Source organism: Janthinobacterium sp. GW823-FHT06H09, from assembly GCF_058794735.1.
This window is the reverse complement of the sequence record NZ_JBXAHC010000003.1, coordinates 390858-498266: the sequence shown is the minus strand read 5'-3', so window position 1 is coordinate 498266 and position 107409 is coordinate 390858. Positions and strand designations below refer to the sequence as shown.

Annotated in this window: 87 protein-coding genes (1 of these 87 cut by a window edge); 41 read left to right on the top strand and 46 right to left on the bottom strand. The window is 65.7% G+C overall.

The features are described from left to right. Positions 1 to 124 precede the first annotated feature (124 nt). Entirely contained in the window at positions 125 to 1024 is a 900-nt protein-coding gene (gene lpxO / locus AC1Q6X_RS07065; protein ID WP_070218708.1) for a lipid A hydroxylase LpxO, read from the bottom strand. A 142-nt stretch (positions 1025 to 1166) separates the two neighbouring features. Between lpxO and AC1Q6X_RS07060 the strand changes: the two genes are divergently transcribed. Then, the gene (locus AC1Q6X_RS07060) at positions 1167 to 1601 is read left to right on the top strand and encodes a hotdog fold thioesterase (protein WP_070288290.1); all 435 of its coding nucleotides are present in this window, start codon (positions 1167 to 1169) and stop codon (positions 1599 to 1601) included. 289 nt (positions 1602 to 1890) lie between these two features. After that, a complete protein-coding gene (locus AC1Q6X_RS07055; RefSeq protein WP_492496049.1) occupies positions 1891 to 3471 on the top strand; it encodes a methyl-accepting chemotaxis protein in 1581 nt (526 codons plus the stop codon). Positions 3472 to 3964: 493 nt separating this feature from the next. Here the strand turns inward: AC1Q6X_RS07055 and AC1Q6X_RS07050 are convergent, their stop codons facing one another. Then, complete coding sequence (locus tag AC1Q6X_RS07050; protein WP_492496047.1) at positions 3965 to 5587, bottom strand: MFS transporter; 1623 nt, start codon at positions 5585 to 5587, stop codon at positions 3965 to 3967. A gap of 110 nt (positions 5588 to 5697) precedes the next feature. On the opposite strand from AC1Q6X_RS07050, the gene AC1Q6X_RS07045 reads away from it, so the two are divergent. The 10 genes from AC1Q6X_RS07045 (at position 5698) to AC1Q6X_RS07000 (ending at position 18703) form a co-directional block, all read left to right on the top strand. After that, on the top strand, positions 5698 to 6591 hold the full coding sequence (locus tag AC1Q6X_RS07045) for a LysR family transcriptional regulator (RefSeq protein ID WP_492496045.1): 894 nt from the start codon (positions 5698 to 5700) through the stop codon (positions 6589 to 6591). Further along, entirely contained in the window at positions 6588 to 7229 is a 642-nt protein-coding gene (locus tag AC1Q6X_RS07040) for a DUF6000 family protein (RefSeq protein ID WP_492496043.1), read from the top strand. The genes AC1Q6X_RS07045 and AC1Q6X_RS07040 overlap by 4 nt, the downstream gene beginning before the upstream one ends. Before the next feature lie 301 nt (positions 7230 to 7530). Then, on the top strand, positions 7531 to 10575 hold the full coding sequence (locus AC1Q6X_RS07035) for a calcium-binding protein (RefSeq protein WP_492496042.1): 3045 nt from the start codon (positions 7531 to 7533) through the stop codon (positions 10573 to 10575). Between the two features lie 102 nt (positions 10576 to 10677). Then, on the top strand, positions 10678 to 12876 hold the full coding sequence (locus tag AC1Q6X_RS07030) for a type I secretion system permease/ATPase (RefSeq protein ID WP_492496040.1): 2199 nt from the start codon (positions 10678 to 10680) through the stop codon (positions 12874 to 12876). After that, entirely contained in the window at positions 12873 to 14216 is a 1344-nt protein-coding gene (locus tag AC1Q6X_RS07025) for an HlyD family type I secretion periplasmic adaptor subunit (protein ID WP_492496038.1), read from the top strand. Before AC1Q6X_RS07030 ends, AC1Q6X_RS07025 begins: the two co-directional genes overlap by 4 nt. Next, positions 14206 to 15603 carry a TolC family protein gene (locus tag AC1Q6X_RS07020; RefSeq protein ID WP_492496036.1) on the top strand — a complete coding sequence of 466 codons (1398 nt, stop codon included), beginning with the start codon at positions 14206 to 14208 and terminating at the stop codon, positions 15601 to 15603. Before AC1Q6X_RS07025 ends, AC1Q6X_RS07020 begins: the two co-directional genes overlap by 11 nt. A gap of 66 nt (positions 15604 to 15669) precedes the next feature. Then, positions 15670 to 16167 carry a VOC family protein gene (locus AC1Q6X_RS07015; RefSeq protein ID WP_070288302.1) on the top strand — a complete coding sequence of 166 codons (498 nt, stop codon included), beginning with the start codon at positions 15670 to 15672 and terminating at the stop codon, positions 16165 to 16167. 106 nt (positions 16168 to 16273) lie between these two features. Then, complete coding sequence (gene purT / locus AC1Q6X_RS07010; RefSeq protein WP_492496034.1) at positions 16274 to 17503, top strand: formate-dependent phosphoribosylglycinamide formyltransferase; 1230 nt, start codon at positions 16274 to 16276, stop codon at positions 17501 to 17503. Further along, positions 17503 to 17949 carry a DUF6678 family protein gene (locus tag AC1Q6X_RS07005; protein WP_121669372.1) on the top strand — a complete coding sequence of 149 codons (447 nt, stop codon included), beginning with the start codon at positions 17503 to 17505 and terminating at the stop codon, positions 17947 to 17949. Before purT ends, AC1Q6X_RS07005 begins: the two co-directional genes overlap by 1 nt. A 16-nt stretch (positions 17950 to 17965) precedes the next feature. Continuing rightward, positions 17966 to 18703, top strand: a complete 738-nt coding sequence (locus AC1Q6X_RS07000) for a hypothetical protein (RefSeq protein ID WP_492496031.1) — start codon at positions 17966 to 17968, stop codon at positions 18701 to 18703. On the opposite strand, the gene AC1Q6X_RS06995 is transcribed toward AC1Q6X_RS07000, so the two are convergent. The 6 genes from AC1Q6X_RS06995 to AC1Q6X_RS06970 are packed head-to-tail and all read right to left on the bottom strand — an operon-like array spanning position 18690 to position 23415. Beyond that, positions 18690 to 19388 (bottom strand): ABC transporter permease, encoded by a 699-nt coding sequence (locus AC1Q6X_RS06995; RefSeq protein WP_492416849.1) that lies wholly within the window; start codon positions 19386 to 19388, stop codon positions 18690 to 18692. The two genes, AC1Q6X_RS07000 and AC1Q6X_RS06995, sit on opposite strands and share 14 nt — an antisense overlap. Then, positions 19385 to 20686: a glycosyltransferase gene (locus AC1Q6X_RS06990; RefSeq protein WP_492496029.1), complete on the bottom strand. Its 1302-nt coding sequence runs from the start codon at positions 20684 to 20686 to the stop codon at positions 19385 to 19387. Before AC1Q6X_RS06990 ends, AC1Q6X_RS06995 begins: the two co-directional genes overlap by 4 nt. Beyond that, complete coding sequence (locus AC1Q6X_RS06985; protein ID WP_492496027.1) at positions 20680 to 21576, bottom strand: hydrolase 1, exosortase A system-associated; 897 nt, start codon at positions 21574 to 21576, stop codon at positions 20680 to 20682. The genes AC1Q6X_RS06990 and AC1Q6X_RS06985 overlap by 7 nt, the downstream gene beginning before the upstream one ends. Further along, the gene (locus tag AC1Q6X_RS06980; protein ID WP_492496026.1) at positions 21573 to 22430 is read right to left on the bottom strand and encodes a hydrolase 2, exosortase A system-associated; all 858 of its coding nucleotides are present in this window, start codon (positions 22428 to 22430) and stop codon (positions 21573 to 21575) included. The genes AC1Q6X_RS06985 and AC1Q6X_RS06980 overlap by 4 nt, the downstream gene beginning before the upstream one ends. Continuing rightward, on the bottom strand, positions 22427 to 22672 hold the full coding sequence (locus AC1Q6X_RS06975; protein ID WP_492496024.1) for an acyl carrier protein: 246 nt from the start codon (positions 22670 to 22672) through the stop codon (positions 22427 to 22429). Before AC1Q6X_RS06975 ends, AC1Q6X_RS06980 begins: the two co-directional genes overlap by 4 nt. Then, on the bottom strand, positions 22651 to 23415 hold the full coding sequence (locus tag AC1Q6X_RS06970) for a GNAT family N-acetyltransferase (protein ID WP_492496022.1): 765 nt from the start codon (positions 23413 to 23415) through the stop codon (positions 22651 to 22653). Before AC1Q6X_RS06970 ends, AC1Q6X_RS06975 begins: the two co-directional genes overlap by 22 nt. Before the next feature lie 208 nt (positions 23416 to 23623). Between AC1Q6X_RS06970 and AC1Q6X_RS06965 the strand changes: the two genes are divergently transcribed. From AC1Q6X_RS06965 to AC1Q6X_RS06955, 3 genes are read left to right on the top strand one after another with little or no spacing between them, the layout of a single operon-like run. Then, on the top strand, positions 23624 to 25222 hold the full coding sequence (locus tag AC1Q6X_RS06965; RefSeq protein ID WP_492496020.1) for an acyl-CoA ligase (AMP-forming), exosortase A system-associated: 1599 nt from the start codon (positions 23624 to 23626) through the stop codon (positions 25220 to 25222). Further along, positions 25219 to 26478, top strand: coding sequence for a pyridoxal-dependent decarboxylase, exosortase A system-associated (locus AC1Q6X_RS06960; protein WP_492496018.1), 1260 nt, complete (start codon positions 25219 to 25221; stop codon positions 26476 to 26478). The genes AC1Q6X_RS06965 and AC1Q6X_RS06960 overlap by 4 nt, the downstream gene beginning before the upstream one ends. Beyond that, complete coding sequence (locus AC1Q6X_RS06955; RefSeq protein WP_492496016.1) at positions 26475 to 28421, top strand: asparagine synthetase B family protein; 1947 nt, start codon at positions 26475 to 26477, stop codon at positions 28419 to 28421. The genes AC1Q6X_RS06960 and AC1Q6X_RS06955 overlap by 4 nt, the downstream gene beginning before the upstream one ends. Here AC1Q6X_RS06955 and AC1Q6X_RS06950 read toward each other — a convergent pair. Further along, positions 28330 to 29265 (bottom strand): polysaccharide deacetylase family protein, encoded by a 936-nt coding sequence (locus tag AC1Q6X_RS06950; protein ID WP_492496014.1) that lies wholly within the window; start codon positions 29263 to 29265, stop codon positions 28330 to 28332. The two genes, AC1Q6X_RS06955 and AC1Q6X_RS06950, sit on opposite strands and share 92 nt — an antisense overlap. Beyond that, entirely contained in the window at positions 29262 to 30560 is a 1299-nt protein-coding gene (locus tag AC1Q6X_RS06945; protein WP_492496012.1) for a putative O-glycosylation ligase, exosortase A system-associated, read from the bottom strand. The genes AC1Q6X_RS06950 and AC1Q6X_RS06945 overlap by 4 nt, the downstream gene beginning before the upstream one ends. 138 nt (positions 30561 to 30698) lie before the next feature. Here AC1Q6X_RS06945 and AC1Q6X_RS06940 point away from each other — a divergent pair, with 138 nt between their 5' ends. From AC1Q6X_RS06940 to AC1Q6X_RS06910, 7 genes are all read left to right on the top strand, one after another. Next, a complete protein-coding gene (locus AC1Q6X_RS06940) occupies positions 30699 to 32783 on the top strand; it encodes a glycosyltransferase (protein WP_492496010.1) in 2085 nt (694 codons plus the stop codon). 15 nt (positions 32784 to 32798) lie between these two features. After that, positions 32799 to 34280, top strand: a complete 1482-nt coding sequence (locus AC1Q6X_RS06935) for an oligosaccharide flippase family protein (protein ID WP_492496008.1) — start codon at positions 32799 to 32801, stop codon at positions 34278 to 34280. A gap of 2 nt (positions 34281 to 34282) precedes the next feature. Further along, positions 34283 to 35356, top strand: coding sequence for a glycosyltransferase family 4 protein (locus AC1Q6X_RS06930; RefSeq protein WP_492416830.1), 1074 nt, complete (start codon positions 34283 to 34285; stop codon positions 35354 to 35356). Then, positions 35346 to 36923: an MBOAT family O-acyltransferase gene (locus AC1Q6X_RS06925; RefSeq protein ID WP_492496005.1), complete on the top strand. Its 1578-nt coding sequence runs from the start codon at positions 35346 to 35348 to the stop codon at positions 36921 to 36923. The genes AC1Q6X_RS06930 and AC1Q6X_RS06925 overlap by 11 nt, the downstream gene beginning before the upstream one ends. A gap of 2 nt (positions 36924 to 36925) precedes the next feature. Beyond that, positions 36926 to 38116 carry a hypothetical protein gene (locus AC1Q6X_RS06920; protein WP_492496003.1) on the top strand — a complete coding sequence of 397 codons (1191 nt, stop codon included), beginning with the start codon at positions 36926 to 36928 and terminating at the stop codon, positions 38114 to 38116. 44 nt (positions 38117 to 38160) lie between these two features. Then, positions 38161 to 39354, top strand: coding sequence for a hypothetical protein (locus AC1Q6X_RS06915; RefSeq protein WP_492496002.1), 1194 nt, complete (start codon positions 38161 to 38163; stop codon positions 39352 to 39354). A gap of 87 nt (positions 39355 to 39441) precedes the next feature. Further along, positions 39442 to 40446: a 2-hydroxyacid dehydrogenase gene (locus AC1Q6X_RS06910; protein ID WP_230503358.1), complete on the top strand. Its 1005-nt coding sequence runs from the start codon at positions 39442 to 39444 to the stop codon at positions 40444 to 40446. Here AC1Q6X_RS06910 and AC1Q6X_RS06905 read toward each other — a convergent pair. After that, positions 40435 to 40797, bottom strand: coding sequence for a TfoX/Sxy family protein (locus AC1Q6X_RS06905; RefSeq protein ID WP_230503356.1), 363 nt, complete (start codon positions 40795 to 40797; stop codon positions 40435 to 40437). The genes AC1Q6X_RS06910 and AC1Q6X_RS06905 overlap by 12 nt on opposite strands. Before the next feature lie 98 nt (positions 40798 to 40895). Between AC1Q6X_RS06905 and AC1Q6X_RS06900 the strand changes: the two genes are divergently transcribed. The 3 genes from AC1Q6X_RS06900 to AC1Q6X_RS06890 all read left to right on the top strand — a co-directional run bounded on the left by AC1Q6X_RS06900 (position 40896) and on the right by AC1Q6X_RS06890 (position 42136). Beyond that, the gene (locus tag AC1Q6X_RS06900; protein ID WP_099408574.1) at positions 40896 to 41129 is read left to right on the top strand and encodes a hypothetical protein; all 234 of its coding nucleotides are present in this window, start codon (positions 40896 to 40898) and stop codon (positions 41127 to 41129) included. After that, a complete protein-coding gene (locus tag AC1Q6X_RS06895) occupies positions 41126 to 41599 on the top strand; it encodes a MepB family protein (RefSeq protein WP_492495999.1) in 474 nt (157 codons plus the stop codon). The genes AC1Q6X_RS06900 and AC1Q6X_RS06895 overlap by 4 nt, the downstream gene beginning before the upstream one ends. Before the next feature lie 126 nt (positions 41600 to 41725). Then, positions 41726 to 42136: a hypothetical protein gene (locus AC1Q6X_RS06890; RefSeq protein WP_492495997.1), complete on the top strand. Its 411-nt coding sequence runs from the start codon at positions 41726 to 41728 to the stop codon at positions 42134 to 42136. A 468-nt stretch (positions 42137 to 42604) separates the two neighbouring features. Here the strand turns inward: AC1Q6X_RS06890 and AC1Q6X_RS06885 are convergent, their stop codons facing one another. From AC1Q6X_RS06885 to AC1Q6X_RS06820, 14 genes are all read right to left on the bottom strand, one after another. Next, positions 42605 to 43219 (bottom strand): RES family NAD+ phosphorylase, encoded by a 615-nt coding sequence (locus tag AC1Q6X_RS06885; protein WP_492495995.1) that lies wholly within the window; start codon positions 43217 to 43219, stop codon positions 42605 to 42607. A gap of 1 nt (position 43220) precedes the next feature. Beyond that, positions 43221 to 43931 (bottom strand): hypothetical protein, encoded by a 711-nt coding sequence (locus AC1Q6X_RS06880; RefSeq protein ID WP_436541948.1) that lies wholly within the window; start codon positions 43929 to 43931, stop codon positions 43221 to 43223. Between the two features lie 84 nt (positions 43932 to 44015). Further along, positions 44016 to 46451 carry a glycosyltransferase gene (locus AC1Q6X_RS06875; protein WP_492495993.1) on the bottom strand — a complete coding sequence of 812 codons (2436 nt, stop codon included), beginning with the start codon at positions 46449 to 46451 and terminating at the stop codon, positions 44016 to 44018. Further along, complete coding sequence (locus AC1Q6X_RS06870) at positions 46448 to 47671, bottom strand: TIGR04063 family PEP-CTERM/XrtA system glycosyltransferase (RefSeq protein ID WP_492401464.1); 1224 nt, start codon at positions 47669 to 47671, stop codon at positions 46448 to 46450. The genes AC1Q6X_RS06875 and AC1Q6X_RS06870 overlap by 4 nt, the downstream gene beginning before the upstream one ends. A 4-nt stretch (positions 47672 to 47675) precedes the next feature. Then, positions 47676 to 49628 (bottom strand): XrtA/PEP-CTERM system amidotransferase, encoded by a 1953-nt coding sequence (locus tag AC1Q6X_RS06865; protein WP_492495991.1) that lies wholly within the window; start codon positions 49626 to 49628, stop codon positions 47676 to 47678. Positions 49629 to 49638: 10 nt separating this feature from the next. Next, positions 49639 to 50853, bottom strand: a complete 1215-nt coding sequence (locus AC1Q6X_RS06860) for a TIGR03088 family PEP-CTERM/XrtA system glycosyltransferase (RefSeq protein WP_230503339.1) — start codon at positions 50851 to 50853, stop codon at positions 49639 to 49641. Then, positions 50843 to 52420, bottom strand: coding sequence for an exosortase A (gene xrtA / locus AC1Q6X_RS06855; protein ID WP_492495989.1), 1578 nt, complete (start codon positions 52418 to 52420; stop codon positions 50843 to 50845). Before xrtA ends, AC1Q6X_RS06860 begins: the two co-directional genes overlap by 11 nt. Further along, entirely contained in the window at positions 52417 to 53706 is a 1290-nt protein-coding gene (locus AC1Q6X_RS06850; RefSeq protein WP_492495987.1) for a TIGR03087 family PEP-CTERM/XrtA system glycosyltransferase, read from the bottom strand. The genes xrtA and AC1Q6X_RS06850 overlap by 4 nt, the downstream gene beginning before the upstream one ends. Before the next feature lie 15 nt (positions 53707 to 53721). Beyond that, positions 53722 to 54801 (bottom strand): FemAB family XrtA/PEP-CTERM system-associated protein, encoded by a 1080-nt coding sequence (locus AC1Q6X_RS06845; protein ID WP_492496067.1) that lies wholly within the window; start codon positions 54799 to 54801, stop codon positions 53722 to 53724. Then, the gene (locus tag AC1Q6X_RS06840) at positions 54801 to 55661 is read right to left on the bottom strand and encodes an XrtA system polysaccharide deacetylase (protein WP_492495985.1); all 861 of its coding nucleotides are present in this window, start codon (positions 55659 to 55661) and stop codon (positions 54801 to 54803) included. Before AC1Q6X_RS06840 ends, AC1Q6X_RS06845 begins: the two co-directional genes overlap by 1 nt. Further along, positions 55658 to 56818, bottom strand: a complete 1161-nt coding sequence (wecB, locus tag AC1Q6X_RS06835; protein WP_492495983.1) for a non-hydrolyzing UDP-N-acetylglucosamine 2-epimerase — start codon at positions 56816 to 56818, stop codon at positions 55658 to 55660. Before wecB ends, AC1Q6X_RS06840 begins: the two co-directional genes overlap by 4 nt. Before the next feature lie 10 nt (positions 56819 to 56828). Beyond that, complete coding sequence (locus tag AC1Q6X_RS06830) at positions 56829 to 58367, bottom strand: TIGR03016 family PEP-CTERM system-associated outer membrane protein (protein WP_492495981.1); 1539 nt, start codon at positions 58365 to 58367, stop codon at positions 56829 to 56831. Beyond that, entirely contained in the window at positions 58351 to 59175 is an 825-nt protein-coding gene (locus AC1Q6X_RS06825) for an XrtA-associated tyrosine autokinase (protein WP_230503327.1), read from the bottom strand. The genes AC1Q6X_RS06830 and AC1Q6X_RS06825 overlap by 17 nt, the downstream gene beginning before the upstream one ends. Positions 59176 to 59194: 19 nt before the next feature. Next, on the bottom strand, positions 59195 to 60724 hold the full coding sequence (locus tag AC1Q6X_RS06820; protein WP_492495979.1) for an XrtA system polysaccharide chain length determinant: 1530 nt from the start codon (positions 60722 to 60724) through the stop codon (positions 59195 to 59197). 253 nt (positions 60725 to 60977) lie between these two features. Here AC1Q6X_RS06820 and AC1Q6X_RS06815 point away from each other — a divergent pair, with 253 nt between their 5' ends. After that, positions 60978 to 61601 (top strand): XrtA/PEP-CTERM system exopolysaccharide export protein, encoded by a 624-nt coding sequence (locus tag AC1Q6X_RS06815; protein ID WP_230503325.1) that lies wholly within the window; start codon positions 60978 to 60980, stop codon positions 61599 to 61601. 200 nt (positions 61602 to 61801) lie between these two features. Then, a complete protein-coding gene (locus AC1Q6X_RS06810) occupies positions 61802 to 62548 on the top strand; it encodes an N-acyl amino acid synthase FeeM domain-containing protein (protein WP_099408420.1) in 747 nt (248 codons plus the stop codon). 4 nt (positions 62549 to 62552) lie between these two features. Here AC1Q6X_RS06810 and AC1Q6X_RS06805 read toward each other — a convergent pair whose 3' ends face one another. Genes AC1Q6X_RS06805 through prsT form a run of 3 tightly spaced genes read right to left on the bottom strand, consistent with a single transcriptional unit; the run spans position 62553 to position 68575 of the window. Further along, a complete protein-coding gene (locus tag AC1Q6X_RS06805; protein WP_230503324.1) occupies positions 62553 to 63329 on the bottom strand; it encodes a S1 family peptidase in 777 nt (258 codons plus the stop codon). Next, complete coding sequence (locus AC1Q6X_RS06800) at positions 63326 to 65788, bottom strand: hypothetical protein (protein ID WP_492495976.1); 2463 nt, start codon at positions 65786 to 65788, stop codon at positions 63326 to 63328. Before AC1Q6X_RS06800 ends, AC1Q6X_RS06805 begins: the two co-directional genes overlap by 4 nt. A gap of 3 nt (positions 65789 to 65791) precedes the next feature. Continuing rightward, on the bottom strand, positions 65792 to 68575 hold the full coding sequence (prsT, locus tag AC1Q6X_RS06795) for an XrtA/PEP-CTERM system TPR-repeat protein PrsT (RefSeq protein ID WP_492495974.1): 2784 nt from the start codon (positions 68573 to 68575) through the stop codon (positions 65792 to 65794). A gap of 241 nt (positions 68576 to 68816) precedes the next feature. On the opposite strand from prsT, the gene AC1Q6X_RS06790 reads away from it, so the two are divergent. Then, complete coding sequence (locus AC1Q6X_RS06790; RefSeq protein ID WP_492495972.1) at positions 68817 to 70133, top strand: nucleotide sugar dehydrogenase; 1317 nt, start codon at positions 68817 to 68819, stop codon at positions 70131 to 70133. Then, positions 70133 to 71368 (top strand): SDR family oxidoreductase, encoded by a 1236-nt coding sequence (locus AC1Q6X_RS06785; RefSeq protein WP_492495970.1) that lies wholly within the window; start codon positions 70133 to 70135, stop codon positions 71366 to 71368. The genes AC1Q6X_RS06790 and AC1Q6X_RS06785 overlap by 1 nt, the downstream gene beginning before the upstream one ends. Before the next feature lie 222 nt (positions 71369 to 71590). Here AC1Q6X_RS06785 and AC1Q6X_RS06780 read toward each other — a convergent pair whose 3' ends face one another. From AC1Q6X_RS06780 to AC1Q6X_RS06770, 3 genes are read right to left on the bottom strand one after another with little or no spacing between them, the layout of a single operon-like run. Continuing rightward, complete coding sequence (locus AC1Q6X_RS06780) at positions 71591 to 73102, bottom strand: SpoVR family protein (protein ID WP_492495968.1); 1512 nt, start codon at positions 73100 to 73102, stop codon at positions 71591 to 71593. Further along, entirely contained in the window at positions 73099 to 74316 is a 1218-nt protein-coding gene (locus AC1Q6X_RS06775; RefSeq protein ID WP_492495966.1) for a DUF444 family protein, read from the bottom strand. Before AC1Q6X_RS06775 ends, AC1Q6X_RS06780 begins: the two co-directional genes overlap by 4 nt. Positions 74317 to 74318: 2 nt before the next feature. Continuing rightward, complete coding sequence (locus AC1Q6X_RS06770; RefSeq protein ID WP_492416787.1) at positions 74319 to 76301, bottom strand: serine protein kinase; 1983 nt, start codon at positions 76299 to 76301, stop codon at positions 74319 to 74321. Between the two features lie 241 nt (positions 76302 to 76542). Here AC1Q6X_RS06770 and AC1Q6X_RS06765 point away from each other — a divergent pair, with 241 nt between their 5' ends. Continuing rightward, the gene (locus tag AC1Q6X_RS06765; protein WP_492495964.1) at positions 76543 to 77721 is read left to right on the top strand and encodes a chymotrypsin family serine protease; all 1179 of its coding nucleotides are present in this window, start codon (positions 76543 to 76545) and stop codon (positions 77719 to 77721) included. Between the two features lie 149 nt (positions 77722 to 77870). Further along, positions 77871 to 78203 carry a hypothetical protein gene (locus tag AC1Q6X_RS06760; RefSeq protein WP_139143634.1) on the top strand — a complete coding sequence of 111 codons (333 nt, stop codon included), beginning with the start codon at positions 77871 to 77873 and terminating at the stop codon, positions 78201 to 78203. A 70-nt stretch (positions 78204 to 78273) separates the two neighbouring features. Here the strand turns inward: AC1Q6X_RS06760 and AC1Q6X_RS06755 are convergent, their stop codons facing one another. The 4 genes from AC1Q6X_RS06755 to AC1Q6X_RS06740 form a co-directional block, all read right to left on the bottom strand. Further along, the gene (locus AC1Q6X_RS06755; protein ID WP_492495962.1) at positions 78274 to 79710 is read right to left on the bottom strand and encodes a catalase; all 1437 of its coding nucleotides are present in this window, start codon (positions 79708 to 79710) and stop codon (positions 78274 to 78276) included. Positions 79711 to 79992: 282 nt separating this feature from the next. Beyond that, on the bottom strand, positions 79993 to 80685 hold the full coding sequence (locus AC1Q6X_RS06750; protein ID WP_492495960.1) for a tetratricopeptide repeat protein: 693 nt from the start codon (positions 80683 to 80685) through the stop codon (positions 79993 to 79995). Between the two features lie 56 nt (positions 80686 to 80741). Continuing rightward, positions 80742 to 82838 (bottom strand): bifunctional 2',3'-cyclic-nucleotide 2'-phosphodiesterase/3'-nucleotidase, encoded by a 2097-nt coding sequence (locus AC1Q6X_RS06745; RefSeq protein WP_492495958.1) that lies wholly within the window; start codon positions 82836 to 82838, stop codon positions 80742 to 80744. Positions 82839 to 82952: 114 nt separating this feature from the next. Continuing rightward, positions 82953 to 83999, bottom strand: a complete 1047-nt coding sequence (locus tag AC1Q6X_RS06740; RefSeq protein ID WP_492495956.1) for a hypothetical protein — start codon at positions 83997 to 83999, stop codon at positions 82953 to 82955. Positions 84000 to 84236: 237 nt separating this feature from the next. Here AC1Q6X_RS06740 and zigA point away from each other — a divergent pair, with 237 nt between their 5' ends. The 4 genes from zigA to AC1Q6X_RS06720 are packed head-to-tail and all read left to right on the top strand — an operon-like array spanning position 84237 to position 87834. After that, positions 84237 to 85463 carry a zinc metallochaperone GTPase ZigA gene (zigA, locus tag AC1Q6X_RS06735; RefSeq protein ID WP_492495954.1) on the top strand — a complete coding sequence of 409 codons (1227 nt, stop codon included), beginning with the start codon at positions 84237 to 84239 and terminating at the stop codon, positions 85461 to 85463. A gap of 18 nt (positions 85464 to 85481) precedes the next feature. After that, positions 85482 to 86486, top strand: coding sequence for a CobW family GTP-binding protein (locus AC1Q6X_RS06730; protein ID WP_492495953.1), 1005 nt, complete (start codon positions 85482 to 85484; stop codon positions 86484 to 86486). Continuing rightward, entirely contained in the window at positions 86483 to 87271 is a 789-nt protein-coding gene (locus tag AC1Q6X_RS06725; RefSeq protein WP_492495951.1) for a HoxN/HupN/NixA family nickel/cobalt transporter, read from the top strand. The genes AC1Q6X_RS06730 and AC1Q6X_RS06725 overlap by 4 nt, the downstream gene beginning before the upstream one ends. A gap of 44 nt (positions 87272 to 87315) precedes the next feature. Then, on the top strand, positions 87316 to 87834 hold the full coding sequence (locus AC1Q6X_RS06720; RefSeq protein ID WP_070218729.1) for a GNAT family N-acetyltransferase: 519 nt from the start codon (positions 87316 to 87318) through the stop codon (positions 87832 to 87834). A gap of 13 nt (positions 87835 to 87847) precedes the next feature. Here AC1Q6X_RS06720 and AC1Q6X_RS06715 read toward each other — a convergent pair whose 3' ends face one another. From AC1Q6X_RS06715 to AC1Q6X_RS06675, 9 genes are all read right to left on the bottom strand, one after another. Then, entirely contained in the window at positions 87848 to 88273 is a 426-nt protein-coding gene (locus AC1Q6X_RS06715) for a Fur family transcriptional regulator (RefSeq protein WP_070218730.1), read from the bottom strand. A 103-nt stretch (positions 88274 to 88376) separates the two neighbouring features. Next, on the bottom strand, positions 88377 to 89726 hold the full coding sequence (locus AC1Q6X_RS06710; protein WP_492495948.1) for an alpha/beta hydrolase: 1350 nt from the start codon (positions 89724 to 89726) through the stop codon (positions 88377 to 88379). Positions 89727 to 89834: 108 nt separating this feature from the next. After that, complete coding sequence (locus AC1Q6X_RS06705) at positions 89835 to 90713, bottom strand: proteasome-type protease (RefSeq protein WP_492401436.1); 879 nt, start codon at positions 90711 to 90713, stop codon at positions 89835 to 89837. A 91-nt stretch (positions 90714 to 90804) separates the two neighbouring features. Then, positions 90805 to 91614 carry a transglutaminase family protein gene (locus tag AC1Q6X_RS06700; RefSeq protein WP_492495945.1) on the bottom strand — a complete coding sequence of 270 codons (810 nt, stop codon included), beginning with the start codon at positions 91612 to 91614 and terminating at the stop codon, positions 90805 to 90807. Beyond that, positions 91614 to 92558 carry an alpha-E domain-containing protein gene (locus AC1Q6X_RS06695; protein ID WP_289946987.1) on the bottom strand — a complete coding sequence of 315 codons (945 nt, stop codon included), beginning with the start codon at positions 92556 to 92558 and terminating at the stop codon, positions 91614 to 91616. The genes AC1Q6X_RS06700 and AC1Q6X_RS06695 overlap by 1 nt, the downstream gene beginning before the upstream one ends. Beyond that, positions 92552 to 94021, bottom strand: coding sequence for a circularly permuted type 2 ATP-grasp protein (locus tag AC1Q6X_RS06690; protein WP_492495943.1), 1470 nt, complete (start codon positions 94019 to 94021; stop codon positions 92552 to 92554). The genes AC1Q6X_RS06695 and AC1Q6X_RS06690 overlap by 7 nt, the downstream gene beginning before the upstream one ends. Positions 94022 to 94196: 175 nt before the next feature. Next, positions 94197 to 95324: a sensor histidine kinase gene (locus AC1Q6X_RS06685; protein WP_492495941.1), complete on the bottom strand. Its 1128-nt coding sequence runs from the start codon at positions 95322 to 95324 to the stop codon at positions 94197 to 94199. A gap of 83 nt (positions 95325 to 95407) precedes the next feature. Next, positions 95408 to 96280, bottom strand: a complete 873-nt coding sequence (locus AC1Q6X_RS06680) for a hypothetical protein (protein WP_492495939.1) — start codon at positions 96278 to 96280, stop codon at positions 95408 to 95410. A gap of 85 nt (positions 96281 to 96365) precedes the next feature. Beyond that, positions 96366 to 98582 carry a TonB-dependent receptor gene (locus AC1Q6X_RS06675; protein ID WP_492495937.1) on the bottom strand — a complete coding sequence of 739 codons (2217 nt, stop codon included), beginning with the start codon at positions 98580 to 98582 and terminating at the stop codon, positions 96366 to 96368. 233 nt (positions 98583 to 98815) lie between these two features. On the opposite strand from AC1Q6X_RS06675, the gene AC1Q6X_RS06670 reads away from it, so the two are divergent. The 3 genes from AC1Q6X_RS06670 to AC1Q6X_RS06660 all read left to right on the top strand — a co-directional run bounded on the left by AC1Q6X_RS06670 (position 98816) and on the right by AC1Q6X_RS06660 (position 102324). Continuing rightward, positions 98816 to 99487, top strand: coding sequence for a hypothetical protein (locus AC1Q6X_RS06670; RefSeq protein ID WP_492495935.1), 672 nt, complete (start codon positions 98816 to 98818; stop codon positions 99485 to 99487). A 641-nt stretch (positions 99488 to 100128) separates the two neighbouring features. Further along, positions 100129 to 101082, top strand: a complete 954-nt coding sequence (locus AC1Q6X_RS06665) for a 2-hydroxyacid dehydrogenase (RefSeq protein ID WP_492495933.1) — start codon at positions 100129 to 100131, stop codon at positions 101080 to 101082. Between the two features lie 51 nt (positions 101083 to 101133). Next, positions 101134 to 102324: a low temperature requirement protein A gene (locus tag AC1Q6X_RS06660; protein WP_070288342.1), complete on the top strand. Its 1191-nt coding sequence runs from the start codon at positions 101134 to 101136 to the stop codon at positions 102322 to 102324. A 13-nt stretch (positions 102325 to 102337) separates the two neighbouring features. Here AC1Q6X_RS06660 and AC1Q6X_RS06655 read toward each other — a convergent pair whose 3' ends face one another. After that, positions 102338 to 102868, bottom strand: coding sequence for a GNAT family N-acetyltransferase (locus AC1Q6X_RS06655; protein WP_492495931.1), 531 nt, complete (start codon positions 102866 to 102868; stop codon positions 102338 to 102340). A gap of 91 nt (positions 102869 to 102959) precedes the next feature. Between AC1Q6X_RS06655 and AC1Q6X_RS06650 the strand changes: the two genes are divergently transcribed. Continuing rightward, positions 102960 to 103529: a helix-turn-helix domain-containing protein gene (locus tag AC1Q6X_RS06650; protein WP_492495929.1), complete on the top strand. Its 570-nt coding sequence runs from the start codon at positions 102960 to 102962 to the stop codon at positions 103527 to 103529. Positions 103530 to 103531: 2 nt separating this feature from the next. Here AC1Q6X_RS06650 and AC1Q6X_RS06645 read toward each other — a convergent pair whose 3' ends face one another. Beyond that, the gene (locus AC1Q6X_RS06645) at positions 103532 to 104428 is read right to left on the bottom strand and encodes a LysR family transcriptional regulator (RefSeq protein WP_492495927.1); all 897 of its coding nucleotides are present in this window, start codon (positions 104426 to 104428) and stop codon (positions 103532 to 103534) included. A 63-nt stretch (positions 104429 to 104491) separates the two neighbouring features. Here AC1Q6X_RS06645 and AC1Q6X_RS06640 point away from each other — a divergent pair, with 63 nt between their 5' ends. Continuing rightward, positions 104492 to 105988, top strand: a complete 1497-nt coding sequence (locus AC1Q6X_RS06640; protein ID WP_492495925.1) for an MFS transporter — start codon at positions 104492 to 104494, stop codon at positions 105986 to 105988. Between the two features lie 92 nt (positions 105989 to 106080). Then, positions 106081 to 107409, top strand: the 5' portion of a protein-coding gene (locus tag AC1Q6X_RS06635) for an EAL domain-containing protein (protein ID WP_492495923.1). 225 nt of this gene lie beyond the right edge of the window; the window shows 1329 of its 1554 coding nt (coding positions 1-1329); it begins with the start codon at positions 106081 to 106083; the stop codon falls past the right edge of the window.

The window sequence follows — 107409 nt, the reverse complement described above, 5'->3', positions numbered from 1 at the left end:
CGGGCGCATCCGCTCCCCAGAAACATTATTGAAGGCAACATTGGGCGAGTTCCCACATTTGACGGTGACATAGCCAAAAAAAACCGCCCGAAGGCGGCTTTCCCATGCGGTGCAAGCAAGGCGCTTAAATAAAATAGATCAGCGCGATGATGCCAATCACGAGCGCCACGCGGGTGACCTGGTAGGCCGTCTTGTTCCACGCCTTGAAGCGGCGGCGGTACTGGCCCATGGTCCAGGAAATCTGGAACAATTTACTCACGCCGCCCACCTGGTCGCCCAGCTCGTTGGGCGAGGCGGCGGCCGTCATCAGCGTGCGGCCCAGCCAGCGGTTCAAGCCTTGCGCCCAGCGGTAGCGCATCGGGCGCTCGATGTCGCAGAACAGGATGATGCGGTCGCTGTCGGCGTCGTTGCGGGCCCAGTGGATATACGTTTCATCGAACATCACGGCCTGGCCGTCGCGCCAGCTGTGGCGCTCGCCATCGACGTCGATGAAGCAGCGGTCGTCGTTCGGCGTCTGCAAGCCCAGGTGGTAGCGCAGCGAACCGGCGAACGGGTCGCGGTGCGGGTTGAGCTTGCCGCCTTGCGGCAATTCCGCGAACATGGCCGCCTTGATCGAGGGAATCGATTGCAGCAGCGCATAGGTTTGCGGGCACATCTGCTGTGCCGACGGGTGGTTCGCGTCATACCATTTCAGGTAGAAACGCTTCCAGCCATACTTGAAGAAGGAATTGAAGCCCACGTCATTGTTCTTTTCAGCCGCCTTGATCTTTTTCATTTCCTGCATGCGCAGCGCTTCATCGCGGATGATTTGCCAGTTCTGCTGCAGCGGCGCCAGTTCCGGGAATTGATCGACGGACAGATAGGGCGTGGCCGGCACCTTGGAAAAGGTGTGCATGAACAGGTTCAGCGGCGCCATGAACGAGGAGTGATCGAAGATCTGGCGGCGAAACGGCAGGCGCACCTTGCCCCGAAAATGAATATGTAAAACAGAAAACACAAAAATGCCCAGCAAGGCCCACTTCATACACAACCTCGTTTTGAAAGAATGGGGCAATTATAACCAGTTAATGCCCCGGCTACCCTGTGCCACGGTGAAGGAAAGATGAAGCGGCGCGCGCTGGCGCTCTGTCCTACAATGGCTTTATTTCATCACTGAAGGGGTAACAATGGAAATCTGGCACGCACCGCTCGACCTGGCCGCCCTCAACGCCGCCAGCGAGGGCACGGCCATGCGCCACCTGGGCATCGAATTCTCGGCCTTCGGCCCCGACTGGATCGAGGCGACCATGCCCGTCGACCACCGCACCATGCAGCCTTTTAAACTGCTGCATGGCGGCGCGTCCGTCCTGCTGGCAGAAACCCTGGGCAGCATGGCCGCGAATGCCTGCCTTGACAGCAGCAAGCAGGTCAGCGTGGGCCAGGAAATCAACGCCAACCACGTGCGCGGCGTGCGCGGCGGCCACGTGACGGGGCGCGCCACGCCCATCCACCGGGGCCGCACCAGCCAGGTCTGGGAAATCCGCATCAGCGACGATGACGGCAAACTGTGCTGCATCTCGCGCATCACCATGGCCGTTATCGACACTCCGGGCGCAGGCTGACGCGGCGGTTCTTGACTTGCATCAAGGCACTAAAAGCGAGCGCGTGGAATCATCCATAACGCTGTTCGCTTATAATTCAGTGTGCTGTTGTATTGTGCGGGGTTTCCAGCCGCGCAACTACATTGCCGAAATTAAAAGCTGACTGCCCAAAAAACGCCAGTTAGAGACCCATCCTGCGCCATGCGGGAAAGGCAACACGACGGCGAGCAGATCGCTGGTTCCAAGTAACTTCCAGTGGATTACTTGACGTAACCGGCAACAATCAACTTTATACAGGGCAATAACAACAATGATGTCATTCAATCGTTTGACGATAGGCGCGCGCCTGAGCGCAGGCTTCGGGCTGCTGGTCTTGCTGATGCTGGTGCTGGCCGCCTTCGCGCTGCTGCGCATCGGCGCCATCTCCGGCGCCATGGACGCGCAAGACAAAGTACAGCTGGAGAAACTGGACCCTCTGTATGTGGCGCGCGAAGCGCTCGACCAGACGGGCCTGGCCGCCCGCAACGCATATATCTTCCATGACCAGGCCGCCGCCGAAAAGGAGCTGGCCATCCTCGACACCCAGAAAGCGCTGTACCTGGAAGCGCTGGCGAAGCTGGCGCCGCAGTTCGCCGGCGATGCGCAATTCGAGAAGGTCAGCACGGGCCTGAAAACCATGGCGCAGGAATTGCTGCGTCCGCGCCAGTTCCGCGCCACGGGACAGATGGAGCAGTACGGCACCTTCCTCGTCGAGGAGTGCAGCCCCCTGCGGCGCCAGATCGTGTCCGACATCGATGCCGTCCTGAAAAACGTGCAGCGCGAATCGGAGCAGGCCAGCGTGGCCGCGCGCGCCATCTACGGCCAGTCGCTGCGCTGGATCGGCGTGCTGGCCGCGCTCAGCGTGCTCATTTGTATTGCGGTCGCCACCGTCATCACGCGGGGATTGCTGCGCCAGCTGGGCGGCGAACCGGCGTATGCGGCCTCGATTGCCGGACGCATCGCGCTCGGTGAGCTGGCCATCGACGTGCATACGCGCCACGGCGACGACAGCAGCCTGCTGTTCGCCATCAAGACCATGCGCGACAACCTGGCCGCCATCGTCGGCAAGGTACGCCACGGTACGGAAAGCATCGCCACGGCCTCCACCGAGATCGCCTCGGGCAACCGCGATTTGTCGCAGCGCACGGAGCAGCAGGCCGGTTCGCTCGAGGAGGTGGCGTCATCGATGGAAGAACTGATTTCCGCCGTGCGCCAGAATGCGGACAACGCCCAGCAGGCGAACCACCTGGCGCGCGAAGCGTCGAAGGTGTCGGAGCAGGGCGGCAAGGCCGTGGCCGAAGTGGTGCACACCATGGGTCTCATCAATGCCTCGTCGAACAAGATCGTCGACATCATCGGCGTGATCGACAGCATCGCCTTCCAGACGAATATCCTGGCCCTGAACGCGGCCGTGGAAGCGGCGCGCGCGGGCGAGCAGGGGCGCGGCTTTGCCGTGGTGGCAACGGAAGTGCGCAACCTGGCGCAGCGCTCGAGCGCCGCGGCGCGCGAAATCAAGGCCCTGATTGACGATTCCGTCAGCAAGGTGGGCACGGGCACGGTGCTCGTCGAGCAGGCGGGCGCCACCATGCATGAGGTGGTGGCCGGCATCGGCCGGGTGACGGGCATCATGGCCGAGATCAGCCATGCCACGCAGGAGCAGGGCGCCGGCATCGAGCAAGTCAACCGCGCCATCGTCGACATGGACCGCGTGACCCAGCAAAATGCAGCCCTGGTCGAGCAGGCGGCGGCCGCCGCGCACGAATTGCAGCAGCAGGCGGCGCAGCTGGAACAGGAAGTGGGCATTTTTAAATTGGCCCCGCCGGCGAACGGCCCTTTGCGCCTGGCGGCCTGACGCCGATGGCACGGCGGCACGGCGCGCCGGCAGCCATGCGCCAATAGTCGTATTCCGCGCTACAATGAGCGCTGGATCACCGCCAGGACTACTCATGCAAGTGCGCAGCAGCCATGATCTATCCAGCCCGGACGACGACAAGCCGGCGCCGCCCGTGCTGCAGCTGGCCCTTGCCGGTCTCGGCTGGGGCTTGCTCACCTGCATGCTGTGCTTTGCCATCCTGTTCCTCACGAAATGGCTGCTGCCGCCCGAATACTGGGGGGCGCACACGGGCCTGTCCAAGTTCAAGCGGGAAATGTCGCTGCCGCTGCTGGTGTTCTGGGTCGTCATTTATTCCCCCATCCTGGAAACGTTTCTCGGCCAGTTGCTGCCGCTGGAAATCCTCAAGCGCCTGGGCGCCACCCGGCAGCTGAGCATTTTTATCGGTGCCATCCTGTGGGCCATCGTGCATTACATCAGCGGCGGCTTGCTGCACGCGATTGTCGCGCTCGGTTCAGGCGCCATGTTCAGCTTTGTCTACCTGCGCTACCGCGCACTCACTGTGGCCGTGGCCTACGCGACAACGACCTTTTCCCGCGCCTGCAACAATATCGCCATCCTTGTCGCGGTGTTTTACGGCCTCGACGCGTAGACGCCTTTCTTTCTTCCTGAGCAAATACGGCAGCAGCGCCGCCAGCGCCACGGCCAGCAGCGCCAGGCCATTCAGCAACTGGCGGAAGGCGGCGTCATAGCTGGCGCGCAGCAGTGTTTCGTGGCCGCCCAGCAGCTGTGTTGCCTGTTGCATATCGCCAAGCGCGGCGCGGCTGGCGGCCGCCAATAGCGGTAGACCGGCGGGCAGTTGCCGCGCCAGCGCCGCGGCGATCAGGCCGGCCAGCAGGGCGCCAGCCAGGGCCAGCGCCACGCCGTCGGCGCTGATGCGCACGGTATTGAAGATGCCCGTCGCCATGCCGGCCCGCCCTGTGTCCACCACGCTCAAGGCCATGCCATCCATTAAGCCCCACGGCAAGCCGATGCCCGCGCCGATCAGCAGCAGGGGGCCGGCCAGCGCCGCAGTGCCGCCATGGCCCGGCACCTGCGCCAGCCAGGCCAGGCCCGCCGCGGCCAGCAGCAATCCCGCCGCGCACAAGGCACCTGCGCCGATCCAGCGCGACAGCAGCGCCGCCAGCACGGGCACGAGCAGCAATGGCGCGGCCAGGGCCACCATCAAACGGCCCGCCGCCAGCGCGGACATGCCGTCGATGCCGATGAAACGCCCCGGCAGCATGACGATGAGCACGATGAACAGGAAGGCGGGCGAGGCGGCCAGCACTTGCACGGCCACAAAGCGGCGCTGGCGGAACAGGGTCAAGTCCAGCATGGGCTGCGCCGTCCTGCGTTCGATCCTGATAAAAATGAAAAACAGCAGCACCGACGCGGCGACGGGCAGCAGCACGGCCCCGCTGCGCCAGCCGTGTTCGGGCGCCAGCAGCATGCCCAGGGTCAGCAGGCCCAGCGCGGCGCTGAAGCTGATGGCGCCGGGCCAGTCCACGCGGCCCTTGCCGCGCGGCGGATCGGCCGGCACGTTGCACCAGACCAGCAGCATGCCGATGGCGCCCAGCGCGGCCGTGGCGTAAAAGATGGCGGGCCAGCTGGCCAGCGCCAGCATGGCGCCCGCCGCCAGCGGACCGAAGGCCAGGCCCAGGCCGAACGTCGTGCCCAGCACGCTCATCACGCGGCTGCGCGCCGCGCCGTGGAACAATGGCGCCAGCGACGACATGGCAGCGGCGAACGCGGCCGCGCCGCCCAGGCCCTGCACGAAGCGCAGCGCGGCGATCCATGCCACCGAGGGCGCGACGGCGATGGCCAGCGTCGCCGCGCAAAACAGGGCCAGCCCCGCCAGCCACACGCGGCGCCGTCCCAGCACGTCCGTCAGGCTGCCCGCCACCATCATGGCGCTGCCATAGCTGAGGATATACGCATTGACGACCCAGTTCAGGGCGGCGGCGCTGCCGTGCAATTCGGCGCCGAGGGCGGGCAAGGCCACGGCCGGGCCCGTGAAGCACAAGGGAATGAGCAAACCCGTCAGGCAGGCGGCCAGCACTTGCAGCGGGAGAGAAAAGCGGGAGGAAGAGGGCATCGGTGTCGGAGATGAAAGAAAGAGGGACGAGTATGGCGCGCCCGCCATTGAAGAAAAATGGGCTAAACTGACGAACATATCGGACAAGAATGTCTTCAATGGAAAATCGTATGGATAGCCTGGGCGGCATCGCCATGTTCGTGCAGGTGGCCGACAGCGGCAGCTTTTCGGCCACGGGCCGGCTGCTGGGCCTGTCATCGTCGGCCGTGGGCAAGAGCGTGGCGCGCATGGAAGCGCGGCTCGGCGCGCGGCTGTTCCAGCGCAGCACGCGGCACCTGGCGCTGACGGCCGAAGGAGAAAAATTCCTGCAGCGCTGCAAGCGCATCCTGGCCGAGGTGGCTGCGGCCGAGCGCGAGCTGGGCGAATCGGGCGGCGCGCCGAGCGGCCGCCTGCGCATCAGCCTGCCACGCTACAGCGGCCTGTTCGAGCCGGCCATCGCTGCCTTCATGCAAGCGTATCCCGCCATCGAACTCGACCTCGATTTCTCCGACGCCATGGTCAACATCGTCAGCGACGGCTTTGACGCGGCCGTGCGCACGGGCGAACTGGCCGATTCGGGCTTGATGCGGCGCAAACTGTGCACGTTCCGCCGCCTGCTGGTGGCCTCGCCCGCCTACCTGGCGCGCCATGGCCGGCCCGCCGACGGCGCCGAACTGCTGCGGCACCAGCGCCTGCACTACCGTTTTCCCGCCACGGGCCGCCTGGAACAGTGGCCGCTGATGGACGAGTCTGCCCAGCCGGCACCCGGCATGGTGTGCAACAGCGTGGAAATGCGCGTCTTCCTGGCCGTGCAGGGGCAGGGCATCGCCTACCTGCCCGCATTCGCCGTGCAGCGCGAGCTGGCGGCGGGGCAGCTGGTTTCGCTGCTGGACGCGCGCACGCAGGCGCGCACGGCGTTCTGGCTGCTGTGGCCTGCCAGTCGCCACCTGCCGCCGCGCCTGCGCGTATTCATCGATTTCCTGGTGGAACAATTCGATCAGCGTACTTCGGGAGGCTGGCCTTGAGCGATGACAACACCGCCCTGCGGCGCCACGTGGCCGGCGCCACCGTGCGCCACGCCCACCCGTTCAGCATCGCGCCGTTGCCGCCGCAGGAAGCGCTGACGGCGGCCTTGCGCGACGACTGGGTGCGGCCCTTGTACATGGGTCTGCACCAGCCCCAGGCAAGCGCATGCGTGGCGCGGCTGGCACAGGCAGACGCCGCCCTCATCGCGCGTCTGCTGGGGCAATTCGACTGGCGCAGCCGCGCGGCGGGCGCCTACCTGGCCGCGCTAACCGGGCAGGGCGCCTTCACGGACCAGCTGGGCCGTCTGTTGCTGGCCAGCGAGGTCTGCTACGCGGGCAGCGCGTATTGCCTGGCGCTGGCCGTTTTCGACACGCCCGCCAGCCGCGACTACCTGCACCGCTATCTGGAACATTACCTGCTCCAGCCGCAGTTGTACTTTGATCAGAAGCAAGCCATGGCTGCCATCGCCTGGCTCGATGGCCAGCACGGCCGGAATGAGGCGGCGCGCCACGCGCCAGCCTGGGCCGTTTTCGCGGCCAGCCGGCCGGGTCTGGCGCTGGACGATGCGCTCGCGGCGTTTGCGGCCAGTATGGACCGCTTGCGCGCCCTGCAAGCTCTGAGGGCGCCCGCTAAGTAATCCTCAGGAAATTCTTGTGAAGTTTTGCAAGTCAGAAATCACAATAATTTCTTGGCGGTTAGTTACTTAGCATCGCTCCAGCCGCCGACGTCCCATCCCCACGCCGTACGGCCACTCCCTCCCCACATCCCGCTTTCATGACATTTGCGTGACAAATGGCAGTGTTTCCCCGCCTGATCTGTCACTGCAGAGTGCATGCCGAAGCTGCCTTTCGACGCGGCACGACTTTGTCTTCCATGCCGGCTTGCGCTGGCATATCCACGCGTGATTTTTTTTAAGTTTAACGACAGGAAACTGCAATATGACTAAGAAATTTGAATCCGCCGCCTTCGCGCCATCTTCCGAAGCGGCCGGCGTGTCCGCCATTGACGCCTATCTGAACAGCCTGGCGGCCCCGCAGCGTTTCGTGGGCACGGCGAACGCCGATGTACTCACCGGCACCACGGGCGCGGACGTGCTCGAAGGACTGGCGGGCGACGACACGTATTACGTCAACCATAGCGGCGACGTGGTCGTCGAGCTGGCCAACGGCGGCACCGATACCGTGTACACCAGCGTCAACTACACGGTGGCCGAGAACGTCGAGAACGTCCACCTGACCGCCGCAGGTCTGACGGTGACGGGCAGCGCCACGACCAACAACATCTTTTACGTCGATGTCCCTGGCGGGCACGTGATTGATGGCGGCAGCACGGGCAACGTGGTCAACTACGGCGGCGCAAGCGCGGGAGTGACGGCTGTCTTTGCGCCTGCGGACGGCCCACTAGTGGCGCGTCCTGGCGCTGACGTAGTGAGGAATGTGGCCAGCATCGTCGGCAGCAAGTTCAATGATGTGCTGACCGGCAACGAACTCAGGAATTTCCTTGCCGGCGGTTATGGAAATGACATTTTGCAGGGCGGCAAAGGCGACGATGGCCTGTTCGGCGCGATGGGTGACGATACCTACATTTTCGCCCGCGGCGACGGCGCCGATAACATCACCGAGATGGTGGAGGCGGGCAGCCGCAACGTCGTCTCCTTCCTGGCAGGCGTCAGCGCCGACCAGTTGTGGTTCCGCCAGGTGGGCGCGAACCTTGAAGTGAGCACCATCGGCACGGCCGACAGGATCACCATCAATGGCTGGTATAACGCCGGCTCGCCTCCTCGCATCGATGAATTCCGCACAGCCAACGGCCGCGTGCTGCTGGGAAGCGACGTGGAAAACCTGGTGCGGGCGATGGCCGTCCTGGTGCCGCCGCCGGCGGGCCAGCTGACCTTGCCGGCCGGCATCGCCGCCGCGCTGGCACCAGCGCTGGCGCAGAACTGGCGCACGGAAGGGCCGAACCAGCCGACCAACGGCACTTTCACCGGCACGGCGAACCCGGACATCATCAAGGGCACGGCGGGCGCCGACGTGATGGCCGGCCTGGGCGGCGACGATATCTATTACGTCAACCATGGCGGCGACGCTGTCGTCGAACAGGCGGGCGGCGGACGCGACACAGTCTACACCACCGTCAATCACACCCTGGCCGCCAACGTGGAAGAGGTGCATGTCAGCGCCGCCGGCCTGACGGTGACGGGCAACGGCAACGCGAACGTCTTCCACGTCGATGCCGCCGGCGGCAATGTGCTGCGCGGCGTCGGCGCGAACACTTCGGCCACCTATGCCGCGTCCAAGGCTGGCGTGACGGCCGCCATGATCGCCGTCAACGGTGACGCCACGGCGCGCCCGGGCAGCGATGTGCTGGTCAATATTTCCAACGTGACAGGCAGCGCCCATGACGACGTGCTGTCAGGCAACGAACTGGCCAACACCCTGTCCGGCGGCCTCGGCAACGATACCTTGCAAGGCGGCAAGGGGGACGACGTGCTGACCGGCGGCCTGGGCGACGATATCTATGTCTTTGCGCGCGGCGACGGCGCCGACGTCATCGCCGAGCCCTCGGCCGACGCCAATTACGACAGCATCGCCTTTTTGGCCGGCGTGAACATCGACCAGCTGTGGTTCCGCCAGGTGGGCGCGGATCTGGAAGTGAGCACCATCGGCACGATGGACAAGATCACCATCCGCAGCTGGAACGCGGCTGCGCCGAACATCGAGGAATTCCGCACGGCCGCCGGCCACGTCATGCGCGGCGCCGACGTGCAGCTGCTGGTGCAGGCGATGGCGAACCTGACGCCGCCGCCGCTGGGCCAGTTGACCCTGCCGGCCGCCACGGCCGCTGCCCTGGCGCCCGTGCTGGCCCAGGCCTGGCACTTCAACGGTCCCACGCAGCCCACGGGGCAGCACTTTGTCGGCACGGCGAACGCCGATGTCATCAACGGCACGGCCGGCGCCGACCTGCTCGAAGGCTTGGGCGGCGACGACACGTATTACGTCAACCACAGTGGCGACTTCATCGTCGAGCGGGGCAACGGCGGCAACGATACCGTCTACACCAGCGTCGATTACACGGTGGCCGACAATGTCGAATACGTGCGCCTCGCCTCTGCCGGCCTGAAGGTGACTGGCAGCGCCTATAACAACAACGTCTTTTATGTCGATACCCCCGGCGGCAATGTGCTCGATGGCGCCGGTGCCGGCAACTCGGTCACTTACAGCGGCGCCAGCACAGGCGTGACGGCCGTCTTCGCGCCCGTTGGCGGTCCCTTGACCGCGCGTCCCGGCGTAGACGTGCTGTCCAATTTCGGCATGCTGTTCGGCAGCAAGTTCGACGATGTGCTGATCGGCAATGAGCTCAAGAACGTTCTCTTTGGCGGCTTCGGCAATGATATCTTCCAAGGCGGCAAGGGCGGTGACACTCTGGCCGGCCTCGCGGGGGACGACACCTATATCTTCGCCCGCGGCGACGGCGCCGACATCATCGCTGAGACGGAGGAGGCGGGCAGCCATGACGTCGTGTCCTTCCTGGCCGGCGTCAGCGCCGAGCAGCTGTGGTTCCGCCGGGAGGGCGCCAACCTGGAAGTGAGCACCATCGGCACCACGGACAAGATCACCGTGAATAACTGGTTTGCCGATACGGCCGTGCGCATCGAGGAATTCCGCATGGCCGATGGCCGCGTCTTGTTGGGTAGCAATGTGCAAAACCTCGTGCAGGCGATGGCTAGCCTGACGCCGCCGCCGGCCGGCCAGCTGACCTTGCCTGCCGGCACGGCCGCCATCCTGGCGCCGGCGCTGGCGCAGAACTGGCGCGCCGCGCAGCAATTTGGCGCGGCCAGCCAGGGCGGATCCGCTGCCTGGCAAGCCGATCCGGCGCAGCTGGTGCAAGCGATGGCCGGTTTTGCCGTGCCCGCGGCCGCATCGGCGCCCTGGTCCGGCCACGGCAACCCGTCGACGCAGATCCAGCTGGCGGCAGCGCAATGACCGCTTACGTTGATCGCTTGAGCACGTAGTTCCACCCCCGCGCAGCCGGGCCGGCCTTGCACGTGCCGGCCCGGCTGCGCCATTGATTTCCGACATGATCCGATGACCGTACTTCCCTATCGCCACGCCACTTCGTCCACCGAACCCGCGCCCGACACGGGCCTGCTGTCGCTGCTGCTGATGGCCAGCCTGCACGGCATCGCCGCCGACGGCGCCCAGCTCAAGCACGCTTTCGGCCAGGCCGTGTTTACGCGCCAAACCGTCCTGCTGGCCGCGAAAGGGCTGGGCTTGACGGCCAAGCTGGTGCGCCAGGCGCCCGAACGGCTGGCGCAAGCGCCGCTGCCCGCCATCGCCATCGGTCACGACGGGCGTTTCTTTATTCTCGGCAAGGTCGACAGCAGCGACGGCGCCGTGAGCAAGGTGCTGATCCAGCATCCGGGCCAGCCGCCGCAGATCCTCGGCCGCGACGCTTTTCTCGCCATCTGGTCGGGCGAACTGATCTTTTTTACCAGCAAGGCCAGCTATGCGGGCGAGACGGCCCGCTTCGACTTCAGCTGGTTCATCCCCGCCATCGTCAAATACCGCAGGCTGCTGGGCGAAGTGCTGCTCATTTCCTTCGTGCTGCAGCTGATCGGCCTGGCCACGCCCCTGTTTTTCCAGGTGGTGATGGACAAGGTGCTGGTCAACGACGCCATGCAGACCCTGAACGTGGTGGCCATCGGCCTGGTCTGCGCCATCGTCTTCGAGGCGGCGCTGGGCCTCATCCGCACGTATGTTTTCGCGCGCACCAGCAGCAAGATCGACGTGGAACTGGGCGCGCGCCTGTTCCGCCACCTGCTGGCCCTGCCGATCGCGTATTTCCAGGCGCGCCGCGTGGGCGATTCCGTGGCCCGCATCCATGAACTGGAAAACATCCGCTCATTTCTTACCGGCAACGCGATGACCCTGGTGCTCGACCTGCTGTTTTCCTTCATCTTCATCGCCGCCATGCTGTGGTACAGCGCGGCGCTCAGCGTGGTCGTGCTCGCGTCTATCCCCGTCTACGCAGTCCTGTCGATGCTGCTCACGCCCGTGCTGCGGGGGCGCTTGAACGACAAGTTCAACCGCAGCGCGGAAAACCAGTCTTTTCTGGTTGAAACGATCAGCGGCGTCGACACGGTCAAGGCCATGGCCGTGGAACCGCGCTGGCAGCAGCAGTGGGAGAAACAGCTGGCCGGCTATGTGTCGGCCGGCCTGTCGGCGAACAATATCGGCATGCTGGCCAGCGGCAGCGTCACCCTGGTGAGTAAATTAGTGACGGCGGCCATCATGTGGTGGGGCGCCACGCTCGTCATCGACGGCAGGATGACGGTGGGCGAGCTGGTGGCCTTCAACATGCTGGCGGGGCAGGTGGCCTCGCCCATCCTGCGCCTGGCACAGCTGTGGAACGATTTCCAGCAAGTGGGCATCTCCATGAGCCGGCTGGGCGACATCCTCAACGCCCGTACGGAAGCGGGTAGCCAAAACGCGGGCAACCAGAAGGCGCGCCTGCCGCGCATCGCCGGCGCCATCGACTTTCAGCAGGTGGGTTTCCGCTACCGCCCCGACGCGGCCGAGGTGCTGCGCGAGGTGTCGATCGCCATCGCGCCCGGCGAGGTGATCGGCATCGTCGGGCGTTCCGGCTCCGGCAAGAGCACCCTGACGCGGCTGGCGCAGCGCCTGTACATCCCCGAGCGGGGCAAGGTGCTGATCGACGGGCAGGACATCGCCGTCATCGACACGGCGTCGCTGCGGCGCCAGATCGGCGTGGTGCTGCAGGAAAACATCCTGTTCAACCGCTCCGTGCGCGACAATATCGCGCTGAGCGACCCGGCGCTGCCCATCGAGGCGGTCATTGCCGTGGCGAAACTGGCGGGCGCCCACGATTTTATCTGCGAGCTGCCGGAAGGCTATGACACCATGGTGGGCGAGCACGGCACGGGATTGTCGGGCGGCCAGCGCCAGCGCATCGCCATCGCCCGCGCCCTGATCGGCGACCCGCGCATCCTGATTTTTGACGAAGCGACCAGCGCGCTCGACTACGAGTCGGAAAAGATCATCCAGGACAATATGCGCGGCATTTGCGCGGGACGCACCGTGCTCATCATCGCCCACCGCCTGTCGGCCGTGCGCGAAGCCAACCGTATCGTCGTCATGGAGCGGGGGCAGGTGGCGGAACTGGGCAGCCACGACGCGTTGCTGAAGCGGCCGGGCGGCATCTATGCCCATTTGTACAGCCTGCAGCAGGGTACGCACGGGAGCGCAACAGGGGACGCAACATGAGCGCCGGCCACCGTCTCGCCGCATATGGCGAATTGTTGCAATGCTATGGCCAGGTACTGCGGCACAGCTGGCGCAACCGCGCCACGCTGGGCGGCCCCGTGCTCAGCGAAGACGAGGCGGCCTTTTTGCCGGCCGCGCTGGCGCTGCAGGAGCGGCCCGTGTCGCCGTCGTTGCGCCTGACTGCCAGGGTGCTGATGCTGCTGGTCGGTTGCGTGGTGCTGTGGGCCGTTTTTGGCAAGGTCGACATCATCGTCCATGCGGCGGGCAAGATCATTCCATCCGGTAACACCAAGACCATCGCTTCCGTCGACGTGGCGGCCGTGCGCGCCCTGCAGGTGCGCGAGGGGCAGGCCGTGCAGGCGGGCCAGCTGCTGGTGGAACTCGACAGCCGGGGACCGGACGCCGAGCGCGACAAGGCGGCCGGCGACGCCGTGGCGGCCACCTTGCAAATGGCCCGCGCGCGCGCGCTGATCGCCGCCGTCGACACCCTGACGATGCCAAAGCTGGCGGCGCCGGACGCGATCCCTGCCCTCGAGCGCGCCGCCGCGCAGGCGCACGTGGATGGCCAGTACGCGAGCTTTCGCGCCCGGCTGGCGCACCTCGACGGCGAAATCGCCCGCTACGCGCAGGCGCTGCCATTGGCGGCCCAGCGGGCCGGCGATTACCGGGCGCTGCTGGCCACGCGCGACGTGGCCGAACACGCGTGGCTGGACAAGGAACAGGCGCGCATCGACCTGGCCGGCCAGCTGGCGTCGGCCCGCAGCGAACGGGCGGCCCTGGTGGCGCAAACGCGGAAAGACGCGTACGACGCGCTGGCGGAAGGGGCGCGAGTGGCGGCCGCCAGCGGCCAGGATGCGCGCCGCGCGGGCGCCCGCGGCAGCCTGCTGCGCCTGACTGCCCCCGTCGACGGCACGGTGCAGCAACTGAAGGTGCATACGGTGGGCGGCGTGGTGCCGGCCGCGCAGGCGCTGATGCAGATCGTGCCGCGCCAGGGCAGGCTGGAAATCGACGCCATGCTGGAAAACCGCGACGTGGGCTTCGTGCAGGCAGGGCAGGCGGTGGCCGTCAAGATCGACGCCTTCGACTACACCAAGTATGGCACCGTGCCCGCCGTCGTCAGCAGCGTCTCGCGCGACGCCATCGAGGATGAAAAAAAGGGGCCCGTCTACGCCGTCAGGATCACCTTGCGCCAGCCGTCCATCGTCATCGACGGCAGATTGGTGCCGCTGTCGGCCGGCATGGCCGTGCGGGCGGAAATCCGCACGGGCACGCGCAGGGTGGTCGAATACGTGCTCTCGCCGCTGGTGCGGCACCAGAAGGAGGCGCTGCATGAACGCTAGGCACGCCGCCATTTTCTTCGCCGCCGGTTTGTTCCTGGCCGCCGCGCCAGTCCGGGCGCAGATGCTGGACGCCGCGCCATGTCCATCTACCTATGAAGCTGCAGTCCCATTGACCCTGCCGGCGGCCGTCGACCTGGCCCTGTGCCGCAACGCGCAGGTGCACGGCGCCTGGGCCGGCATCCGGCTGCAGGCGGCCGGCGTGGGCGAGGCCAGGGCCGCCTACCTGCCCACCCTGAATGGGGGCTTGAGCCGGGTGCACGACCGCACGGCCTATCCGGGCGCCGGCACGCCTTCCGGCAGCCTGAACAGCAATACGGGTTCGCTGAGCCTGTCCTGGCGTTTGTTCGACTTCGGCGGGCGCGCGGCGGGCCAGCGTTCCGCGCAAGCCATGCTTGACGCGGCCCTGGCCAACCGCGACGCCGTGCTGCAAAAGACCCTGGCGGCGACGGTCAGCGCGTATTTCGAGGCGCAGACGGCGCGCGCCAGCGTGCGCATGCGGCAGCAATACCAGGCGCTGGCCAATGAAACGGTGCAGGCCACGCAGCGCCGCGCGCAGCGGGGCCTCGGCTCGCACAGCGACACCCTGCAGGCGGCCAGCGCCCTGGCCAAGGCGGCTCTGGGCGCCAGCCGCGCCGACGGCGAGTTCCACAAGGCGCGCGCGGTGCTCATTTACACCCTGGGCTTGCCGGCCGATGCGGGCGTGATCCTGGACGACGACGCGGACGGCGCGGTGGCGGGCCTGCGCGAGGGTTTGCAAGATGAGCTGCACGCCTGGCTGGCGCTGGCCCAGGCGCGCCATCCGGCCATCCTGGCGGCGCAGGCGCAGCTGGCGGCGGCGCGCGAACGGGTGGAGATTGCCCGCTCGGAGGGCCGCCCCAGCATCGACCTGACGGCCAATATCTACCAGAACGGCCGGCCCAACCAGGGCTTGTCGCCGGCTTCCACGCGCGAAACGCTGGTGGGCATCTCGCTCAACATACCCCTGTTCGACGGCTTTGCGCGCCACTACAAGGTGCGCGGCGCGCAGGCGCAGGCGGGGCAAAGGGAGGCCGAGGCTGAGGAAGTGCGGCAGCAGACCCTGATGGAACTGGTGAAAACGCATGCGGAGGCGAGCATGGCGCTGGCCAACCTGGCCGCGTCGCAAGCGTGGCTGGATGCGGCGCAGGACGCGCTGGCCAGCGTGCGGCGCAAGTTCGGCCTGGGCGCGGCCGATATCCTGGAAATGCTGAACACGCAGTCCGCGCTGCTCGAAGCGCAGCAGGAGCGCATCCGTTGCCAGGCGGAATGGCGATCGGCCCGGCTGCGGCTGCTGGCCAGCGCCGGCATGCTGGCGCGCGACGACGTCGCGCAAGGGGGAGGCAAATTGCGCGCCCCGGCGGCCCAATAATGACTATATTGGTGGCGGTCCTTCCCGCACAGGGAAGGCGTTCCTGTTTCGGACTAGGGAGACATCATGCACAGCGTACAAAAGATTACCCCATGTTTATGGTTCAACGGCAACGCCGAGGCGGCGGCCCGGTTTTATACGGAAATATTTCCCAATTCGAAGATCGGCCAGATCCTGCGCTATGGCGAGGAAGGCAAGGAAATCCACGGCCAGGAGCCGGGCAGCGTGCTGACGGTGGCCTTTGAACTCGATGGTCAGACGTTTACGGGCTTGAACGGCGGGCCGCAATTCCAGTTTTCCGAAGCGATCTCGTTCCAGGTCAATTGCGAAACCCAGGACGAGGTCGACCACTACTGGAACCTGCTGTCCCGGGGCGGGCCGCCGGAAGCGCAGCAATGCAGCTGGCTCAAGGACCAGTTCGGGGTATCGTGGCAAATCGTGCCCACCCTGATGATCAAGCTGCTGGGCGACCCCGATCCCGTCAAGGCCGGGCGCGTGATGAAGGCCATGATGGGCATGAAAAAGATCGACATCGAGCAGATCAAGCGCGCGTACGCGGGCTAGCCCGCCACGCGGGGCAGGGGGCGCACGCCAGCGGCGCACCCTGTCCAAGATGGCCGGCATTTGCTATAGTTCCGGCCATCTTTCCATTGCCAGATTGACCCTGCCCATGACTATCAGCACCAGCAACACCATCGCCCCGCGCACCTTCGGCACACCGCTGTCTTCCACCGCCATCAAAGTCATGTTGCTGGGTTCCGGCGAACTGGGCAAGGAAGTGATCATTGCGCTGCAGCGCCTGGGTGTGGAAGTGATCGCCGTCGACCGCTATCCGAACGCGCCGGGCCATCCCGTGGCGCACCGCTCGCACGTGATCGACATGAGCGACGGCGTGGCGCTGGCCGCCCTGATAGCCCTGGAAAAGCCGGATTTGATCGTGCCGGAAATCGAAGCCATCGCCACCGACACCCTGGCGGCGCTGGAAGCGGCGGGGCAGATCACGTGCATCCCGAACGCGCGCGCGGCCGTGCTGACGATGAACCGCGAAGGCATCCGCACCCTGGCGGCCGAAACCCTGGGCGTGGTCACGTCGCCATACCGCTTCGCCAGCAGCCTGCAGGAGTTGCAGGCCGCTTGCCAGGAGATCGGTTTCCCGTGCGTGGTGAAACCCGTGATGTCGTCGTCGGGCAAGGGCCAGTCCAAACTCGATGGCGCCGCTGACGTGGACGCGGCATGGGCCTATGCGGCCAGCGGCAGCCGGGTCGATACGGGCCGCGTCATCGTCGAAGGTTTCATCGACTTCGACTACGAAATCACCCTGCTGACGGTGCGCGCCGTCGGTGCTTCGGGCCAGGTCGAGACGCAGTTCTGCGAGCCGATCGGCCACTTGCAGGTGCACGGCGACTACGTGGAATCGTGGCAGCCGGCGCGCATGGCGCCATTGGCCCTCGAGCGTTCGCGCGAGATCGCCCGCAAGGTGACGGACAACCTGGGCGGCCTGGGCCTGTTCGGCGTGGAGCTGTTCGTCAAGGACGACATGGTGTGGTTCTCGGAAGTGAGCCCCCGTCCGCACGACACGGGCATGGTCACGATGGCCAGCCAGGTGCAGAGCGAATTCGAGCTGCACGCGAAAGCCATCCTCGGTTTGCCCGTCAACGTGGCGCTGCGTTCGCCCGGTGCCTCGGCCGTCATCTACGGCCAGCTGGAAGCGAAAGGCATCGCCTTCGAAGGCGTGGCCGACGCCTTGAAGGTGCCGGGCGCCGATTTGCGCCTGTTCGGCAAGCCGGAATCGTTCGCCCGCCGCCGCATGGGCGTGGCGCTGGCCACGGCCGACGATATCGATACGGCCCGCCAGCGCGCCGTGCTGGCCGCGTCCAAAGTCAAGCCGGTGGCCCGCTGATGGCCCTGGCGGCGCACGCCAGCCTGCCGCTGGCCGACGCCGGCGGCGACGACATCAAGCGCAAGCTGCGCGGCCACATCGCGCGGCGCAACCTGGCCGGCGCCGCCAACGACTGCAAGTGGAACGAACTGCTGGCCTTCATGCGCGGGCGGACCGACTGGGTGCCGTCGTACCGCTACGGTTCCGTGTCCGGCTACGTGTCGCGCTGGGACACGGAGTGGGATTACCACCCGCCGTTTCCGTTCATGGGCGTGGAATGGTTCGACATCAGCCTGTACTCGGAAGAACACGTGGCCATGCTGCTGCCGAAGAAAATCATCGACCATGGCGTGTGGATCGTGCCGGAGCTCCAACGCATCGGCTTCGATTTCGAGGTGCGGGACCGGGTGGCGCGCATCTGGGGCTATCTGCCCCGTTCCTACCATGACTTCCCGCCTGCCGACTAATTCAATGAGTATTGATATGCCTGACAACGATATTCCACAAGTACCGCAACCGGACGACGCCGTCGTCGGCAAGGAAGCGGGCGCGCAGATGCTGGCCGCGGCCTGCGCCGCGCGCGACGCCTTTTATGCCACCCTGGGCACCGTAGACACCGACGTGCTGGCGCCGCTGGTCAACCCAGCCTTCATGGGAGGCCCCCGCTGGCCATCGCTGCGCCAGGCCTGGCGCGTGATCCGCCGCGCCGATACCATCATCATCGCCAGCGACGGCTTGAGCGATCCGTTCGAGGATGACGACGACGTGTTCGTGCCGCGTGGCCACCTGCTGGAAGTGTGCATCGAGGCGCCGCTGTCCGCCTTCGACGGCCAGCCAGTGCAGGCATCGTGGCTGTTCGACCTGATTTACCAGGTCAGCCAGAACGTGGCCGACCACGGTTCCATCGACTTGCTGGTGCAGCGCCACGGCAGCGTGTCGATGGTGCTGGACGTGCAGGATGCGCCGGCGGGCCTCGAAGACGAGGACGAACAGGTGGGCGTGCTGCTGGCCCAGGGCGCAAGCAGCATCGCGCCATCGTTCGATACGCCATATGGCGAAGTGATGCTGCTCGCTGTCACCGCGCTGCAGCCGGCCGAACTGGCGTTCATCAGCGAGGCCGCCGACAAGGCGCAATCGCGGCGCGACCTGGCTGCCACGCTGGCCGCCTCGCCGACGGGGCATTGGAGCGTGGCCCAGCGGCCGGCCGTCATTCCCCGCTAGGTTCTTCGACCGGCGGCACGGCCGGTTCCTCGGTTTTCCGTGCTTCCTTCGCTTCAACGACGGCCGGCGCCGGCGGCGGCTCGCGCCACTTGCCCGCCGCCTTCAGCTTGTTCTTCAGCCCCGGCAAGGGGAAGCCCAGCGCATAGGCTTTTTGCGCATGCGCGCTGGCCTTCTCGTATTCCTTCTTTTTCACATACATCAAGCCCAGGTTGTACTGGATGGTGGCCTGCTCGGGCGCCAGGCGGCTGGCCGCATCCAGCTGTTCCAGCGCCATCGCATCCTGGCCCGTGGCCAGCAGGTAGTTGCCAAACACCATGCGCGCCGTCACGTCGTGCGGCGCGAAGGCGATCGCCCGTTCGAAGTAGCAACTGACCGTGTAGCGGGCGCCCACCGGCTGCGCGCTTTTCAGCCGCAATCCCAGCTTGGCCATCGACGCCAGCGCCCGGTGGTGGTTCGGGAAGTGCTCCAGGGTGTAGCTGATGTCGGCGCCCAGGCTGCCCGTCATGCCTTGCGTGAGCGTTTCCACGGCACGCGAAAAATGGAATTTCTCAATCACGGACAGACCGTCGCGGTCTTCCGCGCTCGTGTAGTCGCCGCCCGGCGTACGCTTGACGTAGGGCGGACATTCGGCCGCCGCCATGCCGCAGCAGGCGGCCAGGGTGCAGGCAAGTATCGGGTGCTTCATGCTGTTCTCCTGTGGCTGACCTGGTCCAGCACATCGGCCAGGGCGTTGCTGCGGGCTTGCCGCGATTGCAGGGCGATGGCCGTGGGGCTGGCCAGCGGCGCGCGGCCCTGGCGGGCCAGTTCCAGGAAGCGCAGCAGCGCGTGCGCGCAGTCGCCGCTTGAGGCCAGTTGGCCGATGGTGTCGATGCCGCAGTGGTGCAGTTTGGCCGCGCTGTCGCCCGCCAGGTCGGTCAGCGCCAGGATGGGGCGGCGGCAGCGCAGGTATTCATACAGCTTGGCGGGAATCTGCGCGTTGCAGTTGGCCGCCTGCAGCAGCAGCAAGCCGTCGGCGGCCAGCATTTCCTGCAGCGCCGCGCCGTGCGGCTGCAACGGTTCCAGGCTGACCAGGTCCTGGACGCCGTATTTCGCCAGCAGGCTGGCCAGCCACGCATCGTGGCCCGTCGCGCGCAGCACCAGCTGGAAATTGCGTGCATGCAGTACGCCGTCGTGGCGCAGCCGGGCCAGGGCTTCGAACAACTGCTGCGGGTCGCGCTCCGACGGGTAGATCACGCCGCTGTGCAGCAGCAAAAAGCGGCTGCGGTGGCCCGTGTGCGCAGGGCTGTCCGGGTAACCGTCTTCATCGTAGCCATTTTCGATCAGATGGAAACGCTCGCGCCCCAGCTGCGCCAGGCGCCGCCGGTGCGCATCGATGGCGCCCGGCGTGGTGCAGACGATGGCCGCGCCGCGCGCCGCGATGCGCTGTTCGATCCACGCATGCATGCGGTGCAGGCGCGGCTCGGGCGGATACGGCGCCAGCGGGTCGCTGTCATCGAGCATGGGGTCGCGCTGGTCGGCGACCCACGGCAGGCCGCTGAGTTTTTGCAGGGTCAGCGCGATCAGGTGCGCCGTGGCGATCGGATACGTCGACCAGATGGCGTCGGGGCGGTATTCGCGGATCATGCGCAGGCCGGCCGGCACTGCGCTCAGCCACCAGGAACTCCAGCGGTCGGGCAGGGCCAGGCAGCGCGGATAGCGTCCGGCGATGGCCAGATGGCGCGCCGCATCGAGCGCCAGGGTGCGCCGCACGGTGGCGTGCTCTCCGATCCGCGCCAGCTGCGCATCGCCAAGCTGCGCATACGCGACAGGACTGGGGCTGAGCACCAGCGGCTGCCAGCCGCAGTCGGGCAAATGGCGCGCGAAGCCCAGGGTGCGCAAGATGCCGCTGCCGCCGGCCAGTGGCGGAAAATGGTAGGCGACCATCAGCACCCGTTTTGGTCGGGCCGCGTTCGGTCGGGCCGCGCTCGGCGTGGTCGCTACCATGACTGCAGCCACCGTGCGCACAGCTGTTCCACTGCGCCGCGCCAAGCGGCGCTGGCGAACGTGTGGTTGGCACCCTCGACCTGCGCTTGCGTCCATTGCACGCGCGCGGTGACGCCGCGCCATGCCGGGTCGCCAGCGACCAGCGCTTGCCACTCGCGCGCGCCGAGGTCGTCGCCGCTGAGAATCAAGAGCACCTTGCCCTGGAATTCGGTCAGCGCCCGCAGCAGGGCCGGCGCTGGCACATCGTCTTCCTCCGTTGCCGGTGTCTGCGTGGCGGCCGCCACCTGCCGCAGCGACGCCAGGCTGGCGCCCAGCTGCAGTCCGCCGCCCGCCAGCTTGCGCCAGAACGCGCCTTGCAGCAGGCGCGGCAAATAATAGTGGCGCAAGGTGGCGCGCGCCAGGCCGGCGCCGCTGCGCACCCAGGGGTTGAGCAGCACCAGGGCCTTGACGCGCGCGTCGCGCGGCGCATGGCAGGCGGCCGCCGTGGCACCGTCGCACAAGCCCCACAGCGCCACTTCGCGCAACGATGGCACGGCATCGAAGAATTGCGCCAGCGCGCCGGCGATGTCGGGGCCGGCCGCGCGGTAGTCGCGCGCGCTGCCCTCGCTGTCGCCCATGCCGCGCAGGTCGAAACGCAGCACGGGCCAGCCTTGCGCGGCCAGGGCGCGGGCCAGCAGGACGAACTGGCGGTGGCTGCCGACCCGGTACTGCGGCCCGCCCGTGACGATCAAGACGCCGCGCGGGCCGGGCGCGGCGGGCAGGCTGAGGATGCCGACCATGTGCGCGTGCGCCTCGTCGTCACCGGGGCCGCCAGCCGCGCTGCGAAAGCGCAGCGCCAGCTCGCGCACGCTGTGCCCTGCGAGGTGCTGCTGGCTGCTGTCGCGCTTCATGGCGGCTGCCTTTCCTCGTCGAGCCAGTCGCGGCAGAGTAGCCGCGTGGCGTGCAGCAGTTGCGGACACGCCAGCAGCTCGCCGCTGTGCCAGAACGGCCCGTCGCCGAAGCTGGCCACGTGCACGGCGGCGCCGTGTTCGCGCCATTCGCGCGCCAGCGGCGGCAAGGGCGGGGCGCTGTGTTCCGGCGCCTGGTAATCGAGCCAGTAGACGGGCACCGACGGCTGCAGGGCGGAAGCGCTGACACCATCGATGGCGTGCGCCAGTTCTGGCGCCAGCAGGTAGCCCGCCACTTCCACAGGCTTGCCATTCGCCAGCGCGGCGCGCGCATGACCGGGCGCTTCCCGTGCGCCGCCGGCCAGCATGCCCGACGCCAGGCGCAGGCGCAGGAAGCGGTCGATGACGCGCCGTCCATCGAGTTCCGGTTGCCACAGCAGCAGACGGGCCAGCGGCAGCGGCGCGCGGCTGGCGAAATCGAGGGCCAGCAGGGCGCCCAGGCGCAAGCCCCAGACGCTCAACGGGCCGTCGACGCGCTGCGCCAGCCACGCGCAAGCCAGGTGCAGGTCGTTGTGCCAAATGTCCCAGCGCGCCTCACCAAAGTCGCCGCTGCTGTCGCCGCAGCCGAACAGATCGATCTGCAGCACGCTGTAGCCGGCGGCGGCAAAGGCGCGCGCCTGCGCGGCGGCCACGTGGCGGCTTTTATTGAGTTCCTCGGCGAACGGGTGGACATACACGATGCCGCCGCGCGCGCTGCGGCCCGGCGACGGCAGGTGCAGCAGGCAGTAGCGCTGGCCGCCGCTGGCGGGCAGGAAGAAGGGCAGCAGCGGCAGGGGGGCGATGGCGGCGCTGTTCATGGTCGCAGCTTGGCAAACACGAAATCGTGCAGGGTGCCGACGGTGGCGAAGTGGCGCGCGTGGATGTCGTCGTCGGCGACGAGGATGCCGAAATGGTCTTCCAGCGCGGCGATCACGCTGATCACGGCCATCGAATCGAGTTCCGGCACGCTGCCCAGCAGCGGCGTGTGGGCTTCCAGCGCGCGACCGTTCAAGCTCAAGGTGGTGTCGAGGATGCGTTTTACTGCTTCAAGATGCGGCATGTCAGCTCCAGGGAAGGGTAGTGCGGCAGGGACGACGTATCGAAGGCAAGGCAGGGAATGTCGTCGGGGCGGCGCGACAGGTGCAGATACGGCGGCAGGCTGGCGGCCATCCATTGCCAGCGCCCGCAGCGGAGAAAAGTGGCCGTGCCCAGCGCGTGCGTGCCCAGGCGTGCATGGGCGCCCAGCGAGGCGCGGTTGAAGCGCGAGATGCGGCTGCACGACCAGCGCACGCCCTGCGCGTACAGCACGGCGTTGGCCTCTTCCCACAGGCGCGCGAAGACCAGGCCGCCGCGCTGCTCGGGATGCACCCACACGTCCAGGTCCCATGACGATTGCTGCGACGCCAGCGCATAGCGGGCGCGCACCTCGTCTTCCTGGCAGCCGTGGCGCAGCAGCCAGATCCAGCCAACCATGCCGGACTTGTCCCGCGCCACCAGGCATTGCGCGCCCTGCCGGTAGCGTTCGGCCAGCACGCCGGGGCGGCGTGCGGGACCGGGCGGCAAGTCCGCTTCCGCCAGGCAAGGCGTCACCGTGATCGACCGGCCGCGCCCGCGGCACAGCGAGCCGGGCGCCACTGCTTGCGCCACGAATTGATAGCGGTACAGCGCGCAGCGCCCGCCCGGCACGCTTTCCAGCAGCCGCGCCACGGCCAGCCACGCGCTGTCGCGCCAGCCCAGCTGGCGCAGGCTGGCGGCAAGTCCTTGCAAGCGGGAAAAATGGAGGAAATGGGCGAGGCTGGCCATGGCGATCAACGATGGGGCGGCTATGCAGCCAACGCTGTCCATTAGAGCGCAGCGGCCAGTGATCGATGTTGCGCGGCCTCAAGCATTGCGCCAGATAGGCCGCCGCCGGTCGGGAGAGGTGCTTACTTGATAAAAATCAACACTGCAGCCCCCGTTTGTCCCAATCATAGGGGAATGCATGGCAATCATGACAACCCGGGATGAAACGATGGCGACATTGATACACGATCTGATCTTCGAAACGGCGCAGCGCGCGCCCCACGCGCCGGCCCTGTCGTGGCAGGGCGAGCAATTGAGCTATGACGCGCTGGCGCAGTCCGTGCGCGATGGTGCAAGCAGCTTGCTGACCCTGGGCTTGCAGCGTGGCGCGCGCGTGGCCGTGTACCTGGAAAAACGCCCGGAAAACGTCAGCGCCATGTTTGGCGCGGCGGCGGCCGGCGGCGTGTTCGTGCCCGTCAACCCGCTGCTCAAGCCGGACCAGGTCGCGTACATCCTGGCCGACTGCAACGTGGCCATCCTCGTCACCTCGCGCGAACGCCTGGCGCAGCTGGGCCCCGCGCTGGCCGCCTGCCCGGACTTGCAGACGGTGCTGCTGACGGGCGAAGGGGCGGCGGAGTCCAGCCTGGGCAAGGTCCGCGTGCTGCCGTGGAGCGCAGTGCCCGCCAATGTGCCCGCTGCGCCCAGGCCGCACGCGGCGATCGACATGGACATGGCCGCCATTCTTTATACCTCGGGCAGCACGGGGCGGCCGAAAGGCGTGGTGCTGTCGCACCGCAACATGCTGGCGGGCGCGCTCAGCGTGTCGGGCTATCTGCGCAATACGCCGGAAGACCGGATTTTATGCGTGCTGCCGCTCAGCTTTGATTACGGCCTGAGCCAGCTGACGACCGCGTTTGCCAGCGGCGCCTGCGCCGTGCTGATGAATTATCTGCTGCTGCGCGATATCGTCGAGGCCGTCGAGCAGGAAGCCATCACGGGCCTGGCCGCCGTGCCGCCCCTGTGGGTGCAGCTGTCGCAGCTGAGCTGGCCCTTGTCCACGCCCTTGCGCTACATCACCAATTCAGGCGGCGTGATGCAGCGCTCCACCTTGGACAAGCTGCGCCAGTCGTTGCCGCGCACGCAGGTCTACCTGATGTATGGCTTGACGGAAGCGTTCCGCTCCACCTATCTGGCGCCGGAACAGCTGGAGCGGCACCCCGATTCCATCGGACAAGCAATTCCCAACGCGGAAGTGCTGGTGCTGCGCCCGGACGGCAGCGTCTGCGACGCCGACGAACCGGGCGAACTCGTGCATCGTGGCGCGCTGGTGGCGCTCGGCTACTGGAACGATGCGGCGCGCACGGCCGAGCGCTTCAAGCCGCTGCCGCCGCAGGCCAGCGGCCTGGTGCTGCCGGAACTGGCCGTCTGGTCGGGCGACACCGTGCGCCGCGATGCGGAGGGCTTTCTGTATTTCGTGGGGCGCAGCGATGACATGATCAAGACGTCGGGTTACCGGGTCAGCCCGGCCGAGATCGAGGAAGTCGTGTATGCGAGCGGATTGGTGGGCGAGGCCGCCGCGCTGGGCTTGCCCCATGCCGTGTTGGGCCAGGCCATCGCTTTGCTTGTCACGCCCGCACCCGGTGTGGAATTGCTGCGCGACAAGGTGCTGGCCGCCTGCCGCGCCCGCCTGCCCAGCTATATGGTGCCGCAGTGGGTGGAAATCCGCGACGGCGTGCTGCCGCGCAACCCGAACGGCAAGATCGACCGTCCCTTGCTGGCCAGGGAACTGGCGCAGGCGTATGCGGTCCACTCAGGAGATGCGACATGAAGGACTTGATTCGCTCGAACAGTACGGAATTACCGTTGCACGCGGCCTTGGGCCAGCAGTTCGCCGTGGAAAACGACATGCTGCAGGTTGGCGGCGTGCCCTTGCGCCGGCTGGCCCAGCGGGTGGGCAGCACGCCGTTCTACGCGTATGACCGCGTGCACATCACGCGCCGCGTGGCCGAGTTGCGCGCTGCCTTGCCCGCCGGCGTGCATGTGCATTATGCGATGAAGGCCAATCCCATGCCGGCCGTGGTGCAGTGGCTGGCGGGCCTGGTCGACGGCATCGACGTGGCCTCGGGCGGCGAACTGGCGACGGCGCTCGATACGCCCATGCCTGCCGAACGCATCAGTTTTGCGGGGCCGGGCAAGAGCGAGGGCGAGCTGGCGCGGGCCGTGGCCGCCGGCGTACTGATCAACTTGGAATCGGGCGCCCAGCTGGAAAGGACGGCGCTGGCCAGCGAACGGCTGGGCGTGACGGCCAGGGTGGCCGTGCGCGTGAATCCCGATTTCGCCTTGCGCCGCACGGGCATGCGCATGGGCGGCGGCGCGCAGCCGTTTGGCGTCGATGCGGCCCGCGTGCCGGCGCTGCTGGGGCGCATCGGCCAGCTGGGCCTGGATTTCCACGGCTTTCACCTGTATGCGGGGTCGCAAAGCTTGTCGGCGCCGGCCTTGGCCGACGCGCAGGCCATGAGCGTGCAACTGGCCCTGCAACTGGCCGACAGCGCGCCGTCGCCCTTGCGCACGCTGAATATCGGCGGCGGCTTTGGCGTGCCGTATTTTCCCGGCGACCAGGCGCTCGACCTGGCGCCCGTCGCGGACGGCTTGCAGCGGCAGCTCGATCTGCTGGCCCAGGCGGCGCCCAGCGTGCGCCTGAACCTGGAGCTGGGCCGCTATCTGGTGGCCGAGGCGGGCGTGTATGTGTGCAAGGTGCTTGAACGCAAGGTGTCGCATGGCCAGGTCTTTCTCGTCACGGACGGCGGCTTGCACCATCACTTGGCCGCTTCCGGCAATTTTGGCCAGCTGATCCGCAAGAATTACCCGGTCGCCATCGGCAACCGGCTGCACGGCGGGCCGCGCGAAGTGGCGTCCGTCGTGGGACCGCTGTGCACGCCGCTGGACTTGCTGGCCGACCAGATGGAGATGGCGCGCGCCGAGGAAGGCGACCTGGTGGTGGTGTTCCAGTCGGGCGCGTACGGCTTGACGGCCAGCCCGACGGCGTTTCTCGGTCATCCGCTGCCGGCCGAGGTGCTCGTATGAGCGGCCTGTGCGGCTGGCTGGCTGCGGCGGGCGGCGCAGCGGGCCCGGCCACCGCCGATGCCGATGGCGCCGCGTCCACCGCGCTGGCCGGCATGGCCGCGCCCCTGTCGCGCTTCGACAATGCGCCGCAGGCCGCCAGCCTCAGCGAAGTGGGCGGCGTGGCCGTGGCCGCCATCGACGGCAGCCGCCACGTGTATCAGCAGGATGGCTTGCAAGTGGCGATCTGGGGCCGGCCCATGCTCGACGGTTCGGCCGATGACGTGGCGTGCCGCCTCGCGTCCCTGTGGCTGAGCCGGGGCGTGGCCGCCTGCGCCAGCCTGTCCGGACCATTCTCGCTGGCCATCCTCGACGCCTTTTCCGGCTCGGCCCTGCTGGCCGTGGACCGCGCCGGCATGCATCCGCTCAGCTATGCAAGCAATGCGCAGGGTCTGTTCTTTGCTTCCTCGCTCGATGCCTTGCTGGCCCATCCGTCCGTGCGGGGCGCGCTCGATCCGCAAGCGCTGTATCATTATTTGTACTTCCACATGGTGCCCGGCCCGGCCACGGCCTATCTTGGCCAGCAGCGATTGTTGCCCGGCGAATACCTGCATGTACGGGGCGGCAAGCAATGCAAGGGCAGCTACTGGCAACTGGCCTTCCACGAGCCGGCATCGTGGCGCAGGCGAGCCACCTTCGCCAGCAACAAGCAGGAATTCCTGCGCCTGTTGCGCCTGGCCGTGGAAAGCAGCCTGGGCAACGATAGCGCCAGCACGGGCGCCTTTCTCAGCGGCGGCACGGACAGTTCCACCGTGGCCGCCATCATGAGGCAGGTGACGGGCCGGCCCGCGCGCACCTATTCCATCGGTTTCGACGCGCCCGGCTATGACGAAATGGCGTATGCGCGCCTGGCCGCCAGCCATGCGGGCAGCATCCACCACGAACGCTACGTGACGCCAGCCGACGTGCTGGCCGCGATTCCCGCCATGGCGGCCATCTTCGACCAGCCTTTCGGCAACGCCTCGGCCATTCCCGCTTACTATTGCGCGCAGATGGCGCGCGACGATGGCGTGATCCGCCTGCTGGGCGGCGACGGCGGCGATGAATTGTTTGGCGGTAACGAGCGCTATGCGTACCAGGCCTTGCTGTCGCAGTACGAGCGCTTGCCCGTCATGCTGCGCCAGGCCATCCTCGAGCCGCTGCTCTTCCGCCAGCAAAGGGGCAAGCCTTGGCGGCTGGGCGACAAGGCGCGCCGCTACATCGAGCAGGCGAGCCTGCCGCTGCCGGCCAGGCTCGACGGCTACAACCTGCTGCTGCGCCATGGCTACCGCACGGTGCTGGAAGCGGGCTTCATCGACACCATCGACCCCGGCATGGCGCCCGGCTGCGTGAATGGCGCGTATTGGGAGCGGCAAGGCCAGGGCTTGAGCCAGATCAATGAGCTGCTGGCCCTGGACATGCGCTTTACCCTGGCCGACAACGACCTGTTCAAGGTGCGCAAGGCGTGCGAGCTGGCCGGCGTGGAAGCGGCGTTTCCCTTCCTGCACGATGCGATGGTGGCGTTTGCGTCGCGCCTGGCGCCGCGGGACAAGCTCGACGGCAGGCGGCTGCGGCCCTTCTTCAAGCGGGCGCTGGCGGAAATCCTGCCGCCGGCCATCGTGCGCAAGCAAAAGCACGGCTTCGGCTTGCCTTTCGGCCTGTGGCTGCACAGCCACAGGCCGCTGCGCGACTTCGCCTTCGACAACCTGGCGCAGCTGCGCGGACGCGGCATCGTGCGGCCCGCTTTCATCGACGACCTGCAGTGCCGGCTGCTGGCGGAACACCCGGCCTATCACGGCACCATGGTGTGGCTGCTGCTGATGCTGGAACAGTGGTTCAGCCAGCATCCGGGCGCGCTGGGTGCGCTTGCCGGCGGTTTTGCCGCAAGCGCCACAGAAACGCCAGGCATCCTCGATCCCACGGCGTAAAGCGGGGCAGCTGCAGCAAGTCAAGATTCGTGCCGGGGCGCGCCACGCCCCAGTCCGTCGCCACGGCCGCCTGGAAACCCAGCTTTTGCACCATCGCCACGTGCGGCGCGCCATAGTCGCGCCCGGCTTTGCCGTTCGGATACGCAAACACGGTGACGGGCGCTTGTATCAAGTCTTCCAGCCGGTGCTTGCCATCGGCGATGTCGCGCTGCGCGGCCTGGTCCGGCAAGGTGGACAGAATCGGGTGGCTGGCCGTGTGCGCGCCCAGCCCCATGCCGGCCGCCTGCAGTTGGTGCAGCTGCGCCGTGCTCAGCATGGCTGGCGGCCCGGCCGTGGCGCCCGCCTGGCGGCGGATCTGCAGGGCCAGTTGCTGGCGCCGCTCGAACGGCAGGTATTTGAGCTGGCCCAGCAAGGCGGCGATGGCCGCCTGCCGCTGCGCCAGGCTGCCGACGGGCAGGCAGTCCAGGCCGAGTTCCCGCAAATCCAGCTGGGGGCCGGCCGCCTGGCGCACGGCCTCGATCACTGTGTCGTTCCACATCTGCCCGCCATCGAGGTAGTCCGTGGCGATAAAAAACGTGGCATGCAAGCCGTGGCGCAGCAGCAATGGCAGCGCGACTTGCGCATTGTCCGCATAGCCGTCGTCGAAGGTGATGCAGGCGGCGCGCGGCGGCAAGTTGCCATCTTGCAGGCGCTGCACGGCCTCGCTGAGTGGCAGCGGCGCATAAAAACGTTTTACAAGGCGCAGCTGGCGCTCGAACAGCGCCGCATCGACTTCGCCGGGAAACAGCGGGTCGGGCCGCGCCAGCACGCGGTGGTAGATCAGGATGGACAGGGTGGCCGTCATGGCTGCTCCGCGATGGCGGACGGGGCCTTGACCCTGGCCTGGCGCGATGTCGGGGCCGGCGCGCGCAATTCGCGCTCGACGACGATGCGCGTGGCGATCAGGGCGGCCATCAGGTAGTACGGCATGTCGAAATACAGCAGGCTGAGGAAGGCGCCTCCCACGGCAAAACCGATCAGGCTGGCCTGGCTCATGGTGGCCAGGCCGTGTGCCCAGCGCAATTCCGGCTGGCCACGCGTGCGGCGGATGATGACGGCCGCCGTGCGCCAGGTAGCGACGCCCAGCGCCAGATAAATGAGCAGGCCGACGAAGCCGTGTTCGCCCAGTGCCTGGAAATAGATGCTGTGCGCCGCATGCACGTCCATGGGGTTCGGTGCATAGCGGGCAAAGATGGCGGCGTCGGAGACGTCGAAGCCGCCGCCGGGAAAGCGGTCGCGCGCCAGGTTCCAGGCCATGCGCCAGGCATTCAGGCGGCCCATGGCGGATACATCGTCCTGGTAGGTATTGATGGTGTCCATGCGTTCTGCCCAGCGCTCGGGCATGAAGGCCAGCAGCAGCGGCGTGACCGCACCGAGCAGCGCGCCCAGGACCAGCTTGCGGTCGCTTTTCAGCCACATGAACAGGCCCATGGCCGCGATGGCGAGCAGCCCGCCGCGCGAATACGAGCCCAGCGCGGCCAGGGCCGACAGCAGCATGGCGCCGGACAATCCATGGCGCACCCAGCGTTTCTCCGTGTTTTGCTGCAGGTAATACATGAGGGGGATGGTGATGATCAGGGCCAGGGCCAACGCGTTGTTATCGCCAATAAACGTTTCTTCCGGCCCCCACACCCGTTCCGTGCCGCCGCTGCGGATGGTGAAGATGCCGCCTTTCACGCCATAAAAGCCGATCGAACCCACCAGCACCCAGACCAGGCGCACGATGTCGCGCCGCGTGCGTATCACCATCATGATCACAAAGCTCATCAGCATGATCTTCATGACCTTGTTCCACTGCACCCACGATGACTCGGGCAGCAGGGCAAACGGCGCCGTGACGTTCATCCACGCGACGAACAGCAGCAGCAGCACGCTGACGGGCGTGAGCGGCAGGTTTTTCGGCTCGCGCGTCATCGCAAGGCTGATCAGGGTGGCGATGGCGATGATGAAGGCGAACGGCATGTGGGTGGCAAAGCCCCAGCCCTGCGTGTGCGGGTTCATCACGCTGACCCAGACCCACATCAGGCCGCCGATGGCCGGCGTCTTCAGGATGAAGGGCAGGGAGCCCAGGATGATGATGGTAATCAGTATGTCGCGCATGAAAGGGGGCGCTCCTGGTTGTGCCCGGGTTGGCAAGGTCTTGATGCCTGTCAACGGGCTGGCGGACAGGCTCAGTACACTGGATCAACACTGCTGTAGTACATAGTTTTGTCATGGTAAGACCAAGGAGGCATGTCCTTGTTGACCGTTCTCATGGCGACCTACAATGGCGCCGGCACCTTGCCCCAGGTATTGCGCGCCTACATGGGCTTGCGACCGCCCGTGGGCGGCTGGCGCCTCATCATCGCCGACAATGGCAGCACGGACGCCACGGCCAAGGTGATCGCCGCCTTCCGCGGCCGCTTGCCCCTGAGTTCCGTCCACGTGGCGCGGCGCGGCCGCAGTCCCGCCCTGAATGGCGCCGTCGAGTATGCCTTGCGCCTGGGCGGCGATGGCAGTGAGCTGTTCGTCTTTGGCGACGACGACGCCATGCCCGCGCACGACTGGCTGTGCCGCTTGCAGGCCTGCGCGCGCGCCCACCCCGGCTATGCCCTGTTCGGCGGCGCCATCGTGCCCGCCTGGCGCGAGCAGCCGGCGGACTGGCTGCTGCGCCTGACCCCGGTCGGTTTGACGTGGGGCATCACCAGCCCCGATTTGCGCGATGCCCCCATCTATCCGGGCCTTGTGTGGGGCGCCAACATGGCGATCCGCCGCCGCGTCTTCGAGGCGGGCGCCCGTTATGACGAAAGCATCGGCCCGCAGGGTGCGAATTACGCCATGGGCAGCGAAACCCGGCTCAACCTGGAGATGCATGCGGCCGGCAATCCGTCCTGGTTCTGTCCGCAGGCGCGGGTGGCGCACATCATCCGCGCCCCGCAAGTGCGGCGCGCCTGGATACTGCGCCGCGCCATGCTGTTCGGCCGGGGCCAGTGCCGGCTGGCGACCCTGGCGCCCAGCGTGGAATTGCTGGGCGTGCCGCGCTGGATGCTGGGCAGATACGTGCGCGATACGCTCGGCGCCGTGCGGGCCTGGCTGCGGCGCGACCACGCCGACCTGTTCCTGCGCCAATGGGAACGGGCCTGGCTGCGCGGTTTCTTCCATGAAGCGTGGCGGGGACGGCGCAAACGCTTGCCGCGCATCGTCATCAGCAGTTATTCGGGCGAGCTGGGCGGCATGGAGCTGCGCATGGCGCAAGAAGCGAGCATGCTGGCCGCGAACGGCTATGACAGCGTGCTGGCGCTGCGGCGCTTTCCCGGTTTTACTGCCTGGGTGCAAGGCTTGCGTGCGCAGCATCTGCAGGTGCGCGTGTATGAACCGCCGCTGTTTCTCGAACACTGGGCCTGGCGCCGCTGGAATTGGCTGCGCGCCAGGGTCACGGGCGCGTGGCGGCTGCGGCGGCTGCGGCCGGATCTGGTCCATGTGGCGTTTTGCTGGACCAGTTACGGCGCGTCCATCCTGTGGCTGGCGCGGCAATGCCGGCTGCCGGCCGTGATAAGCGTGCACAATGCGTTTCCGTTGGAAGCCTTCAGCGCCTGGCAGCGGCCCCGGCTGCAGGAAGCATTCCGCACCGTCAAAGGCGTATATGCCGTGTCGCCGTCGGCCATGCGGCATTTCCTCGACCTGTACCGCGACATGCTGAGCCCGGAAACGCGGCTGGCCGTCATTCCCAATGGCGTCGATACGGACACGTTCATCGTCTCGCCCGAGCGGCGGATGCTGGCGCGCAAGCAGCTGGGGCTGCCGCCGGACGCGCTCGTGCTCGGCTGCGTGGCGCGATTGTCTGCGCAAAAGCGTCCGCAAGCGCTGCTGGACCTGTTCGCCAGGCTGGCGCCGCAGTTTCCCAACGTATATTTAGTGCTGGTCGGCACGGGGCCGCTGGAAGCGATGCTGCGGCTGCAGGCGCAGCAGACGGGCTTGCAGGACAGAGTCGTGTTTGCCGGTTTCCGGCAGCGCGTCGAGCTGCTGATGCCGGCCTTCGACCTGCATGTACTGCTGAGTAAGAACGAGGGCTTCGGCATCGCCACCATCGAGGCCATGGCCTGCGGCGTGCCGGCCGTGGGGACGGACGTGCCGGGCACGCACGATATCCTGCACGATAGCGCAGGCGGACTATTGCTGCCGCTTGAAGACGAGCACGCCGCCTGCGCGGCCGTGGCGCAGCTGCTGATGGACGCGCCCCGGCGCTCCCGCATGGGGCGGCTGGCGCGCGAGGAAACCGTGCAGCGCTATTCGATGCCGCGGCTGGAACGCCAGCTGCGCGCATTTTACGCCGGCCTGGTGTAGGCGCGGGCGGCCCGCATGAGCGCCACCCGCCATTCGTTTTTCTTTTCGTTTGCCGAAAAATACACGGTGCTGCTGCTGGGCATCATCGCCACCATGGTGCTGTCGCGTCTGCTGACGCCGGCCGAGGTCGGTGTGTATTCGCTGGGCGCCGTGCTGGTGGCCTTGGCGCAAGTGGTGCGCGACTTTGGCGTGGGGCAATACCTGATCCAGGAAAAACAGCTCGATGCCGTCAAACTGCGGGCCGCGCTGGCCACCAGCCTGCTCGTCGCCTGGCTGCTGGCGGCCCTGGTGCTGCTGGCCAGCGCGCCGCTCGCGCATTTCTATGGCGAACCACGGCTGACCCTGGTGCTGCGGCTGCTGTCGGTCAATTTCCTGTTGATTCCGTTCAGCGCCTTGACCTTGCCGATGCTGCGTCGCCAGCTGCGCTTTCGCGCCATTTACGCCATCAATGCGGCCAATAGCGTCGTCAACCTGCTGGTGGCCGTGCTGCTGGCGCTGCAGGGCTACAGTTATATGAGCATGGTGTGGGCGGCGCTGGCCGGTTCCTGCGCTTCGCTGCTGGTGAGCCTGCTGGTACGGCCCCGCGAACTGCCGTGGCTGCCGGGACGGCGCGGCATGGGCGATATCGCCCGCTTTGGCGCGTATGCGACGGGGGGCGGCCTCGTCGACGAGGCGGGCGTGGCGGCGCCGGACCTCATCATCGGCAAGCTGATCGGCATTGAAAGCCTGGCCCTGTTCGGCAAGGCGCAAAGCGTGCTCAATATCTTTAACCAGGCCATCACCAGCGCGATTTCGCCCGTCTTGTTTCCCCTGTTCGCGGCGCGTGCACGGGAAGGGGGCGGCCAAGGCGGGCAGGGCGGAGCGGAACGCGTGTATTTGCGTACGATCAGCTACATGACGGCGCTGGCGTGGCCGTTCTTTCTCTTCCTCGCCTGCATGGCTTTGCCCCTGGTCAAGGTGTTGTACGGCACGCAATGGATCGGATGTGTGCCCTTGATCCGCATCATGTGCCTGTCCTCGGCCGTGTATAGCATGTTCAGCATGGCCCGCTACCTGTTCGTGGCGACGGGCCAGCTGCATGCGCAGGTGCGGCTCGATGCCTGGGCTGGCGCCATCAAAGTGGCGCTGCTGCTGGCCGCGGCACCGTTCGGCCTGGTGGCGGTGGCCTGGGCCGTGGTGCTCAGCAACGTGCTGCGCAGCTGGCTCAATTACGGCTGCCTGCGGCGCTTGAGCGCACTCGACTGGCGCATCCTGACGCGGGCCTTGCGCAAGAGCCTGCTGCTCTGCGGCTTTAGCACCGTCGCGCCCGTCGCTTCGCTGCTGTGGCTGCCTGCCGATACGCCGGCGTTGCTGGCGCTGGCAGGCACGGCGCTGGTCACCTTGCTGTGCTGGCTGGCCGGTCTGTTCCTGTTGAAGCATGAGCTCGCTGGCGAATTTCTGTTATTGCAACGCAAGCTGGCTGGCCGTTGGCTGGCCGTCAAATGCACGAAAGGATGACCATGCGTGTCGGTATCTTGTCCTACCCGATGCTGTTCCAGCGCGACGGCGGCTTGCAGATTCAGGTACGCGAAACCATTGCCGCGCTGAACCGGTTGCCCAAGCAGCCGGCGCGGCCCCTGGAGGTGCAGCTGGTGGACGCCAACCATGAGCGGCTGGCCGATTTCGACGTGTTGCACGTGTTTTCGGCGAGCAATGGCACTTACCGCATCATGGAAATGGCCAGTGAGCAAGGCGTGCCCGTGGTGCTGTCGCCGCTAATGGCGCCCAGCTGGAACCGCGCCAGCGCCTGGCGTGCGCGGCTGGCCGACCGCCTGGCAGGGCGCCTGACGGAATGGATGGTGCAAACGAGCTATGCGCAAACGCGGCGCGCCTTGCAGCTGGCCGATGTGGTGATCGCCCTGGGCCAGGCCGAGCGCGACGCCATCGTGCAAGGCTTTGGCTTGGGGGGCGACGCCATCCACGTCTTGCCGAACGGCATCAACCCGCATTTCTTCACGGCCAATGGCGACCTGTTCCTGCGCGAGACGGGCATCGCCGGGCCGTTCGCGCTGATGGTGGGCAGCATTTCGCCGTATAAAAACCAGCTGGGCCTGGCCCAGGCGCTGGCCGGCGCCGGCTTGCCGCTGGTGCTGATCGGCGCCGCGCCGCGCGAACAGCAGGCGTATCTGCAGCAATTGCTGGACTTGCCGCACGTCAGCTGGCTCGGCGCGCTCGACCACGCCGACCCGCTGCTGGCCAGCGCCTACCATGCGGCGGCCGTGGCGGCCTTGCCCAGCCAGGGCGAAGTGTTTCCCTTGAGCGTGCTCGAAGCGCTGGCGGCAGGTACGCCCGTCGTCATGACGGCGCAAAGCGCGCTCGATTTGCCCGATTCCGCGTTTGCGCTGCGCAAGGTGCGCTGGGACGACGGCGCCGCGCAGCGCCAGGCCATCCTCGAACTGCTGGCGCAGCCGCCCGAGCGCGCGCGCGTGCAGGCGCTGGTGGAGCGTTTTACGTGGGAGCGGGTGGCGGCGCAGATCGTCGATTGTTACTACCAGGCGCAGTCGCTGCCTGCCAGGAGGCAACATGCTGTTTAACTCCTTCGCCTTTCTGTTCGGCTATCTGCCCATCGTGCTGGCGGGCTATTTTTTGCTGGACCGCTGGAACCGTGCAAGCGGGGGGCTGGCACTCGGCTGGCGCCCGTTGGCGCCAGCCGCTTGGCTGGCGCTGGCATCGCTGTTCTTTTATGCCTGGTGGGACGTGCGCTACCTGCCGCTGCTGCTGGCGTCGATCTGCATCAATTACGGCGCCGGCCGCCTGATCGGCGCACACGCGGGCGCGGCCCGCAAGCGCGTGCTGGTGGCGGCGCTGGCGCTGAACCTGGGGTTGCTCGCGTACTATAAATATGCGAATTTCTTCATCGACAGCGTGACCGCCGTCGCCGTGGCCACAGGCGCCGACGCCGCCGGCCTGCCGTGGCACGGTCTCGACATCATCCTGCCGATCGGCATCTCGTTCTTTACCTTCACGCAGATCGCCTTCCTCGTCGATTGCTACCGGGGCGAGGTGCGCGAATACCGTTTCATCCATTACGTGCTGTTCGTCAGTTACTTTCCCCACCTGATCGCCGGCCCCGTGCTGCACCACCGCGACATGATGCCGCAGTTCGCCGATCCGGCCAATGCCCATCCGCGCGCCGCCAATTTCGCCGTCGGCCTGTCGATTTTCACCATCGGGCTGGCAAAGAAGGTGCTGATCGCCGACAACCTGTCGCCGCTGGCCATCCCCGTCTTCGCGGCGGGCGCCCAGCCGACCCTGATCGAGGCGTGGATCGGCGTGCTGGCCTACACCTTCCAGCTGTATTTCGACTTTTCCGGCTATTCCGACATGGCCATCGGCCTGTCGCGCCTGTTCGGCGTGAAATTGCCGCTGAACTTCAACTCGCCGTACAAGGCGGCCAACATCGCCGACTTCTGGCGCCGCTGGCACATGACTTTGTCGCGTTTCCTGCGCGACTATTTATACATTCCGCTGGGCGGCAGCCGGCGCGGCGAAGTCATGCGCTACCGCAACCTGATGCTGACCATGCTGCTGGGCGGCCTGTGGCATGGCGCCGGCTGGACCTTCGTCATCTGGGGCGGCTTGCATGGGCTGTATCTGGTGCTGCAGCAGGCGTGGCAGCGGCTCTTCGGCGCGGCACCGGGGTACTGCTGGCTGCGCTGGTGGCCCGGCGTCCTGACTTTTCTTGCCGTCATGCTGGCCTGGATCTTCTTCCGCGCGCCCGACGTGGCCACGGCCTGGGATATAAGCGGCGCGCTGGTGGGCGCGAATGGCGTGAGCCTGCCGCGCGGCCTGGCCAGCCACGCCTCCAGCCTGGCGCAATGGGGCTGGCAGCCCGCATTCGACGGCATCCGCTGGATCGAACTGGCCGGTCCCGGCTTGCCCGTACTGCTGGGCGCGATGCTGCTGGCTTTCAAGGCGCCGAACACGCAGGAAATATTCTTTCTCTATGAGCCTGCCATTGAAAGAATCTTTCAGCCTGCGGGGCGCTGGGCGTTCAGCTGGCGGCCCACGTCCCGCTGGAGCGTGGGCTTGGCCGCGCTGTTCGTCGCCTGCATCTTCGGCATGAACCGCGTCACCGAATTTCTTTACTTCCAGTTCTGAGCATGGACACCGCCGCCCGCCGCTACGTCATCGGTTTTTTCGCCTGCGTCTTCCTGGTGCTCGGCTCCGTCTCGCTCCTGAACTACCAGGTCGACCCCTACCTGCTGCACCAGTGGGACAGTCCCTTGGTGCAGCGCCCGCGCCAGCTGAACGAAAAGCTCGGCGCCTGGGCCAAGACCTATGCCGTGGCGCGCTACCGGCCGGCCATCATCTACATCGGCAATTCGCGCACGGAACTGGGCTTGCCCACAGGCGTGCGCGCCCTGTTTGACGGCAAGAGCATCTTCAACAGCGCGGTGTCCGGCGCCTCGATCGGCGACGCCATCCGTCTGGCCGAGCATGCGGCCAGGGTCAGCCGCGTCGAGACCATGGTGTGGGGCATCGACGCGCCCACGTTTTCCCTGGACATGGGAGCGGCGCGCGTGGAGGACAGCCTGACCGGTGCCCGGCACGGCTTTTTCGCCCGGCGCGCCCTCGTCAACCTGAAGCGCGGCCTGACCCTGGACATGACGGAGGACAGCGTGCGCATCCTCACCGGCAATGCCGGCGATGTCTGCCGCTCGAACCTGGCCTTGTATGGGCAGCGCGACGAGACCTGCACCATCAAGGGGATAAGGCATTGGCTGGGAACGGCAGACGCCATACCCGTGCGGCTGCAGGAATTCAGCGATGGCCTGGGGCCGACGCCACCCTCGACACCAGCGTTTGATGCCAGCATCGGCAAGCTGTGCCGGGGCGGCCTGCGCCTGCGCATGTACATCAACCCCACGCACGCATTGACCTTGTACGCGCTGCACTGGCGCGGCAAGTGGGATGCCATGCAGGCCTGGCAGCGTGGCCTGGTGCGGATCGTCGAGCGCCACCGCCGGCAGGGCTGCGACGTGCGCCTGGTTGATTTTTCCGGTTTTAACAGCATCACGACGGAACCGACCCCGCTCGTCAGCGGCAAGCCCGACATGCATTATTACTGGGAAGTGTCGCATTACCGGGACAATGTGGGCCGCTTGATCCTGGCGCGCCTGTTTGGCGGCGGCACGCCGGCGCCCGCCGATTTCGGCGTGGAGCTGACGCCCGCCAACGTCGACGCCCACCAGGCCGCCATGCGCGCCGCGCGCGACCGCTATCGCGTGGAACACGCGCGCGAGGCGGCCTATACGCAGCAGGTGCTGGACGGACCGCTGATCCGGCGCTGATGCAGGGCGCCACGTACGCCATTTCTCCACTTTCGATGCTGACCATGGATACCACCGCCCGCCGCTACCTCGCCACCTTCTTTGCCTGTGCGCTGGCCGCGCTGGCCCTCGTTTCCGCCGTGAACTATCACGTCGATCCCTACTTGCTGCATCAATGGGACAGCCCGCTGCTGCAGCGATTGCGGCCGACGACGGAAAAACTCAGCGTGTGGGGCAAGACGTATGCCGTGGCGCGCTACCGGCCCGCCGTCGTCTACATCGGCAATTCGCGCACGGAAATGGGTTTGCCGGTGAACAGCATGCGTACTTTGTTCGATGGCAAGAGCGTTTTCAACAGCGCCGTCTCGGGCGCCTCGATCGGCGAGGCCATCCGCCTGGCCGAGCACGCGGCCAGGGTCAGCCAGGTCGACACCATGGTATGGGGCATCGACGCGCCTTCGTTTTCGCTGGAACTGGGCTCGGCTGGCGTGGAGCCGGGCTTGACGGACGGCGGCCCCGCGTTTTTCGCGCGGCGTGCCTTGCTCAACATCAAGCGCGGCCTGACTGTGGACATGACCCAGGACACGTGGCGCATCCTCAGCGGCACCTATGACGGCGTGTGCCTGTCCAGCCTGGCCTTGCTGGGCCAGCGCGACCATGCTTGCATCACGGCCCGCAACCATGGCTGGGCCGGCACGGCGCGCGCCTTCAAGCCGCGCCTGCAGGAGTTTGGCGACGGCCTGGGGCCGACGGCGCCCGCGCTGCAGGCCTTCGAGGCCAGCGTCGGCAAGCTGTGCCGTGGCGGCACGCGCTTGCGCCTGTACATCAATCCCACGCACGCGCTCACGCTCGACGCCCTGTACTGGCGCGGCAAGTGGGACGCCATGGAAGCCTGGCAGCGCGACCTGGCGCAGATGGCCGGGCGCTACCGGCGCCTGGGCTGCGACGTGCGCCTGGTTGATTTTTCCGGTTTCAACAGCATCACCAGCGAACCGATCCCGCAGGTGACGGGCGCGCGCGAGATGCGCTATTACTGGGAAGCGTCGCACTACCGCGACAATGTGGGCCGTTTCATCCTCGCGCGCCTGTTTGGCGGCGAGGTGCCGCCGCCGGCGGACTTCGGCGTCGAACTGACGGAAAGCAGCATCGCGGCCCACCAGGCGGCCACGCGGGCCGCGCGCGAGCGCTATCACGCGCAGCACACGGAAGAAACGGCCTATCTGCGCCACGTGCTGACCTTGCCCCGCGAACCCAAATAGGACGTCGTTGGAACCAGACGTACGCCGCGGGGCAGGGGGCTTGCGCTATGATGATGTTTTGCCATCCAGCAAGTTCCAGGACACACCATGAAAATCGCCTTCTTTGCCAGCCAGCCCTACGACCGCCGTTTCTTTGATGAAGCCTTGCCGTCCCAGCCCGACGCGGCCGGCATCGAACTGGTCTACCACAGCGCCTTGCTGAGCCAGGAAACCGCGATCCTGGCGCAAGGCGCGCAGGCCGTCTGCGTCTTCGTCAACGACGTGCTCGACGCGCCAGTGCTGGAAGCGCTGCACGGCTACGGCGTGCGCGCCATCCTGCTGCGCTGCGCCGGCTACAACAACCTCGACCTGGAAGCGGCCCGGCGCCTGGGCCTGTTCGTTGCCCGCGTGCCCGCCTACTCGCCGGAAGCCGTGGCCGAATACACCTTGGCCCTGGTGCAGACGCTGAACCGCCACACGCACCGCGCGTATGCTCGCGTGCGGGAAGGCAATTTCTCGCTCGACGGCTTGCTGGGCGCCACCTTGCACGGCAAGACCGTGGGCATCGTCGGCACGGGCAAGATCGGCCTGGCCACGGCGCGCATTTTCAAGGGCTTCGGCTGCACGGTGCTGGGCCACGACCCGTATCCGGCGCCCGCGTTCGCGCAACTGGGCATGATGGTGGAATTGCCGCAGCTGCTGGCCGAGTCCGACATCGTCTCGCTGCATTGCCCGTTGATGGAGAGCACGCGCCACATGATCAGCGAAGCAACGTTGCCGCTGATGAAGAAGGGCGCCATGCTGGTGAACACCTCGCGCGGCGGCCTGATCGACACGGGCGCCGTCATCGAAGCGCTCAAATCGCGCCAGCTGGGCTCATTGGCCATCGACGTGTACGAGCAGGAAAGCAATCTGTTCTTCCAGGACCGCTCGTCCGACATCATCGACGACGACATTTTCCAGCGCCTGATGACCTTCCCGAATGTGCTGGTGACGGGCCACCAGGGCTTCTTCACCATCGAGGCGCTGCGCGAAATCGCCGCCATCACCTACCACAACCTGGCGTGCTTCCGCCAAGGCAATGCGTGCGAGAACAGCGTATTAACTGCTTGATGCCGGTTTCTTTGGCTTGGGCGGCGGCTTGGGTTTCGGCTGCGGCAAGGCGTCCGCCGTGCGCCGCGCCAGCTGGGACAACCAGTCGCGCTCGTCCCACAGCCCGCCATCGATGAGGAAATACGGCTTGGCTTGCGGGTAGGGCGGCGCTTCCTGCAGCGTGCCCATGGTGCTGATCCAGGCGCGGCCCGCGTCCGTCGGCTTGATGAAGAGCTGGTCGTCTGCGACGATGGCGAACATCTTGCCGTCGCAATACAGGCCGTACTCGCCAAACATTTTTTTTGCGCTGATACCGCCCGCGCCCGTCATCTGGTCGAGCAGGAAATCCACCGTGCCTTGCTGTGATGCCATGTTGTCCTCCGTATCAAGGAATAGTGTAACGCACTGGCCAGGACAGGGTGGTGCGGCTACACTACGGCCATTGATTTTTTCGCATGAATTATTCTTCCATGACACCCCACCATATTATTCACCGTGGCATCACCATCGCCACCCTGACGGCTGACCAGGCCGTCGAAACCCATTGCGCACCGGGCCATACGGCCATCCGTGAGCAGGCCGATGGGTGGTGGCTGTATTTTGTCGACGAGGACGGCAACGTTGACGGCTACGACAGCCCGTTCGCCAGCCACGCCGAAGCGTTGTGGGCGGCCAAGGCCGCAGCCGAGTTCAGCGCGCAATGAAGGCCAGCCCCTGGGCCTTCCTGGGCTTGCCGCAAGCGCCCGTGCCGGAAGCGGAGAGCGCGGAATACGGCGCCTGCCGCGCCGAACTCCACGGCAAGCGCCTGGTCTTGCGCGTGGCCAAAACCACGCCGACGAAAACCGGCCAGTTCGTCACCGTCTGGAAACGCCCCCATCCCGACGCCGACATCGCCCCGCTGGACGAAGCCGACCCCGTCGATGCCGTCATCATCGCCGTGGCCGATGCCGACGGCGACGGCGCGCGGCACGGCTTTTTCATCTTCCCGCGCAGCGTGCTGATCGAGCGCGGCGTGATGTCGCGCGCCGGCCAGGGCGGCAAACGCGCGCTGCGCGTGTATCCGCCCTGGTGCGCGCCGGAAGCGCCGCAGGCGCGACGCACGCAGCGGTGGCAGGGGGAGTGGTTTGTGGCGCAGGAGGATGTATCCGGGATTGCTTGCTTGCTGAAAGGCTGAACCAGACCTTAATATTATCTAGTCGAATATTGATATATACATGCCATCGTTGCAGATATATACTCAATGTAAGCGGCATGGAGTCCAATAAATGCCGGGGAATATGCTCTTTCTGAAAAATATAATATGAAGAAATTTAAAATATATGGTTTTTTCCTTGCTTTGGTATCGCTATGTGGCTGCTCTCCAGATCCCGGAAAAATTGCAGGGGAGTTGAATGCCTACGGAAACGAAGTCGCTGCTTCGTTCGAAGCAAAAATGAGTTATGACTCCTTGGTGCAGACCTTAGAAAAGCCCAGGCTCTCCTATGTGCTGAAATTTTCGACAGATGCCGTCGAATTCATGTCGGCGCCTGGCGCAGATGTCGACAGGGCGAAGTTCCTGGCAAACCTGGCGCGTACTGAGATTTGGCAGGCCAGGGTGTGCACTGAAAAAATAAAACAGTTAATGACAAAGCATAAAATGTTTCTTGTTTCATTTAATCTCACAAATACGTCAGGCGAGACACAGGCAATGGGTGTCTGTACGTCTAACTGAGCCTGCAATGTGTTTTCATCAATAATCAAAAAATGGAAGATTTGTGGAAAATGTAACGAAATTAAAGAGGTTAATTGAGGTTGCATTAGTTCTTATTCCACAAACCACGCCAGAGATATAAAAAAAGTGATCTGCCTGGTCGATGCCATTACTACGCCAGAAAAGTCGGAAGTATGGAAAAAGCTGGGGGACAGCTTACTTGAGGAAGCGGAAAATACCAGCACATCAGATGTGGACTCATACTCTTTCCTTGTGGTTGGTAGTGGATGCGTAGGGCTGTCGATAGGCTTAAAGCGTGAGGAAAATCAGAAGGCATCACAAGCGTGAGCCTGTAACATGCACGTGTGCTCCTTTCAAGAGAACGCGATCATATTTACCGTTTCAGACCTGCTGCGGTTAGCAAATGGACCATCAACGCAAGGCGGACAACATCACGCAGCAAGCGGATTTAGCGGAGAATTGGCGATATCACGCAGGAATGATATTAAACAGTCGCATGGCATCCGGCATTTCCGGTGCCGCTATAAGCTGGACAGGTCCGCCAACGGCCGTGAGATAGGACCTGACGCGATCAAATAGCACGACCGCCTTTTCGTTGGTGAAATGACGCGACGTATACAGGAAGCCATCGACCTGGAGCGGATTGCGATACACGGCCAGCGCCCATTGTTGCGGCAGCGTGTAACTTGAGGTGCCGGTCAGGCCAGCATGTCCGCCCATCTGCTTGAGCAAATGGCCGGTCAGGTCAAACAGTCGCAAACTACCAATGAATTGATGTACCCACCGGCGATCAATCTCGGATTTGGCGATAGGAAATGCGCCCTTCACAGGCACTGCATCGTGCAACAGGGACTCGGCAAGAGCAACATCAAAGCTCGGCCCCAGATAGCAAGTGTTGTATTCGGGATGGCCTTTCTTGCAGCCAGGTGCATCAAACCGGTTCCCTCCGCTGGAGCCAAAATAGGGTTCGCCAGTCGCATGTCCCGAGATACGGTACAGGCTGGGCACCGGCAACCCGACGACGGGAAGCGTCGCGCTCGTTGCCAGCACCTTCGGAGGTGGTTTCAGCCTGGTCGCGGCCACATCATGCCTCCCTGAACGCTGTCGCTGCGGCGATGACGTCGGCAAATTTTCCTTTCCGTAAAGCATTGAGCGGACTGCTGCCGTTGAGCGACATCCGCGCAGTGGTGAAGAATTGCCACTTGCTGGACCCAGCCAGCTGGCCCAGTTCCTTGTTCACTTTGCTGAGCTGGCGACGGTTCAAGGTGGGATCGGCGAAGAAGGCAGGGTACAGCTTCTTGCCGGAGACACTGTCCATGGAAAACATTCGCTGTTCCGTCACGGCCTTGCTGATCGCCTGCCGCGTCACGCCCATTTGCTCGGCCAGTGTTCTTGAATCGACCAATTCGCCTTTCTTTTCCAGGCTTGCATATCTTTGCATTTCCTGGCGGGAAAACTGATCGAGGAATGCCTGGTTTTCTGGCGGAATCGTGCTTATACCGGCTTGCATAGTATGTGTGCGCTGGAATCGCTGGATCAATTCCTGGAGATCTGCACTAGAAACCACAGGCACTCCCGGCAGCTGTCGCGGCACATACGCCGCATCCTTTTCACGCGCATGATGCGCTAGCTGTTTGGGGCGTCGTATCTTGACCAATACGTAGCCCTCGCCAAGGTCGATGCCTTTTGCGCCGATCTTTCGGAGCGAATCACCCAGGGCCTTGCTTGCGTCAGGCACTGTCATTCGATGCGCGCTCTTCGCTTTTGCCGGCTTTGAGACTTCCAACTTTGCCATGACACCCTCCAGTTACCATACCAGATTCTACTCCATAAGCTGATATTGACAACCAAAGCAACCTTATTCGGTGGCGTTTCGGCGTTAAGCCACCTTGCTCACTACATACCGGTACTTTCCCGACGCCTCCGCCGCGATTTCGTCGACTTCCTCGATGGCGATGTCGACCTGCGTGCCCAGCCTGGCCTGGAAAGCGGCGACGATGGCGCTGCGCGTGGCGTCGTCCAGGCGCGGCAGGCAGACGAGCAGCACGCGCGTGCGCAGCAGGCTTTCCTGGATGATCTTGAAACTGCGCACCTGCGGCAGTTCGCGCACGATGTAGACGAGGGCCAGGCCGTGCATGACGGTGCCGTCGACGGCCGTGAGGAAATCCGTGCTGCGCCCTTCGATTTTCTGCAGCAGGGGCAGGCCGCGGCCGCAGGTGCACGGCTGCGTGCCCAGCGCGCCCACGTCGCCCGTGGCGTAGCGGATGAAGGGGTAGTCCTGCGTGGCCAGGTGGGTGACGACGATGTCGCCGGTGGCCCCTGGAGGCAGCGGCCGGCCCTGGCCATCAACGATTTCCACGATGATGTCTTCGGCCGTGATGTGCATGCCGCCGTCCGGGCATTCGTGGGCGATGAAGCCCGCGTCGCGCCCGCCGTAGCCGTTGGCAACGGGGCAGCCGAAGGCGGCGGCGATCTGCGCGCGCTGCTCGTCGTACAGGCGTTCGGCCGTGACGAACGCCACTTTCACGCCCAAGCCGTCGAGCGGCAGGTCGCGCGCGCTCGCGTGGCTGGCGATGCGGCACAGAGCGGACGGATAGCCGAACAGCATGCGCGGGCGCCAGCGGCGCAATTGCTGCACGTAGCCATCGAGGCGCGCGGGCGACATGGCAAACGCGGGCAGCAGGGTGGTGCGCAGCAGCGCGTCGCGCACGCGGCGCAGGCGGTCCTGCGCATGCAGCTCGATGGGAGAGCCCCACAGCACGGCTTCGCGGTCGCCGATGTCGACGCCCCACCAGCGCGTGGCGCGCCACTTGGCGGCGATGTCGTGGCTGACCCTGCGCCTGCCGAGGAAGAATTGCAGCGGTTCGCCGCTGGAGCCGCCCGTGGCGAACGGGCGCAGGCCCACGGCGCGGGCGGACTTGAAGCTGTCGCGCGCGCTGGAGATATCCGCCTTGCGCAGCAGCGGCAGGCGCGATAGATCGGCCAGTTGCCGCACCTGCTCGGGGTCGAAACCGCTGCGGGCGAACAGGGCGCGGTAGTAGGGCACGTGCGCGCCCGCGTGGCGCAGCAGCGCGCGCAGGCGCGCCAACTGCCACTCTTGCAGCTGCTGGGCGCTCCACCATTGCGAGCGTTCCAGCCGGCGCAGCAGGCGCGCGCTGTGGTGGCCCTTGAGCCATTCATGCAGGGGAAACAGCCAGCGGGCGACGCAGCGTGTGTAGACGCCGGGGCGCGGCGCGGCGCGGATGCGGCGGTAATGGGCGGCCAGCCTGGGTGCAATGCCGGGCCATCCGAAGGCGGCGGCGTGCGCCAGGCCCGCCTCTGCCAGCGCGCGGGCGCGCGGCCGGTCGCGCAGCAGCGCCAGCATGGCCTGCGCCATGGCGGCCGGATCGCCGGGCGGCACCAGCAAGGCCGTCACGCCGTCCTGCAGCAGCGCGGGGATGCCGCCCACATTGGTGCTGACGACGGGCACGCCGCAGGCCAGCGCCTCGAGCACGGAATTGGGCATGTTGTCGGCCAGGCTGGGATTGAGGACGATGTCGCTGGCCTGGTACAGCGCCGGCATGGCCGCGTTGTCGACGGGGCCGGCGAAGCGTACGGCATCTTGCACGCCGAGCGATCTGGCCAGGCGCGCCAGCGCCGCGCGCTGCGGTCCGCCCCCGGCCAGCACCAGGCGCGCCGCGGGAAAAGCCTCGCGCACGATGGCGAAGGCGCGCACGGCGCTGGCATTGTCGTACAGCTGTTCCAGATGGCGCGCCACGAGGATGCACGGGCCGGCGTCGCCAGGCGCATGCAGCGCGGCCGGCGCAAAGCGCTGCAAGTCCACCGCGTTCGGCACGATGTGGGCCGTATGGCCGTACTGCTCGAAGACGCCGGCCAGGTAGGCCGACGGCACGACGATGGCGCTGGCGCGGCGCAGGCTGAACGCCACCAGGCGCGGCGAACGGGCGAAAAAGGCGGCCGCTTCGCCGCCCCGGTAATTGAGCAGGGCGGGTTTGCCTTTCCAGCTGGCGATCCACAGCGCGGGGGCGGCCTGCAGGTGCCATGACCAGCCGGAATTGGCCATGATGTGGAACAGGTCGACCGTATTGGCAGCGCGCCACAGGCGCCATAGCAGCAGTGGCAGGCGCAGCGCGGCGCGCAGGTAGCGGATGCGCGCCAGCCAGGGCGGCAGCACGGGGCCGTTGACGGCCAGCAGCTGCACTTGCGCGCCGTCCTCGCGCAGCAGCCGCGCCAGCTGCGCCGTTTGATTGGCCATGCCGCCGGCCGGCGGCGGCTGCGGGCCGACCAGCGCGATGCGCAGGCCCGTGAAGATCATGGCACGACTCCGGCCGCACCCGCCGCCACGCGCGCATACACGGGCGCATAGCGGCCCACGCTGGCGCTCCAGCTGCGCTCCGTCTCGACGAAGGCGCGCGCCTGGCGCCGGAGCAGCGGCCAGCTGGCCGGTGCCAGCAGCAGGTTCAATATTGTCTGCGCCAGCGCCCCGGCGTCGCCGGCGCGAAACAGCATGCCCGTCGCGCCATGCTCGATCAGTTCGCGGTGGCCGCCCACGTCGGACGCCACCACGAGGCGGCCCTGCGCCATCGCCTCGAGCGGTTTCAAGGGCGTCACCAGCTCCGTCAAACGCATCGGCAGGCGCGGATACACGCAGATGTCGACCAGCTGATAATAGCTTGCCACCTGCGCATGCGGCACTCTGCCCGCGAAGACCACGGCATGGTCTATGCCCAGCTGCGCCGCCAGCGCCCGCAGCGCCGCGTCCTGCGGCCCGCCGCCAGCCAGCAGCAGCCGCAATGCCGGCTGCGCCGCCAGCATGCGCGGCATGGCGCGCAGCAGCAGGGCCAGCCCCTCGTAGGCATAGAACGAGCCGATGAAGCCGATGACCAGATGGCCATGCAGGCGCAGTTTGTGCGCCAGCCAGAGATCGTCGGGCGCGGTGATGCTGAAGGCCCCGGCATCGACGGCGTTCGGGATCACCGTGATTTTATGCGCGGACACGCCGCGCGCGCACAGTTCGCGCCGCAGGCCCTCGCAGATCGTGGTGACGGCGTCGGCGCGGCGCAGCGCATAGGTTTCCAGCGCCCGCGTGAGCCGGTAGCGCAAGCCGCCGGGCCGGCTGCTGCCATGGTCGGCGGCCGCGTCTTCCCAGAAGGCGCGCACTTCGTACACGACGGGAATGCCCAGCGCGCGGCCCGCGTTGAGGGCGGCGATGGCGTTCAGCGCGGGCGAGTGCGCGTGCAGGATGTCGGGCTTGAGCCGTTGCGCCAGCCGGCGCAGTCGCACGGCCAGGCCGACGATGACGGCCACCTGCCGCAGCACGGGCAGGTGTGCCCACCAGCGGGCATCGGGCGCCGTGCGGTAGAAATGCCAGCCGTCGACCAGCTGCTGCGCGCCATCGGACGGCCCCTGCTTGGCACTGGTGAGCTGCATGGTGAACCAGCCCAGTTCGCGCTGCTGCCGCAGGATGGCCAGGGTGCGGAACGTGTAGCCGCTGTGCAGGGGCAGCGAGTGGTCGAGGATGTGCAGGATGCGCATGGATTCACTCCATGGCCATGGCCGGCGCGGGTACCGCCGCCTTGCGGCCGTCGACGGGCAGCACCTGGCGCAAAAAGGCTTCGAACATCAGCAGCGACCACAGGGGCGCGCTGTAGTCGCGCCGGCCGCTCGCGTGCTGCTCGAGCAGCAGGCGCACGTAGTCCATGTCGAACAGGCCGCACTGCGTCAGGGTGGCGCCGAGCAGCCGCTGCTGCAGGCGCTGGCGCAGCGGGCCGCGCAGCCAGTCGGCCAGCGGCACGGAAAAGCCCATCTTCTGGCGGTACAGCAGGGTGTCGGGAAGCAGCGGGCGCAGGGCTTTTTTCAGCAGGTACTTGCCTTCGCCGCGCCGCAGCTTGAATTGCGGCGGCAGGCCGGACATCCACGCCACCAGTTCATGGTCGAGCAGAGGCGAACGCACTTCCAGCGCATGCGCCATGCTGGCCCGGTCGACTTTCGTGAGGATGTCGCCGGGCAGATAGGTTTTCAGGTCCAGGTACTGCACCTGCGACAGCGGATCGTGCGCGGGACTGGCCAGCGCGTGGCGGCGCAGCACTTCGACGGCGCGGTAGCCGTGCAGGCTGCGCCGCAGCTCTGGGCTGAACAGGCGCGCGCGCATGGCGTCGCCCAGCAGGCTGACGCCGTGAAAATACGCGTCCGTCGTGTCGCGCGCCAGGCCTTCGAAGGTGGTCTTGGCGCGCAGGAAGCGCGGCGCCCAGTCGGCCTTCGGATACAGCCGCCCCAGGGTGCCGAACAGCGACTGGCGCAAGCCGGCCGGCAGCAGCGGGTCCATCGCCTTGCGCACTTTTTCCTCGCGCGTGTGCAGGCGGTAGCGCCGGTAGCCGGCCAGGCTTTCATCGCCGCCGTCGCCCGACAGGGCCACCGTGACCCGCTGGCGCGCCAGCTGGCACACCCTGTAGGTGGGCATGGCGGAACTGTCGGCGAATGGTTCGTCGTACAGATTGGCCAGCAGGTCGATCAGCTCGAAGTCGTCCTGCTCCACCTGGCGCGCGTGGTGCGCCGTGCCGTAGCGGCGCGCCACGAGGTCGGCGTAGCGCGCCTCGTTGTACGCGGGGTCGCCGAACGAGATGGAGCACGTGTTGACGGGCGTGCTGCTGGCCCCGGCCATCAGCGCCACGACGGCGCTCGAATCGACGCCGCCGGACAGGAATGCGCCCAGCGGCACTTCGGCCACCATGCGGATGCGCACAGCCTCGCGCAGGCGCGCCAGCAGTTCGTCGGCCGCCTGCGCCTCGCTGGCGGGCGGGTTCGGTGTGAACGGAATATCCCAATAGGATTGCGGCGCGGGCAGCGGCTGGCCGGCGCGGATGGAGAGGGTATGCCCGGGCGGCAGCTTGCGCGCGTGCTGGAAGATGCTGCGCGGCTCGGGTACGTAGCCATAGGCGAAATACTCTTCCACGGCCAGCGGGTCGAGTTCACGCGGCATGGCCGGATGCGCGAGCAGGGCTTTGAGTTCGGAGCCGAACAGCAGGGTGCCGTCCTGCGCCTCGCCGTAGTACAGCGGTTTGACGCCCAGGCGGTCGCGCGCCAGGAACAGCACATGGCGCCGGCGGTCCCACAGGGCGAAGGCGAACATGCCGCGCAGGCGCCGCACGCATTGCTCTCCCCATTGTTCCCAGGCGTGCACGATGACTTCCGTGTCGCTGCTGGTGCGGAAGGGGTGGCCGAACTGGCGCAATTCCGCCATCAGGGCGCGATAGTTATAGATTTCGCCATTGAAGACGATGGCGATGCTGCGGTCGGCGTTGAACAGCGGCTGCTGGCCGCTGGCCAGGTCGATCACGGACAGGCGCCGGTGCGCCAGGCCGAGGCCCGGCTCGCGGTGCAATCCTCCCTCGTCCGGCCCCCGGTGGCGCAGGCTGTGGTTCATGCGCGCCAGCAGCAGCACGTCGATGTCGCGCTGGCCCTGCAAATCAAAGATGCCGCTGATGCCGCACATGGAAGGCCTTTCAGGGATAAGTGGACAGGTGGGACGGCTGGCGCGCGCCCGTCAGGCGGTCGTACACGGCCAGGTAGGCGCCGGCCATGGCGGGCAGGCTGTGCTCGGCCAGCACCTGGCGCCGCCCGCGCGCGCCGTGGCGCGGGCCCAGCTCGGGCATGCTGTAGTAGTCGAGCATGGCGTCGGCCAGCATCTCGGGCGAACCTGGCGGCACCAGCGTGCCGCTCCAGCCCGACTGCACCAGTTCCGCATTGCCGCCCACCTGCGTGGCGACGACGGGCAGCCCCGTCGCCATCGCCTCGAGGATGGTGTTCGAGCTGCCTTCGGCCAGGGACGGCAGCACGAAGAGGTCCATCGCGCGCAGCAGTTGCGCCACGTCGTCGCGCGCGCCGGGCAGCCAGGCCAGATGGGCCACGCCGGCCTGCTGCAGCAGCTCCAGGCACGCTTGGCGGCACGGCCCGTCGCCGACGATGATCAGGCGCAGACGCGCGCGGGCGCCCGGCTGGGCCAGCAGGAGCAGGAAGGCCTGCACCAGCGAGGCGTGATCCTTGACGGCCGCCATGCGCCCCACGCTGCCGATGACGAAGGCGCCGTTGCACAGGAAACCGGGCGGGCCCACGGCGGCGGGAGGCCCCAGGCGCGGATGGAATTGCACGCTGTCGACGCCATTGCCGATGTGCGACACCTGCGCGGGCGCCGCGCCGATGGCGTCCACCAGCCAGTGGCCCAGGTCGGCGCTGACGGCGATGAAGTGCTGCACCAGCGGCAGCATCAATTTGCGCAGCAAGCGGTATTTGCGGCGGGTGCCATGCAGGTCGCTCATGTCGCGTCCGTGTTCGCCATGTACGCGCAGGCGCACGCCGGCCAGCCAGGCCAGCAGCTGCGCTTCGAGGCAGCCCAGGTTGCGCGTGTGCACCAGCGCCGGCTGCAGCTGTTTCAGCACGCGGTACAGGTGCAGATAGTGGCGCCAGTCCTTGCCTTCGCGCTTGTCCAGGCTGATCACGTCGACGCCCGGGGCAGTCAGGCGCTGGCGGAACGCGGTGGCGTTTTTCATGCAGACGATGGCGTGCCGGTAGCGCCCGGGCGGCAAATGGTTGATCAGGTTGACCAGGCCGTTTTCCAGCCCGCCCACGTCGAGCTGGTGGATCACGTGCACGATCAGGGGAGCGCCGCCGGCCGCTGCATCAGCCTGGCGCGTGCCGCCGGTATCGAAGTCAAGGGCCATGCGGCAGCTCCTGCAAGCGTTGTTCGATGACGGGCAAGGCCGCCCGCAGGAAGGCTTGCAGGCGCGCGCGCGGCGGCGGCGCCAGCTCGTCGTAGGCGGCAAAGACGATGATGTCGGCGCCATCCTGGCGCCTGCCCAGCAGCTTGGCTTGCGCCAGCAGCAGTTTCACCAGCACGGGCCTGGCCGTGACGAAGCCGCCCTGGCGGTAGACGCGCCATACCAGCAGGCGTTCGCCCCCTTGCGCCAGCACGCTTTCGCGCACGGCCAGCTCGCCGCCGGCCAGGTTGACGTCTTGCACGCGCTGCGCCAGCGGCATCCAGCGGGGGCCATACGGCAAGGCCTGGTGGGTCAGCAGTTCGGCATCGCGCGCCTGGCGCGCATACCAGTGCAATTGGAGGCCCACCGGCGCGCCGTCGCTGTCCCGGCGCGCGTACGTGGCGGCAAATCGCGCGGGCGCGCCCGCATATGGCGCTTGCCACGCCGCTACCGCGTCTTGCAGGCGATGCCAGCCGCTCGGATCGGCCAACAAGGCCAACACGGTGGAGGAGCCGGTTGCCGCCGGGCCGTCGTCGCGGTGGCTGGCCAGGGCCAGTGCCGGCCATACGGCCGCCAGCAGCAGGCAGGCGATGCCGGCGCGCACGACGGCGCGCGGGCTGGCCGCGCTCAGGCGTATGGGCTGAGCGGGCGGCACGGCGCGTGGCGGCGGCAATTCGCGCCAGCGCGCTGCCAGCCAGAACAGCAGCAGCGCCACCAGGCCGAAGAACAGCCAGCCATAGATCAGGTGGTCGACGCCCACGGCCAGGCGCATGTCGCTCAGGTGGCCCAGCATCACGATCAGGTAGGCGCGCACGCCATTGGCGAGGATGGGCACGAGCAGGGCGGCGGCCATGACGGCCAGGCGCCGCCGAGTGCTGTGACAGTTGACGTGCGCGAACAAGGCGCCCAGGGCCAGCGCGGCGATCAGGTAGCGCAAGCCGCTGCACGCTTCCACCACCGACCAGTTGCCGGTGGGCAGTGAAAAATTGCTGCCATCGCGAAACACGGGCACGCCCGACCATTGCAGCGCGGTGACGGTAAAGGCGGCCGTGAAGTCGATCAGCGGGTCGAGGAACACTTCGCCAAACGGCACGGCGAGAAACAGATAGGCGAGCGGAAACGCCAGCAGGCGCACGGCCGGCCAGCCGAGGATGGCCAGCACGCAGGCAGGCAACATGCCCGTGGCCGCATACTGTTCCACCACGGGCACGTTGGCGGCGTCGGCCAGCAGCCATGCCAGGCCCAGCGCGCCCAGCAGCAGCAAGCCCTGCCGCGACGGCTGGGGCGCCAGCGCGGCCAGGCGGGCGCGCTGGCGCCAGGCCAGCCAGCAACTGATGGGCACGATCAGGAAGCCGTGCGCGAAGGTTTGCGAGCGGGACCACAGTTCCACCATCGACCAGAAGGTGGGGTGATACAGCAGCACGACGGCGGCCAGCGACAGCAGCAGGGCCGCCAGCGCGGCCTGGCGCCCGTCCTGCGGCAAGACAGCCGCCTCGGGCGAACGGGCCACCTGGTCGAGCTGCAAGCTCATGTGGACGGCTCCCGCACCGGCTGCAAGGGCGTGGCGGCGCCGCTGACCGGCGCATCGGCCTCGGCAGGCAGACCCAGCATGGCGCCCAGTCCGCGCAGATTGCGTTCCCAGTCGTATTCCTGCAGGACCAGCTGGCGCGCCGCCGCGCCGATGGCCGCGCCGCTGCCTTCGGCCGTACCGTTCTGGACATTGCGCAGCACGCGCGCCGCATGGTGGATGAATTCGGCGTCGTCGCGCGCCAGCAGCAGTTCCAGGCCCGGCTGGGCGGCGATGCCTTCGAGCGCCTGCGGCGTGGCCAGCACGATCTTCCCCATCGCCATCGCTTCGAGCACCTTGTTCTGCACGCCGCGGGCGATGCGCAGCGGTGCCACGGCCAGCGCTGCGCCAGCCAGGTAGGGCCGGATATCGGGCACCTTGCCCGTCACCACCACGCCAGGCACCCTGGCCAGCGCCGTCACGGCGGGCACGGGCGCGCTGCCGACGATATAGAACTGCAGCTGGGGAAACTGGCGCCGCAGCGCGGGCCAGACGTGGCGCACGAACCATTGCACGGCGTCGACGTTCGGCCAGTAATCCATGGCGCCCGTAAACACCAGCGCCTGCACGCCCGGTGGATACACGCCGGGCTGGGCCGCCATGGGCGAGAAATACGCCGTATCGACGCCGTTGTTGAAATACCCCGTCTTGCGCCGCGCCATCGGGGCGCACTGGCGGAACAGGGCCGCCTCGGCCGGCGAGACGAAGCTGGCGGCCGTGAACTGCTGGGCGATATGGCGCTCGTACTGCAGCAGCAGCTGCGCTTCGCGCCGGTACAGCAGCGACATGGGCCAGGGCTTGCTGTCGCTGTACTGGCGCCATTTGTCGGAATCGACATCGACGAAATCGATCACGCGGTGCAGGCCGCGGCCCGCGCTGCCATCGATGTATTGCGCCATGGGTCCGGAGAAGGCCAGCGCGTGACGCACCTTGTCGCCCGATAACAAACCGTCGACCCATTGCAGCAGGCGTGCATCGCGGTAGTACTGCACGCTCATGGCTTGCCTCGACAGCAGCGCCTGCATGGCGCGCCAGCGGGCCGGGCCGCGCCGCAAGTCGATGAAGCGCGTGCTGGCGCACAGGGCGGCCACGGTTTTCGCATGCTGCCAGTCGTCATCATCGTCGATGAAGCAGCCCAGGTGCACGCGGAAATGCCGGCTCAGGTATTGCAGCATGTGCCACGAGCGTATCTTGTCGCCCTTGTTGGGCGGATACGGCAGACGGTGGGCGAGGAAGAGCAGTTCGCGCATGGTGAGTCTCCTTGCTTAGCCCAGTTGCCGCACGATGTGCGGTCCCAGCAGGTTGGCCAGCGGCAGCGGCAGGCGGCGCCAGGCGCGGATGAACAGCGCGTATTTCGGATTCAGCGGATTGACTAATGGCAAGGCCTTGGCGCGCACGAGCTGGTAGGCATAGGGCAGCGGCTGCGGCGTAAAGCCCCAGTTCTTCTTGAAGTCGAAGGCGCCCGTGCCCAGCTTGCTGCGGCCGAAATCGAACAGGCGGTAGCCGCGCGCGCAGGCGCGGCGCATCGCTTCCCAGTACATGAAGTCGTTGGCGCCCGTGCTGCGCGCCACGACGTTGCCGCCGCCGTAATAGGGCAGCACTTCGTCGCGGAAATAAAACACCAGCACGCTGGCCTGCGGCTGCTGGCCGTGATACACGGTGAGGATCTCGCAGGCGCCGCCAAAGACCGTGCGCAGCAGGGCAAAATGGCGGCGTGCGAAGACGGGCGTGCCCAGCCGGTGCACGCTGGCCGCGTAGATCGGGTAGAAACGGTCGATGTCATAGTCGATGGCGCTGTGCAGGCCGGCCGCGATGGCCTTGCGCACGACGGCGCGTTGCTTGCGGGGAATGGCTAGCAGATTCTGTTCGGCATCGGGACTTAGCGGCCGGCGGAAGGTGGCGTACAGGGGTTTCTGCAGCCAGGAAGTCGCCATGTCTTCCGGCGCTTCGCGCCAGCGGTATTCCAGGTGGCCCACGCCGAGGCGCCGGGCCAGCGCCAGCGCGGCGCTGTCGAGCGCCTGGCGTATGGCCGCGCCGCCGCCGGCGATGCCGCCGTAGACGCAAAACGGCAGCGAGACGAGGGAAGAACCGAACAGGCGGCTGCGCAAATGGGCCAGCGGCAGCACGCCGGCGATGCATCCTTCCTGTTCCGCGTACAGGAAATAGCTGTCGTGCTGAAAACCTTGCTCCATGATGGTTTGCCAGCCGGCCCGGTGAAAAAAGGTCGCCTCCGGGCACGTGTCGACAAAGGCATCCCAGCGCGCATGCTCGTGCCCCTGCAGCGAGCGCACGGCGATGGCGGTGCTGGACTGTGCCGGAACGGGAGCAAGGCTGGCCTCGTGCATCATGTGCTTTCCAGAAAAATACGGTCCATGCGGTCCCAGGCAAAGTCGCGGGTCAGGCGCCCCAGCCGTGCTTCCATGCGCCCCAGGTTCAGGTAGTGGCGAAAGCGCGTCCTGGCGCTGAGGCCTGGCGGGCGCGGCTGGCCGGGATCGAGTTCCCAAGGATGAAAATAGAATATGCCAGCTTGCCCGTCGCGCGAATTGATGCGTCGCAAAAGCCAGCGCGACAGTGCATACGGCATCAATCTGAAATAACCGCCGCCGCCGGCCGGCAGGTTGCGCCCGCGCAGGCGCACGGTGCTGACGGGCAATTCCAGCACGCCATGCGGGCCGCGCGGGCGCCAGCCGAAGCGGGGCGCATCGGGCATGCCGTAATGGTCGTGGCGGATCGGGTAGATGCTGGAACTGTAGCGGTACCCGGCTTCCTGCAGCACGTCGAAGGCCCACAGGTTGGCCGCGCCGATGGAAAAGCTGGGGGCCCGGTAGCCGCGCACGGCCAGGCCCGTTATTTGCTCCAGGATGGCCTTGCTGCGGCGCACATCGTCGGCGAACTGCGCGGCCGACTGCTCGCTGGCGCGCAGGTGCGCATAGCCGTGGCTGGCCACTTCGTGTCCGGCGTCGGCCACGCGGCGCAGCATGGCCGGATAGCGTTCGGCGATCCAGCCCAGGGTAAAAAAGGTGGCGTGGATGCGGCGGCTGTCCAGCAGCAGCAGGATGCGCTCGATGTTCGCCTCGACCCGGCATTCCAGGCGCGGCCAGTCGGCGCGGGCGATGTGCGGCGCAAAGGCGGATACCTGGAAATAGTCTTCCACGTCGATGGTCAGCGCATTCTTCAGCGCCGGCAGCAGCGCAGGCGCCGTCATGGTTGTCCCCGGCGCGCCGCCAGCCAAGGCGCGATGACGGCCGCGATGCGCGTGGCCGCGCGCCCATCCCACAGCGGCGGAATGCGGCCACGTTTGCCGCCCGTGTCCAGGATGGTGTTGGCCATCTCCAGAATGGCGGCCGGGTCCGTGCCGGCCAGGGTATTCGTGCCATCGGTCACGGTGACGGGGCGCTCCGTGTTGGCGCGCAGGGTCAGGCAGGGCACGCCCAGTGCCGTGCTTTCTTCCTGGATGCCGCCCGAATCCGTCAGCACCAGGCGCGCCTCCTGCATCAGGCCCAGCATTTCCAGGTAGCCCAGCGGCGGCAGGCGGACGATGGCGTGCCGCGCCAGCAGCGGTTCCAGGCCCGCCAGGCGCAGGCCGGCCAGGGTACGCGGGTGGATGGGAAACAGCAGCGGCAGGCGGGCTGACAGTTGCCCCAGCGCCTGCAGCAGCGCTGCGAGCTGGGCCGGATCATCGACGTTCGAGGGACGGTGCAAGGTCAACAGTCCATACGCGGGCGGGCAGGGGTGGCCGTGCGCGCGCAGGGTGGCGGCGGGCTTGGCTGCGCGCGGCAGCTGCTGCCGCAGGCTGTCGATCATGACATTGCCCGTGAAATGGATGCGTTCGGGGGCGATGCCTTCGCGCAGCAGGTTGGCGCGCGCGCTTTCTTCGCTGGTGAGCAGCAGATCGGACAATTGATCCGTCAGCACGCGGTTGATTTCCTCGGGCATGCGCCGGTCGCCGCTGCGCAGGCCTGCCTCGACATGGATCACGGGCGTGCCGCGCTTGGCCGCCACCAGCGCGCAGGCGAGGGTGGAATTGACGTCGCCCACCACCAGCACGGCATCGGGCGCCAGCGGCGGATGCGCGTCGAGCACGGCGTCGAAGCGGCGCATGATCTCTGCTGTCTGCTGCGCGTGGCTGCCGGAGCCGACGTCGAGGGCGATGTCGGGCGGGCGCAGGTACAGGTCCGTAAACAATTGCCCATTCATGGCCGTGTCGTAATGCTGGCCCGTATGCAGCAAGGTCACGCGGACGGCGGGCGCCTGTCGTGCCAGGGCGGCCAGGATGGGCGCCATCTTCATCAGATTCGGGCGCGCGGCCACCACGCACAGCAGGTGCGCCGGCGCGGCGGACGCAAGAGAAGGGGCGGACATTGCGGGCTCCTTAGAATTGCATGTTGAGGGTGGCGCTGACGCCGTTTTCGCGGTAGTCGCCTCCCCGGTTGCTGGCGTGCCGCGTATGCCGCACATCGATGCTGGCCGTCATGTTCGGCTGCAGGATACGGGTGTAACCCGCCGTCACGGTGATGTTGTTGTCGCGCCGGGGCACGGTCAGCGAGCGCACGCTGGCGTAGCCGGCATTGACATTCACGCTGGTGCGCGAACTGGCTTGCCAGCTCCAGCCCAGGTTGCCGCCGATCTGGCGCGTGCGGTCTTCGCTGCCGAATTCCACGCCGGGCAGCAAGCCGCTGTCGATGCCGCTGGCCGTTTGTGCCGTGCGGTCGACGGCCGTGATGCCGGCGATCATCGTGCTTTTCGCCGTGGCGCGCGCCATCGTCAGCTTCAGCTGCTTTTGCAGGAAATAGCGGTGGCTGAAGTAATTGATGGCGCCCCGTTCCGGCCCCAGGCTGTTGGCATAGCGCAGGAAGGCATCGATGCGCAGGCGACGGTCGCGCGCGTTGGGAAAGATGCCGCGCCACAATTGATCAAGCAACTGGCCCGCGTCGCGGTTTCCCAGGCGCGAAAACTGCGTCGGCATGGTGGTGATGTTTTCGCTGTAGTTCAGTTGCCAGTTGGTATGGCGCTGCAGGAAATTGGCGTCCAGGCTGTAGGTGGTGCCAAAAAAGCGCTTGCCCGTGCTGAAGGCGATGCTGGTGCGCGGCGACGGCGTCCACACGCCGCCCAGCGACCAGAAGCGGCCCTCAGGCGCCTTGCCGCTGGTAGAGATATAACCTTCCTTTTCCATGCCGCCGCTGGCCGTGGCCGACCATTTGCTGTTGAACGGATAGCGCAGGCCCACGCTGCTGCGCTGCATGCGTACGGGCGCCAGCTTGCTGTCCTGGGTGCGGCGTACGTCGTGGCTGGCGTTCCAGGTCCAGCCGTTGCCGCGCGGCTCGCCGCTGAGCAGCAATTCCATTTCATCGCTGTGTACGGACAGCAGGTCGCCGCCGCTATCGACCGTGTTGCGCGTGTAGCGCAGCTCGGCCGTGGCCAGGCCGCGGAAACGGTGGCGTAGGTAGGGGCTGATGCCCGTGGTGCGCACGGTGCTGGTATTGTCCGTGTCGGGCAGGTCGTCGATCAGCTGCGGGCCGAACGGCGAGATGTTGCGCCGGCTTACGCTGGCGTCCGCATCGATGAAGAACCAGTCCTTGACCAGTTCGGCGTCGGCCGAGGCGTGCAGTTCGTGGTTGTCCGTATCGGCGCGCTGTCCCGACAGGTATTTATGCCAGCTGTAGTCGAGGTGCACGCGCAGCCGGGGTCCCGTGCCGATGAGGGCGATGGCGGGCGCGATTTCCGTGATGAAGTCCGATTGCGCCTGGCCCGGCGGCGCGCGCAAGGCGTTGTCAGTATAGCTTTCGCGCAGGCGCAGCGACGGTTTCACCAGCCAGTCGACCGCGCCGGCTGGCAGGGGCAGCAGCAGGGATAGCAAGGGCAGCAGCAGCGGTGGCGGCAGCGAAACCCCGCGGCTAATCGTAATGGCCATAACCGTAGTAGTCGTTGCCGGGGAACGATTTGGTCTTGTTGTAGATCAAATGAATGTGTTCGCACGACTCGATCTGGCGCAGTGCCTCCTTGACGGCGTGCTGTGTCGTCGTTTCCGCCTCGACCACCATCACCACTTGTCCCATCTGGCCCACCAGCGCGTGCGCTTCGCTGGTGATCAGCAGGGGCGGCGAATCGAAGACGACGATGCGGTCGCCATAGCGGCTGGCGATTTCGGCCAGCAGCCGGCTCATGGCCCGGCTGGCCAGCAATTCCGTCGCGTGCTTGTTGCTGCGCCCGGCGGGCAGGATGCTCAGATTGGCCACATTGGTTTTCAGGATCACGTCGGCCATCGCCAGTTGCGGGTCGAGCAGCACGTCCATCAGCCCTGGTTCCGGCGGCAGGCCCAGCACTTTCAGCACGGACGGGCGCGCCACGTCGGCATCGACCAGCAGCACCGTGATATCCATTTCCATGGCGATGCTCATGGCCAGGTTGATGGCGCAGTAGGTCTTGCCTTCGCCGGGCATGGCGCTGGTAACGACGATCAGGTTGCCGTGGCGGATGGCCTCGGCGCCGCTGGCGCGCGCCTGGCGCAGCAGCGGGCGCTTGATGATGCGGAAATCCTCGGCCACCGAACTGCGCCCGCCATCGTGCGTGAGCATGCCTTGCTCGGCCAGCCGGTCCAGGTTCAGGGCCCGGTACTGGGGCGACCGGGCCGCCTGCGCGCCATCCACGCCATAGGGCACGCTGGCCTCGGCCACGCCGAGGATCGTGGGTTCCTGCTTGCCGCTGTCCTTGCTGCTCATCGTCGCTCCCTTGGTGGCTCTAGAATTTCAGCAGCGCGGCCGTCATGACCCCGCCATACAGCACAAACAGGCTGCCCAGGCAGGCGCCGAAGCCATAGCGGGCGCGGCGGCGGCGTACCTGCTGCAGTGGCGTCCAGTTCATCGATACCGTGCCCAGCACGTTCAAGCCCGTCGCGTCGCGCAGTTCCGAGGGGCTGAGGAAGGTGGGGCGCACCTGGCTGATCAGCAGGGCCGTGGCGACGCCGGCCACCAGCGCCGCGCCCAGCGCCGCACTGAACAGCAGCGGGCGGTTCGGGCCGACGGGCGCATATTGCACCGTGGGCGGGTCGATGATCTTGAAGGCCATCATTTCGGTGGTGGAACTGAGTTCGCCCGACAGCTTGGCCGCTTCGCGCCGGCCGATCAGCTTTTCATAGTTTTCCTTGTTGATGATGTAGTCGCGGTTGAGCTGCGCCAGCTGCGATTCCACCTCGGGTACGGCATTGCTCTGCGCCAGCAGCCGTTCGTTGCGCGCCGTATACTCCTGCACGCGGGCGCGGATGGCGGCCACCTTGGCGTCCGCGTCCGTCAGCGCCACCTTCAATTGCTGCAGCATGGGGCTGTAATTCTTGCCCGGATCGCCGGACGCCGTTTTCAGCTTGCTTTCCTCGATCTTGCGTTCTTCCAGCTGGGCAATGAGCCGCTTCGAAGCGATGATATCGGGGTGCAATTCCGTAAATTGCATGCGCAGGTTGTCGAGGTTCTTGTTGAGCGAGGCGATGCGTTCGTCGAGTTCGGGATTCGTGATGGACGCCGCGTTCGGCTCCATGTCGAGCACGGGCTCGTCGCCCTCGATCTGGCTCTGGATGGCCTTGCGCGCCTGTTCCGCCTCGACCAGTTCCAGCTTGGCATTGTTCAGGCTATCGGACGACATCAGCAACTGGCTGCCATAGTCGATGCCCTGGCGTGGCAGCAGCAGGTTGTTGCGGATCTTGAATTCCTTCACCAGGTTTTCCGCCGCGCTCAGCTTGTCCTCGTAATTCTTGATCTGCTCGTCGATGAATTGCACTGCCTTCTGCGAATCGCCTTTTTTGCCCTGGAAACTGCCTTCGACAAAGATGGTCAGCAAGCTTTGCACGACGTCGCGCACGAGCTTGGGATCGCGTCCGCTGTAGCTGATGGTGTAGATGTCATAGGCATTGGTGCCCGTGATCTTGATGCGGCTCATCAACTCGTCCAGCTGGGCCTCGTGCTCGCGTACGGTCTTCGAGTCCAGGTCGAGGTCGACCATGCGCATGACCCGCTCCACGTTCGGGCGGCTGAGCAGGGTGCGGCTCATGATGGCCACCTGCTGTTCCGTGTTCGGCACGCTGGTCATGCCGGCCATCAGCGGCTTGAGGATGGTTTGCGTATCGACAAACACGCGCGCCGACGTCTGGTAGTCATCGGGCAGGGTGATCACCTTGATGAAGCCGCCGATGGCCACCAGCCACGCCACCAGCACCGCATGCCAGCGGTACTTCCAGATGCCTTTCAAGCCGGAAAGCAGTTGCTGTATCAATTCTTCCATGTCGCTTCCTTCAGGTGACGGTGCTGCACGGCAGATGGGCTGGCGGCGCGGACAACGACGACGTCTTACAAAAAATACTTGCTTGTTGAGTAAGCAAGTATAGGGCGGCTGCGGAGCAAGATTTCCCAAGATGATTGCTTCTTGATACGCCTCAAGGTTCACTTGCCGGGTTTTAATAATCATAGGAAGTTCGCGGCCCAGGCTGGTTCTGCGGGGCTGCCCATGGACGCGCATCGACTCGAAGAGGCTCCGCATGAATCCATTTCGCCGTGTATTTCTCTGCAATACGCTGGTCCTGGCCGGCGCCGCCAGCCTGCTGGGCGCCTGCCGCACTCGCTATCCGCTGGCGCCTTCCGACGACAGCGCTCCCATGCACGATTACCTGATCGGTCCGGGCGACTCCGTCAACATCATCGTCTGGCGCAATCCGGAAGTGTCGCTGACGGTGGCCGTGCGGCCGGACGGCAAGATCACCACGCCGCTGGTCGAGGATCTGGCCGCCAGCGGCAAGACGTCAACCCAGCTGGCGCGCGACATCGAGCAAGCCTTGAGCAAGTTCATCCAGCAGCCCGTGGTGACGGTCATTGTCACCAATTTCTCGGGGCCATATAGCGAGCAGATCCGGGTGATCGGCGAGGCGGCCAAGCCGCAGGCGCTGCCGTACCGGCAGGGCATGTCGCTGATGGACGTGCTCATCGCCGTGGGGGGCATCACCGACTTCGCGGCCGGCAACAAAGCCAGCATCATCCGCATGCGCGAAGGCAACCAGCAGCAGCTGGCCGTGCGGCTCGACGATTTGCTGAAGGAGGGCGATATTTCCGCCAATGTCATGATGCGGCCGGGCGACGTTTTACTGATCCCGGAGAGTTTTTTTTAGCAGCGGCCTCGGCAGTGTCAAAACAGCACTTATATTTGTCATTTTGTACTTTTCGGCAAATTTCAGCGTGTTATTTTGCTATCTAAAGACAGATTTCTTCTGTTTTTTTAGCTAAAGGTGGGAACTTCTCCCGTTTTTGTCTTGTCACAAGGCATTGGCTTCAGTCCGTCTCGACGGCTGCCGATGAACGTGAGGACAAGATGAGCTTTGAAGATGAACCCATTATTTCTTTCGACACGCCTGGTACTTTCAGCGACCTGGTGGTAGGCGAGGGGCAGATCGACCCGGCCATGGAGCACGAGCTCGACCTGCAGCGCTTTCATATCCGCATGGCCAATTCGCGTGGCCGGCGCGAAGCGGCCAGCTTGCTGATCCGCAAGATGTACGGCTGGCGCGGCTATGCCGTCGATCCCGGCACGGCCCATGCGCTCAATAAAATCACACTGTTTGCGGAAACGGCCGGCACCACCGTCGGCACCATGACCTTGTGCCTGGACAATGACGAGACGGGCTTGCCCGCCGATGAAAACTTCCGCGACAAGCTCGACGTCCTGCGCGAGCAGGGCCGGCGCCTGTGCGAACCGTCGCGCCTGGCCATCGACAAGGGGGTGAGCAAGCGCGTGTTTGCGGCGCTGATTCATATTTCTTATATCTATGCCCACAATATTCACGGCTTTACGGATTACGTGATCGAAGTCAACCCGCGCCACGTGGTGTTTTACAAGCGCATGCTGGGTTTCCAGGACTTCGGCGGCGAGCGCGAGTGCACGCGCGTGGGGGCGCCGGCCGTGCTGCTACGGCTGGACCTCGATTACATGGGGGCCCAGATCCGCAAATACGGTGGCCTGATGGAACAGCATGGGGGTGAACGGTCGTTTTACCCCTTTTTTTTTCCGACATGGGATGAGCCCGGCATTACGGACCGGCTGAGGCAGGGGCGCAACTGATTATTCATTTATTTTTCAGCAAGATCGCCTGCATGTAGCCGCCTGGAATCGCGTAAGTGATGCCGCTCGGCGCGCTGATGGCCGCCTCCTTGAGGCCCTTGACGTACACCATGTTGACGATGCCGTAGACGAGACCGGTCTCGGGATCGAACAAGGGGCTGCCGCTGCTGCCCGGATACGCCGTCGCGTCCAGCTGGAACACGGTGTAAGGCGCTTTTTGCAGCTGCGCCAGGCGCCGGACGTCGAGGCGCTGCGCGTTTTCGCTGGGCATGACCACGGGTGTCAGCGATGACACGGTGGCGCGGTGGGTCACGTGGTGCAAGCCCAGCAAGGTGCCGAGCGGAAACCCCGTAAAGGCCATGGCCTGGCCTTCGCGCACCGTGGCCGCGTCGCCCAGCGCCAGGGCAGGCAGGGGCGCGCCCGCCAGGCGCAGCAAGGCCAGGTCGTGTTCCGTGTCCAGCGCCTGGACCTTGGCGGGGCGAAATTGCGCTGCCTCGCCCTGGCCCGTGAGTATGCCGATGACTTCGTTCGGATTGGCGTCGAGCAGTTTCTGGATCACATGGGCGCAAGTGAGCACGCTCAAGCCGTCGCCGGCGACGAAGCCCGTGCCGATGAAATTCATCGGCGGCGTGCGCGTCTTTTGCAGGCTGCCCACGCCGACGATCGATGGTTTGATGCGCGCGATGGTTTGCGCCAGCGGAGCATCGGCGCGGCAAGGCGCGCTGGCCAGGGCAAGGCAAAACAGGAGGGCGGAAAAGCATGTCAACGGCAGGGCTTTCATGGCGGCGCACTTTCAACGTGAGGAGGTGGCACGGGCTGCAGCAGCGCGCACAGCAGCATCAGATAGCACAGCAGGGCGATGCGCGGCACGTCGAGCAGGCTGTCGAACAGGCCGACGACGAGAAAACCCAGCAGGGCGGCGGCGCAAGCGAGCGCGCCGGAATCGCCGCGCGCGGCCTGGCTCAGCAGGCGCGTGCCAGCCAGAACCAGCAGGGCCAGCATGGACATGACGCCGCACCAGCCTGTTTCGATCAGCAGATGCAAGGCCATGCTCTTGATATGCCACGGCAAATGATGGTGGTCGCTGCTGAAAAACCAGTAATTATTGGCTTGCGTAAAGCTCCCGTTGGCGATCAATTCCTCGCCGCCCGGGGCGCGCAAGCTCAGATTGTCGACTTCGAGCACGGACGAGTCAGCCGCCCCGCTGGCCGCCAGTTCCAGCTGCACGGGCGGGCGCAGCAGCCAGGCACCGGCGCCCAGCCAGGCGCTGTCGAACGGTACTTCATAGTGTTGCCAACCGCCGGGCTGCGTGCCAGGCGGCACAGGCCGCAGGCGCAGCGGAACGTTCACGCAGCCCTGGGCGTACAGCAATTGCCGCTGGCACAGGCGCACCTGCAGCACCGGCATGGGGCCCGTTCGGCGCACGTCGAGCGCCAGGGTGTAGCGCGTGGCGGGCTGCACGGGCAGGCGTTGCAGCAGCCGCAGCAGCTCGCCATAACCGGCGCTGTAGCCGGGGCTGGCCAGGCGCACATACCGGTTTCCCCCTTCCTCGGCATACGCGATGCTGGCCGGCACTTCGCGCTGGGGATTGTGCCAGTAATAAGTAGCGGGAAAGCTGCCGCTACCCGTGCCGAACAGACGGCTGGCCAGGTCGGGCGGCTGCATGGCCAGCGCTTGCCGCCAATGGCGCAAGCGGCCTTGCATGTCGAAGGCCGTGGTGGCGAAACGTTCGGTGGCGTAATAGCTGGCCGACACGGGGATGGCCAGCAGCAGCAGGATGCCGGCCGCGCCCGCGATGCTCAGGCTGGCCCGGTCCAGCCGCCACAGCGGCGGGCGCAAGCGTCCGTTGCACAGCATCAGCATGGCCAGCAGGACGACGAGGGCGGCCGGCAGCAGGGCGGGCGGACCGGCCCAATGCCAGCCTATCCACGCCAGATTGCACGCCAGCATGGTCCACGCCATCATCGCCAGGCCCAGTCTGACAGGCCCTTTAGGGGCGCCAGCGCCGGGCCACAGCACGGCCGCCAGCAGCACGGCCGCCAGCAGGAACAGGAAATACGGGCCTTTCAGCCAGCCGGCCGTGTTCTGGCCGGCCGGCTCCGGCCACCAGGCGGCCAGCAAGCCCTGCAGGCACAGCGCGCACAGCAGGCTGGCCGGCGCCAGACGCCACGGCAAGGGCCGCGCCGCCAGCACGAAGCTGGCCGCGAGCAGGACGACGGCGGCGAGCAAGCCCCGGTAGCCGGCCAGGCTGAACATGTACACGAGCAGGACAGTGCCAAGGCCGGCCAGCAGCAGCCGCAGCAGCACACCGCGCACGGGCGGGCGGCCAGGCGGGCGCCGCGCCGCGCCGGGCGCCGCCCGCAGGGTTTGCCAGAATCCCAGCAGCATGGCCGCCGCCAGCGCCGCGTACAGGCCGCGTGAAAACGTGGTGAACGCCGCGTGCAAGGCCAGGGCCAGCAGCAGCAAAGTCAGTGCCGCCTGCCAGCGGCTGCGGGCGCGCGCCAGCCACAGTGCGGCAAACGGCAGGCTCAGCGCCAGGTAGCCGTCGAGCGCGGCGCCGCCCGTGTGCATGGCGGAAAACGGCGCCGTGATGCGGTAGTCGCTCGACAGGTTCGTCAGGCCGGGAAACACGGCCCGTTCCCATAGCGCGAACAGCGACACCATGGCCAGTCCGGCCAGCATGCCCGGCAGCGCGTAGCGGCGCAGGGCGGAAGCATTCCCGTCGCGCAGCAGCAGCGGCAGCAGCAGCATGCTCCAGGCCCAGGCCTTGCCCAGCCGCAGGCTGTTGTAGGGACTCAAGTAATTATCCCAGGCGTTCAGGTCAAGGGGCGCCAGCGGCAGGACGCCGCGCAGCAGCGCCGCCAGCCAGGCCAGGCTGCACAGCAGCAAACAGGCACGGGCGGCGGGCGGGAGCGTGGCCGCGGCGCTCTGGACGGGGCCGCCCAGGCGCCAGTAGCCGCAGGCCACCGTCAGCAACAGCAGCACGTCGATTTCTTCGAGGAAGAACCAGCCCGTCCACGGCGCCAGGTCCAGCACGGGCAGCAGGGCGGGCACGCAGAACAGCCAGCAGGCGGGGCGCCAGCACAGCAGCAGGAAATACGCGGGCAGCAGCGCTGCAAACAGCAGGCCGGGCCAGCCGTGACCCAGCGGATAATGGCGCAAGGCCAGCGCGCAGGCCACGCCCGCCAGCAGGGCCAGCGGACGCGCTGCCAGGCCGGCCACGGCAGCTTGCACAGCCATGGCCTACAGCTGGGTCAGCAAGGCCTGTGCCTCGGCCCGCTGCGGAAAGTCCTTGTTTGCGGCAAGCAATTGTTCCAGTTGCTTGCGCGCACCGCCCTTGTCCCCTGATTTCGCCAGGGCCGCGCCCAGGTGGTACTGCACTTCGGGCGACTTCGGCGCCAGCCCCGCCGCCTGGCGCAGCAGGGCCGTGGCGCGCTTGACGTCGCCTTGCTGCAGCACGATCCAGCCCAGGGTGTCGAGCACGGCGGGATTGTCGGGCGCCAGCTTGAGCGCCTGCTCGGCCATCGCTTGCGCGCGCGGATCTTTTTCCTGCTGATACGCCCAGGCCAGGTCGTTCAGCGCCACGACATTGCCCGTGTCCTTGGCGACGACATACTGGAAGTGCTCGATGGCAGCGCGGTATTGTTTGGCCGCCAGGTAAGTACCCGCCAGGTACGTGCGCGTCGGCAAGTCTTCCGGATGTGCCTTGAGCCAGGTGGCCATGCGCGCATCGGCTTCGCGCGTCTGGCCCGACGCCTGCAAGGCGCGGTACAGCTGCACCTGCAAGGGGCCGATGGGGCTGATGTCGAAGGCGTGCTGGTACAGCTTGACGGCTTGCTGCGGCAGCTTTTGCTCCATCAGCACGTCGCCTTCGAGCTTGTAGCCGGCCGCCAGCTTCGGCTGCTGTTCCTGTACTTGCCGCGCCACGGCCAGCGCCTCGCGCTGGCGGTTCAGGTTCAACAGCAGGGCCACTTCGACCACGCGCGCTTCGAGCAGGGCCGGGTCAAGCGCCTGCGCCCGCTTGACGGCTTGCAGCGCGTTATGATGGTCGCCCAGCGCCAGGTGCAGGCTGGCGATGCGCATCTGCAAGGGTGCGGATGTCGTTTGCAGGCTGGCCAGCTTGTTGTAGCTGTCGAGCGCGGCCGGCGCCTGGCCGGCGCTGTACTCGACCTGGGCGCGCAGGGCCAGCGCATCGGCGTCGCCCGGATGGCCCGTCTGCAAGGTGCGCGCCAGTTCCAGCGCCTTCTCGGGCGCGCCCGTCTTCAGGTAAAAATTACTTAATAGCAGGGCCGGCGCGACGGCGTCGGGATTGTCGCGGTGGGCCCGTTCGAGCCAGCGCCGCGCCTCGTCCGTCTTGCCCTCCGATGCGGCCAGCTTGGCCAGCGCCGCGCACAGGTCGGCATTTTTCGGCGCCTTCGCCAGCGCCTTCTCGAAGCGCTGTTTCGCCTGCTCCGGCTTTTTCTCGGCCAGGTCGATCTGCGCCAGGTTGTTCAGGGCGGGCAAGTACACGGGGTCCATGCTCAATGCTTGCTCGAAACTGGCGCGCGCGGCGGGCAGATCGCGCAGGGCCAGGTAGACGCCGCCTTTCAGGTTCAGCAGCAGGGGATTCGTGCCTTTCTGCTGCTGTTCCATCATCTTGACGCTGGCCAGGGCCTTGTCGTTCTGCTTGTTGCGCAGCAAGGTCATCACCAGCATGGTGCCCGCCTGCGGCGTGCTCTTGTCGAGCATGCTGGCGCGTTCCAGTTCATTGATGGCGCGGCTGTTCTCGCCCATGCCCAGGCGGCTGATGCCCAAGGCCGCATGCAGTCTGGCCGTGTCCGGCGCCAGGGTGCTGGCTTTTTCGAAATATGCCGTCGCCTTGTCGTACTGGCGCGCGCGCAAGTGGGCTTCGCCGGCCAGCGACAGCAATTCCACGTCGTCGGGGAAGGCGGTCAGCATCGGTTGCAGCAAGCCGATGGCGGCGTCGGTCTTGCCGCGCATCAGTTCGATCGAGGCCATCATCTTGACGGCGTACAGGTGCTGGGGATACACGGCCAGGAAGCGGCGCAGATAGCTTTCCGCCAGTTGCGGCGAACCGAGCGCCAGTTGCACGGCGCCGGCCAGCAGGATGGACGGCATGTGATCGGGCGCCGCCTTGAGCACCAGCTGCAAGCCCTGCAAGGCCGCCTTGTTCTTGCCCTGGCGAAAATCGAGCAAGGCCTGCGCCTGCAGCAGGCCCAGGCTGTTGGGCGCCGTCTTGCGCGCCGTGGCCAGTTGGGCCGCCGCTTCCAGATAGCGGTTGTCGACGATGTCGAGGTTGGCCAGGTCGATGTGCGCCTGGGTATTGTCCGGTTTGATCTTGAGGATCTGCATATAGGCTTGCCGCGCCGCGCCGTTCTTGCCTTGCAGGCGCAGCAGGTCGCCCTGCAGGCGCAAGGCGTCCAGGTTGGCGGGCGCGCTTTTCAGGGCTTGCGCCAGCAGCAGCTCGGCCGCCGGTACCTGCTGCTCCAGCGCCGACAGCCGCGCCAGTCCCAGCAAGGCCTCGACCTGGTCGGGATGGGCTTCGAGCAGGCGCGCAAACAGGGCGCGCGCCTCGTCCTGACGGCCCAGGGCCAGCAGGGCGTCGCCGCGCAGGGCCAGCACGCTGGCGGGCTGCGCCGCATCGTCGGGGATCTCGGCCAGCACCTTGTCGAACTGGCCCAGCATCAGCCAGGTCTTGCCCAGCAGTGGCATCACTTGCTGCGGCGCCAGGCCCAGCGATTTTGCCTTGCGCAATTCTTTCTCGGCCGACAGCGCTTCACCCGTGTCGATATAGATGCTGCCCAGCAGCAAGCGCGCGGCCGCATTGTCCGGTTCCTTTTGCAGCAGGTTTTTCAACTGGATGATGGCGGCCCGCGCTTCGCCTTTCTGCCGGTACTGCTGCGCGTCGGCCAGCAGGCTTTCGCTGCTCTGCGTGCCGTGGCAAGCCGTCAGCAGGGGCAGCAGCAGGACACAGCACAGCGCGGCGGCCGGCAGGCCAGGGAAAGGGCGGGACAGGGAAAGGGCCATGGAAATCTCCGGTAGCGGCGTGCGTGGACGATTAGCCGATTCGCGATGGGCGATGGGCATGGCCTAGCTTAAAAAGATGGCAGCCGGTCTCCTTGATTGCGCTCAACAAGCCGCCGATTGTCCGCGCGCATGCTTGCCGCCGTCCCGGTTTTCTTGTTCTCGCTCAAGAATGGACAAACCGGCAACCGTAGAATTTCCCGGACGGTGATGCGCAGGCCGCAACCATTCGGAGCACATGCATATGGACAGCAATGTGAATAGCAATATCAATAGCAAGGCGGGCGTGGTGGCGGTGGTGGGTCTCGGCTACGTGGGCTTGCAGCTGGCCGTGGCGTTTGGCACACGCCAGCGCACGATCGGCTTTGACTTGTCGGCGCGCAAGGTGGAAAGCTACCGGCGCCACATCGACCCGACGGGCGAAGTCAGCCATGAACAGTTGCTGGCCGCGCAATGGCTGAGCGTGGGCTGCGACCCGGCCGAGCTGCAACTGGCCGATTTCATCGTCGTGGCCGTGCCCACGCCCGTCGACAGCGCGCACAATCCCGACTTTTCGGCCCTGGCCGGCGCCAGCGCGGCCGTCGGGCGCCACATGCGGCGCGGCGCCATCGTCATCTACGAATCGACCGTGTATCCGGGCGCCACCGAGGACATCTGCATTCCCATCCTGGAACAGCATTCGGGCTTGCGCTGGAAGGACGACTTTCATGTGGGCTTTTCGCCCGAGCGCATCAACCCCGGCGACAGGGATCACACCCTGCACAGCATCCGCAAAGTGGTCTCGGGCGATGACGCCACGACACTGGACAAGGTGGCCGCCCTGTACGAAGGCGTGGTCGGGGCGGGCGTGCACCGGGCCTCGAGCATCAAGGTGGCCGAGGCGGCCAAGGTGATCGAAAACACGCAGCGCGACCTGAACATCGCGCTGATGAACGAGCTGGCCATCATCTTCGACCGCATCGGCATCGACACCCTGGAAGTGCTGCAGGCGGCCGGCACGAAATGGAATTTTTTACCATTTCGTCCGGGACTCGTGGGCGGCCACTGCATCGGCGTCGACCCATACTATTTGACGCACAAGGCGGAAATGCTCGGCTACCACCCGCACGTGATCCTGGCCGGGCGCCGCATCAACGACGGCATGGCCAAGTTCGTGGCGGAAAAGACCATCAAGGAAATGGTGCGCGCCGGCTTCAAATTGAAAGGGGCGCACGTCAACGTGCTGGGCCTGACCTTCAAGGAAAACTGCCCGGACCTGCGCAACTCGAAAGTGGTCGACATGATCCATGAACTGCAATCATACGGCGTGCAGGTGCACGTGCACGACCCGGTCGCCGATGGCCGCGAAGCGCTGGAAGAATACGGTTTGACCTTGGAAAGCTGGGAACAGCTGCCGCGGGCCGAGGCCATCATCAGCGCCGTCTCGCACCAGGCGCTGCTGGCCCGCCCGCTGGCCGACCTCCAGGCCAAGGTGCTGGAAAATGGCTGCTTCATCGACATCAAATCGCATTTCGACCCCCGTCCGCTGGAGGACGGCGGCCTGCACGTGTGGCGGCTGTGATGGCGGCCGATGCCTTCGATCGGGCCGCAAACGCGGCGCAAGGCGCCACCGCTGGCGGCCCGGCTGCCGGCGCGTACGCGCAAGCCTGCGCGCAACTGGTGCAAACGCCGCGCCGCTGGCTGGTGACGGGCGTGGCCGGCTTCATCGGTTCGCACCTGCTGGAAACCCTGCTGCAACTGGGACAGGAAGTGCGCGGCCTCGACAACTTCATGACGGGCCATCGCCACAACCTGGAACAGGTGCGCGCCAGCGTGGGCGAGCAGGCGTGGCGCCGCTTCACCTTCATGGAAGGCGATATCCGCGACCTGCAGGCGTGCGCGCGCGCGTGCGGCGTGCCGGTACAGGCCGCCAGCGGTGGTAATGGCGATGGCGAGGCGGACGGCGGGACAGATGCGGCCGATGGTGCCAGCGGCGCTGGCGGCAGCCTGGCCGGGCGCGGCCTGGCTGATACGGGCGGCGCTGTCGACTACGTGCTGCACCAGGCGGCGCTCGGTTCCGTCTCGCGTTCGCTGGAAGACCCGCTGCTGTGCCACGCCGTCAATGTCAGCGGCTTCCTGAACATGCTGGCCGCCGCCCGCGAGGCGGGCGTGCGGCGCTTCGTGTATGCCGCATCCAGCGCCACGTATGGCGACCATCCGGCCTTGCCGAAAGTGGAACAGCACATCGGCGCGCCCCTGTCGCCGTATGCCCTGAGCAAATACGTCAACGAACTGTACGCGCAGGTGTACGCGCGCTGTTACACCGTGCAGACGGTGGGCTTGCGCTACTTCAATGTCTTCGGTCCGCGCCAGGACCCGCTGGGCGCCTACGCGGCCGTCATTCCCCGCTGGATCGCCGCCATGCTGGATAATCAGGCCGTGCGCATCCATGGCGATGGCGCCACCAGCCGCGACTTCTGCTTCGTGCACAATGCCGTGCAAGCCAATATCCTCGCCGCCACGCGCACCGACCCGGCCGCCGTCAACCAGGTCTACAACGTGGCTGTCAACGCCCGCACCAGCCTGACCCAATTGCACGCCACCATGCAGCAGATGCTGCTTGCCGTCCGCCCGCAGCACGTACCGCAGGCGCCGCACTACGGCGAGTTTCGCGCCGGCGACGTGCGCCATTCGCAGGCGGACATCGCCAAGGCGGGCCGCCTGCTCGGCTATGTGCCCACGCACACTCTGGCGCAAGGCTTGCGGCAGACCATCGCCTGGTATGTGGCGCAGGCAGGCCGGGCCGGCGTTGCCTGAGTTGGCTGAGTTGCGTATGGCGGTTGATGCGTGTGAGCGGCTGCGTGCGATTCGCGTGTGAGCTGCGCATGAGTTGCGCATGAGGTACAGGCGGGCCGCGCCTGATGCGCATGCACGCACGTACAGGCACGCGAAGTCTGCGTCAATGTGGAATCATACCCGCGTCAGTGCCGCGCATGCCGGCAGAAAGTTTGCGCAAGTCCTGCATGCAACGTCTGCCTTTCAGCGTTGCACGGGCGGCGCTGTCGGCGTTGTTGCTGACGCCGTCGGCGCGGGCGGCTCCGGCACGCCATCGGCCTTGCTGCGCAAAACCCGGGGCGTGCCGCGGAAATCGGCCGTATGCAGGGTCACGGGGCGGCGCCAGATGCGGGCGATGTACGCCAGCACCTGTTCCGCCCGCTCCAGGTCGAGGCCGCGCCCATCGCGCTGGTGATCGTGGCGCAGCACCAGGCTGCCGTCGTCGTTGAGCAGGGTGACGGCGATGCACGGCGCGCCATAGTTGTATTTGGGCGCCAGGATGGCTTCGCAGATGGCCGCCAAGTCGCGGCTGGCCAGGCGCGTTTCGCCATCGCGGTGGCTTTCATGCACGAACAGGCCCAGGCGGTCAGCCAGTTCGCCGTCCAGATAATTGCGTATGAAACTGCAGTCGTCGTCGTCACGGCAAATCTGGCGCGCCCGTGCCAGTCCTTCACGCTCGATGATGTGTTCCCACATGCAAAAGCCCAAATGATAGGGATTGACGGCCAGCGCCTGCTGGTGCTCGCCCGCGTAAGGGCGCACGACGTCCGAATGGGACTTGATGGCGGACAGGTACAAGGCCGGCGGCAGGAAGTCGGCTTCGCGCAGCAGCCGCGCATGCCAGTACGAGGCCCAGCCTTCGTTCATGATCTGGCAGGCGTACACGGGATAAAAATAAAACGACTCTTCGCGCACGGCCAGGAAAATGTCGCGTTCCCAGTCCGCCAGTTCCGGCCCATGTTGTGCGATAAACCAGAGTAAATCGTATTCGGGCTGCGGCGGCAGGAGCGGGCGCTGCGCCAGCCTTGCCCGGGCCGCCTCATGTGCCGCCAGCGCGGCCGCTTCGCCGGGCAAGCGCCGGTAGCGTTGTGCAAAAGGATCTTCCGCGTCGGGTCTGGCTTGCGTGCCGGCCACGCCGGCTGGCGCCGCTGCCGCCGCATACGGCGGCCGGTGCAGTTCGGCGTGCACGTCCACGTGCTGCTCGAGCGCCAGTGCCGCGTCGAGCACGGCTTCCACCTGCTCTTGCCCATGGCGTTGCAGCGCCAGTTCGAGACGCTGCGCCCGCGCCGCGCTTTGTTCCAGGATGTGCTGGCCCGCCATGGCGCCGAAACGCAGGAACAGGGCATTGCGGCTGGCAAAGTCGGCGTGGCCCAGCACGTGCGCCGTGACGAGGGTGTTTTCCGCCACGGAATTGTGTTCGGCCATGTAGGCATGGCAAGGGTCGCCGGGAAACATGACTTCGAACATATGCGAGTTGCCCATCTTTTGATGCACGAGCTGGTGGATGTAGCGCACGCCGAACGACCAGTGGCGCATGCGCACGGGCAAGCCATAGATGGCGATCTCGGCCATGAAGCTGTCCGGCACCAGCTCGAACTCGACGGGGACAAATTCCAGCCCCAGTTTCCGCGCCAGCGCTTCGATGCGCGGCGCGTAGGCGTCCAGGCCGGCCAGGTTTGCCGTGCCGCCATGGTGCTGAGCGTCATGCCGCGTCATGCCGCGTCCTCCGTCTCGGCCGCTTCGTGCTGGAAAAAGGTGCGGATGGCCGCCCAGATATCGTCATTCCTGCTCAGGATGCTGCTGTGCAAGGGCAAGCCCCGGCGTTCCTGCTCGGCGCACAGGCTGTGCATTTCCGTTTCCAGGCTGCGCGGTACGCCGGGCACGGTTTCCACATAGCCCATGTAGTTGAGCAGGGCGGCCAGTTCACCGAGGGCCAGGCTGGCCGCCGCCCGGTCTTCGCTGAAATTCTCGCCATCGGAGGCATAGAACAGATAGGCGTTGTAGCGGCCCGGCGCATAGTGTTCCTGCAGCAGTTCGCGGCTCAGGCGAAAGGCGGTGGATGCCATGGTGCCGCCCATGCCGTTGACCTGGAAGAACTCGGCTTCGGAAAACTCCCAGGCCCGCGTCGTATGGGCAATAAAACGTGTTTCCACGCGCGCATACCTGCGGCGCAAGCCCTGCAAGGCAAAGAAAAAGAAGGATTTGGCCAGTTTGCGTTCGGCCTGCGCCATACTGGCCGACACGTCCAGTACGAAAAACACGACGGCGTTCGTGCTGGGCCGGGGCTGTGGCAGGACCTGGCGGTAACGCAAGTCCTCATTGGTGAAGGGCACGGGCTGCGTTTGCAGCGCGCGCCGCTTGATCGCTTCCTTGACGGTGCGCCGGCGGTCCAGGCGCGACCGGGCGCCATGACGGTCCAGTCCGCTACGCACGAGCTGTACTTCGTCCATCGGCCCTACGTGGCGGGGCTTCAGGTGCGGCAGCTCGAAGGCGTCCCACAGCCAGTCGAGAATGTCGTCGATGGGAAACTCCAGCAGCAGGCGTACGGCTCCCTCGCCATCGCCGCCTTCGCCTTGCGTTCCAGCCCCGCCCGTGGCGGCAGGGTCGGCCGCGCGCAGGATATCGCCGGGCTGGCCGTCTCCCTGGCCCGCGCCCATGCTGTTGCGCGCGGGCGCCAGACGGAAACGCGCATGTTCGAGCAGACGCATGGGTACTTGTACCGTGCGCTGCTGCGGCCCGCCGATCAGGTCAGGCGTGGCGATCAGCTCGGGCAGGTGCGCCTGCACGGCGTCGCGCACTTTCTGGTTGTGGCGCAGCCAGTCGCGCGCGCCGCGCGAGAACAGCCCGTACCAGGGCTGGGCCAGGTCGGGCGCGGCGACTGCCGCAGGACCATCCTGCTTGCCTTTGCCTGGCGAGGTCGTGGCGGACATGGCTATTCCTGCGCCAGCAAGGTGGTCACGTAGTTGAGCGCTTCGCGCGCGCTGTGGGCGTCGTAGCCGTATTCGTCGACCAGGCGCTGCTCGACGGCGGAAATCCTAGCCCGCACGTCGTCATCGGGGCGCTTGGCTGAACCCACCAGGCGCAGCACGTCGCGCCGCTGCTCGAACAGATATTGCTGGATGGCGTCGTGCAGTTGCGCATGGCTGCCCAGGCCGAACGCCTCGCCCCGCTTGAAGGCGCTCATGGCCTTGCGCACCACTTCTTGGCGGAACGACTGCTTGCCCGAGTCGCTGATGTGGATTTTTTCTTCCACGGCGCGCAGGAAGCGTTCGTCGGGACGGCGTTCTTCGCTGGTGATGGGGTCGCGGATCTGGCGGTTGTCGAGCATGGCTTCGACTTCATCGAGATATTTGTTCAGCAAGTCTTGCGCCTCTTGCTCGAACGACACGAACAGGGCCTTGTGCACGTCGGCCTTGACCCAGCGGTTATAAAAGTCCTTGCGCGTGAGCACCAGGTAATCGACCCACTTGCGCTTGCGCCGCGGTTCGATGCGCGCATCGCTTTCGATGCCGTCTTTCAGGGCCAGCAGCACGTCCATGGTGGACAGGCTGTTGCGCTGGGCGGAAATGATGGCGTGCGACAGGGCATTGATGACGAAACGGGGCGACACGCCCGCCAAGCCTTCGTCGGGCGCCTTGTCGCGTTCGCGCAGACGGCGGATGTCGGCATGCTGCAAGTCGTCGACGTCTTCGTCGGCGTACACGCGCAGTTTCTTGACCAGTTCCGCTTCCTTGTCGTCGCCCTCGGGCAAGCGGCTCAGGATGGCGAACACGGCCGCCGCATGCAGCACGTGCGGATCGAGGTGCACGTCGCGGAAGGCGGGCGCTGCCGCCTGGATCAACTTGCGGTAAATGCGCGCTTCTTCGCGGTAATTGAGCGTGTACGGCACTTGCACGATGACCATGCGGTCGAGCAGGGCCTCGTTTTCGCTTTCTTGCATGAACTTGCGAAATTCCGCCAGATTCGTGTGCGCGACGATGGTTTCATCGAGGTAAATCAGGGGAAAGCGCGACACCTTGACATTCTTTTCCTGCGTCAGGGTCAGCAGCAGGTAGAGAAATTCGCGCTTGACCTTGAGGATTTCGATCATTTCCAGCATGCCGCGGCTGGCCGCATACACGGCGCCCGACCAGGACCAGGCGCGCGGATCGCCTTCGTCGCCGTACTGCGCCACTTTCGACAGGTCGACGGAGCCCACGAGGTCGGCCAGGTCGGCCGTGGTGGGATCGTGCGGCGCATACGTGCCGATGCCGCAGCGACCCGCCTCGGACAGGTGGATGCGCTCGACGGGCATGCGCAGGAAGTCGCCCCCGTACTGTTCTTCCAGGCGGGCGCGGCAATGGGGACACAGTTCGCCGTGCAGTTCGGCATCATAGCTGGCGCGAAAGTCGGCGCGCATGCTGTGCGGCACCAGATGCAGCGGCGATTCGTGCACGGGACAGCCGGCGATGCCATATAGCGCGCCTTCACTGCTGTGGCTGTATTCTTCCAGCCCCCGCTTGAGCAGGATCACCATGGTCGACTTGCCGCCCGATGGCGGGCCCAGCAGCAACAGCATGCGCCGGCCCACTTCGGAGCCGGCGGCGGCGGCCTTGAAGTAGGCGGCGACCCGGTCGATCGCCTCGTCGATGCCGAACAGCTCGTCGTCGAACAGGCGGCAGCGGAAGCGCCCGCTGTCGTCGGTCTGGCCGTTCCAGCGCATCATGTCCCACAGATACTGGTGCGCGCTGCGCGTCAGCAGGCCCGCGCGGCCGGGCAGGATTTGCTCGATGAAGTCGGCAAAACTGCCACGCCACGGACTGATGCGGTGTTTTTCCGCCCAGGCCGCCATGCCGTGCACAAAACCCGCATGCTGGCCTTGCTCGCCAGCAGGCGCGTCGTCATCGGATTGGTGTGGCCTACCAGGAATCGTCATTATTTCCCCATCCATACCGTTGCTGCCGTGTGCAGGCCCAGTTCCAGCCTGCCAGTCAAGTATACGACGCTGCCTCTGCCCGCACGACTGATCTCGCTCAACCTTGACGAGGGAACTATTTTTATCCTCGCCGCGCCCATTGAGACAGGGCAGCCATGCGTCAGCGCGGTTCAATCCAGATCAATACTGGCCTGCGCGGCACGTCCACACTGGTCTTGCGACGACCCACGAGGAGAACATAATGATAGGTAACGAGAATGGTTTCAGCGCCCCGCCTGGCGGCAGCGGCAGGGGACAAAGCGCGGACGACGAAGAGGCCGTCGGCCAGTTTGCCGCCCCCGGCGAAGACGACAATACGATCGAGAGCGCGTCCGTCTCGGAGATACCCGACGCCCTGAGCGGCGTCAGCATGGAATTGCTGGAAATCAAGCGCAGCATCGAAGACGGCATGCGCCAAAGCATTTCGCAGGCGGGCGGCGTGCGCGCGGCCGATGCCTTCAGCGACGGCGGCAATATCCAGGGCGTGTCCATCGGCCTGGGCGAGGGCGCCAGCGACAGCTCGTCCGGCGAGCCGGGCTTGCCTGCCCTGACCCTGTACGTGGCCGAACCCACCTCCGTCGACCGCGCCAAGGCCGCCATCGTGGGGGCCATGGGCGTGCGCGCCGTGGCCAGCGACAAGGTGCCCGTCAACATCGTCGTCACGGGCGTGATCGATGCGCAACCGCACCGTTTCCGCTTGCGTCCGGCGCCGGGCGGCGTGTCGGTCGGGCATTTCCGCATCACGGCCGGCACCATCGGCTGCCTGGCCGTGGGCCGCAGCGCGCCGCGCAGCGGCCGCTTGATGATCCTGAGCAATAATCACGTGCTGGCCAATTCCAACGGCGGCGTGTTCAACGATTGCATCGTGCAGCCTGGTCCCATCGACGGGGGACGTTGTCCGCAAGACCAGGTGGCCGTGCTCGAGCGTTTCGTGCCCATCAATTTCAGCGGCGGCGTCAATTACGTCGATTGCGCCACCGGCTGGGCCTGGCCTGACCGCGTGCGGCCCGAACTGGTCTACCTGAGCGGAGGCGTGCCCGCCTACTTCCGTATCAGCAATGCGCTGGTGGCCCCCGCGTTGGGCATGATGGTCGGCAAGTCCGGCCGCACGACGCAATTGACGCAGGGGCGCATCACGGGCCTGGGCGCCACCATCAACGTCAATTACGGCGGCGGCAGGATCGCGCTGTTCCAGGACCAGATCGCCATCACGGGCGTGAGCGGGGCGTTCAGCGCGGGCGGCGATTCGGGTTCGTCCATCTGGACCTGGAACCAGCAGCGCAATCCCGTCGGCCTGCTGTTTGCGGGCGGCAACAACATCACGTTTGCCAACCAGATGCGGCGCGTGGTGGCGGCGCTCGACATCAATTTGTACACCTGAGCACGCTGCCAGGTGCCGCCTTGCATAACGCTGCTTTTTGCACGATGATGATTGTATGAGAGGCCGCAGCCATGCATGGTTGTGCCCGGCGAACGGCGCTGCAGCGCCGGATGGCCGGGTGTATCATGGAATGCCTCAGGAGGGTTGTCATGTCAAACAGTAAATTCGTACCATCGCCATATGCCGTCTTCGAAGACGCTGCCATGCCGTACTTACCGGATGAAATTCCTGGACAGGGCATGGGGCAGTACACCCCGGCCGCGCCCCACGGCCGATTGGAAGCGGCAAAGCGGCGCAACGAGCGGGCGCTGATGGCCATCGACGGCGTGGAAGGCGTCAGCGTGGGACACACGGCCGTGGGCAAGGACGCGCTCGTCGTGTATTTGCGCGACTCGTCCGTCAAGCGGCGCGTGCCGTCGCAGGTCGAGGGCTATCCGGTGGAAACGAGCATCACTGGCCAGATCGATATCCAGCGCTGGTAGGCAGGCCTGGCCGCGGATCGTTGCGGCGGAAGGCCTGTTGCCAGGCCTTCCGGGTTCCTTTCAGCCGGCCCTACTTGCTCAGGCGGCTGATCGCTTCGGCCACGCCCGCGCCATAGGCGGGGTCGCACAGCGTGCAATTGCCGATGTGGCGTTGCTTGACTTGCTCCGAAGCGCCCGAGATGGCGCGCGCCGTGTTGTCGAACAGCGCCTGCTGCTGTGCCGGCGTCATCAGCTGGAACAGGGCGCGCGGCTGCGAATAGTAATCCTCGTCGACCCTGTGGTTCCAGTGGTCGGCCGCGCCTTCGATGCTCAATGGCGGTTCGCGGAAGTCCGGCTGCTCGGCCCATTCCTGCTCGCTGTTCGGCTCATAGCCCAACGTTCCTCCCTGGTTGCCGTCGACGCGCATCTGGCCGTCGCGGTGGTAGCTGTGGAACGGGCATTTCGGCGCGTTGACAGGGATATGGCTGTGGTTGACGCCGAGGCGGTAGCGCTGCGCGTCGCCATACGAAAACAGCCGGCCTTGCAGCATCTTGTCCGGCGAAAAGCTGATGCCGGGCACCACGTTGGCCGGGTTGAAGGCCGATTGTTCCACTTCCGCGAAATGGTTGTCGGCATTGCGGTTCAGTTCCAGCACGCCCACCTCGATCAGCGGATAGTCGCCGTGCGGCCATACTTTCGACAGGTCGAACGGGTTGAGGTGATATGTGCCCGCCTCTTTTTCCGGCATGATCTGCACGTACAGGGTCCAGCGCGGGAAATCCTTGTTTTCGATGCTTTCATACAGGTCGCGGTGCGAGCTTTCGCGGTCCTTGCCCACCAGTGCCTCGGCTTGCGCGTCGGTCAGGTTTTGTATGCCTTGCTGGGTTTTAAAGGTGAACTTGACCCAGAAACGCTCGTTTTGCGCATTCAGGAAGCTGAAGGTATGGCTGCCGAAGCCATGCATGTGGCGGAAACTGCGCGGCAAGCCCCGGTCGCTCATCACCACCGTGACCTGGTGCAGCGCTTCGGGCAGCGAAGTCCAGAAATCCCAGTTGCTGTCGGCGCTGCGCAAGCCGGTGCGCGGGTCGCGCTTGATGGCGTGGTTTAGATCGGGGAATTTCAGCGGGTCGCGCATGAAAAACACGGGTGTATTGTTGCCGACCAGATCCCAGTTGCCTTCTTCCGTATAAAACTTCAGGGCGAAGCCGCGGATATCGCGTTCCGCATCGGCAGCACCCCGTTCGCCGGCCACCGTGGAAAAGCGCGCAAACATCGGCGTTTGCTTGCCCACTGCGCCAAAAATCTTGGCCCGCGTGTAGCGCGTGATGTCGTGCGTGACGGTAAACGTGCCGTGCGCGCCCGATCCCTTGGCATGCATGCGGCGCTCGGGAATCACTTCACGGTCGAAGTGGGCCAGCTTTTCCAGGAACCAGACATCTTGCAACAGGGCGGGGCCGCGTGGGCCGGCCGTCTGGATGTTCTGGTTGTCGACGACAGGCGCGCCAAAGGCGGTGGTCAGCTTTTTCATTGGACTCTTTCTTTCATGGCTAGGCAGAGCAATGGACGCACCGGCGCTACTCAAACACTGGCTGGGCTGAATGCACACTCACCGGGGCTGGTCCAGAGTAAAATTTCTAAAATGCAAACCAGTGTAAACTTTTTGGTACGGGATGGCTTGCCACGCCGTCCGAGCAAGCTCAGCCGGCGTACTTGCATCATAAGCGCTCCATCGCTGCCGCTCCCGCACGCTTGCAAGTTGCCAGTATATAAAGGCAGGCGACGATCACGCCACTGGCCTTTTGCCCAGTTCTTAAAACTTGTTCCAGTTGTTATGCCGGTGCTCCGTCGCTTCCTTCATCAGGTGGCCCGCGCGCAGGGCGTCGTCGGCCTGCAGCGTCATGGCCAGTTCCTGGAGGGCGGGCGGGTATTCGTGGTGGGCCGCTTCTTCCAGCAATTCACGGCCCTTGGCCAGGTCGCGCGGCACGCCGCGGCCTTCGCGGTAGGCGTTGTACAGCAGGAACATGGCGTGTGGATTGCCCAGTTCGCTGGACTTGGCCAGCCAGTGCGCCGCTATGACGGGATCTTGCGGCACGCCTTCGCCATTCGCCGCCAGCAGGCCCAGCATGAGGGCCGCCTTCGCATGGCCTTGCTGCGCCGCTTGCCGGTACCACAGCCAGGCCTGGGCCTGCGTGGCCGCGCGCAACATCTGGCCCAGCTCGAACGCCGCTTCCGTGTCGCCGGCGCGGGCCGCCTGTTCGAACAGACTCAGCGCCTCGGCGCGGCGCTCAGGGCGTGGCTGGTAAATCAGCGCCAGTTCGCGCTCGGCGACGGGCATGTCCTTGCCGGCCCAGCTGCGTACCTTGCGTTCGGCCTGGTGGTCGCCCGCCTGGCGCGCGAGCATGGCCACGGCTTCGATTTCCGCCGCCGTGGGTGGTGGCGACGACTGGCAGGCGGCCAGGACGGTAGCCAGCACGACGGCGGGAAGGGAGAGTGCGTGTTTCATCTGGATGAACTTTCATCAAAACAGGCCGGAACTGACGCAGTCCCGGCCCATGGACCTTATTTGCTCAGGTCGATGCGGTACTTGGCGAAACCGCTGGCATCGAGCCCGCCTTCGGCCGCCACGCTGGCGATGCCGCTGCCTTGCGCCAGCGCCAGGTGGCCCGGCGCCGAGCGCAGGATCACGGGGCCGGCCGTGGCCGTCTTGACGAAGCTCCAGCTGCGCGCGCTGCCATTGGCCGCCAGGGTCACCTTGCCGCCCTTGGTGCTGAGCGACGCCAGGTAGTTGCTGACCACGGCCTGGTTCGCATCGGGCGACTTGATGATGGTCTTGCTGCCGTCGATGCCCGGCACGGCGCCGCCGCCGCCGGCGCGGTAATCGTTGGTGGCGACGATGAAATCATCGCCATCGGCGACCGGCGCGCCCTTGTACGTGAGGTTGACGATACGGCTGCCGACCTTTTTCGTTACGTCGATCTGGTACGTGAGGGCATTGTTTTCCGCGTAGAACACGTCGTAGTTGTAAATCGTGCCATACGACGGCACCAGGTCCTGCTCCGCCGTGGCGCTCGGATCGATCTGCGCGAATTGCTTGGCCGACGTTTCCAGCCACGCCTTCAAGTCCGCGCCCTTGATTTTCACGGCTTGCAAGTTATTATTGCTATACAAATACAGGTCGCCCGGATTGCGCACCTGCAAACCGATCGGCGCGGCCGGCGTCGCGCCCGCGGCCACGTCCGTGAAGTCCGACGGCCCGTTGCGGCCCGCCTTGAATGGCGCGCTGCACGAGATGACGGGGATATTCTTGTAGCTGGACAAGGTCGCATCCGTGCTGGTGGCGATGAAGTTTTTCACGTAATCGAGCTGTGCCTGGTTCACCAGCTGGATGGCGCTCACGTCGCCCACCAGCGCGAAATAGGCGGACATCTCGAAATCCGTGCTGATGCCCAGCGGCTGCTTGGCGTAGGCGATGGTGGCCGCGTGCTCGGTGGCTACCAGCGGCGCGATGGCCGGGTCGGCTTTCACGAGGGTCGTGCCGTCCGTGTACTTGAAGCCGCGCGATTCCACCGTCGTCCTGGCCGGCTGCACCACCCACTTGCCGCCCTGATAGACCATCGTCAGCTTGATGATACCAAGGCGGCGGCCCCAGCTTTGCGCCATGACGGTGGGCACGCCGTTCACAAAGCCGTTGACGGCGTCGATCTTTGCGCTGGCGGGGAAGGCGGCGAACGAGGCGTCCAGCGCGGCCGCGCCCGTCTCTTTGCCTTTCGGGAAGATCAAGTGCGAGTGGCCGATCATCAGCGCGTCGATGCCCGTGCTGGTCAAGTGATAGCTGCCGTTTTCCATCTTCGGGCTGTAGGTGCTGGTGTCCAGGCCGCCATGGGACAGGGCCACGACGAGGTCGGCTCCCTTGTTGCGCAATTCCGGCACATATTGCTTGGCCGCTTCCTGCACGCCCGTCACGCTGACTTTGCCGGCGAGCACTTTCTGGTCCCATTCGAGGATTTGCGGCGGTACAAAGCTCAGCACGCCCACATTGATTTTCACGGTCAGCTTGCTGCCGTCGGGCGCCGTGGCGGCGAAATCGCGGGGCAGCAGGGCGTAGGGCTGGAAGATGGGCTTGCCGCTGCTCACGCCGACGACATTGCTCAGCACGGAAGGGAAGGCGGGCGCGCCGCAAGTGCCCGTCGGCTTGGCCACGCCGGGGATGCCGAAATCCGTGTTGGTGATCTGGCTCAGGTAGGGCAAGCCATAGTTGAATTCATGGTTGCCCATGCCGCCCGCGTCGTATTTCAGCGCGTTCATGGCCTTGTGCACGGCCAGCGTGCCGCTGCACGGCACGGGCGCGGCCACGGCCTGCAGGTCGGCCAGCAAGGTGCCCTGGATGACGTCGCCATCGTCGAGCAGCACATTGTTCGGATTTTCCGCGCGCGCCGCCTGGATCAGGGTCGACGTGCGCTCCAGGCCCAGGCTCGTGTCTTCGGCCAGCGCGTAATAGTTGTAGCTCAAGACGTTCGAGTGGATATCGGTCGTTTCCAGCAATGCCACGGTGACCGTCGTGCCCTCGGGAATGGCTGGCGCCGTATTCGAACTGCCGTTGCAACCGACGAGACCCGCACTTGCCAGCGCCGCCAGCATGACCCAATTTGTTTTCATTACCGCCCTCGGAAAGATTCAAAGGACGCGACTGTAACGCCGCCATATGACGCGGCGATGACAGCCGTGCAAGGCGCATGGATGCAGGGCTGCGCGCGATGGCGCGCCTGCCTGTCAATGTGCCGGCAGTTTTTTCAGCACTTCGTTGCTGAAGTAAGGCTCGTCTTCCACCCAGAAAATATAGTCGAGGCCCAGGTAGTTGCGGGCAAAATCGAGCAAGTCTTCGACTGAATTCTTTTTCCCGCTACGGGGATTGATTTGGCGCAGGTTGCCGTCCTGTACGGCCATGCCCTTGACCAGGTTCGCCGGATAGTCCTTGATAAAACCGTAACTCTGGCCCATATGGCTTTTCCGATACGGCATCAGGTCAGGACCGCCGACGCCCATCCGCAGCGCTTGCGCTTGCGCAAACAGGCCGCGCATATAGCCCTTGTCGGTCCACGGCAGCCATTCACCGGGCAGGAAATTCAGATACACCATGGCGGTGGTGTGGGGAAAAGCCGCGGCCAGTACCTGCATGTTGTCCTTGATGGCGTCGACATAGTGTTGCGGCTTGAAATCATCGGGGAACGTCGTATTTCCCTTGCCGTCTTCCACGCCAATGTCGATCGAACTTTCGCTGAAATTGATGCCCTCGATTTCCCCGTCAAATTCCTTGCCCAACGCCTGGATCAAGCGTTGATAGCGCTCGCGTACCGGCGCTTCCCACATTTTTGGCGACCAGCCATATTCATTATCGGTGACCGCTTTATGCGGGTCGCGTTCCGGTGCGGAAAGCATGCTTTGCTTGATGATGCCGCCCTGGTAGCGAGGATCGCTGAGCAAATATGCCGGCACATTGTGGCGCGGCGTGAATGATTTTTCCTGCAATTGTATCCACAGCTTTTTCCCGATCGAGTCGAGATAGCTGATGTCGTGGCGGATCGGCGCAAAATCGTAACGGTCCTGTTCCGGCTCCAGGCTGCGCCAGGTGTACACGATTTGAGCACCGCTGAAGCGCGGATCGCTTAATGCCTTATCCGCGCGGATGTTTTCCCCGTGCGGTTCACGGTGATTGAAGTAAATATAGTGCTTGATCGGGTGCTTTATTTCCGCGGCAATCGCACTGCCCATCATCAAAATAACTAATGCAAAAAACGTTGTATGGCTGCGTAAGATCATCGATTCCTTGGGCCCTGTGAGAATTTAGCTGTTCAGTCGCCAGGCGCTTGCTTCGATAGCAGAGCCGGTGCGATTCCACTATAGCACCTTGAGGAGGTGGCCTGGACTGCGCGGCGTGTTCAGGATGGCAGGTGACGATTATCATCTCAATGCAAGTAAGTTGCATTATAATTCGCAAATGCAATTTAACTGCATTTGCATCCGCCGTCACGCACCCACCAATTCGAAGGATTCCCCATGCCCCAGCGCAAACTCCCTGTCACCGTCCTGTCCGGCTTTCTCGGCGCCGGCAAGACCACCTTGCTCAACCACATACTGCGCAATCGCGAAGGCAAGCGCGTGGCCGTCATCGTCAACGACATGAGCGAAGTCAATATCGACGCGTCGCTCGTCAAGGACAGTGCCGAGGCCGCCGGCGCGGCACTGTCGCGCACGGAAGAAAAACTCGTGGAAATGTCGAATGGCTGCATCTGCTGCACCCTGCGTGACGATCTGTTGCTGGAAGTGCGGCGCCTGGCGTTTGAAGACCGCTTCGATTACCTGTTGATCGAATCGACGGGCGTGGGCGAGCCGATGCCCGTGGCCGCCACCTTCGACTTCGAGGACGAGCACGGTGACAGCCTGAACGACGTGGCCCGCATCGACTGCATGGTCACCGTCGTCGACTGCGCCAACCTGCTGGCGGATTTTCACAGCGAAGACAGCCTGGAGCAGCGGGGAGAAACGGCGGGCGAGGGCGACGACCGCCAGCTGGCCAACCTGCTCACGGAACAGATCGAGTTTGCCAATGTCATCGTCCTCAACAAGGTCGACATGGTGGCGGCGGACGAGCGTCGGCGCGTGCTGGCCATTTTAAAAGCCCTCAATCCCGGCGCGCGCGTCATCGAAACCAACCAGTCCATCGTGCCGCTCGACGCCATCCTGGGCACGCACTTGTTCGACCTGGAGCAGGCGGCCGCCATGCCGGGCTGGGCGCAGGAGTTGGCGGGCAGCCACACGCCGGAGACGGAAACCTACGGCATCGGCAGCTTCGTCTACCGGGCGAAGGAACCGTTCCACGCACAGCGCTTGCACGATTTCATCTCGCAGCCGATACCGGGCGTGGTGCGCAGCAAGGGATATTTCTGGCTGGCCAGCCGCCCCGAATGGGTGGCCAGCCTGTCCGGCGCGGGCAAGCTGATGAATATCGAACCCGTGGGCCTGTGGTGGGCGTCCGTGCCGAAGGAGCGCTGGCCAATGGATGCGGCCTCGCTGGCGGAAGTCAAGGCGGGCTGGAACGAAACGTATGGCGACCGCTACCAGGAACTCGTCTTCATCGGCCAGGACATGGACCAGGCGGCCATCGAGGCGGACTTGAAGAAATGTCAACTCAACACCACGGAAACGCGCCAGGGCATGGCCGCCTGGCGCAAGCTGCCCGACCCGTTTCCCCAATGGCAACGGATGGAAGAACTCGAAGACTAACTTGAACAGGAACACACTATGACAGAACTGATCCCCGTCACCATCATCACGGGTTTTCTCGGCAGCGGGAAAACCACCTTGCTCAAGCGCATATTGCAGGGCGATCACGGCATGCGCATCGCCGTGATCGAAAATGAATTCGCCGCCGAAAGCATCGACCATGGCTTGCTGGTGCAGGACAGCGACGAGCAGATCGTGGAAATGAACAATGGCTGCATTTGCTGCAGCGTGCGGGGCGACCTGATCCGCATCCTGGGCGAATTGCAAGCCAGGCGCGCGGCGGGAAGCATCACGTTTGATCACGTCATCATCGAAACGACGGGCCTGGCCGCGCCGGGCCCCGTGGCGCAAACCTTCTTTGCGGAGCCAACCGTCAGCAAGTGCTACATGCTGGACGCCATTTTGACGGTGGTCGATGCGCGCCATGCGCAGCAGCAATTGACGGCGCACAAGGAAGCGCAGGAGCAAGTGGGCTTTGCCGACCGCATCCTGCTGTCGAAGACGGACCTGGTCAGCAAGGACGACCTGGCCGCGCTGCGCCAGCGCCTGGTCGCCATCAATGGCCGCGCCAGCATACAGAAAGTGCGCTTCGGCAATGTTCCGCTGCGCGACATCCTGAACATCCGCGGTTTCAATCTGAACGCCATCGTCGAACTGGAGCCGGATTTCCTCGGCGAACTGGGTCACCGCCATGGGGACGGCGTGCAATCGTTCGTCTACCACCAGGCCCAGCCCCTCGATCTGATGCAGGTGGAAAACTTTCTCGATGCCGTGGTGCAGCTGTTCGGCGCCCAGCTGATGCGCTACAAGGGCATTTTGTATGTTGCCGACTTGCCATGCCGCGCCGTGTTCCAGGGCGTGCACATGCTGATGGGCTCGGAATTGGGCGCACCGTGGCGCGACGATGAGCCGCGCGCCAGCAAGATCATCTTCATCGGCCGCGACTTGCCGCAGGAGATGCTGATCCGGGGCCTCAACCGCTGCGTGGTCAAGGCGGGTAGTCCCGTCGGGGTGACCGCATGAGCGTGGAAGCGGGCTTGCCTGCCCTGGCGCTGATCTTTCTGCTTGGCATGCGGCATGGCCTGGAACCGGACCACCTGGCCGCCGTCGACGGTCTCACCTTGCGCAGCCAGGCGGCCCACCCGCGCTGGATGCCGTGGATGGGGGCGCTGTTTGCCCTCGGCCATGGCGTCTGCGTGCTGGCCATCGTGGCCGTTGCCGCCCTGGCATCCAGGCAATTCACTCCTTCGGAAAGCGTGTTGGGCTGGCTGGAATGGCTGCCCATCGTCTTGCTGCTGGTGATAGCCGCCCTGAATGCGCGCAGCTTGCTGGCTGGCGCGCAACTGGCCGAGGTGCGCGGCCGGCTGCTGCCAGGCTGGCTGCGGCGCGCGTCCGGGCCGCTGGGCGCCATCCTCGTCGGCATGCTGTTCGCGCTCGTGTTCGATACTGCCTTGCAGGCGGCGGCCTGGGGCTACGCGGCCGTGGCGCTGGGCGGCATGGGGCCGGCCTTGCTGACGGGGACGGTGTTTGCCGTCGGCATGGGCGTGACGGATACCTTCGATGGCTGGGTCACGGCAAAGGTCATGCGCACCGGCAAGCTTGATGTCGTGCGGGCGTTCCGGCGCCGCCTGGGCTGGCCCATCGTCGCCATCTGCGTGGCGATGGCAGCTTACATGGCCGCCGGCAAGCTTGATCCGGCCTGGTCGCTGCCGGAAAGCTGGACGGCGGCGCTGGGCGCGGCCATGGTCTTGCTGATGGCGGCCCTGTACGGCTGGACCTTGCTGGGCTTGCGCCGCGTGCGTGCGTAAGGGAAGGGCGTGGGTATAATGGGAAAAAACTGCCGAGTCCTCCCATGCCCGCACCCGATATCGTCATCCGCCTGCTGACGCCAGCCGACACCACCGCCTTTTGCGCGCTGCGCCTGCGCGCCATCCTCGATTCGCCCAGCTCGTTTTCGGCGTCACGCGAGGATGAGCTGGCGCGCACGCCGGAAGAACACGTGCAGCGCATCGCCGGCGGCACCCTGCAGCGCGGCTTTGGCGCCTTCGATGGCGATCGTCTCGTGGGTTTTGCCGGCTTGCGGCGCGAATCGCTGCGCCAGTTGTCGCACAAGGCCGTGCTATGGGGCGTGTTCGTCGATGTGACGCAGCGGGGCCATGGCGTGGCGCGGCGTCTGGTGAACGCCTGCATCGAACTGGCCGAGACGGACCCTGCCATCATGCAAGTGCACTTGAGCGTGAATGCGGAAAACAATGCCGCCCTGCGGCTGTATGAGTCCTTGGGATTTATCGCGTATGGCACGGAGCCGCGCTCGATGCGTGTGGGCGACCTGTTTTATGACGAGCATCACCTGGCCTTGCTGCTCAAGTGATGTCAGAAGAGTCTTACTTGCAGCGCGGGCACAGGCCCTTGATCAGGTAATCGACTTCGCCGCCGCTGAAACCTTCCGGCAAGAGCACGGGCGGCGGCAGCTTGACTTCGTTGAAGCAGGTGACGTTCGCGCATTTGGTGCACTGAAAGTGCGCGTGCTCGTGCGCCTGGTGGCCGGCACCGGCGCTGAAGCGCCACACCTGGTCGGCGCCCGCGATGCGGTGCACCAGTTCATTTTCCGTCAGCCATTCCAGCACCCGGTACAGGGTGACGGAATCGATATCGCTGTCCTGCGACAGCGCTTGCTGGATTTCATGGTGGGTCAGCGAACGGCTTTGCGCCATTAAAAAGTCGAGCACCTTCACGCGCGTCTTGGTGACGCGGGCGTTGGTGTTGCGGATCAGCGATTCAGCGTGCGGTGTAGAAGATGATGTCAACATGATAAGCCTGCTTGCGGGGGATCGGCTGACGGCGTCATCGCCGTGCCCGTTGCCACCCTATGGGCCGTATCTTAGCATGCGTGCCGCACCGGATGGAACGGCGTCATGGTTTGAACGTCCAATAGCGGCCGGCGGTCGTATCGACGGGCTCGAGAAAGCGCTGGTCGGCGCGCGCATGGTTGCGTATCAGATAAAACATGTCGGACAGGGCCGAGCGTTTTTCCGCAAAGTAGGAGTGCTTCATGAAGCTCGTGTCGACCCCGGTGGCGTCGATGGTTTCCACGCCCGCCACGATCAGCATGCCGGCGCCGCTGTCGCCCGCGCGCGCGTAGCCGTGCACGGCTTTCGAGGCGGCCAGCGCCAGGTCTTGCGAAGAGGCATATAAAGTGACGGGGTTGCGCGCGCCGGCCAGTTTGGGCGCGATATCCTGTTTGAAGATGGCGGCGTCGATGTCGGGCGCGGACAGGATGATTTCCGTGATCTTTTGCGCCAGCTGCGGTTGCGCGGCCAGCAAGTCGGCCACGGCGCGCGCCAGGCCCCGGCTGCCCATGCTGTGGCCTACCAGATAGACTTGCGCCGCCTCCGTGCTGGCGAGAAAGTCGCCCAGGAAGGCCGTGATGTGGGGCGTGCTCCATTCGATATTGTTTTCATCGATGGTGTAGCTGGCCACTTCACCGCGCGACGGCCAGCTGTAGAACACGGGCGCGCCGTCGAAACCGAGGTCGTAGGCCATTTGTCCCGTGCGCCGCGCCGCATCCTCGAAACTCACGTTGTAGCCGTGTACGAAGATAAAGGCGCTCTTGCCGGCCGACGCGCGGATCTGGGTTTTCAGTGCGGCAAAGAAGTTGTCGTGGTCCTGCACGTCGGCCGACAGCACCACCACGTGCTTGGCCGGGTCGTCGCGAAATTCCAGGCGCCACAGCGACGGCGATTCCAGCTGGCCCATGCGGTGGTCGCGCGGGATGCTGATGTCGCAGCTGCCATAGCTGAGCGGGCCATTGCCTCCCATGACGTTGCGTTCGCCGCTGAAGCGCTGGGCCGGCGGCTTGCCCACGTCGCGCTGGCGGTCCGTGGCGAAATACACTTTGACGACCGCGTAGTTCGACACGACGGCGCTTTTGTCGGCGGGGGCGGGCGCCGTTTGCGCCGCAGGCGCTGCCGGCGGCAGGGCTACGGGCGGACGCAGCGCATCGAGCAAGCCTTGCGCGGCGAACAGGGTTTCCATGTCATCGGGTACTTTCGCCGTGGAGAGGGCAGCCGACAGGGCCAGTTGCAGCTGGGTATTGGCGGGTTCGGCCTCCAGCGCGACGATGGCGGCCAGGATGGCGGCGGCGCTGTCGAACTTGGCGATGGCCAGCTTCAGGCGTTGATAGTGGCTGGCGACGGCTTCCGGCGCGTGGCCCGGCGCGCCATGTTCGATGGCCGCCACGACGGCGGAAGTAATCAAGTCCATGCGCTACCTGCCTCTCTGATCAGTATGAATTAAATATCAACTCATATTGCCATAAAAGCACGCGGAAAGCGACTTGTCCAGCACCGCGCGCACGCGGTGCGCGGCAGGTCAATGTTGCTTGTCGTCGCTGAACTGCTGCGCCAAGGATTGCAGGGGGGCCACCGTCAGGCCGCCGCGGCTCACATGCTCGGGGATGGCCACGCGCACCGGCTTGCTGTGCATGTTGGCGGACGACAGCACGTTCGTGGTGGTCTCTGGCGCCGCGTTCCACACGGGATCGACAATGCCTTCGAACACGTGTTTCAATTGCTCGCCCCAGGTGTCGCGGATCATGCGGAAATACTGGTTCTTTTCATCGATGGTGACGAAGCGCGTGACGGCCAGGCTGCCCGTCTCGTAGACGAGCAGATCGAGCGGCAAGCCGACGGAAATGTTCGAGCGCAGGGTCGAATCCATGGAGATCAGCGCACACTTGGCCGCTTCGTCCAGGCGCGTGAACGGGTTGATGACCCGGTCGATGATGGGCTTGCCATATTTGGCTTCGCCGATCTGGAAATACGTGTTTTCATCGTGCGATTCGATGAAATTGCCGGCCGAATACACCTGGAACAATCGGCAGCGCTCGGCGCCTATCTGGCCGCCCACAATGATGCTGACATTGAAATCGATGCCGCAGTCGGCCAGGGCCTTCGCTTCGCGCAGGTGCACGGTGCGCACGGCTTCGCCCACGATGCGCGCCGCGTCGTACATGCTGGCCACGTTCCAGATGCTGCGTCCGTCCGCATCCACGTGTTCGGAGACGATCTGGCGGATCGCCTGCGAGATCGACAAATTACCGGCCGTCATCAGGACCAGCATGCGGTCGCCCGGGTTCTCGAACACGCTCATCTTGCGGAAGGTGCCCACCTGGTCCACGCCGGCGTTGGTGCGGGAGTCGGACAGGAAGACCAGGCCTTCGTTCAGGCGCATGCCTATGCAATAAGTCATCGTCGTAAATCAAATCCAAAGGGGGAGCATTCTACACCAGCCGGGGCTTGAGTATCGGCCGCAAGCCCCGGCCAGCCTCATTCCTGCCTATTTACACGGGCACGATCTGTACATCCACGTGCAGCGTTTCCGTGCCGCCGCCCTGGCGCACGCCCCGCACGGGCGCCGCCGAATCGTAGTCGCGCCCGATGGCCAGGCGGCAATACGCATCCGTCATCAGCCGCGCGTGGGTCACGTCGATGCTGACCCAGCCTGCGAAATCCGTGTCTTCCGTCCAGGCGTCGACCCAGGCGTGGCTGGCCGCGTGGCCCGTCGTGCCCGGGTCGATGTAGCCGGACACATAGCGGGCCGGGATGCCCCAGGCGTGGCAGCAGGCGAGGAACAGGTGCGCGTGGTCCTGGCACACGCCGCGTCCCAGGGCCAGGGCGTCGCCGGCCGTGGTGGTGACCATGGTGGCGCCGCTTTCATAGGCCACCTTGCCGACGATGTGCTCGGCCAGGCGCAGCAAATGGCCCGTGCCGGCCGTCACGCGGCGGTCCGGCAGGCTGGCGGCCGTCAGTTCCACAATGGCGGGGTTGGCCTGCGTCAGCGGCGTCGGCATGGTAAACAACAGCGGCGACAGGGTATCGACCAGGTTCAGCCGCCCCTTGTGCGGGTAGATGGTTTCCACCAAGCCCTGGGCGACCAGGCTCAGCGATTGATGGCTGCCGTTAATGGTCAGCATGTGCGACAGATTGCCGTAGGCATCCGTATAGGCGTGGCACTGGCCCGGCGTCGTGATTTGCCAGGACAGGGCCCGCTGCTGCGGCTCGATACGCGGCGTCAGGTGCAGCTGCTGGATGGTATAGGCCAGCGGTGCACTGTAGGCGTAGCGGGTTTCGTGGCGGATGGTGAGCTGCATCAGGCCGCCAGGGGAACGAGGAAGTCGCGGCTGACCCGGTTGCCCAGCTCATAGATGTTTTCCAGAAACTCAGTCAGGGTATGGTGCAAGCCCGCCTTCATGATGTCGTCGATATGGCCGAATTTCAGTTCCGCATGCAGCTTGCCGGCGAACCGCTCCGTATCGGCCGACACGTCGTTGCGGATATGTTTCAGATTTTCCACCACGTCATCCATGCAGGCAAGGAGCGACCTGGGCATGTCGCCGCGCAGCATCAGCAATTCCGCCACGCGCGCCGGCGTGATCACGTCGCGGTAGACCTTGCGGTAGATCTCGAAGCCGGACACGGAGCGCAGCAGGGCGGCCCAGTAGTAAAAGTCGCGCTGGGTGATGTCCTTGGAGGTGTCGCGCGCGCCATGGAACTTCACGTCGAGGATGCGCGCCGTGTTGTCGGCCCGCTCGAGGAAGGTGCCCAGGCGAATGAAGTGGATGGCTTCGTCCTTGAGCATGGTGCCCAGGGTCACGCCGCGCGACAGATGCGAGCGGTATTTGACCCATTCGAAGAAGGCGCTGGGGTCCGTTTCCAGCAGATTGCTTTTCAGGCGCTTCTGCATGTCGAGCCAGGTGGCGTTCTGGATTTCCCACACTTCCGTCGTCAACGTCCCCCGCACGGCGCGGGCGTTTTCGCGCGCACCCGTCAGGCAGGCCAGGATGGACGAGGGGTTGTTCGGGTCGCGCACCATGAAGTCGAGCACGTCGCGCGTATGGAAGCGGCCATATTGGTGGTCGTACGCGCTTTGCAGCTCGGAAATGCCCAGGGTGGCGCGCCAGCCTTGCTCCGCGTCCTGCTCGGACTGGGGCAGCATGGACGTTTGCATGTTGACGTCGAGCATGCGCGCCGTATTTTCCGCCCGCTCCGTGTAGCGGGCCATCCAGAACAAATGATCGGCAGTGCGGCTCAGCATGTTTTCTCTCCTGCAAAAGCTGCTTTTTCTTCTGATAATGTGGCTTCCAGTACCCAGGTATCCTTGGTGCCGCCTCCCTGCGAAGAATTGACCACCAGCGAGCCTTCGCCGAGCGCCACGCGGGTCAAGCCGCCCGGTACCATGGAAATCGTCTTGCCGGACAGCACGAACGGACGCAAATCGATGTGGCGCGGCGCGATGCCGGCCTCGACATACGTGGGGCAGGCGGACAGGGCCAAGGTCGGCTGGGCGATGTAGCCGTCCGGATTGGCCAGCAGGCGCTGGCGGAAATCCTCGATCTGCGCCAGGCTCGACGCGGGCCCCACCAGCATGCCGTAGCCGCCCGCGCCATGCACTTCCTTGACGACGAGTTTCGGCAAGTTGGCCAGCACGTAGGACAGGTCGGCCGCCTTGCGGCACTGGTACGTGGGCACGTTGTTGAGGATCGGTTCCTGCGACAGGTAGAATTTGATCATGTCGGGCACGAAGGGGTAGATCGACTTGTCGTCGGCCACGCCCGTGCCGATGGCGTTGGCCAGGGTGACCCGTCCCGCGCGGTAGACGGACAGCAGGCCCGGCACGCCCAGCGAGGAATCGGAGCGGAAGGCCAGCGGGTCGAGGAAATCGTCGTCGACGCGGCGATAAATGACGTCGACGCGCTTGGGCCCGCGCGTGGTGCGCATGTAGACGGAATTGTCGTTGACAAACAAATCCTTGCCTTCGACCAGTTCCACGCCCATCTGCTGGGCCAGGAAAGCGTGCTCGAAGTAGGCGGAGTTGTACATGCCGGGCGTCATGACGACGACCGTCGGGTCATCGACGCCCATGGGCGCGACGGAGCGCAGGTTGTCGAGCAGCATGTCCGGGTAATGGTCGACGGGCGCGATGCGGTTGCGCGCGAACAGTTCCGGGAACAGCCGCATCATCATCTTGCGGTCTTCCAGCATGTAGGATACGCCGGACGGCACCCGCAGATTGTCTTCCAGTACATAGAATTCGCCCTGGCCCGCGCGCACGATGTCGACGCCGGCGATGTGCGCATAGATGTCGGAAGCGACGGCAATGCCCTGCATTTCCGGGCGGTACTGGGCATTCTTGTAGATTTGCTCGGCGGGAATGATGCCCGCCTTGATGATGTTTTGTTCATGATAGATATCATGGATGAACATGTTCAAGGCTTGCACGCGCTGGATCAGGCCCGTCTGCATCTGCGCCCATTCGGCAGCGGGGATGATGCGGGGGATGGTGTCGAACGGAATCAGGCGTTCCGTGCCGGCATCGTCGCCGTAGACGGCGAACGTGATGCCGACGCGGCGGAACGTCAGGTCGGCTTCGGCCCGCTTGCGGGCGATGGTCTCGGGCGATTGCTGTTCCAGCCAGTTGTTGAATTCACGATAGTGTTCACGTACCTTGCTGTCCGTACCCACGTCATCTGCAGTCATTTCATTGAAAAAATTTGCCATGTTGTGATTTCCCTTGAGCCGTGTCTGACTATAGCTCAGCAGGAAGCGTGCCAATGGCGCACGCCCGAAAGTATGTAAAAAATGACCACTTTTGTGGCGTAAAACCGTCATCCGCACCGCTTTGGTGCGCTACGGCAGCGATTTTGCCGGCAGATGGGGCGCAGGGCAGGTGAGGTCAGGCGCCTGGCGTGACGAAGGGCCGGCAATCGATCGGCAGGTCGATGGTAAACGTGGTGCCCGTTTCCGGCGCACTGTCGACCAGCGCGCTGCCGCCGTGGCTTTCCGCCACGTTTTGCACGAAGGGCAGGCCGATGCCCCAGCCGGGCGCGTTGCCTTCGTGCTCGCGGCGCAGGTATTCGAAGATGCGCTGCGTCTGGTCTTGCGCGATATTGCTGCCCGTGTTGTGCACGCTCAAGATCATGCGTTCGCGCAAACTGTCGATATGAATATGGATGGGACCGTCGTCGCCATACTTGACGGCATTGACGACGAGGTTTTCCAGGGCACGGCGCAGCGAATTTTCGCACCACCAGCCCGTCACGGAGGTGCCGCTGACCATGCATTTGCCCGGATGGCCGATATTGACGCTGTCGGCAACCTGCCGTGCCAGCGGCAGTACGTCGAGGCGCCGCAGGACGAGGGGCAGCTTTTGTCCCCGGTGGTAGCTGAGCGTATCGAGCAATTCCTGGATCATGTCGTCGAGGCGCTTGCCGTGCTCGATAATTTTCAGCGCCAGCGCCGCCACGTCCGGCTGTTGCGCGCGCCGCTGCAGCAGCTGTGCACTGTTGAGCATGACGGACAGGGGATTGCGCATGTCGTGCGACAGCCCGGCGGCGATGCGGCGCTGAAAACTTTCGTGCATGGCGGTAAATTCCAGGATGGCTTCGCGGATGCCCGTATCGATCGAGGCATTGATCACCTTCCAGTCCTTTCGCCGCAGCGGCACGCCCGCCTCCAGCGCGGCGGCGGCGAAGCAGTCGCGGAAAATCTGGTATTCCTGAATTACCTGTTCCGGGCCATAGCTGGTCATGCGCGCCCGTTCGTTGCCATGCACGGCAGGCGCGTTGGTGTTGCTGGTGGCGTCGTCGCGCGGGTAGCCTGGCGTGAGCGCTTCGGCCAGGTTGTCGAAGAAGGCGGGCAAGGTGTTGATGAGGATGGGCGTGAGCAAGGCATCGGCGCCGCGTACCTTGGCGCGCACCTCGTGCTCCCACTGCGTCAGCACGGCATCGCGCATGCTGAAGATGCGCCGCGTGCGGGCGGGCATGTCCAGCGCAAGCATTTTCTGGTCAGAGGCATAGGTCATCGCGGCTCCCCATCGACATCCCGGCATCCGCGCGATGCAAGGCGGGAGCTAAAGTATCCTCCAAATCGGCGCGCAGGTGGCGTTCAATTTGACGCGTGGGCGCCTGTCATGACGGCGCTCAAATGGCTGAGGGCCGCATCCCATTGCTCCAGCGAAAAGTTTTGCGGGTCGTCATGACCGTTCGCAAAGCCCGTATCGAGCACGGCGTGGAAGGCGGGAATCAGCCACGTGCCCTTGCGCACGCTGGCGGCGATATACAGCAGGGCCAGGCGGTCGTATTGGGCCGGCGTAAAGCCGGGATCGGGCGCCAGGCCGTCGTTGCCCTTGCCGCCGCCGGGCACGGAGTTGCGCGGCTGCACCAGTTCCACGTGCAGGAACAGACCCGTCAGCGACGGCTTGTCCTTTTCCAGCTTGCTGGCATAGCTGGCCGTGCCAAAGTCGCGCACGGCCAATGAATCGCCGAGGCGGTTCACGTAGACATGGCCTTTCGGACCGCCGCCCAGCGCCGGATTGCGCAAGCTGAAGTCGTTGAAATCCCAGCTGGCGTCGTTGATGTGATCGGGAATAGTTTCTAACAAGAAATTCGGGTAGCTGGTGTCGTGGATGACGAAATAGCGGGCCATGGGCGCGGCCAGCCGGCCCACGGCGCGCGACAGCGGTGCATCGACGGCGCCGCCCGCGTCCGCCTCGGCGATGCCTTGTTCCGCCAGCCAGGCGCGCAGGGCGATGGGGACGATGCCCGTGCGCTGGCCGACGTGGGCGGCAAGAAAGGCCGGCAGCGGCGCGCTGTCGCCCAGACGCGCATACAGTTTCACGGGGCGCAGCAGACAGGTGGCTTGCGCCCGCGCATCGCCCTTGAAGCCGCTTTTCCAGGCGGCATACGGGCATCCGGCCTGCTTTTGGGCAGCGGCGGGCAGGGACAGGCACAGCAATAACAGGAGGGCAGGGAGTTTCATGCGGGCATTGTCGCCCAAATCCGGCCGTTGGCACAGGCGCGCACGCGAAGCTGCCCGGGGAAGGGGCAGCTTCGCGTCGGTCCGCTTAAAACGCCACGCTGCCCGACACGACGAAGGTGCGCGGCGCGGCCAGCACGAGGCTGCCCGCATCGAACGAGGAGACGGCCGAGGCCCAGTAGCTGCGGTCGGCCACGTTGTCGATGCGCGCGCGCAAGGTCACGTCATGGCCCGCCACCTGCGTCAGGTAGCGCGCGCCGATGTCGACGCGGGTCCAGGACGGCAACTGTTTGCTGTTGGCCAGATCCGCATACTGCGTCGAGGTGTAGACGGTGCGGGCATTCAGGCTCAAGCCTGGCGCGCCGGGCACGTCCCATTCGCCGCCCACGCTGACCTGTGTTTTTGGCGCGCCGATGGCGTTCTTGCCATTGTTGGCCGGCTTGTCGGTCTTGCGCTGTTCCGTATCGAGCCAGGTCAGGCCGCCCAGCAGGCGCACGCCCGCCATCGGCGTGCCGAAGACGGACAGTTCCAGGCCCTGGTTGCGCTGTTCGCCCGACAAGGTGGCGCGCGAGCCGACCACGGCCGGCAAGGGCTTGGCGGTCGAGAACAGCGCGGCGCTCATGCCCAGCCTGCCGCCGTCGTACTTGATGCCGATTTCCTTCTGCTTCGACTTGTAGGGCGCGAAGACTTCGCCATGGTTGCTGACCAGCTGGTTCTCCTTGCCATCGAAGTAGGTGCCGCTGGCAACGGGACCCTTGACCAGCGCTTCGATGTAGTTGGCGTAGACCGACACGTTCTTGCCGGCCTTGTAGACGATGCCGGCCACGGGCGTCGTGGCGCTCTTGTCATAGCTGGAATATTGCACGGCCGTGCCGTAGGCATATGCCGCATCGCGGATCTGCTGGCGGCGCAGGCCCACGGTCAGCAGCAGCCGGTCGTCGAGGAAGGCCATGGTATCGGCCACGGCGTAGCTGTTGAGGATAGTTTTTTGTGTCAGCCGTGGGTCGTTCATCACGCCGCCCGAGTTCGCGGGCAGGGTGGGCGGCATGGCCACGTCCAGCGGATGGTAGATATTCGTCGGCAAGCCCGCATAATCGCTGATCGCATACGCATTCTTCGCCTCGTTCCAGTGACCGGACCAGCTGGCCACCAAGGTGTGGCGGACGGCGCCGGTATGGAGCTTGCCGCGCACGCCCAGTTCGCCCGTGCGGATTTCCTGCTTGCGGGCATTGTCGAAGCGGTACACGCTGGCATCGCCATTGAGCGCGCTCAACGTCGGTTGGGCCAGGCTGTTCGCTTCCTTCGTCGAGCGGCTGCCGAACGCGGCCCAGGCTACGACATCCTTGGCGAGGTCGACTTCGGCGCGCGCCGTGCCGAACACGTCATGCTCCTTCGAATAGCTCCACGGCTGGGCAAAGTTCTTCGACGCATCGGGTGCGCCTGGCAAGGCCGTCAGGCTGCCCGTGTTGATGGAAGGGCGCGGCGCCGTCAAATCGAAATTCTGGTAGCCGGCGTCGGCCGACAGGCGGTAGCCGCGGCCCCGGTAGTCGAGGCCGACCGAGAACATGCCCACGTCGTGGTCTTCGCGCTGGATGCCGGTTTCGCCCTGGCGCTTGGCGGCATTCACGCGCACGCCGAATTCCTGCTGCTCGCCGAAGCGGCGCGCCACGTCGATGGCCGCGTAGGCGTGGCCGCCCGATTCCACGCCCACGGTCAATTCCGTCAGCGGCGTGTTGCCGGCGCGCTTGGGCATCAGGTTGATGGCGCCGCCGATGCCGCTGCCGCCCGGCGCCGCGCCGTTGAGGAAGGCGCTGGCGCCGCGGAACACTTCCACGCGCTCGAGTAATTCCGGCGAGACATATTGGCGGGGCAGAACGCCGTACAGACCGTTGTAAGCCACGTCGTCCGAATCGAGGGCGAAGCCGCGGATCACATACACTTCCTGGAAGTTGCCGTAACCGCGAGACATGCGCACGGCGCCATCGCTTTGCAGCAAGTCGCCCACGCTGCGCGCTTGCTGGTCGGCAATGAATTGCTGTGTATAACTGGTGCTGCCGAATGGCGAGTCCATCATGTCCACGGCACCGAGGATGCCCATGCGCCCGCCGCGCGCCACCTGGCCGCCCGCATACGCTTTCGACAGTCCTTGCGCCGACGCGTCGGCCGAGGCATTCACGACCACGGTCGGCATGGTTGGCGCGTCGCCGGCCGCTGCTGCGGTGCTGGTTTGCGCGTGGGCGGCGGCGCTGGCCAGCAGGAAGGCGGCCAGGGCGAACGGGGTAGGGACGAGGTGGAAGGTGCGCATGGAGTTATCTGGATATTAATGAGAATGATTATCATTATATTCCAGCGTGGCACGGCGCGTGGGAAAGTGTGAGCAAGCGATGAAAAAGTCGTTATTTGTGCAACATCCGATGCCCCAAGGTGCCGGAATCTGGCGAGAAAAGGCGCGCCAGGCGATACCTTGTGGATTTATTAATGCCTATGGTCAAGTTTCGCTAAAATAAGCCATCGCGCCCGGCGCCCACAGGAAACCGCATGCCATTGCACCGCCATCTACAGTCCGCTTCCATGCGCCTACGGGGCGGCTTGAGCTTCAAAGGCGCGGCCGTCGCCCTGATCCTGGCCATGCATGCGCTGGGCCTGTACTTCCTCCTGCTGCCGGCGCGGCAGCTCAAGCAATATACGGAAGTGGCCTTCATGACCTTGCTGCCGCCCCGGCCCGCGCCGCCGGCGCCGCCGATGGCCATGCCGCCACCCATGCTGATTCCCGTGCCGCGCGCGCGGGCTCAGGTTCCGTCCGTCGTGCCTGACATGCCGCCCGTGACAGCAGAAGCCATCACCATGCCCGCCGAGGAATTGTCCGCCGCGCCCCCGAACGCGCCAGCTGGCCCCGATTTGCGCACCCGCGCCAGGCTGGCTGCGGGCGCCGCCGACAAGGCTTTGCGCGGCGAACTCAAGCAACAACAGCCTTGGCTGGCCGCGGCCGACCTCACAGGCGACAGCGCGTTCCAGAAACAGGTCGCCTCCGCCTGGCGCGGCGGCCCCGTCATCCGCGTAGAGGAATACCTGACGGCCGACGGGCGTCCTGCCACGCGCGTCGTCAACCCCGGCGGTGCCACGTGCTTTGGCATGGATGCGAACCCGGGCGCGGGCGCCGATCCGTTCAAGACGGGCGGCAAGATCAAACGCGTGCCTTGCCCTGGTTGAGCCGGATTGAATGCTATGTAGGTCAGATTAGCGTAGCGTAATCTGACAGGCTGCGTGGCGGCGCTTGTCGGCTTACGCCCGTTGGGCTAAGCCGACCTACGATGGAATCGGGTGGCTCCACGCAGGAAAAGACCGCGCGGCGTGCAGTTGTAGGTCAGATTAGCGCAGCGTAATCTGACAGGCTGCGTGGCGGCGCCTTGTCGGCTTACGCCCGTTGGGCTAAGCCGACCTGCGGCGGAATCGGGCAGCCCGACGCAGGCAAAGACCGCGCGGCGTGCAGTTGTAGGTCAGATTAGCGCAGCGTAATCTGACAGGTTGCGTGGCGGCACCTTGTCGGCTTACGCCCGTTGGGCTAAGCCGACCTACGATGGAATCGGGTGGCTCCACGCAGGCAAAGACCACTCAGCGTGCAGTTGTAGGTCTGATTAGCGCAGCGTAATCTGACAGGCTGCGTGGCAGCGCTTGTCGGCTTACGCCCGTTGGGCTAAGCCGACCTACGGCCGAATCGGACAGCCCGACGCAGGCAAAGACCGCGCGGCGTGCAGGGTTTTAGGGGGCGTATTAGGGTATGCCATCCCCGGCTGGGTCTCAAATATGCTAAGTTGCGTCTGCATATCTTGTCGACACGACCCAGGACGCCCATGCCACCCGAACTCCTCATCCTCGCCCCCAGTCCCTCGGCTGCCGTCAACGCGCAGCTGGAACAGCAATATACCTGCCACCATGCCTGGCAAGTGCCGGCGGATGAACGCCACGCCTGGCTGGCCGAGCGGGCGCCGGCCATCCGCGCCGTCGTCACGACGGGCGCGCTGGGCTTGAACGCGGCCGACATGGGCCTGCTGCCCGCATTGGAAATCGTTGCCGTCAATGGCGTGGGCCTCGATGGCGTGGCGCTCGACGTGGCGCGCGAGCGCGGCATTGCCGTTACCACCACGTCGAACGTGCTGACGGACGACGTGGCCGACATGGCGCTGGCCTTGCTGCTGGCCAGCGCGCGGCATGTCGTGGCACTCGACCGTTTCGTGCGCGATGGGGGCTGGGAACGCCGCGAGGCCATCGTCCCCGCATCTACCTTGCGCGGCAAGACGGCCGGCATCTTCGGTTTCGGCCAGATCGGGCAAGCCATCGCGCTGCGCCTGGCCGCCTTCGGCATCCATGTGCGCTACTTCCAGCCGCGCGCCATTGCCGGCACCGACGTGCCGCGCGCGGAGTCCTTGCTGGCCCTGGCGCAGGAAAGCGATTATTTGATCGTCTGCGCGCCGGGCACGCCGGCCACGCGCAAGATCGTCGACCGCACCGTGCTGGACGCGCTGGGGCCGCAAGGCACCCTGATCAATATCGCCCGTGGCGCCCTGATCGACGAAGACGCCCTGATCGCCGCCTTGCAGGATGGCCACCTGGGCGCGGCCGGCCTCGACGTGTTTGCGGACGAACCGCGCGTGCCAGACGTCTTGTGCGCCTTGCCCAACGTCGTGCTCACGCCGCACGTGGGCAGCCTGACCGTGGAAACACGCCATGCGATGGGTCAACTGGTCGTCGATAACCTGGCCGCCCACTTCGCCGGCTTGCCCTTGTTGACGCCAGTAAAGTTATAAATACCCACCCGGGACGTACCGTTTTAATCAAGCATGAATGAAAGAGTCGCTATGGAATTAAGTAAATCGCTGTTGCGCACGCGGGGCGGGCTGGACAGCGGCAAGGTGGGCATGATCGAGCTGTTCTTCGATCTCGTGTTCGTGTTTGCCGTGACGCAGCTGTCGCACGGCTTGCTGGCGCACCTGAGCGCCATGGGCTGGCTGCAGACGGGCTTGCTGCTGATGGCCGTCTGGTGGGTGTGGATCTTCACCTCGTGGATCACCAACTGGCTCGACCCCGAGCGCATTCCCGTGCGCATCAGCCTGTTTGCGCTGATGCTGGGCGGGCTCATCATGTCGGCCTCGATACCGGAAGCGTTCGGCACGCGGGGCTTGGGCTTTGCGGGCGCCTATGTCGCCATGCAGGTGGGCCGTCCCCTGTTCGCCTGGTGGGCCGTGCGCCATGAAGCGCTGGCGCGCCGCCGCAATTTCCAGCGCATCGCCTTGTGGGCCGTGCTCTCCGGCATCTTCTGGATCGCCGGCGGCATCGCGTCGCCCGAGCAGCGCATCTTCTGGTGGGCCGCGGCCCTGCTGATCGACCTGGCCGGACCATGGATGCTGTTCGGCATGCCGGGCCTGGGCCGCTCGACGACGGCCGACTGGGACGTCGATGGCAGCCACATGGCCGAACGCTGCGGCCTGTTCGTCATCATCGCCCTGGGCGAATCCTTGCTGGTGACGGGCGCCACGTTCGCGGGCCTGGAATGGACGGCCGGCAACTGGCTGAGCTTCTTGTCTGCTCTGGTCGGCAGCATCGCCATGTGGTGGATTTATTTCGACACGGGCGCCGAAGCGGGCCACCACCGCATCGCCCACTCGAAGGACCCGGGCCGCATCGCCCGCAAGGCTTACACGTATATCCACGTGCTGATCGTGGGCGGCGTGATCGTCAGTGCCGTGGCCGATGAACTGGCCCTCGTGCATCCGGATGAAGCAAGCTTCGCCGGCATCAGCGCCTTGCTGGGCGGCCCGATCCTGTATCTGCTGGGCAATGCGCTATTCAAATGGGTCAGCAGCGACCGCACCGCGCCGCCGCTGTCGCATCTGCTGGGCATTTTGATCATTCTGGCGCTGATCCCGATGGCCTACGGCCGCCTGTATTCGCCCTTGATCCTGGCCTGCATCACGAGCTGCGTGCTGGTACTGGTGGCCGTGTGGGAACATATGGCGCTGCGCCGCCCGCCGCCGGAGATTGATCCTTGACGTCTGTTTGACCTCAACCGGCCGGCGCGATGTCGTCCGGATCGCTGCGCGCATCGAGTTGCAGCTGCAAGAACGCCAGGTCCAGCCAGGCGCCGAACTTGGTGCCCACCTGGCGCATCAAACCCACTTCCTCGAAGCCCAGCTGCTTGTGCAGGGCGATCGAGCCGGCATTGCCCGCCTCGATGCCCGCCACCATCACATGCTTGCCCAGGCCGCGCGCCCGCATAATCAGTTCCCCCATCAAGGCCTTGCCGACCCCGGCGCCACGGCTGTCGGCGCGCACATACACGGAATGCTCGACCGTATGGCGGAAACCCTCGAACGGGCGCCAGTCGCCGAACGAGGCGTAGCCAGCCACCTTTTCCTCTGCATCGATGGCGACGAGCACGGGATAGCCGGCCCGCTCGCGGTCGGCCAGCCAGGCGGCGCGGTTGGCCGCATCGACTGTCCGTTCATTCCAGATGGCCAGGGTATGGCTGACGGCATCGTTGTAGATGGCCGTGATGGCCTCGATATCGCCCGCGTGGGCATCGCGTATGTGCATGTTGATCTCCTTGCTAGTCGTCTACTATAATGGACAAATAATAGAGTGCCGCCCACGCCTTGTCCAATAAAATCCGAATGGAACCCGATATATGTCCACTAAACCAGACGAATTGAACCAGCGCATCGGGGCCCGGGTGCGCCTCGAGCGGGAAAGCCTGGGCTGGTCGCTGACGGACCTGGCGGCCCGCTCGGGCGTGTCGCGCGCGATGGTGCACAAGGTGGAGCGCGGCGATTGCAGCCCCACGGCCACCTTGCTGGCGCGCCTGTCGGGCGCCTTCGGCCTCAGCATGTCCGAACTGATCGCCCGCGCGGAAATGCGCGAGGGACGCTTGCTGCGCAAGCTTGAGCAGCCCGTGTGGGTCGACCCGCAGAGCGGCTATGTGCGGCGCCACGTGTCGCCCGCGTCCGACATGCCGCTCGACCTCGTGCACATTACCTTGCCGCCGGGCGCCGTGGTGGCCATGCCGGCCGCCGCCTACGTGGCGCGGCGCCAGCTGATCTGGGCGCTCAGCGGCAGCCTCGTCTTCATCGAAGGGGAGACCCGCCACGTGCTGGACGAGGGCGACTGCCTGGAACTGGGTCCGCCGGCCGACTGCGTGTTTAGGAATGAAACGACTACGGCCTGCACCTACGCCGTGGCGGTATTGAAAGGCGCTTGACCTTAAGCCAGCGCCGCCGCGCGCAGCTGGGCGATGAAGGCGCGCGCGGCGGGCGCCTGTTCGTGGCGGCGGAAGGCCACGGCGATTTCCGAGCTGATCTGCGGCGCTGCCAGTTCGCGGAACACCACGCCGGGCAATTGCACGCTGGCCATCACGGAGTGGGGCACGATGGCGCAGCCCACGCCCAGCGACACTTCCGTCAGCACGGCCACCAGGCTGCCCGGGCGCGACACCACCTGCGCCGCAAAGCCGCCGCGCCGGCTCACCTCCAATGTTCCCAATTCCTGTTCTGGCACGATGAACGCCTGCTGCGCCAGCGCGGCCGGTGAAGCCGCGTTGACCCCGGCGAGCGGGCTGTCGGCCTGCACGGCCAGCACGAAGCGGTCGCGCAGCAACACCACGCTGTCCAGTCCGTCCGGCAAGTGCAGGGGCGGGCGCACGAAGGCCAGGTCGACTCTGCCCTGGTCCAGCAAGCCGGGCAGGGCATCCATCGCGTATTCGCGCGCGCCGATGCGGATGCCGGGGTGGCTGGCGCGAAACTGCGCAAACTGTCCCTGCAGCACGCCTGAGTATGCGGCCGAAGCCACGTAGCCGATTTCCAGCCGTCCCAGTTCGCCCCGTCCCGCCCGGCGCGCCACGTCCTGCGCCTGCGCCAGCTGCTCCAGCGCGCGCGCCGCTTCCAGCACGAACAGTTCTCCGGCCGCCGTCAAGGACACGGCGCGCTTGCTGCGCTGGAACAGGCGCGTGCCCAGCAGCTGCTCCGTTTCCTGCACCTGCTTGGTCAGCGCGGGCGGCGAAATGCCGAGTTCCGCCGCCGCCCGCGCGAAGTGCAGGCTGTGCGCCACGGCCAGCACGCAGCGGAAATGCCGCAATTCCATGTCTTTGTCTGTATTCACCATGGGTAAATTATAAGGCGCTTGTCTTATAACAGGAAATAACAGCAGCCTGCTTAAAATACAGGCATGAAGAATACCAACTGGACCCTCTATACCTGCTCGGGCGTGTGCGCGCTGATCATGCTCGACACCAACGTCGTCGCCGTCTCGCTGCCGTCGATCGCCCGCTCGCTCAACGCCAGCTTCGTCGACGTGGAATGGGTGGTCAGCGCCTACATGCTGGCGTTTGCCTCGTTCCTGTTGCCGGCCGGCAGCATCGCCGACCGCCTGGGACGGCGCAAAGTGATGCTGTATGGCCTGGCCGTGTTCGCGCTGGCCTCGCTGCTGTGCGGCCTGGCGTGGACGCCGTTCGTGCTCAACGTGGCGCGCGCCGTCAAGGGACTCGGTGCCGCGCTGCTGCTCACGTCCGCGCTGGCCGTCATCGGCCACACCTTTCATGCGGAAAAGGAGAGGGCGCGCGCCTGGTCCGTGTGGGGCGCGGCCATGGGCGTGGCCATGACGGTGGCGCCGCTCTTGGGCGGCCTCGTTACGAGCGTCATCAACTGGCGCTGGATTTTCTACCTGAACCTGCCCGTCGTCGCCATATTGATGTGGCTGGTAGGCAGGCACGTGGACGAATCGAAGGACGCTTCCAACGCCAGTTTTGATCCATTGGGCGCACTGCTGTTTTCCGCCGGCCTGTTCTGCATCATATGGGGCTTGATCGACGCCAGCGTGGCGGGCTGGTCCAGCCATGCCACCATGCTGCGCTTTGCGGCCGGCGCGGCGCTGCTGGTAGTGTTCGTGCTGGTGGAACGGCGCCAGCGCGCGCCCATGGTCGATTTATCGCTGTTTGGCCGGCGCGTGTTCGTCGGCGCCGTGCTGGGCATGTTCGGCTACGCCATCGCCGCGCAAGTGATGATGACCTTCTTGCCGCTGTACCTGCAGAACGCCTTCGGCTTTTCCGCCGTGCTGGCCGGCTGCGCCATGCTGCCGTTCGCCGTCGCCATGGTGGTGTTGTCAAGGCTGGCGCCGCGCGCCATGCGGGTGCTGGACGACCGCGGCATATTGGTGACGGGCTTGCTGATCGTCGCCGTGGGCAACGTCGCCACGGCGCTGGCCGCCGCCAGCCTGCAGTACGGCTGGGTGGCAGCCGGCATGGTCGTCACGGGCGCGGGCGCAGGATTACTCAACGGCACGACCCAGAAGGCCATCCTCGCCTGCATCCCCCGCGAACGCACGGGCATGGGTTCCGGCATCAGCACCACCACGCGCTTCGTCGGCATCGTGCTGGCCGTGGGCGCGCTGGGCGCCGTGCTGGCCATGCGCACGGCCGCCTCGTTCGAGCAACTGGCGTGGCTGCATGGCTTGAAAGCCTCGCCCGAGATGATCGGGCGCATCGTCGCCGGCAACGCGGCCGACGCCTTCGGCCAGCTGCCGCCCGCGCTGCAAGCCGTGGCGCAGGAAGCGGCGCGCCACGCTTTCATCGACGGCTTTGCCAGCGTGCTGTATCTGGCTGGCGGGCTGGCGGCCGTGGTGGCGGCGCTGGTGTTCGTGCTGGCGCGGCCGCTGGAAAAAGTGTAACTGTTCAGCAAGATGCGCGTGCGCCGCCCGCACTTGTAATATGATGCCATCGAGAAATACATGGCAATCATATAACTACCGCAGGGAGTAGCATGCGCAGAAAACGCATTATCGTGACCAGCGTGCTGGTCGCCGTCATCGGCGTGGCCGCCCCCCTGAGCCTGGCCTTCTATTTGTCGTCCGTGCGCGCCGAGCAGGGCGAGCAGGAACGCCTGCGCCTGCTGGCCGGCTACGCGCTCGAGCGCGCCCACCGCTCCATCGCGTCGGCCGGGCTCGCCTTGCGCAGCGCCGATGCGCTGCACCTGGCGCCGTGTTCGGACGCGCATATCCAGCAGTTGCGCCGCATCACCGTCACCACGCGCAGCATCGACGATATCGGCTACGTGGAAAATGGCTTGCTCAAATGCACGTCCACGGGCATCGAAGAAGCGCGCATCGCCGTCACGCCTGCCGGTTTCACCCTGGCCAACGGCATGGGCATCGATTTCAACCTGCGGCCCGTCGTCAGCGGCGGCAAGCGCATGGTGGGGCTGTCCCACCGCGCCTACAAGGTGCTGATCGATCCCGTACGCTTTTCCGACGTCATCGTCGACAGCGATATCCAGATGGCCGTGGCCATCGGCAAGCAGGGCGTGCTCGACACCCTCCATCATCCCGACCCGGCCGTGGTGCAGGCCCTGCTCGCCGGCCAGCCAGCGGCGGACGGCCACATCCATGCGACGCTGTACCGCGATGGCTTGACGGCCGTCATGATCGAGCCGCGCAGCAAGCTCAACGACAGGCTGCGGCGCGAACAGCTGCTGCTCTTGCCGCTGGGCCTGCTGATGGCCGCCTTCATCGTCGGCATCGTCATCTGGCTGTCGCGCCGCCGGCTGTCCTTGCGCGGCGAACTGGAAACGGCGGTCGAGCGGCGCGAATTCTTTGTTCATTATCAACCGATCATCGCGCTCGACACGGGCGTGTGCGTGGGCGCCGAGGCGCTGATACGCTGGCGCCGTCCCGACGGCAGCATGATACGACCCGACCTGTTCATCCCCGTGGCCGAGGAAAGCGACCTGATCCTGCCCATCACGGACCAGGTGATCGCCTGCGTCATCGCCGACATGCGCGCCGCGCTGCTGGCCGACCGCGAACTGCACATCGCCATCAACCTGTGCGCCAGCGACATCGAAACGGGCAGGGTGCTCGACGTGCTCGAACGGGCGCTGGCCGGCACGGGCATCGAGGCGCAGCAAATCTGGCTGGAGGCGACGGAACGGGGCTTCATCAACGTGGAAGCGGCCCGCGCCACCATCGAAAAAGCCAGGGCACGGGGCCACGCCGTGGCCATCGACGACTTCGGCACCGGTTATTCCAGCCTGTCGAGCCTGCAAAACCTGCCCCTTGACGCCTTGAAAATCGACAAATCCTTTGTCGACACC

Coding starts and splice junctions, on each gene's coding strand:
- AC1Q6X_RS06870 (WP_492401464.1), bottom strand. CDS start 47,671: ATGCGCATCCTGCACATCCTCGACCACTCGCTGCCCCTGCACAGCGGC.
- AC1Q6X_RS06950 (WP_492496014.1), bottom strand. CDS start 29,265: ATGACGGCCACCCTGTCCATCCTGATCTACCACCGCGTGCTGGCGCGG.
- AC1Q6X_RS07055 (WP_492496049.1), top strand. CDS start 1,891: ATGATGTCATTCAATCGTTTGACGATAGGCGCGCGCCTGAGCGCAGGC.
- AC1Q6X_RS06780 (WP_492495968.1), bottom strand. CDS start 73,102: ATGACGCGGCATGACGCTCAGCACCATGGCGGCACGGCAAACCTGGCC.
- AC1Q6X_RS07035 (WP_492496042.1), top strand. CDS start 7,531: ATGACTAAGAAATTTGAATCCGCCGCCTTCGCGCCATCTTCCGAAGCG.
- AC1Q6X_RS06865 (WP_492495991.1), bottom strand. CDS start 49,628: ATGTGCGGCATCAGCGGCATCTTTGATTTGCAGGGCCAGCGCGACATC.
- AC1Q6X_RS06960 (WP_492496018.1), top strand. CDS start 25,219: ATGAAGGACTTGATTCGCTCGAACAGTACGGAATTACCGTTGCACGCG.
- AC1Q6X_RS06650 (WP_492495929.1), top strand. CDS start 102,960: ATGTCCACTAAACCAGACGAATTGAACCAGCGCATCGGGGCCCGGGTG.
- AC1Q6X_RS06690 (WP_492495943.1), bottom strand. CDS start 94,021: ATGGCAAATTTTTTCAATGAAATGACTGCAGATGACGTGGGTACGGAC.
- AC1Q6X_RS06765 (WP_492495964.1), top strand. CDS start 76,543: ATGATAGGTAACGAGAATGGTTTCAGCGCCCCGCCTGGCGGCAGCGGC.
- purT (WP_492496034.1), top strand. CDS start 16,274: ATGACTATCAGCACCAGCAACACCATCGCCCCGCGCACCTTCGGCACA.
- AC1Q6X_RS06860 (WP_230503339.1), bottom strand. CDS start 50,853: ATGGCCCTTGACTTCGATACCGGCGGCACGCGCCAGGCTGATGCAGCG.
- AC1Q6X_RS06785 (WP_492495970.1), top strand. CDS start 70,133: ATGGCGGCCGATGCCTTCGATCGGGCCGCAAACGCGGCGCAAGGCGCC.
- AC1Q6X_RS06790 (WP_492495972.1), top strand. CDS start 68,817: ATGGACAGCAATGTGAATAGCAATATCAATAGCAAGGCGGGCGTGGTG.
- AC1Q6X_RS06760 (WP_139143634.1), top strand. CDS start 77,871: ATGTCAAACAGTAAATTCGTACCATCGCCATATGCCGTCTTCGAAGAC.
- AC1Q6X_RS07015 (WP_070288302.1), top strand. CDS start 15,670: ATGCACAGCGTACAAAAGATTACCCCATGTTTATGGTTCAACGGCAAC.
- AC1Q6X_RS06920 (WP_492496003.1), top strand. CDS start 36,926: ATGGACACCGCCGCCCGCCGCTACGTCATCGGTTTTTTCGCCTGCGTC.
- AC1Q6X_RS06660 (WP_070288342.1), top strand. CDS start 101,134: ATGGAATTAAGTAAATCGCTGTTGCGCACGCGGGGCGGGCTGGACAGC.
- lpxO (WP_070218708.1), bottom strand. CDS start 1,024: ATGAAGTGGGCCTTGCTGGGCATTTTTGTGTTTTCTGTTTTACATATT.
- AC1Q6X_RS06720 (WP_070218729.1), top strand. CDS start 87,316: ATGCCCGCACCCGATATCGTCATCCGCCTGCTGACGCCAGCCGACACC.
- AC1Q6X_RS06645 (WP_492495927.1), bottom strand. CDS start 104,428: ATGGTGAATACAGACAAAGACATGGAATTGCGGCATTTCCGCTGCGTG.
- AC1Q6X_RS06805 (WP_230503324.1), bottom strand. CDS start 63,329: ATGAAAGCCCTGCCGTTGACATGCTTTTCCGCCCTCCTGTTTTGCCTT.
- AC1Q6X_RS06665 (WP_492495933.1), top strand. CDS start 100,129: ATGCCACCCGAACTCCTCATCCTCGCCCCCAGTCCCTCGGCTGCCGTC.
- AC1Q6X_RS06800 (WP_492495976.1), bottom strand. CDS start 65,788: ATGGCTGTGCAAGCTGCCGTGGCCGGCCTGGCAGCGCGTCCGCTGGCC.
- AC1Q6X_RS07005 (WP_121669372.1), top strand. CDS start 17,503: ATGGCCCTGGCGGCGCACGCCAGCCTGCCGCTGGCCGACGCCGGCGGC.
- AC1Q6X_RS06715 (WP_070218730.1), bottom strand. CDS start 88,273: ATGTTGACATCATCTTCTACACCGCACGCTGAATCGCTGATCCGCAAC.
- prsT (WP_492495974.1), bottom strand. CDS start 68,575: ATGGCCCTTTCCCTGTCCCGCCCTTTCCCTGGCCTGCCGGCCGCCGCG.
- AC1Q6X_RS06965 (WP_492496020.1), top strand. CDS start 23,624: ATGGCGACATTGATACACGATCTGATCTTCGAAACGGCGCAGCGCGCG.
- AC1Q6X_RS06915 (WP_492496002.1), top strand. CDS start 38,161: ATGGATACCACCGCCCGCCGCTACCTCGCCACCTTCTTTGCCTGTGCG.
- AC1Q6X_RS06840 (WP_492495985.1), bottom strand. CDS start 55,661: ATGACGGCGCCTGCGCTGCTGCCGGCGCTGAAGAATGCGCTGACCATC.
- AC1Q6X_RS06990 (WP_492496029.1), bottom strand. CDS start 20,686: ATGGTAGCGACCACGCCGAGCGCGGCCCGACCGAACGCGGCCCGACCA.
- AC1Q6X_RS06955 (WP_492496016.1), top strand. CDS start 26,475: ATGAGCGGCCTGTGCGGCTGGCTGGCTGCGGCGGGCGGCGCAGCGGGC.
- AC1Q6X_RS06820 (WP_492495979.1), bottom strand. CDS start 60,724: ATGGAAGAATTGATACAGCAACTGCTTTCCGGCTTGAAAGGCATCTGG.
- AC1Q6X_RS06880 (WP_436541948.1), bottom strand. CDS start 43,931: ATGGCAAAGTTGGAAGTCTCAAAGCCGGCAAAAGCGAAGAGCGCGCAT.
- AC1Q6X_RS06980 (WP_492496026.1), bottom strand. CDS start 22,430: ATGAACAGCGCCGCCATCGCCCCCCTGCCGCTGCTGCCCTTCTTCCTG.
- AC1Q6X_RS06925 (WP_492496005.1), top strand. CDS start 35,346: ATGCTGTTTAACTCCTTCGCCTTTCTGTTCGGCTATCTGCCCATCGTG.
- AC1Q6X_RS06935 (WP_492496008.1), top strand. CDS start 32,799: ATGAGCGCCACCCGCCATTCGTTTTTCTTTTCGTTTGCCGAAAAATAC.
- AC1Q6X_RS06750 (WP_492495960.1), bottom strand. CDS start 80,685: ATGAAACACGCACTCTCCCTTCCCGCCGTCGTGCTGGCTACCGTCCTG.
- AC1Q6X_RS06945 (WP_492496012.1), bottom strand. CDS start 30,560: ATGCGCGACATACTGATTACCATCATCATCCTGGGCTCCCTGCCCTTC.
- AC1Q6X_RS06770 (WP_492416787.1), bottom strand. CDS start 76,301: ATGACGATTCCTGGTAGGCCACACCAATCCGATGACGACGCGCCTGCT.
- AC1Q6X_RS07060 (WP_070288290.1), top strand. CDS start 1,167: ATGGAAATCTGGCACGCACCGCTCGACCTGGCCGCCCTCAACGCCGCC.
- AC1Q6X_RS07050 (WP_492496047.1), bottom strand. CDS start 5,587: ATGCCCTCTTCCTCCCGCTTTTCTCTCCCGCTGCAAGTGCTGGCCGCC.
- AC1Q6X_RS06640 (WP_492495925.1), top strand. CDS start 104,492: ATGAAGAATACCAACTGGACCCTCTATACCTGCTCGGGCGTGTGCGCG.
- AC1Q6X_RS06910 (WP_230503358.1), top strand. CDS start 39,442: ATGAAAATCGCCTTCTTTGCCAGCCAGCCCTACGACCGCCGTTTCTTT.
- AC1Q6X_RS06775 (WP_492495966.1), bottom strand. CDS start 74,316: ATGTCCGCCACGACCTCGCCAGGCAAAGGCAAGCAGGATGGTCCTGCG.
- AC1Q6X_RS06875 (WP_492495993.1), bottom strand. CDS start 46,451: ATGATCTTCACGGGCCTGCGCATCGCGCTGGTCGGCCCGCAGCCGCCG.
- AC1Q6X_RS06745 (WP_492495958.1), bottom strand. CDS start 82,838: ATGAAAACAAATTGGGTCATGCTGGCGGCGCTGGCAAGTGCGGGTCTC.
- AC1Q6X_RS07030 (WP_492496040.1), top strand. CDS start 10,678: ATGACCGTACTTCCCTATCGCCACGCCACTTCGTCCACCGAACCCGCG.
- AC1Q6X_RS06755 (WP_492495962.1), bottom strand. CDS start 79,710: ATGAAAAAGCTGACCACCGCCTTTGGCGCGCCTGTCGTCGACAACCAG.
- AC1Q6X_RS07000 (WP_492496031.1), top strand. CDS start 17,966: ATGCCTGACAACGATATTCCACAAGTACCGCAACCGGACGACGCCGTC.
- AC1Q6X_RS06725 (WP_492495951.1), top strand. CDS start 86,483: ATGAGCGTGGAAGCGGGCTTGCCTGCCCTGGCGCTGATCTTTCTGCTT.
- AC1Q6X_RS06890 (WP_492495997.1), top strand. CDS start 41,726: ATGAAGAAATTTAAAATATATGGTTTTTTCCTTGCTTTGGTATCGCTA.
- xrtA (WP_492495989.1), bottom strand. CDS start 52,420: ATGAGCTTGCAGCTCGACCAGGTGGCCCGTTCGCCCGAGGCGGCTGTC.
- AC1Q6X_RS06705 (WP_492401436.1), bottom strand. CDS start 90,713: ATGACTTATTGCATAGGCATGCGCCTGAACGAAGGCCTGGTCTTCCTG.
- AC1Q6X_RS06730 (WP_492495953.1), top strand. CDS start 85,482: ATGACAGAACTGATCCCCGTCACCATCATCACGGGTTTTCTCGGCAGC.
- AC1Q6X_RS06930 (WP_492416830.1), top strand. CDS start 34,283: ATGCGTGTCGGTATCTTGTCCTACCCGATGCTGTTCCAGCGCGACGGC.
- AC1Q6X_RS06710 (WP_492495948.1), bottom strand. CDS start 89,726: ATGGACTTGATTACTTCCGCCGTCGTGGCGGCCATCGAACATGGCGCG.
- AC1Q6X_RS07045 (WP_492496045.1), top strand. CDS start 5,698: ATGGATAGCCTGGGCGGCATCGCCATGTTCGTGCAGGTGGCCGACAGC.
- AC1Q6X_RS06670 (WP_492495935.1), top strand. CDS start 98,816: ATGCCATTGCACCGCCATCTACAGTCCGCTTCCATGCGCCTACGGGGC.
- AC1Q6X_RS06815 (WP_230503325.1), top strand. CDS start 60,978: ATGAATCCATTTCGCCGTGTATTTCTCTGCAATACGCTGGTCCTGGCC.
- AC1Q6X_RS06995 (WP_492416849.1), bottom strand. CDS start 19,388: ATGAAGCACCCGATACTTGCCTGCACCCTGGCCGCCTGCTGCGGCATG.
- AC1Q6X_RS06850 (WP_492495987.1), bottom strand. CDS start 53,706: ATGCGCGAACTGCTCTTCCTCGCCCACCGTCTGCCGTATCCGCCCAAC.
- AC1Q6X_RS06975 (WP_492496024.1), bottom strand. CDS start 22,672: ATGCCGCATCTTGAAGCAGTAAAACGCATCCTCGACACCACCTTGAGC.
- AC1Q6X_RS06970 (WP_492496022.1), bottom strand. CDS start 23,415: ATGGCCAGCCTCGCCCATTTCCTCCATTTTTCCCGCTTGCAAGGACTT.
- AC1Q6X_RS07020 (WP_492496036.1), top strand. CDS start 14,206: ATGAACGCTAGGCACGCCGCCATTTTCTTCGCCGCCGGTTTGTTCCTG.
- zigA (WP_492495954.1), top strand. CDS start 84,237: ATGCCCCAGCGCAAACTCCCTGTCACCGTCCTGTCCGGCTTTCTCGGC.
- AC1Q6X_RS06985 (WP_492496027.1), bottom strand. CDS start 21,576: ATGAAGCGCGACAGCAGCCAGCAGCACCTCGCAGGGCACAGCGTGCGC.
- AC1Q6X_RS07025 (WP_492496038.1), top strand. CDS start 12,873: ATGAGCGCCGGCCACCGTCTCGCCGCATATGGCGAATTGTTGCAATGC.
- wecB (WP_492495983.1), bottom strand. CDS start 56,818: ATGTCCGCCCCTTCTCTTGCGTCCGCCGCGCCGGCGCACCTGCTGTGC.
- AC1Q6X_RS06895 (WP_492495999.1), top strand. CDS start 41,126: ATGAAGGCCAGCCCCTGGGCCTTCCTGGGCTTGCCGCAAGCGCCCGTG.
- AC1Q6X_RS06695 (WP_289946987.1), bottom strand. CDS start 92,558: ATGCTGAGCCGCACTGCCGATCATTTGTTCTGGATGGCCCGCTACACG.
- AC1Q6X_RS06675 (WP_492495937.1), bottom strand. CDS start 98,582: ATGCGCACCTTCCACCTCGTCCCTACCCCGTTCGCCCTGGCCGCCTTC.
- AC1Q6X_RS06700 (WP_492495945.1), bottom strand. CDS start 91,614: ATGCAGCTCACCATCCGCCACGAAACCCGCTACGCCTACAGTGCACCG.
- AC1Q6X_RS06810 (WP_099408420.1), top strand. CDS start 61,802: ATGAGCTTTGAAGATGAACCCATTATTTCTTTCGACACGCCTGGTACT.
- AC1Q6X_RS06655 (WP_492495931.1), bottom strand. CDS start 102,868: ATGCACATACGCGATGCCCACGCGGGCGATATCGAGGCCATCACGGCC.
- AC1Q6X_RS06905 (WP_230503356.1), bottom strand. CDS start 40,797: ATGGCATCACAGCAAGGCACGGTGGATTTCCTGCTCGACCAGATGACG.
- AC1Q6X_RS06680 (WP_492495939.1), bottom strand. CDS start 96,280: ATGAAACTCCCTGCCCTCCTGTTATTGCTGTGCCTGTCCCTGCCCGCC.
- AC1Q6X_RS06740 (WP_492495956.1), bottom strand. CDS start 83,999: ATGATCTTACGCAGCCATACAACGTTTTTTGCATTAGTTATTTTGATG.
- AC1Q6X_RS06825 (WP_230503327.1), bottom strand. CDS start 59,175: ATGAGCAGCAAGGACAGCGGCAAGCAGGAACCCACGATCCTCGGCGTG.
- AC1Q6X_RS06900 (WP_099408574.1), top strand. CDS start 40,896: ATGACACCCCACCATATTATTCACCGTGGCATCACCATCGCCACCCTG.
- AC1Q6X_RS06685 (WP_492495941.1), bottom strand. CDS start 95,324: ATGACCTATGCCTCTGACCAGAAAATGCTTGCGCTGGACATGCCCGCC.
- AC1Q6X_RS06830 (WP_492495981.1), bottom strand. CDS start 58,367: ATGGCCATTACGATTAGCCGCGGGGTTTCGCTGCCGCCACCGCTGCTG.
- AC1Q6X_RS06845 (WP_492496067.1), bottom strand. CDS start 54,801: ATGCACGAGGCCAGCCTTGCTCCCGTTCCGGCACAGTCCAGCACCGCC.